The sequence below is a fragment of the Methylorubrum sp. SL192 genome, assembly GCF_026672325.1.
Taxonomy (GTDB): Bacteria; Pseudomonadota; Alphaproteobacteria; order Rhizobiales; family Beijerinckiaceae; genus Methylobacterium; species Methylobacterium extorquens.
The window spans coordinates 4,517,910-4,626,766 of sequence record NZ_JAPPQV010000003.1 but is presented as its reverse complement, the minus strand read 5'-3'; the positions used below and the strand labels follow the sequence as shown (position 1 = coordinate 4,626,766).

Here is a 108,857-nt window from a genome sequence, read left to right as displayed (position 1 = left end):
CATGAACGATCAGGCGGGCCATACGCTCGGTCAAGCTCGACATCCGGTGTCTCTATCGTAAGAAGTCGAGGTTCAACGCGCGCGGACACGCCAGGTGGCTGGCCTTTGTCAGGCGATGCCGAGCAGCCAGATAAGCCCGAGGCTCACCGCCGTCAGGGCAGCGAGCGAAGCGACCACCGCCAGGGTGACGCGCGGTCCCGCCTTGGCGACGCTGCGCACGTCGACGCCGAGGCCGAGGGCCGCCATCGACACGATGGTCAGCGCGTTCGCCGTCGTGGCCATGGGGTGCAAAGCCGCTTCGGGAACGAGCTCCGCGGAGCGAAGACCCGTCAAGGCCAGGAAGGCGAGGATGAACCACGGCACCAGCCGGTGCAGCGGCATCCGGCCCGAGGCGGGGCGCTCGCCGGCCGTGCGGTGCGGTACGGTCACGCCCGTCCCCGCGCGCAGCCAGCTAATCCCGAGCGAGAGAGCCAGGACCACTGGCCCAAGCATCAGCACGCGGACCAGCTTGACCAGGGTGCCGACTTGGACGCTGAGGGCGGCCACCGGGGCGGTTGCGGCGAGAACCTGCGGCACGGCGTAGACCGTGAGCCCCGCGAGCACACCGTACTGCATCGGTGAGAGTCCGAGCAGCGGCACGAGCAGCGGCAACCCGAGAACGACGAGAACGCCGAGCACGGCGGTGAAAGCGATGGACGAGGCGACGTCCTCGCCGTCCGCGTCGATCACCGGGGCCGCCGCCGCGATCGCCGAGTTTCCACAGATCGAGTTGCCGCAGGCGACGAGGATGGCCAGGCGCGGGGTCAACCCGAGAACTCGGCCGATGCCGTAGCTCGCCGCAATGGCGAGGACCACCACCACCGCGATGCCGACGAGGAGCCCCGGCCCGGCCGCGAGCAGCGTCCCGAGGCTGAGCGAGGCGCCGAGCAGGACGACGGCGATTTCCAGGACGGTCTTGGCGCCGAACGCGATACCGCGAGCGAAGCGCCGACCAGGGTTCCAGGCCGTGCGGACGGCCGTGCCCAGCACGATGGCGAGGACCAGAGCCTCCAGCCACGCACGGCCGAAGATATGCTTCTCGACCATCTCCAGCCCGAGGGCGGCGCCCGTCACCGCGAGGCAAAGGCTCAGGCCGGGCAGGATGGAAGACAGGGCAAGCGCGCGTGATCGGAGAAAGGCTGCTGCGGGCATGGTGCGTGCACCTCGTGGACTGGATCTGCCACGACCATGACCGCATCCATTCGTTCGCTCCAACGGAACGTATCGATCATTTTGATCACGCGATGCGATGATTTGGCTGGGGACGACGAACGTCGTGCTTTGGCTCGAAGCCAGTCTTTTCGATTGGGCAACCCGAGTTTGCGGCTTCGCTGATATCAGGGAACGTTGTAGATTACCGCTGACTAGGTTTCTTGAGACAGAAACCGTTGAGGTCAGAGGCGGGCCGTCAGGTTGGTGAACGGGCGGATCAATCGGATGCCTGAGTGACGGCACGGTCGATGTTCACCCTCTCCGCCCAGTCCTTGGCCTCGGACTGACCTTGGAGGTCGATGAGACGAGCGCCGCTGACATCGACGTTCTTGAAGTCCGCGCCCGTGACCGTAGCACCGGTCAAATTGGCCCCGGACAAGTCTGAGCCCATCAGCACCACGCCAGTGAGATCGGCATCCTTGAGATTCGCATACTCCAGGCGTGACCGGCCGAGGTTGGCTCCCTTGAGGTTCGCGCCCGACAGGTTCACCGAGGTGAACACCGCCCGCATCAGACCCATGGACTGATTCTTGATGTTGGCTCCGCCCTTGAGATCGACCAGCGTGGCGCTGCTCATGTTGGCGCCCTTGAAATCGCCGATGGGCATGGACCGGCTGAGGTCGGCCCCGCTGAGGTTGGCCTCCCGCGCAGTGATGCCGAACATTTTCGCGTCCGCGAGCTTGGCCCCGGAAAGGTCTGCCTTCAGGAGCCATGCCTGTTCGAGGTTTGCGCCGCTGAGGTCGGCGCCGCGTAGATTGGCCTTGTTCAGGCGCGCAGTTCGTAAGTTGACGCCCCGGAGATTCAACCCGGAGAGATCGAGGCCCGACAGCGCCTTGTCGTGCAGGTCGATGGGCTTACCGTCCGCGGCCTGGATCATCGCCTCTACGTCGGCGCGGCTCATCTCGGCCTTCGTCATGGCAGGCGAGGACATGTCGGCTCCGAGCAGCAGATCTTGTTCGGCCGCGGCGGGGCCGGCAGCGAAGACGGCGAGCATGAAGCTGAGGGCTAAGCGGCGCATCGGTTTACTCCCGGCGGGCGCCACGCATGGCGGGCACCCTTATCGTGTTCGTTGTGTCGCGATGCTATGCCGGGCCGCTGCACCCGGTCGGTGACCCAGGTCACACAAATCCGGCGCGGCGGGAGGAAAACGCAACGCGCGCCGGACGATCAACCCGTCGTCATGGCCGGGGGACCACGCCAGCCATGACGGATGCCCAAAAGGTCGAGCGGTGGATCGACCGGTTTCCGCTTCTTCAAGCTCTCAGCCCGGCGCATCTTCAGATCGCTCGGGGAACCGTGCATTTCCCGGTGCTGGATGCAGGCGCCATCGCCTACGAACTAAATGGCGAGTGTGCCAACTACCTGATGTGCCTGGAGGGACGCACGCGGATCTTCCGGATGTCGGAGGGCGGACGCGAGGTGCTGATCTACAAGGTTGGCCCGGGCGGCACCTGCCCCCTCACCACTCAGTGTCTCCTGTCCGGCGGCACCTTTCCGGCGCAGAGCGTGGCCGAGGAGCGGACCGAACTCGCGGCCCTGCCGGTCGGCACGTTCCAGCACCTGATCGGCGACAGCGCGGCGTTCCGCAGATTCGTCATGGATGACTACACGCGATTGATGTCCGGCCTGTTCACGCTGATCGACGAGGTCGCGTTCGCACCGCTAAAGCAGCGCCTCGCGCAACGCCTCCTCGCTGAAGCCGATCCGCGGGGCGTCGCCGCGGTGACCCATCAAAAGCTCGCGGACGATGTCGGAAGCGTGCGCGAGGTGGTGAGCCGCATTCTGGCACAATGGGCCGAGGCGGGCCTGATCGAACTTCGTCGAGGCGCGGTCGAGATTGTTGACCGGACCCGCTTGGAGGCCGCCGGGCGGCGGTGACTGGCGGCGTGCTGGTGTCCATTTTTGAGGCCGACGCCAATCGAGCTTTACGACTGGGTTGGTTCGGTAGGGCCTTGTCTGCTCTTTTTGGCAAGCCCTCCCCAGAGCAGACAGGCCACTACTGGCCAGAAGTTGCCGAACCGGGTCCATTGAACTGCCTGGAAGCAGATGGGGTGGATGGCTCCCGCTCCAACTGACGGCATCTCGGTGCCAAGGTGTGGTTGTTGTCGAAGCAGCAGCGACGCAGATGTAGGAGCCATCCCCATGGAGATCACCACCGTCGGCATCGATCTGGCCAAGAGCATCTTCCAGGTTCACGCCATCGACGCAGCTGGGCAGGTCGTCGTTCGCAAGGCGCTTCGGCGGGCGCAGGTCGTGCCGTTCTTCGCCAAGCTGCCGCGCTGCCTGGTTGGCATGGAGGCGTGCGGCACGTCCCACCACTGGGCCCGGGAACTGATGAGGATCGGCCACGACGTGCGGCTGATGCCGCCGGCTTACGTGAAGCCATACGTCAAGCGCGGCAAGACCGATGCGAACGATGCCGCCGCCATCTGCGAGGCGGTGACGCGCCCCAGCATGCGGTTCGTGCCGGTGAAGTCGACCGAGCAGCAGGCGGCGCTGGCGCTGCACCGGACGCGCGACCTGCTGGTCAAGCAACGCACGCAGTTGGTGAACATGATCCGCGGCCTGCTCGCCGAGTTCGGGATCGAGATGGCGCGAGGCCTGCGCCATGCGCTCGAACTAGCGGCCAGGCTCTCAGCCGGAGACGCGGCCGAGGTGCCGCCCCTGGCCCAGCGCGTGGTGACCGGGCTGGCCGATCAGATCGGCGCCGTGCAGATCCAGCTCACCCGGCTGGAGAAGGAGTTGCTGGCCTGGCATCGGGACAACGACCTGTCGCAGCGCCTAGCGACGATCCCCGGGATCGGCATCGTCTCGGCGACGGCGCTGGCAGCCTCAGTAAGCGAGCCCGAGCGCTTCCGCTCCGGTCGGCAGTTCGCGGCCTCGTTAGGCCTGACACCGCTGCAGAACTGCAGCGGCGGCAAGGAGCGCCTGGGCCGGATCTCGCGCATGGGCGACCGTTATCTGCGACGCCTGCTCGTGGTCGGCATGACCTCTCTGATCCGGCGTGCGAAGGCGACGCCGACGTCGGTCGACCCACGGCTGCCGACGCTGCTCCAGCGCAAGCCAGTGCGTGTCGTGACCGTGGCAGCGGCTAATCGCACGGCGCGGGTCGCCTGGGCGATCATGACCCGCGGCGGCACCTACCGCGCACCCGCGGCCACGGCTGCCTGATCGCAGGAAGCGGAGCACTTTTCCAGATTGCGAGGACGATGAGAGTTGATGGCGAACCGGTCAGACCGGGAGCCGGGACACCCCGCCGAATGTCCAGGGCATCATAGCCCGCAAAGCAGAGTGGGACCCAGCTCGCGGATACCATCAGGGCCAGCGGTCAACATGAACGACTGCATCAACAGGCCGGACACAAGACTGCACCCGACCAACGCGTCAGAACCTCAATTCGTCACTTGCAATGCGGGAGCCATCCACACAGGACATTCCGACCGTCTGCAATGGGTCAGGAGTTAGCATGTTGGCTGTTCGGTCGTGCATGATGGGCAGGCCCCTGCTTTTGTGGGCCTGTAGGTCGGCAGGCGGACGATGAGGGGGACGTCGCGATGGCTTGATACGGTGGCGGCTCTAGCCGAGCCCGCGCAGCGCTTCGTAGATCCGGATCAGCGTTAGAGCCCGTCCGATAATGTCCTGCTGGGGGTGAGTGGCCGGGATGGCGGTGATTCCAGAAGGGTGCTGAAGCCTGATCTGGACGTGCCATGTGGACCCCGACCACTCGCCGGCAGCATAACCGTGCGCGCCTGCGATACGAAACCGACCTGACAGATACGGAATGGGCGGTGATCGCGCCCTTGATGCCGGATCCCGCCTCGCGTGGTCGCCCGCCGATCTGGACGATGCGGGAGGTTCTGAACGCGATCTTCTACGTGCTGCGCGGCGGCATCGCCTGGCGGTTGATCCCAAAGGATCTCCCTCCGCGCAGCACGACGTTCGGCTACTTCAGCCGCTGGCGGGACGAGGGATTGTTCGGGCGGATCAACCACGCCCTGGTCATGGCCGACCGGGAGCGGGCCGGTCGCGAGGCTTCGCCAACGGCGGCCGTGCTCGACAGCCAGAGCGTGAAGACCACCGAGAGCGGCGGACCACGCGGCTACGACGCTGGAAAGAAGATCAAGGGCCGCAAGCGTCAGGCTCTGGTCGACACGGACGGGCGTGCCCTCGTGCTCGATCCGCAGGCTGCCGACATCCAGGATCGCGATGGGGCCGGACCGGTGCTGCGCCTGTCGCGGCGGACCTTCCCGTTCATCGTCAAGGCTTTCGCCGATGCAGGCTATGCCGGCCACAGACCCGCGACCGCCACCCTCATCACCATCGACATCGTACGCAAACCCAGGGATCAGGTCGGCTTCGCCGTGCATCCACGCCGATGGGTGGTGGAACGCTTCTTCGGATGGATCAGCCGCAACCGACGCCTCTGGAAGGACCCGGAGGCGACCCTCGCCTCCGCACAAGCCTTCCTCTACGCTGCTGCCGTCATGATCCTCGTTCGAAGGCTGGGGCGAGCAGAATGACTTATCGGACGGACTCTAAGCCGGCACGGAGCGGAGTGATCGAAGGTGGAAATCAGCGGCGAAGGCCTCGACGACATCCTGATCGAGCTCTACCGGCGGCTGCTCGACCAAGGCGCTCGTAATAAGGGATCCCGTGGCGAAACGATCGAGATGCTGGGCGTCGCGCTCCGCATCGCCAAGCCCAGGGCACGCCTGAGTCGATCCGAGAATCGAGGCAAGCCGTTCAGCGCGCTCGGCGAGTTCTTCTGGTACCTAACCCAGTTGAACAGGCTCGATTTCATCGAGCCGTACATCCCCGACTATAGGAAGGAGGCCGTCGACGGCGTTGTGCCTGGTGGGTACGGCCCCCGTCTCTTCGCCATGCGAAACGGCATCGATCAGGTCGATAGCGTCATCCGCCTGCTGCGGTACAAGCCCTCGTCCAAGCGCGCCGTCATCCAGCTCTTCAACGCCGAGGACATCGCGCTCGACTATCCTGCCGATCTCGGCACTCCGTTCCATCACCCCGAGACCCCGTGCACGATCAGCCTGCAGTTCCACCTCAGGGACGGCTCGCTGCACATGTCGGTCAACATGCGCTCTAACGACGCCGTCCTCGGATTGCCGCACGACGTCTTCTGCTTCTCGATGTTGCAGGAGATGATGGCGAGGCGCCTGGGAGTCGAGCTCGGAGAGTACCTACACTATGTCGGGAGCATGCATTTCTACGACGATCGCCACGAAACGCTCCTTGAGTATCTGGACGAAGGGTACCAGCGAACGTTCGAAATGCCTGAGATGCCGAAGGGCGACCCCTTCGAGCATGTCGACGCTCTCGTGGCCGCCGAGGGGCGGGTCCGATTGAAAGAACGGGTCGTCGCCGGCGAACTCCTGCCGGAACCTTACTGGGCCGACATCCTGCGGATGATGCAGGTGTTCTGGTCCTCAGGTGACGAGGCTCGCCTCGACGAGTTGAAGGCCGAGCTTCAAGAGCCTGCTTACCGTGCCTATCTTGAGGGCCGCCGGGGAGCGAAGCTCAAGGAACCGTCGCCCCGCGAACCCGTCGACGCGAGGAGGAAGCCGGAGTGACGTGGCCGTCCTGGGCCGGGGAGAAGACGCGCATCGCGAACTCCCTGAGCCGGCACCAGCATCCTCTCCCGGGCATCGCGGCGCCCGCGGCGCTCGACTGCCTCGCCACGCAGTTCATCGCCAGCCTGCGGCGCGAGAGCTACTACCAAGTCGTCCAGCGCGGGCCGATCCATCCCCGTCGGGCCGACCCGAACGATCCCGGGTTCGATGCCGAACGCGCGGTCGCCTACCACGTGCAGAACGGCGACGTCGACGAGGCTGCCTGGCTGGTCTTCCTGATGACCCACTTCGCGCGTCCCGTGGATACCGGTTGGCTGCGCTTGCGCGACGTCTACGGTCGGCTCGGACAGGGAAGGTGGGACTGGGCGACGGTCAGCGGCAACCCCGCGGCCTTCAACGCGTGGCTCGCTGCGAATTGGCAGGGGATCCGCGGCAAGTTCGGCAACCACCGCAAGTACGAGAGCCTCCGCCCGAACGCCTCCCGTCCCATGAGCGCGGTAGTTGACAGCTACGTGAGATGGATCGGACCTGCGGGTCACGCCCGCTTTTTCGCCGATGTCGTCAGGCGGGCCGGCAACGACCCCCACGCCATCTTCGACGTCCTCTACCGCGAGCTCCCGATGCCGACCTTCGGTCGGCTCGCCCGCTTCGACTACCTTTCCCTGATCGGTCGATACCGGATCGCGCCCATAGCGGCCGGGTCCGCCTACCTCGACGGCGCCACCGGCCCAGCGATGGGAGCCCGCCTGCTCCTCGACGGGCAGGCGCGGAGCGCGACGCCGCTCCACGTGCTGCAGGCGCGGCTCGACGTTCTCGACCGGGACCTGGGCGTGGGCATGGCGGTGATGGAGGACGCTCTCTGCAATTGGCAGAAGAGCCCCGACAGGTTCGTCCACTTCAAGGGCTAGGGCAGCGCCTCGCGGATGTCGTCCCAGTTCCAACGCCGCTTCAAGGTGTTCAGGCGGTCGTAGGGGATCATCCCGCTATGCTGCATCTGGCCGACGATCATGCCCGCGGCGATCCCGACCGATACGCTGAACCGCAGCACTGCGGTACGGTCCGGGCGCAGGACCTCGAACTCGGCACGGCGGCTAGCGGGAATGATGCAATCACGCGCGAACTCGTTCGCCTCGCGTTCGTGCTCGTCGGCGGTCGTGCCCTCGCCATCGACGAACGTGGCCCCTGCATGAAGGAGCAGGTGACCGAGCTCATGGAAGAGCGTGAACCAGAAATGGTCGTCCGAGCGATGCCGAAAGCTCATCAGGACCATGGCCTTCGTCGGCGAGAGCATCCGGGCTGCTCCGCTGGCCCTGCACCCGTCGGGCGCGCGTACGACCGACAGGGCCACCCCGACGCTGCCGAGCATGGCCCTGAGCCTCGGGAGGAAACGGGCGGGCTGGCTGATGCTCGTAAGGGTCCGGATCTCGGGAACGAGCGTGCGCAGCGCGTCGGGATCCCAGCACCCCGTTTGGATCAACGACGCCTCAAGCTCGCCAAGCCGCAGCCATGTCGTCGTGGCGCCTTCGCTGGACGAGAAGGAGTTTGACGTCCTGAAGCGCGTCTCATTGGTCGAGGCGTAACGCCGTGCCCAAGCGTCTGGCCCGTTCACGTTGAAGAACACCAGTCGTTGCCGCACGGCGGAGCGCTTCTCGCCCTCGGTCATTCTCGCCCGCCCGGTCGAGCCCGGGATCGGCACGCGCTCCAGCCACTCGACAAAGTGGCCTGACACGACGGCGCTGACGACCCGCTCCAACGCTTCCTCGTACCCGGATTGACGCCTGAGCCAGAAGCCCGGGGTGCCCCCGAGGACCGAGGCCAACTTGTCCGCGAGCTCGCCATCGATCCGGACGCTGCCCGAGACCAGCCCACGCAGCGTCTCGATGCCGCCGTGCAGCGAAGCGGACACGTCGACAGCGCTCAGATTGCGTCGCTCCATGAGCGAGAGCACCGAGTCGCCCGGCTTGGAGAACCAGTCGCGTTGGAGGGACTGCTCGTGGATCATGGGCAACTGACAAGCTCGACCAGCTTAAGATACCGGACCGTAGACCAGTTCGGCACGCCGTCGGCGGAACGCTCGAATCTCACCCCGGCAGGCACGAGTGTCGCACGGAAGTAGGAGCCGATCTCCACCTCGATAGACTTGTCACCCGAGATTTTGACGCCTGGCCAGAAACCTACCATCTCTTCCGCCGTCTCGAACGCTTCGAGGTCGGCTATCGTTGCGACGAGCGCTTGGGCAGCGGGGGCACCGAACGTCGCCTCGCCCTCATCGATCTTACAGCAGAGAACCTGCTGTTCCCTCGTTTGGTAGGAGATGATCACGGTGATCCGCCGCCCGAGCCCGGCAGCACGCCGCGCCGCCCGGGAAAAGGTTTGGTTACGGGCCAGGCCAACGCAAGGGGCATGACGCAAACCCGGTCACGGATGGGCGCGGCGCGCGAACGCCGGCCTATCACGCATCCGCTTTCAATGCTTGGACGCCGACAGCTGCCGGTCCGCTTTCGGCCACTATCGAACGCTCGTGCCCCTTATCAGACTGCCCGAAAGCGGACGTGGCGAGGGCCTGCTTTGGGTCAGGAGTTCGCGCTCAACTTGTTCTGATCGGCCCCCACGCGGTGGTCCAAGTTCTAAGTTAGTGCAGGGTCGGCCTTTGCTCCACGGGTCGCTTGGCCGGCGGAGCCGACCGGGTGAGCGCAGCCGGCCAAGCGGTGAAGGCCGGCACGAACACCTCCGGGGCCGGTGGTCGGTAGCCGAGCGAGGCGTGCGGGCGCACGCTGTTGTAGTGTAGACGCCAACTCTCGATCACGATCTGCGCCTCCTTGAGCGTGTAGAAGATCTCACCGTTCAAAAGCTCGTCCCGTAGTCGTGCGTTGAAGCTCTCGACGTAACCGTTCTCCCATGGCGAGCCGGGTGCGATGTAGGCTGTTCTGGCGCCGACACCGGTGATCCAGGCCTGCACGGACTTGGCGATGAACTCCGGACCGTTGTCCGAGCGGATATGGCCGGGCACGCCGCGCAGGATGAACAGGTCGGACAGCACGTCGATCACGTCCGCCGCCTTGAGCTTGCGTGCGACGCGGATCGCCAGGCACTCCCGCGTGAACTCATCGACCACGTTCAGCATCCGGAACTTGCGGCCCTCGTGCGTGCGGGCTTCGACAAAGTCGTAGGACCAGACGTGATCGCGACGCTCCGCCCGCAATCGCAGGCAGGAACCATCCCCGTCCCAGATGCGGCCGCGCTTGGGCTGCCGAGACGGGACCTTCAGCCCCTCGCGCCGCCAGATCCGTTCGACCCGCTTGTCGTTGACGAACCAGCCCGCCGCCTTCAGCAATGCACCGATCTTCCGGTAGCCGTAGCGCCCGTACTGGCGAGCCAGTTCCACGAGGTCGGCTGTCAGCGCGGCCTCATCCTCTCTTCCCCGCGGCACCTTGCGCTGCGTCGAGCGATGCTGCCCGAGCGCCCGACAGGCGCGGCGCTCGGAGACGTCTAGGACGTTCATGACATGCGCGATGCAGGCGCGTCGGCGCGCGGGGCTGGTCAGTTTCCCCGAGCGGCCTCCTGCAGGATCAGCTTGTCGAGGGTGAGATCCGCAATCGCCTTGCGCAGCCGCTGGTTCTCAACCTCCAAGTCCTTCATCCGTCGAACCTGATCGCTCTTCAGGCCGCCGTACTCCTTGCGCCAGCGGTAGTAGGTCACTTCCGTCACGCCGATGGCCCGGATCGCCTCCGCCACGCTCTGGCCCTGCGAGACCAGAACATCCACCTGCCGCAGCTTGGCGACCACGTCTTCCGGCTTGTGCCGCTTCGTTCCCATCTGTCCGTCCTCATCTGGCTCAAAAGCCATACCTCAGGGCGGACCACTTCAGTGGGGGCGGATCAACGCGGGCGCAGAACGTGGTGCGGTTCCAGATCGACCGGAAGCCGTGACATCCCGTGTCGTCGCCTACTCGTCGTCCCAGACCATAGCCTCTCGACTTATGGATGCGACCTCAACTCCGCTGCCATCTACATCGATCACGATGGCTATCTCAGCATCGAACCGGGCCATCTGCTCGACAGCGACGAGCTTCGCCGTGTCCCGGTCTTCGAGGTCGTGGATCTCGCCGGACACGACGCCGTCTTTTCGGAATCCGACGCGGTAGGACATACTGGGGATATGGCTGGCTTGAAGGTAGAAACCAAGGGTGACCGGCCGCACGCGCGTTCGGAGATCACCATCGGACCGCTGACGACGTTCGCCCGCGAGACGCCAGAGGAGGTGTTGCGGGCGCCGTGCGTGGAGCGCGGGCCGCGAGGCCAGTGATCAAAACTGGCGCAGGGTCGCATTCCAATGCCAACGGACGTCGATTTGGGCTTGGATCGACCTTTCTGTCTCCCGAGTTGTACCGGACCAGCCCGATCCGGCCCCACTTGACACAGGTGCTGTCGATAGCCTGTGCGATATCGGATTGCGTCGGCTAGGCATCGAGAAGAGTTACGCCCATGCTGACTAGCGTCGCCTACTTCCTCGCCAGCACCCTGATCCTACAGCCCGTCCAAGCCGAGGTGGCCGACCGTCTTCGCAAAGCCAAGGTGGCGCCGGAGGTGGTTGCTCAGGCGCAAAGCTGCATGTCCTCTGCACTACCGACCCTGGTTCAGCGCGTCGGTGATGACTATTGGTGGGCCGTCACCACTGCAGCGGGGGTCTGGCTCGGCCTGACACCTCTTGAGCGGGTCGTCGCTGAGGTGGCACCGTCCTGCCGCGGCGCCGTCGACATGATCCGCGCAAGCTGAGCAGACCTGGGCAACAGAGTGTGGCGGGTCTGGTGACCGCCCTACGCCGCACTCAGGCGGCGTGCACCCGTTCCAGAAAGGTGCCGATCGCGGCCTTGAGCGCTGCACTTCCCTCACCGACCCGCTGCGCGCCGGAGCGGACCTCGTCCGAGCGCTGTTCATTCGAGACCGCCGCAGCCCGAACACCTATAATGCTCTCCGAAACCGTCCGGGCATCCACCGCCGCGCCGGCGATGGAGCGGGCGATCTCGTGGCTCGCCTGACCCTGCTGCTCGGCTGCCGTCGCCACTTCGGCAGCGATGAGGCTCAACTGCGCGATCGTCTGACCGATTCCGCCGATGGCACCCGTCGTGCCGTCCGCAGCGAGCTGGATCGCCGCAACTTGCGCCGCGATTCGGTCGGTCGCGGCAGCGGTCTGACCGGCGAGCGCCTTCACCTCGCCCGCAACCACCGCGAAGCCGCGCCCGGCCTCCCCCGCGCGGGCGGCCTCGATCGTTGCGTTGAGTGCCAGCAAGTTGGTCTGGCCCGCGACCGTGCGGATCAACGTCACCACGGCCCCGACCTCCTCCGCCGCCTGGGACAGGATCCCGACCGTGCTCTCCAAGCCACGGGCGTCACTGAGTGCGGTCTCGGCGATTCGGCTCGCACGCCGGACGCGTTCGCCGATGGCCCGTGCGGAACCCGACAACTCCTCGGCGGCGCCCGCGATGTTGTCCACCACCTGCGCCGACTGGTCGGAAGTGCCCGAGACCTGCTCGGCGCGCAGGGTCGTATCGGTTGCGGTCTCACGAAGCCGATCGGCCGCCGACCGCATGGCCTGCGCCGAAGCGGTGAGATCCGCGACTGCGCGGCCGGTCTCGTCCTCGAAGGCCCGGGTCGCCGCTGCAAGCCGCGCGGCGCGCAAGTCGTCCTCGGCCAGCCGTTCCTGCGCAGCCTGATCGAGTTCGCGCTTAGCCATCAGCGCCACCCGGAAATGCGCGATCGCGCTCGCCATCTCGCCGATCTCATCCCGTCGATTCGTGAACGGCACCGTTGCGTCGAGGCGGTCGTCGGCGAGCGCCTGCATCGTGACCTTCAGGCGGTGCAGCGGGCGCTGGATCTGAGTGCGGATGATCCAGAGAGCGGCGAGCAGCGCCAGTACCAGGGCTGCGGCCGGTGCGCCGACGAGGGTCAGGGAGGCGGTCCGTTGCGCCTGGGCCGCAGCCTCTCGCTGCCCGTCGAGGCGCGCCAGCACGTCGCGCCCGAGCGCACCGATCTCCGCGACCATGCGCTCTCGATTCTTCACCGTCGCCTCGTCGGTGGCCTGGATCAGGGCGGCGCGGGGCGAGACGGTGAGGCCGAGTTCGGCCGTCTCGGTCTGGTAGGCCATGAACTCCCTGACACCGAGATCAAGTCTACGGCGGCGCTCGTGCGGAAGGTGTCCCTCCATCGCCGCGAGAAACGGACCGCGGCTGGCTTCCACTTCGACGAGCGCCGCCTGCAAGGCCGACAGCCGCTCTTTCGCCTCCGCCGTGTCGGCCGCAGTGTAGACGGCGCTGGCCTGGACGACGGCGTGCTCGATCGCCTGCGCAAGACCCCGTGCCTGCAGCCCGGCGCTCCAGAATGACTCGGTGAGCGCTGTGCGCGCCTGCGCCTCGGCCGCCTGCCGTAGGGCGAAGGCCGAGATGCCGGCACCGACAAGGCCAAGCAACCCCACCACGATCGTGAGCTTGAGCCCTAGAGATATGCGCATAAAAAGCCTGCCGATCCGATCAGGATGGCTGACTTCTAGGAAGAAGCGGCTTGATCACGCGTTAAATCGAGCCGGCTATGTTTGAAAAAGACGATCGTGCATGCAGATCATCTCCGAGTCGAGATCAGTTGCGCGGCTGCGCGGTTTCGCCGAGATTGAAGACAACGAGCGGCACCAGCTCGCGACGCTCCACGTCACCGACTGCAACGAGCACGCCGTCGCTGACGGCGCTCTTGCAAGTGGAGGCCGTAGGGCTTGCTCGCGCGATTGCGCCACAGTCGTGAGCATCTGCTTCCGAACCTCGGCCATCCGGTCATCATCGCTGACGCCGGCCGCCGCAGCTTCCCGCCTGACGGCCTCGTAGATCCCCCACACGGTCGCCTCGTCCAGGCCCAGGCCTTGCGCGAACCGGAGAAGGCCGCGCATCTCGGCGGCGGAGCGTTCGTCGTTGGTCATTGCTGGTCCTGGCCTTCTGCCGCAAACCGCAGAGCCAGAAACGCAGCGCCGTCCTCTCGATCGTGATGCCGCCCCACGAGGTGGCCGTCGGCATCCTCCAGAACCCAGAGGCCCGGTTGCTCGGCATCTTCGGACACGTGGCCTGCCACGTCCTCGCCGACCCTTACGATGAACTGGCCGTTGGCGCTCTCTTCGATGGTGTAGTCCAAGGGGAACATCAAGCCTTCCGCGCCCGACCGACGAACTTCCAGAACGGCATGCCAACTGGGGTGCCCGGAACGCCGCGATAGCCAATCAGGTTGCCGAATAGGATCCGCGGTCCGCCTCGATGCCGATCGCCTCGCATCTGCGACCCTACCAAGCCCCGCCGGCACCCGACGCGTGGGGGGGCGTCTTTGGCCTACCGGACCGCGATCTAGCGCCCGCAGACAACTACCTTGGGCGGCTCGGTCGGGTGATGCTCGACGATTCGATTAATCCCAAATGGCTGCAGCCGGTCCCACGCCGCATCACTTCCCAACATCAAGACTCGGGCGAGAAGGTCGGCCATTTCCTGCCCACCATTGCGCATGCCCATGGCGCTGTCGTTGTTGATCTCGATGATGGTGCGCATGCCAGCGCTTCTATCAAGGCCGCCGGCACTGGGTTATGGACGGTCCTGTCGCGGTCTTGGGTCAAACCGGCTCTCGTCCCGCACTCGGCGATAGTGATCGGCATGTCTCGGATTACTCGCGCGCCGCTTACGGCGGAAGGCGAATGAGCGGCGCAGAACAGCGGCGGGTTATGAGGCGCTACTCAAGTCCTAGAGCAAAAATTGCGATGCCGAGAGCAGCGAGCCCACTCCACATGAAGCTGGCTCGTGGATGATCTGGCGCAATCATCATAGCGGTCAAGGCCAGACTGATCAGCAGCATCAGCTCGACCATACCATGCCTCCTGATTCTACATATGGCGCATGCAGCCGATAGATCTCAGAATTATATCCCGAATATGAACCCGAAAAAAGGCACTCAGGTGTTGATCGGAGTGCCTTAAGTTGGTCCCCTGGTCTCAGATCAGGAACTAGACTTTTTGTAGCACTCCCTTTGGCTCAGACGCTGTGTCGCGATGGCCACACGACGCTCGGGCGCGCTGTCTTGATTTTGTCATGTTGCCTGCACAGCGAGCTTATCTCTCCGGATCTCGATGCGCGGACGCACAAAATGACTAAATGGCGTTTCCTGAGAATGCCGCGGTCGGCGGAACCGTCGCAACACCGCGTCGTAAGCAACTAAGCGCTGCTGCGGCTCGAGATAGGCTGTTTCCAGCTCGTCGAGTGCTGCTTCAAGGCGAGCCGAGACCGTGCTGTCCGTCAAACGGGAGAGATGATCGAATTCTTGCAGGCAGCGGCTCACAGGGGGCATTGGCATGTCGCAGGCTGCTCGCATTCGTTGCGAGTCTCTTCTTTCAATTTCGGGACAGCAGGTAGAAAAGCGGAGGCGTTCAGTCGCCAGGGATCAGGTCTTCATCGTCCAGCGGAAGGGACCAAACCAAGGCGCCGTGATCGTCCGTGAGCCAAGCCAGATTGGTGTCCTCGGTAACGAGAAAGTCGCCGTCGGCGAGAGCTGCGGCCACAGCGTCGTAGGCAGTCGGTGCTGTGATCGTCTGACCCGACGTGGCGTGATCCGTCACAAGCCCATTGTGCTCGCGCCACCCGCGATGCAGCCGGTACGTTCCCATTTCGTGTTGTCTCGCGAGTGCACCCTTAAGGCACTTCTTAGCATATGTTCGAGGGCTGCCAAAGCAATCGGCGCCTTGACTGCTCACGCATTTTGCGCCCGCGCCGCGAACTCCCAGATCGGGATACCAGTCGGCGCACCTAGCGTGTCTCGGTAGCCGCTCACGTTGCCGAATAGGATCCGGTTCGGCTCGATGCCGACCGCCTTGTGCCCGCCGGTGATCATCACCCCGCACCAGTCTATGCGCAGCGTGCAGTGCGCAGGATGAGCGCCGAAGAGTTGGGGCGTTGTCCAGCCCATGCACACGGCCTCGGCGCCGAGAAGCCGACGCCCGAGAAACAGCGCCGCCGCTTCATCGAAGCCGCGCGTTGGGCTGGCGCGAGCGAGAGTGAAACGGATTTCGACACGGCGCTGAAAACAGATCGCGAAGAAGAAGCCCTCAGAAGCCAAGGGCTCATCCCGGCTCATCTAATAGGTGACTCCTTCGCGCAAGTATCGGCTAGGACTCTCACAAGCTCCTTCGCATGAAACGGTTTTTGAAGCCGCGGCACGTACGAAAATTTATCCGGCATGACGTCGAGATCATAGCCGGTGGCAAATATAAATGGAACGCCGCGCTCGCGCAGAACATCAGCAAGCGGGTAGCTCATCTCTCCGCGGATGTTGATGTCGAGTACGGCGATGTCTGAGCTTATCGCGGAGCGCTTGAAAACGTCGTCGTCAAGGCTGCCGTGCGCTCCCACCACAATGCCGCCGGCATTCTCGACAATAAACTTGACTTCTTTCATGATTAGATACTCATCTTCAATGATGAGAACTCTTACGTCTAACAATTGTTGACATTCTCTCAAGGCTAAGCTCCATAAGTAGATAGCTTTGGAGCGTTATCACTCGACGCGAGCGCTCGAATTTACATGTATCACAAGCCCGTGATCGGTGCGGCGCCCGACCGTATGTGCGAACGATGTAACGGCCTAACTTATAGCCGCCAGCATCCGCGTCCGCACCTCGACCATACGTTCGCCGTCGTTGACGCCGGCGTCCGCAGCCTCGCGCCCGACGGCCTCATAGATCTCCCGCACGGTCGCCTCGTCCAGGCCGAGGCCCTGCGCGAACCGGAGAAGGCCGCGCATCTCAGCGGCGGATTGATCGGTGGCCTCGGTCATGAGCTAGCCGGCCATGGCTTCGGCTCGCAACTCCAGCCGGTTGCCTCAAGCCCTGCGTAATGCGCCTTCATGTCCCGCATGACCTGGGCGCCCCGCTTGCCGCATTCGGCGCAACGAGCGTTCTGTCCGAGGCGCGTTCGCGTCAGGGCCGGCGGAAGATCGGCCAGCGTCGCCGTCGCATTGTGCCCGCACGAGCAATGCAGGGCCATCGTGGTCAGCGCTTCGGCGATCCAGTCGGCGACGGTGCGGTCGGGCGGCTTGGGCTTCATCCTGGCAGGTTAGCGCGGAGCGGGGGGCTCCGCGAGGGCGGTCAGGCCGAGCCGCGACGCTTCAATTCCGCCAGGGCCTCACGAGCAGCAATGGCATCGCGAGCGTCGTCAAAGTCCCGCATGCACTCGGCCGAGTCGTGCTGGGCGACGATCTTGCCCTCGGCATCTCGCTTCACTGATCCGGCCGCGCCGTTCTTGTCCCATCCGCGTTCGGTCATCTCGTCGCCGATGGCCTTGATTGCTGCGATCACGCTTATCTCAAAACTCCAGGGCTTCCAGCTTCGCGATCTGCCGCTTCAGGCTGGCGATCTTGGCGGCTTTCATCTCGTTGGCGCGGGCGAGGGCGGCTTCGCGGGTGGGGCGCCATTCGCTAGGAACGAGCACCTGATCACCTCGGGCCGGGTGCTGGACAGACAAAAACGAGTTGTTCTCGCCGGTCACGAAGGCTTCGTAGATCCCGCTCGTCACCGCGTATTTCGTCACCCATACGGTCGTCGGCCTTTCGGACATCACACCACCTCCTCAGCCATTGCCCGCTTCTCCAGAGAGGATGCAAACCTCTCCCGAGCCGCCTCAAGCCGACCCTGCTGCCAGGCCGATCCAAGCGAGATCATCGCCCCGGCAGGGTGCGCGTGCCGGGTCAGCTCCAAGACCCGTTCCAGAGCCTCAGCCATCTCGGCCAACAGCCTGTCCCGGTTCCACTGGTGCTCTCGTTCGACTTCGGACATGGGGGGCTCCTAGGATGCGGGACGGTCAGCAGCGCGCCGTTGCAAGGTCTCGGCCATGGAGACGAGGTGGCCTAGACGCTTGCGGTCCATGACCCACGAACTGTTTTTGGAGTAGAACCGAACCCACCCCTTTTCGTAGACGAGCCGGAAGGGCGGTTTCGCGCCGTTCGCCTGCCCATATGCGGCGAGGTAGGCGGCGATTATCGTGTCGCTCTCGCTCATCATCATCTCCTCAGGACGGCACGACTTTTGGATCGGGGGAGGGGACGGGCTGGACCCGCACGACGGGGACGCCAGCGGCTTCCGCTTGCCTGATCATGTCAGCGGTGCCCCTGCCGCCGGGAAAGGCGATCACGAGATGCGGTTTGCCATCTGCGAGCATTCGGGCGTTTCGGATTGGACCGGCACGTCGGCTCCATCCCCAGTCGGCAATGTAGCTGTCGAAGATTATGCCGCGATCTCGCGCCCATCCCCGCGCAAGAGCATCTGCACCCGTAGCGCCACCTTGGATGACTTTGTTGATGCCCTTTTCTGCTCGACGGCGATCCATCTCGGCGTGGAACCGCTGCCGCTCTCGCGCGGCTCGCTCTCGCTCAGCCTGGATGCGATCATCGGGGACGTCGTGGGCGACGCGGCCAAACATACGACCGCCGCAGACGAGGACGCGGGTCATGAGCCTGCCCTCCCGTTCAAGCGAGAGAGGGCGGCACGGTAGCCTTTCGGTCGCCGGCCAGCGTTCGCAGAACCGACGAAGCCATCGACCAGCGCGACGCTGTAGGCGGCTAGATCGCGGCGGGCCTCAGGCGTCACCTCAATGTCCACGGCGAGGAGGCCGCGCACGGCGTCGTCAAAGCCGTTCCGCTGATACGGGATGATCGCGAGGCGGCAGCCGGGATCATGGCGGCGAGCGCAGATGAAGTTGTCCAACTTCGTGATGGACGTGTTCCCGCACTCCACCGCCTAGCGTTGGCTTGCGCTGAAGGCGTCTGCCCGGCCGACGAAGCAGGACACCTCATCGCGTGCGTCGCGAGCGCCCTCGGTTCTCATCCAGAGGACAGCAGCCGCCTTCATCACGCGATGGGTGCCGCTCTCGCCGCTGATGTCTCGATGCTGCAAGCGAGTGGCCTCGGCCACCATAGCGGCCGGGATGCGGCTGAGCCGAAGCCGAAGCGAGCCCCGCAGGAATGGAAGCGCGAACGGAAGGGCCTCGCCGATGGCGCAGCGCCGGTTGCGACCAGTTCCCGTCTCAAAGAGGCGCAGCAGCTTGTACGCGACGTGGACGAGGTGGTCGCCAGGGGGCACCCCCAGAGCACTCTGCGCGGTTTCCAAACCGGCACCGCCCCCATCTCCAGAGTGCCCGTTCTGCACCGCCCTACTGGAAACCGCCGCCGTTGTTTCTTCGGCGCTTTCTGCCCTGCCGAAATTACTTTTAATCTGTAGGTCCTGGGTTCGAGTCCCAGCGCGCTCACCACAGAATCAACGATTTAGCTAGAATCCCCGAGCAACCTCCTTTGCAGGGGTAACGCGGAGGGTAACAGCAGGTGGTTTCGCGGATGCTGGGGAATTTGCGACCTGCACGCCGTGCACCCACCCGATTCGGATTTCACCCGCATGCTCCATGAACCTCGCTGCCACCCGCTGGTTGGCCCGGCGGAGGTGCATCATGGCCCACACGCCCAACCGAACTGAGGACCTTGCGGTCCAGCAATATGGCGCCACCGATCCGCGAGCGTCTCACGGGGATGGCAGCGAAATCGATCGCACCGCGGACAAGCAGCCTGAGGCCCCTGATCGGCCGCGCCTGACCCCGCAGGGTCACAGCTCCGGCACTGTATCTGGCGAGGACAGCACCGATCCTCAGGGAGGAGCCAAGGAAGGGCAGAGCGGCCCGGCTGAGGGGTAAGGAGGGTTCAGCCTGCGTGAGCTATCGCGCTCACTAGCTGGTGCTGGTGATAGGGTTTCCCAAGGAATTGCCCGTCGTCTGGCAGATCGTCGCTGGTGAGGCCCTGCCGACCCGAGGTCATTACCAAGCGAATAGACGGCCAACGACTCGCGACTTGAGTGGCAAGGGTGTCAATCAGCCCGGTCCAAAGCCAGCCGGACCAAGAGCACGCATATGTCAACTTGCACCTCTTCGTCCCGCTACCAAAACTGATGATGGCGCCACGTCGCGCATTGGCTAATCGAAATCTCAGCGCAAGCCCTACACATGTACTAATGCGGGCCGAAGCGCCTCGAGTTGGGCAACGGTCCAAAGGGCGAAAGCCTGCTGGAATGTCTCCGCCGCGGGTAGTGCAGAAAACGTAACTGCTCCGATCAACTCCTTGCCCTCGTTTGCTACGAGCCACCCAGGTGGTCGCATTTCTTCCGGGATGGCGGAGGCAGGAAAGGCCACCGCATCCGAACCTATGTAGCCGAATGCATGATTTTCGTCGGGCAGCCTGTCCTGATCCGCCCCCACTGAAGTGGTCCGCCCTGAGGTATGGCTTTCGAGCCAGATGAGGACGGACAGATGGGAACGAAGCGGCATAAGCCGGAGGACGTAGTCGCCAAGCTGCGGCAGGTGGATGTTCTGGTCTCGCAGGGCCAGAGCGTGGCGGAGGCGATCCGGGCCATCGGCGTGACGGAAGTGACCTACGGGACGAGCTTTTGAACGGTGAGATCTTCTACACGCTCAAGGAGGCGCAGATCGTGATCGAGAGTTGGCGTCGACACTACAACAGCGTGCGTCCGCACGCCTCGCTCGGCTACCGACCACCGGCCCCGGAGGTGTTCGTGCCGGCCTTCACCGCTTGGCCGGCTGCGCTCACCCGGTCGGCTCCGCCGGCCAAGCGACCCGTGGAGCAAAGGCCGACCCTGCACTAACTTAGAACTTGGACCACCGCGTGGGGGCCGATCACCCCCGGGCCACAACGCGGATCAACGCCTGGACCAGTCGTCTGTACCGAAAATGCGGATGAACCCTTTTTCAACGCCAGTTGACGCTCAGACCGCAAACAAGCGGACCACCGTCGATTTTTTTTCGCTCTCGCGCGCAGAAAAGACGTCCCAAGCGGTCCCCCCCAAGTTTTGCTCCCGCTTAAAGCTAGCCCCCCACCCCCTCATGTGAGCCGAGGGGCATGGAAGCGCGTTTCGGCATATATAAGTAAAAACAGTATATCCCGCCAGATACAATAGATTCGGCTCTTGCCGATCGACGATGTATTTTATATTTTCGATTAGATGATATATTGCCTTGCAGGAAAAAAGATGGCCAGGATTTACGTTGATCCATCAATTCGCAACTGCGCACAGGCGCTCCTCATGGAGGCCCTTGAGGACGTGAACCGTCGGGTTTCGTGCGGGGATAGTTTCTGGGCTGCCCGCACTCGTGTGCTGGAGATGCACGCCAATGAATGGGTGAGGCTGTACGGGAAGGATGCCGCCGATCAGGCGGTGCGGGGCCTTCACATGCTCGCGCCGACCGAGTTGCTGGACCGGGAAACTCGGCGCAAGCAGCGCGATCGGGAGATTGCGCAGTGCCGCGCCCATCTCGCGGCTTATGACCCGAAGCGGAATACGCGCCTCAACCGCCTGTGGCTGTCGTGGTTCGGGGTGAGGCTCTATTGATCGGGTTTCGCCTTGCCGTCCTAGTGGCGCTGGCAGCCTCACCAGCGGCTGCGCCGGTTTTTGCGGACCCCGGTCCAGACAAGGCGGATCGGTGGCGAGCTCTGGCCCTTTGTGGCTCACTCAAGCCTGGACTGGTGCGGGAACGTGCGTGCCGGAGTTTCTCGGCTGCCGAGCGCGGGACTTGGCGCGGTTATGATCCCCGCGTCAGTACCCCGCGCTCCTGGGAGCTTCCTCGGTCTTGAGAATGAAACTCGGCTTCCTGCTTATTTGTCATCTTCAGGCGGGGAGATAACTTCCAGGTAATCGTACCGAAGTGCTTCCTTGGCTTCGCACGCTGGGCATTCCACCACCCCTTCGGGAAGCCGGTTCTATGTGTCCTCAAGGCAATCCCAACACTGCATGAATTTGGGCTCATGATCCGCAGGATCGTCCTGGGAAGAGTCTAGGGAAGGTATACAGGGAATCCCTGGGCCACCGCCCACCCCTGGGTTAGGCCGCCGCCCATCCCTGGGTTGGTTCGCCGCCCAGGTCTGGATCCGGAGTTGGCGGCCTAAAACCCCGCTCTTCTCTCCGCTCAGACAGCGCCCGCTGTCGGGCGTCGGGCTTAGTTACCGCAACGTCCGGAGGCTTGTATGGAAAGCGGTAGAGCGTCGCCTTCTTGCCGCTGCCCAGCTCATAGGTGATCGAACGAAGCCAGGCCGTTAGTCAGGCCCATATCGCGCAACCGCGCTCGTTGAATGCTCATCCATTATGAGCGTCGCGCCGAAAATTACGAGACCTTCACCTTCCTTCACGCCAGCCTGATTACACTGCACCAGATCGAGAGGTTGTATCAGGCGCACTTAGAACATTCTGAAAAGAATCCCATTCGGACCTTCGCCGGCGGCGGCTTCAGGGTCCGCCTGGGGTCGGAAGCTTGCATGCCGAGGTTCGGCTGTGCGCCATGAGCTGACCTTGTGCCGACACGCACTGAACCGCCGCTTGCGACCCATTGCGGACCATGGGAAGGTCTGGTCTCGGGCTATGTGGCCGCTGTCAGTCTCAAGACCGCGCCCACGATGTGCCGGAGCTGAAGCGGCTTCTCCAATCGCTCGATCGCCTCGAACTCCGGCGAGATCACACCCGCGTCGTAGCCGGTCGTGAACACGAATGGGATCCCGCCGTCTTTCAGCCTCCATGCCAGCTTGAAGGACGGACCCAGGCCCAGGTTCACGTCGATCACCACGGCGTCGGGACGCTGCTCGTCCAGCTCCGCCTGTGCATCGTCCTCCGTCGCGCAGGGACCCAGAACCTCCGCGCCGGCACCGCGCAGCGCCCGAGCGATGTCCGTCGCGAGGTAGTAATCGTCCTCCACCACCAGGATGCGACGACCAGTCAGGTCCGGTTCGACCGTCATGTCGATCGCTCCTCCGAACATGGTCGCGCGCTCTGGAGAGCCGGTCTCCAGGATGCTTGCCCCATCCTGAAGTGGGAACTCCAGATGGCAGCGGGCGCCCTCCGCCGTCAGCTCGATCCGGCCGTGGCCGCTCAACTCGTACGGGATCATCCCCTCGATCAGCTCGCTGCCGAAGCCGCGCCGCCGCTCCGCGCCGTCCGCCGGGGCCGGGCCGCCGCACTCGATCCAGAGGAAGCTCAGCCAGGGGCCGCCGTTGCGGTCGACGCGGCGCCAGCGTGCCGAGACTCGGCCGCGCCCGTTCGAGAGCGCCCCGTGCTTGCGGGCGTTGGTGGTGAGTTCGTGGATCGCCAGCGTCAGCACCTCGGCGGCCTTGGGCGCCAGCTCGATCTCGGGGCCGGCCAGATCGTACTGGTCGTCGCGCTCGGCCTGCGCGCCGATCTCGTCGTGCAGGATCGCAGAGATCGCCACTCCCGCGTCGGCCGCGCGGGTGAGCCGGCTCTGGACGCGGGCGAGCGTCAGCAGGCGCCCGCCGACCAAGGCGGCGTAGTCCTCGACGCTCTCCGCGCGCTCGCCCGAGCGCATCACGATGGAGCGGGTCAGCGCCATGATGTTGCGCACCCGGTGCTGCAACTCGGCCAGCAGCACGCGCTGGTGATGCTCGGCCTGACGCATCTCGGTCACGTCGCTGGTGATGCCGCCGATGCGCCGCACCCGGCCGTCCTCGTCGAGGAGCGGGAAGACGTGGTTGCGGATCCAGCGGAACGACCCGTCCGAGGGGCGCAGGATGCGGAACTCGTAGACCACGGCCTCGCCGCCGCGCACCCGTTCCATCTCGGCGAAGGTCCGGGCACGATCCTCGGGCACGATATGGGCGGCCCAGAGCCGGGCATCGCCCAGGATCTCGGCCTCGGACAGGCCATAGATGGGCTGCAGCGCCGGACTCGCGAATTCGGTGGCGAAGGTCTGCGCGTCGGTGATCCACAGCACGTCGGAGGAGGCTTGCGCGAACTGGCGGAAGCGCGCCTCACTCTCGCGCAGCCGCAAGTCGCTGCCCTTGCTCAGGAGCGCGTGGCGGATCGCTGGGGCGAGTGCTTCGGCTGCCACACGATCCTCCGGCCGGTAGCCCCCGGGCCGGCCGGCGAGGCCAATCATGCCGGCCACCGCCGCGCCCTCGGCCAGGGGAATACGGAGGATCGCGTCGGATGGCGTCCGCTCGGCGGAATCGAGGCCCCGCATCGCCGGATCATACCGGTGGCAGAACGTGCGTTCGAGCGCGGCGGCCCCGTTCGGCTCGCTTCCCTCGATCGTGGCCAGGGTGACGAGCCGGCCCGTGCCGAGTTCGGTGGTGGCGATGAGGCCGGCGGGGCTTTCGGTGAGGTCGGCCGCGACGCCGAGGGCGATGCGGGCGAGATCTTCCACGGACGCCGCGCTCAAGGTGGCGCTGAAGATCCGGTTGATCCCACGCAGGATCGCGTTGTTGCGCGTCAGGCGCTCCTCGGCCTCCCGGCGCTCGGTGATGTCGATCGAGATGCCGACGAACCGGTCCTTGCCGTGCGGTCGCCCGGAAACGATCAGCCAGCGACATTGCCCGTCGGCCCGGAAGACACGGACCTCGTAGAAGAAGGGCCGGCGCCGGGCATCGGCCTCTTCATAAGCCGCAGTATAAGCCTCTGCGTCGTCGGGATGGATGAAGCGGACCCAGCCCTTCGCCATCAAGTCATCGAAGGTGGTGCCGAAGAAGGTGAGGTAATGCTCGTTGACGAAGACGTTCCCGGCCGAATCCCTGTCCCAGATCAGCACCGGCGCGGCGTCGGCCATAGTGCGCAGTCGGGCTTCCGCATCCCGCGCCTGTTGCTCCGCCCGCGCCCGCTCGATCGCGGCCCAGATGCGCTCGCTCGTCTCGGTAACGAGAGCAACTTCCGTTTCGCTCCAGGCATGCGGGCTGCCGTGCACCACACTGAGGATGCCGACCAGTTCGCCATGCTTGACCAGAGGGATTCCGATCCAGGCGGCAATGCCGTCCTTCATGAAGTGGGGCTTTGTTGACTCAGGGATGAGGTCGGAGCTTCGCGTCTCCGCAACCACGATCGATCGTCCCTGCCGGTAGAGCGGAACGACCCAGTCGAGGGTGTCGAGGGAGTGGGTGCCGGTAAAGGAGGGGACGCCGCGGGCATGATCTTGCTCGACTACTGCGACGCCCTCCGACTCGTGGATCGCGACGTAAAAGGCGTGGTCAGTGCCGAGATGCTCGCCGAGCAGGCGGCAGGCCTCGTCCTGGATCGCGGCTGGGTCGGCCAGCGGGCGCAGGGCATCGGACAGCCGCAGGAAGAAGGCCTGCTGCGATTTGCGTTCCTGCAGAGCGCGCTCGGCCAGGACGCGGTCGCTCGTCTCGATCGCAGCGACGTGGAAGCCGACCACCGTGCCGATCTCGTCTCGGAGCGGTGTCCAGCTTGAGGTGAACCAGCCCTGGAGCTGCTCGGCCCGGTGCGGAGTTTCCACGCAACGATCGACGACCCGGCGGGCTTTCCCGGCCCTGATCCCAGCTAGGATCTCGTCCCGCGCCGGGTCCATCCAGACCTCGCGGAAGGGACGGCCGAGGGCGGACTCGGCCCCGTCCTTCAGCGTCGCGGCGAACGCGTCGTTGTAGACGACACAGAAATCCGCCCCCCAGCCGACGACGGCCAGCCAGGGAGCATCGAGCATGAGGTCGATGATGGAGCGCAGGCTATGTGGCCAGCGCCCGATCGGCCCTAGCGGTGTTGATGCCCAATCGAACGAGCGAATGCGCCCGGCCATCTCGCTGTCGCCGCATGGCCATTGGAAGCTTGGCGTTGTCATCCTTCTACGAAGGGGATGAGAAAGCAGCGGTCAACTACTCCTATGTAAATTTTTGCTGATGAGGTCGTCGGTGCCGGAATGTCGGCTTGCTGCCAGTTCGGAAAGGGTCGCAAACCACCCATAGAAGACGCTCGACACAGAATTTTAGCATCGAGGGATCATGCATGAGCGGAGCCCAATGCTCAGCATAGCGCTGATCCAGAGTGCGAAATGCAGTGGAAGAGCCTCAGAGCGATCTACGTCGTAGTCGGAGACGCCTGCCTCCGCTTGGTAGGCCTACAAGACAGAGACAAGCGAAAAACAGAGACCGTTCGTTTCTTGCTGGCCATGGCCCTCATGTGGCTGGTTGGAGCGGTGCACTTTGCCCAGAAGACATTCCGCGAATTTGAAGACGTGACGGTGCTGCGCACTGGGCAGCGTGTCGACGCGCGCGTGACACGCGTGGAACTGCTGTCGAAAGGTGGCGTCTCGGCAACCCTCACCTACGATAGCTCCGGCGCGGGAGGTCCACCCAACTGCTCGCAGTATGTGTCGATGGGTTATCGACCTTCGTGGTTGTCCGATGGGAAGCAGATCACCGTCAGCATCCGCCCTGGCTCGTGCACTCGCCCTGTGATCTGGACGTCCGAGAAATGGCCTTGGATCTTTGCCGGCAGCTCGCTCTTCATACTGGCCTGCAGTTTCGTCATGGGAATGGCGTGGATCCGATGCGTCCGGGACGGTTCCAAGCGACCTGACCAGGCGCTCCCGTGACACTGCCAAACACGTCCGCTTCCCACCCCATCCGGACCTTCGGCTGGCACATGTCGAATGTCCGCTTGGGGGCAGGAGTTCGCGCTCCTCTCGTGCGGCTGTGCGCCATTAGCGGACCTTCGAACGAAGACACTGGAATGGCCGCTTGGAGCCCTACAGCTGCCGTTAGGATGGAATGGTTGGTCCGGCTGAGGCCGGGGCCGTCTATGTCCCGGCCACGGATGACCCGGACCACTGGCGTCTGCCCGTCGTCCGACCAGACCGCCCCGACAACGTCAGCACGCTCCAGCCCCCCTGGGTGAGGAACCTTCAGCCCCTCGCGACGCCAGATGCGCTGAACCCGATCCTTGCCCACCTGCCAGCCGTCTGCCTGCAGCAGCGCGGTGACGCGGCGGTAGCCATAGCGCCCGTACTCGGACGCCAGGGCAACGATGGCCCGGGTCAGCGCATCCTCGTCGGCTGGCACGATGGGCACGTAGCGCTGCGTGCCCCGATGCTGACCGACGATCCGGCAGGCGTGACGTTCCGAGAGGCCGTACTTCTCCCGGATCGCGTCCACCGCCTGCCGGCGTCGCTCGGGGGCTAGATGGGGTATTCGGGGTGCCCGGCGCGGTGGAAGTGGCGGCATGATGGCGCTTCGATCCAACCTCGGAGCTCCGCCATGGACCAGCAGCACCACGTCGGCCTCGATGTCTCCGTGAAGGAGACACCTGGTGCACGAGCTCGCGTCGCCGAGCAGGCGTCACAGCTTTTTTGCGAGCACGTCCTGCAAGATGTGCTTGTCGAGGCTCAGATCGGCAACGAGCTGCTTAAGCTTGCGGTTCTCGTCCTCAAGCTGCTTCAGCCGCCGCAGCTCGCCTGTGCCCAAGCCGCCGTAGAGCTTCTTCCAGCGGTAGAACGTCTGTTCGGAGATACCCATCCGGCGCAGCACCTCCGCGACCGGTGTCCCCGTCTCGGCCCGCTTCAGCGCGAAGGCGATCTGCTCCTCAGTGAACCTGCTCTTCTCGGCTCCGCTCCTCCCATAAGGGGCTCACACAACCGGAAAACTCGCACTCACGCCGGACCAAAGCGATGGGGGGACGTTAAGGGTCAGTCTCCGTGGCCGCAGGCGGATCACCAAAAATCTTACAATTCAGCAAAATAGGACGCCCCATTGGCTCGCCCATCAACAATATCCCCGCAATCCCAGAAAGACATTTTGGACTTGCAGAAGGCAATAATTGCCCCCATGCTTTCGTGCAATGAAGTGCGGGCTATCGAGGCCAATTTTCTATTAAGGTCCACGAATACGACCTTAGCGCACAAAGGCTAAAATGCTGGAAAACAGCTATCGACCGTAATCAGCAGAAACGCCGCCTTCCGGGTCTGCTGCACCCACTACATTCGAAGGCCGTGGCGGCTCCATGTCCGATCAGCATTCGATGAGGTTTACCTCGACCAGCGAAGATCCTGGGCAGAGAGTGAGACCTGGCTTTCGATCGTTTAAAACAGCAGTGCCGATTGATTATCCTCGGCGATGGCACCGAGACATTCTTATTCAAGCGACTCTTGAAAGTTCAATTTCAGCAATAGAACCAGGCGATCCGCTGTACCGTAACGAGCGCATTTTCAGTTTTTTTGTATTTGCTGGAGTCCAACGGCGATTGATCATGGCCACCCCCAGTCGCCCTGAGAAGTCCTCAAGAAGAACCTTTCCTGACCACGTTTTAATCACCAGATCCTACGTTTTGTCCGAACCGCGGTGCTCCACCGCTCGGGCAGTTTGGGCAGCTCGCAAGCTCGTGATTCCCGTCGGAGACCGGCTCAGAATTTTGGAGCGTCTGACTGAGGCCGAAGCGGGGTTGACGCTCGGCGAACTCGCTAACTGCGTGCGGAGCTCAGATTTCGAGCCGGCGGCAGTAGTCCTTGCACTTGTCTGCGCCGGTCAGGCCGACCTAGAGCCTGGGGAAGCGCTATCGCCGGAGACCATTGTACGACGTCGTTTCGGCGAATCGACTCGACAGCGGGATCGCCTAGCCAGTGCGCTGGCGATCGAAGTGCAGACGTGATCGGCGCGCTGTCTCACTGAGCTGTCACGAAAAGTGTGTGCCCTTTGATTCTCGAAAAGAGCAGGTCGAGGGCTACTCACCGCATAGCGACCCAAGACTACTAACTACAATAGCCTCTGTTCGAGACCCTCACCCAGAAGCGCGATTACGTTGCAAATTTACGACGCGCTATCCAAATATTTCTGAACTTCGAAGGAATGGTATGCCCTCCTAAATGAGTCCCGATGTTCCTGCGACGAAGGAATGAATAGGCGAAAAGGGGAGCCCCGTTCCTTTGATTGTACATAAATGCGCATCTACGAGCAGAACCGATTCCTTCGATGAAAATTCTGCGCATTTTTGCAGATTTAAAACTTGACTAGATTTGATCGATATGTATTCACCAGCATAAACCTGGTACCGTCGTTTCTGATTCGTACCGGTATTCAGCCAATCTTAGCGCCACTGCTTGGGGTGGTGCTGCGTACTGACAGTTCTGCTTAACGAGGTGGCTGAAGATCGCATCTGTTGCTTGAGGGGAGGCTTGCGTTCGCCGTTCCTTCCTGCAATGCATGAGCGAATCGCTGGAGTGCCGATACAAGCTCGCCGCCTTTGACGAGCGTTCAGCAGCACTCGAGCAAAAGCGAACCAGAGGACGGACAATGCAGCTATGGTACAAATGAGAAAGGCGCTCAGGAGGTCCTGAGCGCCCAATCACTAAGCCGTCCGCCATGCCAGCCAGCTAACCGGACGGCCTATCAGCGACACTGACGATTCCAGAGGAATCGCGCAGCAATCACGGCGGCATAATGCCTACGCCCGGCTTCAGCCGCAAGCGGATTATGCTGAGCCATGCGTGCTGCCTGATACCCAGGGGAGGCAAGCAGCATGCGCCCACAGCATCCCAATCTCCAAGCATTTCAGCGCCGACTTTTGGCGCACGCGATGCGCATACTTGAAGGCCCGCATGAAAGCAGCACCTCGCCTACGTGCTGTGGTTTTTTTGGAGATCAAGAAAGCATGCAGACAGATAGCGCCGCCGATACCAATCCGACGATACGCATAAAGCTTACCGAGCGATTTGAATAGAATCGAACTCCAGAGCTTTAGGTTTGCAGCCTCAATGCAAACTGCGTCGGAGAGCTTAAAATGAAGCTAGTGATGTAGCTCGAAAAAAACATGCGCGGCCGCTTCCAGTGACCGCGCATCTTCCGAACTGACCGTCGCCCAACAGGAGGCTAACCACGACAGCAAGCAACGCCAAGTTCAGACACGACGAAGACGCTTAAGCTTTCGCCTAAACGCCTTCGAAGCTGAGAGATCATCCCCCCATCCTTGCAAGAAAACGGGATGATCAGTCTAAAATCCTGTGACACGGCGCGAGCGCCGGCGCGCGAAGATTTCAAGCGTGGAGGGTGCCATAGGCGGAGTCCGCCTGCAAGTCTCCACCCGGTCTCAGCTTCCTCAGCCAATGGCTGTCGGAGAAACGACGCCCCCGCTAGGGCGAACGCCCCCGGCTGCCTCCGTCCATTCCGGCGTACCACAAGCGCCAAAAGACGCACGAGGATGCGATGCCCCATATGATCGAACGATCCCCCGACGACTGGGAGTCGCCGGCCGAAAGCCTGGCCGACCGGTTCCCCACCAAGTTCCGCTCGAAAGCGTCCACGCAGGGCGTGCTCGTCACCACGGATTCGCGGCCGCGCCAGATCTTCTGGGACAGTCTCGGTGAATTCGGCACGCTCACCAGTGTGCTCGCCCGGCGCGACATCGTCGAGGTGCGCGAGCAGCAGGAGGCGCTCTATCGCGACGCGGAGGGAGTCGTCCGCCGACACTTCTTCGACTTCGTTGTCACCTTCGACGACGGCACCCGCCGGGCGCTCGCCTATAAGCCGCGCGACCGAGCCGAGACGGTCGGATTCATCAACTTCCTGACCGACCTGGCCGAACGGATCTCCCCGGAGATCGCCGACGAGATCGTCCCCCTGACCGAGTTCGATCTCCCCCGCGCGACCGTTCAGAACGCGATCCTCATTCACGACTGCCAGCGCGATCCGCCGGATGACAACGATGAGGCTGTGCTCGCGTCGCTGGCCGAGTTCGTCGGCCACGTCAGCATCGCCGACCTGCGCGACGCCACCGGCCTTGGCGGTGATGCCTACCGGGCGATCATCCGTCTGATCGGCTCCGGGGAGATCGTCATGAAAGGCACTGCGCGGATCGGCGGTCAGACCCTCGTCCGTTTGGCCAACCAGGAGGACGCACGATGACACCCCGCTATCAGATCAACGAAGCCGACCGTCTGATCCTCGGCGGCGGCCAGACTCTGACGTGCAAGGGCCTGACGAAGACTGGCTACCTGCTGCAGCCGTTCGGCATGGACCTGACCGACCATGTCAGCTTCGAAGCTTTCGAGGAGGCCCGCCAGCACCCGGATTTCCGTCATACGCCCCTGTACTACTCCGAGCCTCGCTCCCGCGCGCGCGCGCGCACGCTCATTGAGAGCAACGACGACATCCCTGCTGAGGAACTTCCGGACGTGCGCTGGCGGGAAGCCTGTGTGCTTGCCTTCCACGATGAGGAGGCCAAGGATCGTCGCAATCCTCCGCCGCAGGATCAGCAGAGGGCCAACCGGACCAAGGCCGGCTTCGAGGAGGCGATGCGGCGCGCCAGTCCGCAACTGATGCAACTCGATTACGCTAAGAAGGCCGCGGCCAAGAAGGCGGCGCAGTCGCGTCCGAGCTTGGCCAAGTCCGGCATGCGTCGGAAAATTCGAGCGGGCCGCACCGTTGTCCTCCGCTCACTACCTGGCGCGAAGACGCTGCAGCGCTGGACCCTGGCCTATGAGGAGGCCGGCTGTGAGGCCTGGGGCTTGCGCCAGTGTCACTTCAACAGCGGCAACGTCAAACCCCGGTTTGCTGCGGACGAGTACGCGATGATGATGGAGGCGGTCTACGCCTACCTCGATCGGAAGCGTCCGACATTAGAGCAGTGCTACAAGGATTACGGAGACAACCTCACTGCGGAGAATGACAAGCGCGCGGAGAACGGGCAGCCGCCGCTGCGAAGGATCGGTGCCTCGACGTACCGCGCCAGGGTGAGGCGCGTCTCTCGCTTCCATCGGGACGCCGCGCGGCACGGCATCGAGTACGCCATTCGCAAGAATGGGGGCGTCCGGCGAAAATTTGACGTCACCCGCATCGGCGAACGCGTCGAGATCGATGGCTGCAAGGTGTCGTTGATCCACATGGCTGTCGAGAGCGGCATCTGGGCTAAGATGACGGCCGAGCAGAAGCACAAGGTGCCGAAGGAGCGCTGGATCCTGCTTCGAGCAATCGACGTCGCCTCGAAATGCATCCTAGCGGAGGTCATCACCCCGACCGAGACGACCAAGGCCGCCGCCATCCTCCTGCGGATGATGATCAGCGACAAGACTCCCCTCGCCGCGGCGATGGGAGCCAAGACGCCTTGGAACTACGCCTGCGTCCCGCACTCGATCGCGACCGACGGAGGAGCTGCGTTCCGGTCCGACCGATTCCGCCAGATGCTCGCCGATCTCGGCATCGTCTTCGTCGCCCCCGAGGTCGGTCAACCGAATAAACGCGCCACCGTGGAGCGCTCATTCGGCACGACCCGGACGCAGTTCCTGCAGCACTTCAGCGGGCAGACGTTCGCGAACGTCAGCGACAAGGGAGATTATGACCCGGGCAAGAGCGCCAGCCTCTTTGTGGACGAACTAGCTCGCGCTCTCGTGCTGTATGACGTCGACATCTACCACAACACGCCTCACGAGGGCTTGTATGGCGAGACTCCTCGGGCCTGCTGGCAGCGCCTGATGATTGAGAGCGGATGCTCTCGTATCACCCCAGGGGCTCATCAGCAGCGGGCGATTTTCGGTGTCCACCTCAGCCGCAAGCTCGGCAAGAGGGGCGTCCGGGTCCTCGGCCTTCACTACCAGTCCGTCGATCTGGCTGGCTTGTTGAAGGATCGGGGCGAGATCGATCTCCCGGTTCGGCTCGATCCGGACAACCTCGGCTGGATCTCGGTCCAGATCGGGCGCGTGTGGAAGACGGTCCCCTGTGCCACCTCCGGTTTCGAGGGAGCCTCGATCCAGGCGTGGTTGGGCGTGGTCGAGGATCAGCGCCGGCGGTACGACATCGCGGCCGCAGCGAGCCGACCGATCGTCACCGATGCCCTTCGACAGATCCGGGCTATCGCCGCGAACGCTGAGCGCCGCTTCAGCATCACGCCCCACACCTACGACGCCGAGGCAATCTCCCGGGCGGAGGCCGAGATGCTGAGGGGGTTCGACGTCCCCGAGGAACGGGTACGGAAGAACGCCCCACCGGGCGGCGATCCGCTAGCGCAGGGTATTCCGGTCACCGGGCCGACGATCCAGCAGGTCCAGCCCTCGGCATCACCGCGCCGGCAGCATCCTGAATCCGGGTCGCCTCCCACTGCGTCACCCGCAGATAGAGATGACCGTGACGAGGATGACAGTGACTGGACGATGGAGACGCCCGATGCGTGACGACATCGCCAATCCTCTCGACCACTTCCGGAGCGTAGCGGCCAGAGAGCAGCGCCAGCGGATCGAGGTCATGCAGCGGGTGCGCGGGGCGTACTTCCGTCATCCGAAGCACGACGAGGTCGCCGAGCATGTTGACGAGCTCATTGAGCATCTCTTGGAGCACACCGACTCACGGGTGCAGTGCGGCAGCGAGGAAGCTTCGGGGATCGCCATCATCGGCGCATCCGGTGCTGGCAAGAGTACAATGCTGCGTCGAATTTTCCTCGAGCACCCAGCCTTCCCGCATTACGGCGTCATTGGATCTCGCTGCCCCATCGTGACGGTCAAGCCGGAGGGGGCCTGCACGCTCGATCGATTCGCGATCGACACGCTGCGCAAGTTGGGAATGCCGGTGCAGGACGTTCCGCGTCAGGAGCAGCGCATGGCGCACATGGTACGGGATCAGCTGCGTCTGATGGGGGCGAAAGTCCTCCATATCGACGAGGCTCATCACATCACGCAGCCGGCCAACTCCATTCAAATCAAGAAGATCCTCAACACGTTCAAGTGTTTGATGATCGATGATGAGTGGCCGATTGGATTAATTCTGTCGGGGATCCCGGAACTGAGGCAAGTTCTGGAAGGGGAGCGGCAGGTCGCTCGTCGGCTTGCCTTCGTGCCGCTGGCGGGGCTGACCTTCGCGTCGGATGCGCGCAAGGTCGGGAAGATCGCCCAGCAACTGGCCGGTCTCGCGAAGCTCGGATTCTCGGCGGTCCAAGCCGATGTCCTTGCACCGCGCATCATTCACGCGGGCGGATATCAGCTGGGATGCGCGATCGAGCGAATCCACGAGGCGATCCGGGTCCGGCTCAAGCGCAATCTGCCTCGCCTCTCGACGGCTACGCCTTCGCCTGACCCGTTGATCTTGGACGATTTCGCCACGGCCTATGCCCGGAAAACAGGCGTGGAGGCGCAGGACAATCCGTTTCTCGCGCATGACTGGGAGGCGACTGACCCGTTCCGCGTCCTGAACGGACCGCAACGGACCGATGACAAGGGTGATCGCCCCTCTTCGCGTTCGACAAAGAAGGGGGGATGAGCCATGGCCCGACTCTATCCCTTCGTGCCGCTCTTGCCCGACGAGGCCGTGACCGGCTTCTGTTCTCGGCTGGCGGCGATCCACAAAACGACCTCGGTCCGGACGTTCCTTCGCTATCTCGGCCGGCGGTTCACGCCGATCGTGTTCGGGCAAGCGGCGGCGCTCGACGATCTCGCCGATTTGACGGGCATTCCGCCGGCCGAGATCGCACGTAGCAGTCTGGTTCGTGCTGAAGGCCACATCACGCATCGCGGGGAGCTTCTCCCGACGACGATGTCTCGCGGCACGCGCACGTTCGTTTGCCCACGATGCCTGACAGAAGATGGTGAGCATGCGCGCCGGATCCCGATCGAGACGAGCTACGGCCGTACAATCTGGCAACTGACGCCGATCCGTGCCTGCCCTCGTCACCACGTGCTCCTCCGCGAGATCGGCGTTCCCGTTCACGCGAGTGAGGCGTACGACTTCTCGCGGGCGATCCGGCCGCATCTGAGCCGGATAAGAGAATACGCTGACGCGGCGGCCGAGGTGATGCCGTCGGCCGCGGAAGCTTATCTCTTGTTTCGGTTTGAGGAGCAGCGGGAGGCCTCGCCGTTGCTCGACCAGATGCCGTGGTACGCAGCCGCACGGGCGTGCGAAGCGGTGGGAGCCGCGGCGTTGTTCGGGCCTACTGTCAAGCTCGGCAACTTGGCACTGAGTGAAAAGAGGGAGGTAACTGATGTCGGCTTCGAAATCGCCCACGGGGGCGAGCCGGCCGTGTCGCGCTTCCTCGATGACCTTCTAGGCAAGCATTACACCCGCAATGGGTCGAACGACGGGCCTGGGGCCATGTACGGTATTCTCAACCACCTCCTGACGCGCCCCGGCGTCGATCCAGGCTACGCGCCGCTGCGGGATATCGTGTTTCGGCATGCACTCGACGCCGCGCCCTTCGGCCCTGGAGATGTCGTCGTCGGGCTCCCGGTGGTCCGCCGTCGTACGCACTCACTGACGACAGCTGCCGTGGAGGCGGGGCAGCATCCCAATCGCCTCCGCAAGATTCTGATCGCCGAGGGGATCATTCCCCCTGATGCTAGCCTGAATGGGGATGTGATCTTCAATGCCGCCATCGCCGCGCCGATCCTGCGCCGCGCGACCAACCTCCTCAATCTCCATGCGATAGCGAAGCATCTCCAGACGACCTACTCCTACGCAAAAATGCTGGCGACAAACGGCTTCATCGAGCCCTTCCAGAGCGACATGGTCGGGGAGAAGGTCATCCGGGCCCGGTATGCGAAGGCCGATGTCGACGCGTTCGTGGAGAGGCTCGTCGAGGGGACAGTCATCCATCCACGGCCGGAACGGCCGCTCATGGACATTCCTCGCGCGGCCAAGCGCACCTACTGCCCGACGCCGGGTATCATCAGGATGATCCTAGATAGGCAGCTCCGTTGGGTCGGTGTGGATCCGGACAGGGCCGGCTTCCATGCGATCTTGGTCGACGCCGATGAGATCCTCAAACGGGTTCGCGGACCGGAGCATGACGGCTACACCATGCAGAAACTGCGGGTTCGCATGAAGGTCGGCCAGCGCGTAGTCGAGGCGCTCATCACTGGCGATTATCTCCCTCAGGTGATGCGTCCCAATCCCGTCAACCGACATCGAGACTGGATCGTGCTGCCGGAGACGATCGATGCTTTCGAGCGAACCTACGTTTCCCTGAGTGAACTCGCCGGTCGGTGGGAAATGAACGCGTCTAAGCTTAAGACAGATCTTGACCGCCGTGGCGTAGAGCCCGCGATACGAAGGGATCAAGTAGGCGCAACGTTCTACTTTAGGGACCGGCTCCTTTAGGATCTCGATCAAATATGAAAATCAAAGCCCCGGCGTTAGCCGGGGCTTTTTCTTTGCGATGGCCCCAAGCGCCGACGTCAAAGGCGAGCACTTTATGCTCAGATAAGAGCCAAATTATGACCTTAAATCGAAGTGCGAAGAGTCAAGCAAGAAAATAAACGCAAGCAATTGCAATGGGATAGATCGACAATTCGGACGATCTATGGTGTTCGCCACGGTCTCTCTGATTTTGCTAATGAATTTGGCGATCTGAGTAGCCTACCCCACCATCTGCCCCACCAGCGTAATTTCGCAGGCCTGAGATGGCGGACCCCAACCCCACCGTCGGCGAACTCTTCAAGGCCAAGGCCGTCACCGACGATGAGGTGAACGCCGCCGTCGAGGCGTACCTCGCGGATCCCGAGACTAACGCCCATCCGATCGCCGATGGCTACAGCCTCGATCTCGGTGCAGCGGTCGCCGGGCACGGCTGGGCGAGCCAGGTCGTCGCCAACCGAGAAAGCAGCCCCGGCTTGAAGCGTGCGGCGGTTCGGACCGCTATCCTGCTGGCACGGGCGCAGAAGGCGTAAAGCGCAAAGACGCCTGTCGCGGAGCCGCCCTCCTCGCGCTAACCTGCGAGCATGCCCGACAGCCCGCCAGACCACATCATGGAGCCCAACGGCGAGGAAGGCTTCGTCGTGAAGGTCGGCAGAGAGGTGGCCGGCTACGTGACCCCGGATGCCGATCATCCTGGCCTGTGGGTTACGGAGGATCAGGGCCGGCGGCTCATGGGGCGGGTTTACGATCCGGAGAAGGGGGCGGAGTTTCTGGCCGCATGGTTCGTCTCCGTCGACGAGGATCGGACATGAACAGCAACGAGCCCGAACAATCCGCCGCCGAGATGCGGTCCCTCCTCGGTTTCGCTCGCGGCCTCGGCCTGGACGAGGCGATGGTGCGGGAGATCTACGAGGCTGTCGGGCGTGAAGCCATGGCAACCGGCGCCAGCGACGACACCCGCATGGCCGAGGTGCGGAAGCGGATGCTCGCTGCGGCTCATGAAGCGTAAGCTACGGTAGGAAAGTGATATGATCGCTGCATCCGCTTAGGCTCCGCTCGCTACAACGGGGACGCCTTCTAAGAAAGGCGGCAGGCCGTTGGGGCACAATCTTATAAGATCATTTAGATTTTCGGAGACTTTCGGATTTCCTCTGTTCTCGGCGTACCAGCGTTGCGCCGCAAGTACCATTGCGTCACAAAAACTGACCAGATCAAGCATCAAGGCAGTTTTTAGTGGCATTTTGAGCCGCCCACCGTGGATGGCAAAGCCACTGCCTGGTATTGTAAATATTACATGCGTTGCTTCTAATTTGTGATGCCCTGAGAAGTTCGCGCGGTGAACAACTCCGCCTCTAAGTCTATAACAATCAGTGCTATTCAGTCCGAGCTCAGACAGGTTAGAGTAATTATCGAGGAAATCAACGTAGTGCTCCTGTTTGACGTATTCGTCTTTTTCCAGAGATAAAGCCGCACAAATCTCAGGAACGGTCAGTGCTACAAGGACTGCTGGATAATAGAGTTTAGCATCCATCGATCTAGATATGTCGTCTAAGATCGCCTGAAGTCCCTGCGGCAATGAAAATTGCATCGGCGTTCGCCCTTTGGCTCGAAGAGGCTTCCAACGGAGCGTAGCAGATCACTTCATTCGGGGGCCATGCTCCGATCACATCTGCCGAAACAAAAAACCCCGCCGCGGCTGAGCCGGGCGGGGCAAGTATGGGTATCGAGATGGAAGGGCCCGCTGGAGGGCGGGCATGAGGTAGATGGCTACCGGCAGGCTGATAGTCCGCCTCAGCTCGGCGCCGCCCCTCCGAACGGAAGCGCCCCCGTCCGCCACCAATCCCCGATATAAGGCCGAGTCCGTTCAATCGCCGGGCCGATGTCCGGCCGGGTCGCCACGATGGCGCCGACCATGAGCACCGCCGCCCCGACGCAGATCCCGAGCGCAATCCGGCTGCGCCGCGGCACCTCACCGTCGATCGATCCCGTGGCGGCGACGTGGAGCACGGCGGCCATCATTGAGAACAGCACGATGAGCGGCACGATCTCGGCGTTCAAGAGCCACTGCGGTGCGTCGGCGAGACGGTAGATCGCGGCATAGACCGTCTGCGCAAGGTGCGAGAGGAACGACAGCCAGATCCCGACGATGAGAAAGTCGGCCTTGGTCGGCACTGGCCGGCGCACGGCCGCCCAGGCATCGCCCGCATAGGCGTAGACGACCACGCTGTAGAAGGCTGCCGCCAGGATGCGCGTGGCCACGATCATGTCGGCGTTTGGGACGAAGACGTTGACGGCCTGGTAGCCCGTGAAAAGCAGGAGAGCCGTCAGCCAGAGGATCTGCCGGATGCCGCTCGGTCCGTCGTTGTAGATCACCGCGCCTGCTCCTCGGCCCTGTGGGCTCGTTCGTCCATCTGTCGGATGGTGGCCTCGACCACCGCGCGGACGTCGCTCGATAGGTGCCCGCGGCGGCGATCGCGGAGGCGTTCGGCCGTCCGGCACTTGAAGGCGCCGACGGCCGCCTCGACCTGCTCGCGGCTTTCGTCTGCAGCCTGCACGACCTCCTCGGCGGCGCTGGCCGAGCGGCGCTGTGCCTGAAGGTTCTTCGCGATCACGGCATCGACCTGGCTGGGGTCGAGCGGCTCCGGCGGGCGCGGGGAAAACCACGACATGATCCACCTCCAGATCATGGGCGCCCCCGGTCGAGCCGCTGCGTCACGGCAGCGATGCCGGTCAGGATGTTGGCGGCAGTGTGCCGCGCCTCCTGTGCCGCGAGTTCGACCTGCTTGGTGAGGTCTTCGCTCGCGTCCTTGTTGGTATCCAGGGCGGTCTTCAGGCCTTCCAGGGCCTCCGCGCACTTCTCGGCGGCGCCGGCCGCGGCCTGCTGCGCCAGCACCAGCTTTTCTCGCTCTGCGAGGCCGGCGGCATAGCTCGCCTTCAGGTCTTGGTAGAGGCTCCGCGCGACCCAGCAGGCCGCGAGAAACAGGCCGATGAAGACGAGACACGTCGCGCCAAGAACGCCCTGGTTCAGGTAGAATGTGGCGGTCTGGTCGATGACCGCCTGCGGGTTCGGCGCCTGCGCCAGAGCCTCGGTGACGAGCATGGTTCAGGCCCCGATCAGCGCCGGGTCATCTCGTCCATGCGGCGCAGCTCGTCGGCATCCACCGTGCCGGCGGCGATCTGCTCCTGCGCCGGGACAAGCACAGCCGCCTCGCTGGCGTAGTCGTCGAGGTCGAGCTTGCGGAAGATCCGGGCCGCGATGCCGTCAGCACCGCCGGCCGCCTTAATGACCGCGGGCGGCGCGGTATCGATGACGTACTGCGTGCCCTTGGCGATGACGGGAACCGCGACGTTCACCGAGAGCGTCTTGCCCTTGGCTGCGCCGTTCACCGCGTTGAGGCCGAAGCCGACGGCCGCCTCGAGCATCATCTCGACCCGCCGCTGCGACAGGAAGAGGGCCGCCCACGGGTAGACCTTGCGGATGGCCTGGATGATGTAGGCCGCGATGATCGGCAGCAGCACGGTCAGGATCGGTTCGCGCAGCGACACGGCGAGCGCAACGAGCCAGTCGCCCCAGGGCAGGATCACGGCCTTGTCGCCGATGGTCCCGAGTTCTGCCGCGAACCCACCTCCGGTCGAGAGCACCAGGGCGGCAAGGGCGGCGCCGATGATACCGACGACGCCGAAGCGGCGGGCCACGGCGAGCGCCAGGGCGACAGCCAGCGCGAGCGCGGACAGGAAGATCAGGCCGCGCGAGAGGCCGACAGCGGCACCCTCCTGTCCGGGCGGGTAGGCCATGGCGAAGGCGGGAGACGCGACACAGGCGAGCGCCAGCGCCGCGAGCGGAAGCACACGGATCATGGTGGTGGTCCTGATGGTGGGGATGCGCGGCTGGCCCGGCCGGCTCGGTAGATCAAATGTTGGTTAGACAGGCGGAACCAACTTGAGCAGAGCTGGGCCGCAGGGCATGACACGACGCCGTCGGATGGACCCGATCGTTGTCCGGCAGTCAGCGGGTCGGCTCAAGCCTCAGCCCCTTTGCAGTCGGCCCGCTGTACTCACGCCTCGCTCACACCCAAGCGTGCCCCGGCGATCGTCGTCGGCAGCGTGTGCGGCGCCGGCAGCGGCACGTCACCCGGCCAGCGATAGGAGACGATCTCCGAGCGCTTGAACGCCGCCACGTTGACCGCATCGCTCTGGTTGCCGCCGAGCAAGAACACCTGATCCTTGTTGGCGCCGACCACGAGGCCGGTGTGCCCCTGCCAGGACGAGTTGCCCCGCTTCTTCGTGGCGATGGCTCCAAGCATGGGCGCCGGCAGACCGACGCCCCAGGACTCGAATGAGCGGGCCGCGAGGCTGCGCGAGCCGCGATGTCCGGCCCGCTCGAGCACGGCGTTCACGAAGGCCGCGCACCACGCGGTGCTGTCGGTCTTGATGCCCGGGAAGTCCGCGTCGGCAAGGGCTCCCCTTTCGCCCTGACGACCGACCGTCAGATCGAGGATTTCTGCGAGGGCACGCTCTCGTGGATCTGTCGGCAGCCAGTCAGCCACGAGGATTACGCCGCGTGGTGGTCGACCGGTCAGTGGCGCGACGGTGCACTGATTGATCGGAAGCCGCCGAACCCGATCATCCGGATGAGCATGGACATCCGGGAAGGCCGCAAGCTCGAGTACGGCACCTACGGCGACAGCCGGGTGATCCCGCACGGGACGATCGGTCAAAAGGCGGTTCTGGGCGCCGGGATTGTGCTGGCTGGCAAGAACCAGACGCGCCGCGATCTCAACACCAAGATCCGCGCGCTGCACGGCCGCGACAGCGCTCACCCGTTACCGGGCGATCGGCTGGTCTGCCTGCGCAACAACAAGGACAAGAAGCTCCTGAACGGCGGCCTGTGGGACGTGCACAGCGTCCCGCGGATCAAGCCGATAGGCGTCGAGATGCTCGTCACCTCCGACGACACGCCTGAGACCACACCCACCGAGGTGTTCGTCCGCCACGAGTATTTCGCCGGGCGCGAGGACGGGCTCTCCTGGGAACAGCGCAAGTTCACCGACGAGTTCACCTACGGCTACTGCCTGACGGTTCATAAAAGCCAAGGCAGCCAGTGGGACGATGTCGTTCTCTACGACGAGTCCTCCACCTTCCGCGATGAGGCGCGCCGCTGGCTTTACACCGGGGTCACCCGGGCGGCTGAGCGCGTGACGGTGGTCGCATGACGCCGCTCATCGCCGCCGTCGGCTACACGCTCGCCTACTCGGCGATCCTGCACGGCCTGTTCTCGATCGCGTTCCAACTGGACGCCGAGCACATGCGCACGCGTCCGGTGCTCGCCGGTGCGGCGGAGGCGGTCGGCGGGCTCGCCGGCTGCGGCGTGCTCCTCGCGATCACGGGAGGTTTCCTGTGAAGGCTGAGAAGCGCCGCACGCCCCCGCTCAGCATCAAGCTTGAAGGCGCCCTCGCTCAGATCGAGGTGCTGATGCGCCGGCTCTTCCACGCGCTGAAAAAGGTGGAGCGCGAAGGCGTCCCTCAGTCTCCGTCCGCCCTCCCCACCCCGCCGTCCGACCCGGCCCCCTCTGGACAGGCGGAGGGTTGAAGATGCCGTACGCCACAGACTGGAAGCCGACCAAGGCTGAGAACCCGTCCTTCGTCTGCCGCGAATGCAAGTCGGACGACGTTGATTATCGCGAGTGGGAGAGCAGCGACGGCGCCCACGATGATCTCCACTACCGCTGCAACGCCTGCAAGCGGACGTGGTGGGTTGAGGGAGCCGACGCATGACCCCCGCCAACCCCGATGCGCTGGCCTTCCGCGACGATCTTGTCCGAGCGATCTCCAACGGCTCGTTCGGCAAGCACTACGAAGCCGCCAACGCCTTCATGGCGTCCCACGTCGCTCCGCTCCTCGCCGACCTTCAGCGGGTCACGGCCGAGCGGGATGCTGCGCGGGAGGAGTCCTACGACCTGAAGCTGGCCGCTGCCGGCGGCGAGGACGTGCCCGGCTCGGCGAACCTCGTCACCGCAGAGGACGTGCGCCGCTGGCGTGACGAGGAAACGCGCGCCCTTCGCGCCGCCGAGGCCCGCGCCGCCCAGCTACAGGCCGAGGTGGAGGCGCTGAAGGGGAGTGTATCGTCCTACTCTGCCGCCCTCGCTGCGATGAAGCTCGGAGCAGCCTGCCGCCGGCAGGCTTGGAAGCCCGGGAAGACGGTGCGGATCGTGGCGCCGCAAGCGCCGGCCCTATCGTACCTCGCGCTCGTCTACGACGACGGCCGGCAAGCACCGTGGACGCCAACACGATGCGATCAACTCGAAGACGATTGGCTGATCGCTCAGCCCGAGCGGGAGGCGGTCGATGTCTGAGAGCCTAAAAGCTACGTTCGATCGCGCTACCATCTCCATCATGCTCAATCACGGGCCCGGCGCGACGCACCTCGTCGTCAATGCGACCCGGATAAAGGCAGACATCACCGAGCAGCAGAAGCGCCGGCTATTCATGCGGATGGAGGAGCGCTTCAAGGCGTGGACTAGGGAGAGCTTTATCGGCTTCGTAACCCGGCAGGGAGCCCGCACCGCACTCGCCGCCCGCGCGGCCACGGCAAGGGAGGGGCAAGCCGATGGGTGAGCACTACGGCATCATCGACCCCGATTACGCGCGGGTGTTCACGAAGGCCCGGGTCATCGCATGGCAAAAAGGCTACGCGATCATGATGCACGGGTCATTCACGCGCGACCTTGACCTGATCGCCGTGCCGTGGACGGACGCAGCCTGCGAACCCGAGCACCTGATGCGCCGGATTGCAGACGCTGCCGATCTCAAGGCCGTCAGCGACGAGCCCGGCCACAAGCCCCACGGGCGCCTCGCGTGGACCCTGCTCTTTCAGTCATTCGGCGACCCGCGCTTCATCGACCTATCGGTGATGCCGCGCAACCCTAACCCCCATACCCCCGCCAGTGGTGCGCTCAAGATCGAGGAGGCAGACCGTGATGCGTGATGTGGATCTGACCACCGACGACGCCCTCAATTGGGACGAGTGGATCGATCTCAGCGAGGCCGAGCAAGAGGCCGCCGTTGACCGTGAGATGGCGGCCTATAACCGCTGGTACGATGGCCTGACGCTCGCCGGCCAGATCGCTCATTCTCGACGCGCGGCTCTCGATAACTGCCGGTCGACCCGGCGGCTGATCCTGCTGCCGCGCTGTCCCGAGATCATCCGCCAGGACGCGCGCGACCGCCTGAAGGCGGCACAGGTCCGCCTCCTGAAAATCCGCATCTGGCGAGCCACCGGCTCGCGGCCGGGGAGCGCATGACCATGTCGAAGATCACGCTTCCGTTCGAGCGGTGCTGGCTGATCCGCTCATTCTCGCCCGGCCCGTACCGCAAGGGCGAGCCGTCGTTCTGGGTCGCCGGCCGGCAGTGGAACGCCTCGCCGATGCACGCGACCATCTTCCCGAGCGAGGCCGCTGCGCAGGAGCAGATTGATGATGCGCGCTTCTACAAGCGGGCCGGCTTCGGCGTGAGCACCGTTGTGGAGCCCGTGCCGCTTGAAGGCGCGGCCCTGACCCTTGGGACGGAAATCAACATCCGCGACGGAGGCTCTCATGGCGAGTGACAAGAGCCTCGCGGCTGAGATCGAGGCGGCGGTCTGCTCACTGACGTGCGTCGAGCAGTACCTGATAGAGGCCGATTTTGACGCCGCCGCCGCTGCTGTGCGGGAAGCCTCAAGGCTCTTGGAAGCCCAAGCCGCCGAGATCGCCGCCCTCCAGAGCCGTGCCTTTGAGGACGGGGCGCGGCCTCACGTTGCCGAGGCGCTGAAGCGAGAGGCGCAGGAGCAGGCGTTCCGACGCGACCTTGCCGAGTGGGGCTATGCTTCGCTGAAGGAACGGATACTGAAGGCAGCCCACATGGCGTTCGCCGGCAATGACCGCGCCCTTCGGCGGCTCGTGAAGACCATCGAAAACCCGGTGCCGATCCAAGGCTCGGCCGCCCTCGCCGAACAGGAGAAGGGCGATGCGTGAGGGCGAGGCCCGAGAAGATGCCGAGTTCGCCATCGTCTATCGCACGGCTAGGGGCGACATGGACTTCGAGCAGATGGCCCGCGTGTTGTCCGCTCGCCTCCGGCAGATGGACAAGCGAGCCAAGGCCGCTAACCGCCGTGCCGACGATGCTGACAAGCGATGCGCCCTGATGCGCGTCCGTGCCGAGGGCGCCGAACAGAAACTCGCCGCTCGTAGAGCCACCCCCACCACCGAAGACAAGGGGAGAACGGATCGTGCCTAGGGAGAGGGGCGGTCATATCGTGCCGCTGGCCTACCGGATTGAGGACGCCGCGGCCGCCATCGGCATCAGCCGATCGACGCTGTTCGAATACATCAAAGACGGGCGCATCCCGTCACGGAAGATCGGTGCCAGCACCGTCATCCGTCACCAGGATCTTGAAGCATTCCTCGACGCGGCGCCGTTCTCGGCCGCGACGAAGGACGCCCAGAGGTCCATGAGATGACGGCGCTTTTCCAGCGCGTCACCGCGACGATAGGCGAGCTCCACGTCATCGCCGACGAGGTGCGCCAGCGCCGCCTCGATCACCTCGCGCGGGAAATCGGTCTCGTCGCCGGCCCAATCGCGGAAGCTCGATCGGAACCCGTGGGTCGTCACGTCCTCGACTTTGGCGCGCTTGAACAGCGCATCGAACACCATGTCGGAGAACATGCCGCCCTTAGTGTTCGTGAACAGCAGATCCTCGGGGCCAACGGCAGCAATCCGCGGCGCCAGAAGCGCCAGGGCCGGCCGGGATAGCGGCACCCGGTGCGGGCGCCCGCCCTTCATCCGCTCGGCCGGCACCGTCCACACCGCCGCCTCAAGATCGACCTCGCAGGCGCGCATGCCGCGAACCTCGCCGGAGCGCGCTGCCGTCAAGATGATCAGCTCCAAGGCGCGGGCGGAGTCGGCCACGCGACCGCGCAGGGCCTCAACGAAGGCCGGCACATCCCGATAGGGCAGGGCGGCGTGATGGCCGCGGGAGAGCTTCGCCGCCTTCGGCAGCGTGTGCTCGAGATGTCCGCGCCAGCGCGCCGGGTTCTCCCCCTCGCGGTGCCCTTCCACCTTCGCCGCATCAAGGATGCGCTCAATGCGTCCGCGCACCCGGCTCGCGGTCTCGGGCTTCTCCCGCCATATCGGGCGCAGGGCTGCCAACACCTCCGGCGTGCCAATGTCCGAGACCGGCATCGTCCAAAGGTTCGCAGCGTAGGTCGTCAGCGTGTTGCGCCACTGCTGCCGATGCTTCGCGTTGCGCCACTCGCCGGCACGGTCGTCCATGAAAGCGTCGGCGATCGCGGCGAAGGTCGGCGCCGTGCGCGGCGCAGGCTCGGGCGAGGGGAGGGCGGCTTGGCGTGCCTCGACCGGATCGAGCCCCTGCGCCGCCATTGCCCGGGCCTTGCTGGCCATCTCGCGCGCCTGCGCCAGCGAGACCATGCGCAGCGGCCCCAGGCCCATCTCGCGGCGCTTTCCGGCAAGGCGGAAAAGGTAGACCCACCGCTTGCCGCCGCCCTCGTCAACGACAAGGTAGAGGCCGTCACCGTCGGCATGGCGCCCCGGCTCCGTCAGCGTCTGCACCGTCCGCGCCGAAAGCCGATTGATCGCCCGCGCCATCTACCCCACCATCTACCCCACCAACGGACGCCGGATCGGGGCGGATCGCTTCGGACCCGCTCGGACCGATCCACGCAAACCGGTTGGCAAGCAATGGCGGGGCAAGGGGATTTCGTAAACGGGCTCGGACGGGTTCGGACGGCTGCGGACTAGGGGAGGGCGGACCCCCTCTCCGCCATTCATCCTGAAAAGCGTTTGTTTTCAGAGATCCCCAAGGGAAACAGCGACTTCGCGGCCGTCCGGTGGTACACACGGGTGGTACACGCGTGGTTCTGGCAATGTCGCGTCCCTGGCCTCATCCCAAGACGGGTGTCTTCTGGTTCCGAAGGCGGGTCCCGAAGGACCTGCTGACCCTCGTCGGCAAGCGTGAGGAGAAGGCGAGCCTCGGGACGAAGGACGTCGGTGAGGCCAAGCGCCGTCATGCGGCGCATGCCGCTCTGGTCGAGCAGCGCTGGGCGAACCTTCGCGTTGGCGTACGGCGGCTGAACATCCTTGAGATCAACGCCATCGCAGGCGAGGTCTACGAGACCCTCATCCCCAAGTTCCAGGCAGGTCAGTTCTCGCCGTTCTTCAACCTAATGACAGCCGGGATCATCGAGCGCTACATCAAGGATACCAGCCCAAAGAATCGCGACGAGTTTCTGCGTTTCTACGGAGGGGAGATCGACGCCCACTTGGCGCGAAAAGGGCTGATCGTCGACCCCGAGAACCGAGGAGGGCTAGAGTTTGCGATCGCCAAGGCAATCCTCCAGGCCGTCGAGCAGAGCGAGAAGTACCTCGCTGGGGATTTCAGCCCCGATCCGATGGCTGGGCGCTTCCCCAAGGCTCCCGCCAACAAACCGGCGGCGGTCGTCCTGCCGCTGGACGAGTGGTTCGCGAAGTACGCTACGGCTTCGAAGCTCGCCGCCTCGACCCGGAAGCGGTGGCGGCCGGCCCTGGCGACGCTGGAGGCATCCGTCGGGCATGACGACCTGGCGCGCGTCACGCCGGAAAACATCGCCGACTGGGTCGATGCCCTTGCCACGGAGGGGCGCGGCGACAAGACCATCCGCGACGTCTACCTTGCTTCGGCAAAGGCGCTATTCGGGTGGATGCAGGGCAAGCGTAAGATCGCCGTGAACCCTTGCGCCGGCCTGCGCGTGAAGGTGATCGAGGGGCCCGTGCTGCGCGAGCGCTTCTTCACCGAGGCGGAGATCTCGACCATTCTTGAGGCATCGCTCGCGTCCCAGCGAGGTCGCCTGAGCGCCGAGCACGCGGCGGCCCGGCGCTGGGTGCCCTGGCTGTGCGCCTATTCCGGTGCGCGGGTTGGCGAGGTGACACAGCTTCGCCGCGAGGACATCCGCTTCGAGGACGGCGTGCGGTACTTCCGCATCACGCCGGAAGCCGGCACGGTGAAAACGAAGCGTTTTCGGGATGTCCCTATCCACTCGCACCTGATCGAGATGGGCTTCCTCGATTATGTCGAAACTCGTTCGAAGGAGCTGTTCTTCGACAAGGCACGGGGACGCGGCGGTTCTGACGCCAACCCGCTCTCGAAGAGGGTCGGGGAGCGGCTCGCGGCCTGGGTCCGGAAGCTCGGGATCACCGATGTCGGCGTGGATCCCAATCACGGCTGGCGCCACAGCTTCAAGACACGCGGGCGACGGGGCGGGATGAGGGATTCGGTTCTCGACGCTATCCAGGGTCATGCACCGGATACCGAGGGCCGGAAATATGGCGGGTTCACGATCGATGTGAAGGCAAGCGAGATGGAATTATTCCCGCGTTACACGCTCTCCCAAACGGGCCGTGAGGCTGCGGTCTCGTAGCTTTCGCACAAGACACCCGCACGAGATGCGGGTGTCCGCACAGAGTGCCGCCGAAAGTCTTCAGTCCACCCCGCGGGGTTCCGCTCGAAGGCGGCTTCCTGTTGACTGTGGGGAGTGAGCGGGAATCGTCGAAGTTGCCATCCACACCGGCATCTTTGCGAGGGCATCCTCAGACGTACACCGTGCGCTTACGAGCCAACGGACAACCATCACGACCGGAATAAGGTCAGGATGGCTTGCGGCGCGGCGTTGGCGATGTTGAGCGCCTGTGCGGCGAGATCCCGTTGAGTCTGTAGCGCCTTCAGCCGGCTCGCCTCCGCCTCGATGTCCGCGTCGACCAGCGTGCCGATAGTACGCTCGTTGGTCTTGACGAGCGCGTCGAGGAACATCCGCTGTCCCTCGACGAAGAGCTTGCCGGCGCCGAGCTGCGCACCGGTGTCGGTCGCGCGGGCGATGACCGCCTCGACGTCCCGGATCATCGCTTGGACCGTGGCGTCGCCTGAAGCGCCCCTCAAGCGGGACACGTCGAGCGTGGCAACGGCGTAGCCGGAGGCGCCGGGGGTGTCGAGCAGCCCGCGGGTCGATGCCATCTGTGTGCCATCGCGGCCGGACGCGCTCTTCGGCATCCCGTACTGGACATACTCGCTTCCCACGGCGGACTGCCCTGTTGTGAAGCCGAAGGTCGCAACGTCGGGGCCGCTCACCGTGACGACGGCCGATGGCCCCTCCGCCCTGCCGGTCGCGACGAAGACGTGCCCACCCGCCCCACCGCCGATGTTCATCCAGAAGTCGGCGTTCACCCGGCGCCGTTCGTGCAGAAACATGGCCGACATCTCGTCGAACGTGACGGAGGTCAGGTCGGCCGGCGGAGGTTGGCTGTTCGCGCCGAAGGTGTAGGTGACCGACGCGGTGCCGTCGCCGAGCGTGATGGACTTCGTGTTCGAGCCCGACAGATCGACGTTTCGATAGAGGTCCGGCGCGAACGCGGCCGGGCTGAACAACTGCCTTCTATCGACCGAGGCGATGGCGAGGTCGGCTGTTGTGTAGCCCAGGGACGGCACGAGGTGATGCAGGGTGAGCGACGCGGAGGCTCCTGTCGCCATCGTGGAGAAGCTCAGGCGCCCATCCGCCGTCAGGGACGCGGTAACGTTACCAGTGAGCGTCGGCGACCGGGCAATCTCGGCATTGATAGCGTCCGTCAGCTCGGCTGGCGTGACTGCGGACAGGTCACCGACCTGGGAGGCGAGGTTCACCGCATTCAGCCTGATGACGTCCGAGCCGCTTCCCGTCGATAGGCGGAAGCTGGCTTCGATGGCGGTCGTGAAGTCGGCGCGTCCTCTGCCACCGAAGGCGCTCGTTATCGCCAAGGGGATGTCGCCAGACAGCGAGGCCGGCATCGGTGCGGTGCGGATGACCGTGGGGCTGGCATCGTAGAGCTTCAGCGCCTCGACCTCGACCGGAAAGGTCAAGAAAGTCGCTGCGCCCGAGGAGCCGCGGGAGAGCCCCGCCACGATGTCTTCCCTCGGCCGGTAGGTGGCGGAAGCGGAATCGACCGAGAGCCAGTTCCGGCCGGCCGACACGGAGGTGTCGGCGGTCGCGCGCATCCGGTTCTGGATCGCGGCGACCTCGGTCTGGACCTTGGCCCGGTCGATGCCGGGCGCCAAGGCGGTCTGGAGCGTCGCGCGCAGCGACCGGAGGTCGGAGAGCACGCTGTCGAGGCCGGCATAGGCCACATCGAACGCCGCGGCGCCCAAGCCGAGCGTGTCGCCCACCGCGCGTAGCGAGGCGTTGTCGGTCCGGACCGCCGTCGCGATCGACCAGTAGGCTGCACCGTCCGAGGCGGCCGCAATCCTCTGGCCGGTCGCCAGGCGGTTGCCGGTCGTGGCGAGTTGCGCCGTGATGCCCTTGAGCGTGCCGAGAGCGGTCATGGCAGCGGTGTTCGTCGAGAGGCTCGTCACAGGTCTGCTCTTGTTGACTCAGTCGGCAGGCGTTTTGACTCACGCAGCAGGCGGTCGAGGCGGCCGAAATTACTCGGTGGCCCCGACCGCCGCGATGATCGCGGTCGACGGCCTCGTCATGGCTCGTCTCGGACAGCCATCCTCGGCATCCGCAGTCCATCGCTTGACGTCATGTCACGGGGCTCGGCTGCTCCTGCGCGATGACGCGTCCCGAGCCGGTGCCAGGGGATGATGTACCCCGGTCGGTCAGGGCCTCGAAAACCTTCCGCGAGGGCGGGTTCCATCGCGCCAGATGCGCGAGGCAAAGCAGGCAGACCGGAATCATCACGAAGCCGATCAGGGGAAAGCACAAGAGCAGCGATAGGATCAGAGCGCCGTAAACCTGTGCCTTGGCCTCGTACATGTGAGTGAACCGGCTGTGCGCGTTCTCTCGGTCAGTCTTCAAGCCGTAAAGCAACGGCACGTGATTCCCCTTGGGACCGACGAAATGAAGGTCCACGAACTCCCCTTCCGTCTCCCGGAAGAGGGCGTTGATCTCATTGTGCATCGTCACCCTGCCCAGGAAGCTTCGCTTCCCGTCAGGGGTGACGACCTTGACGCCGTTATAGGTCACAAAGTGCGTGCCCAACTCGATAACGCCCAGGTCGATGACCTGGGCCCTGAAGTTCCACCTTGTCATGATGCCTTCCTGCGGATCGGGTTGGGGAGATCAGAAGTCGCCATATTCCTGGAAGGTCAGGACAGTGTGCGCGCCGCGCGCAGTCGTCCCGGTGATGGCACAGGAGTTCGGATCGCGACGGGGGCATTGCCCTTCAGAGTGATGGTCGAGCCCTTCGAATGACCTGAAACGGCGTAGGGAGCCGGCTCGCATCCCGCCTTGAACACGTAGGCGGTGCCGGTCACCGCCCCGCTCGCGGCGAAGGTTCCGCGGAACAGGACCGTGCCCTTGCTCACTGCCGCACGGATCGAGGTCTTCGGCACGTCGTAGCGGATCACGCCGACGCGCTCGTCGACCAAGACCTCGCTGCCGTTGTGGAAGTAGGTGGCGCCCTCGAAACCCTCGGGACGCGGGGCGAAGCTCCGCTTGCCGGACGCCGGCGTCGCCTTGGCCGCGGTCTTCGGACCCGCCGTCACCGTTCCTGTCGCGAGGTCGAGCGTGTAACGCTGCTTGCCGGTGAGGCAGCAACGGGCATCCCCCGGCATCAAGGCGTCCATGGTGAAGGTCGCCCGGCCGCCTTCGAAGGACAGGCTGTCCGGTCCTTCGCCGTAGACGCCCGTGACGGTGCGAACGAGGGTCCAATCCTGTCCGGCGCGCCGGAACTGGGCGACCGCCAAGGAAACGGCATTGCCGACGGACGGCGAGTAGTGGGCGAAGACCAGCGCGTCCGTCCCGCCGGCAGCGTAGAACGTCCGGAAGGCGAGCGCCCGTCCGAGATCGCAGGGGGCATCGGCCCCGTTCGCATCGGAGCAGATCGGTCCGGAGCCCGCGGTGAACCAGCGCTCGACAACGGCCTTCGCCGGTCCGGACGGTACGATCCCCTTCTCCAACCGCGCCGGGTTCGCCGACGCCAGGACGGTACCCGCGGTGAGCAGGCATGCGGTGAGAGCCACGCGAAGCATGTCGGTCCCTGCGCCGGTCAGTTGATGGACATCGCCAGGGAGCTGTCGGCCGCTTTGAAGAAGCGAGCGCGATCCCGCGTCTCGCCCTTGCCGTTGTTCATGGTCATCTCGAACTGGCAGACGTGTCCGGAGGCGCCGCCTGTAGCCGGCTCGCAACCGAGCTTCCGGAAGGCCGTGATGGTGGGCACTTGAGGCACGCCGCCGCGCGACGGCCCCACCATGAACGCCAACGCGGCCGCCTGCTGCTGGTACACGCTCGACGTAAAGCGAGAGACGGCCTGAAGCATCTCGGCTTCCGAGGGCTCGCCGGAACAAGCGGACAAGGTCAGGCCGAGCGCGGCCATGGGAAGAAGGGCGAGCTTCGAGATCACGGAAGACGGCTCCGATGAGAGGCGGGGTGCGTGGGAGTGGGCGGACATGCGCCCGTGACGCACGCGCCGCCGGCCTTGCAGGGCGGTCGGGAACGGCGGCGCGCGAGGATGGTCCGAGGCAAGAGCGCGACCCCAGTCGCCGGATCGAAGTGGCGACGCGACGACCGGGATCCCGCCGGGAGACGGCTCAGCGCAGGAGCTGGAGGATGCCCTGGTTGGCCTGGTTGGCGAGCGAGAGCGCGGAGACCCCGAGCGACTGCCGCGTCGACAGCGCCTGCGAGTTCGCCGCTTCCTCGTTCATGTCGGCGTTGACGAGGTTGGCGGAACCGGTGTCGAGGATGTTTCCGACCTGCTTGGTGAAGTCCTGGCGCACCTGCACGTTCGACAGGTTCGAGCCGAAGCCCGATTGCAGGCTCTTCAGGCTGGCCAGCGCGGTCTTCAGCGTGTCCTGCATCGCCGACAGGCCTTTGTCGGTCTGGATGTTGAACTCGCCGGTGGCCGCCGTGCCGTTCACCGCCTTGTCGACACCGAGGCTGTCGGCGGTGAGCTTGCGCCCAGCAATGGTCAGCTTCGATTGGTCCGAGCCGGTCTTCTCGTTGAAGATCACGCTCAGCGCGTCGCCGCCGAGCAGATTGGTACCGTTGAAGCCGGAATCCTTGGCGATCTGGTCGATCTGGGTGCGCAGGTCGTTGAACTGCGAGGCCAGCGCCGTGCGGGCCGCCGACGTCTTGTCGTTGGTCAGGCCGGTTGTGTAGGCGGCCGCCGTCAGCCCGAGCGCGGCGTTACCCGTGCCGAGCTGCGCATCCGCCCACGCCGACCTTGAGCTTGTCTGAGTTGCCGGTCACGGTGAGCTTGCCGGCGTCGTCGACCGCGGCCGTCGCAAGGCCCGAGGCGTTGATGGCATCGACGAGGTCGCCCACCGTCGAGGTCGGGGTCAGGGCGCGGGTGAAGGTGTTCTCGCCGTCCGTCAGGGTGACGGAGAGGGCGGCTCCGGAGATGCCGAGCGCCCCGGCCGCCGTGTCGCTCGGGGGCGCGGCGGTCCCTCCGAGTGCCATGTTCATTACCGTCGTACGCAGGCTGGTGCCGGCGGACTTCGCCTCTGCGGCGGTGGCGCGGGCCGAGCCGGTCACGGTCGGCCGATTGGCGGCGGCATCGGACTGAGCCTGCGCGATGGTCGATTGCAGCGACTTCACGAGGTCGGCGATCTTCGAAGCGCCGGTGTTGGCGGCCTGGATGGTCTGGATGCCGTTCGAGATACCGTCGAGCAGGCCCGACAGGGCGGAGGAGCGGTCGGAGAGGCTTTGGGCGGTGAAGTAGTTCACCGGGTTGTCGAGGGCGGAGTTGACCTTCCTGCCGGTGGCGAGCCGGCCCTGGTTCGTGGCGGCCAAGCCGGCGGTGTCCTGCAGGGACAACAGGTTCTGGCGCGTGGCAGCGGACAAGGTGATCGAAGAAGACATTCGAGGCTCCGATTTGGGCCGACCTCCGCCCGTTCTGGCGGCCCGTACATCCTCAAAGATCGACCTTTCCTCAAATATAAATTCCAACAGTTGCTGATGCTTACTTAGGTACTATTCATACAGATCAGGGTACTTTTCGTCCAGTAGCGCATTTTTCGAATCTTTCCACAGACGACAGCGGGCTTTTTGCTCCCGCTGGGCTGGACACCGCCGCCGGCCCGGATAAACACAACGATAGATTGCCCAAGTGATCCTTTTAGGTTTTACGGCGTTTGCATGCGTCCCGATGTTCAGCCAGGCGACATTCAAGACGAGCGCGCGCGAAGACGGGCTTGGATCGATGCGATTTCGCCGATCTTTCATGCGACCGTCGATGAGGCGGTGACGGTTCCGCCCCATGTCCTGATGAAGAACCACAACTTGCAGCGATGCCTATTCGGCGTCCTGCGCGCCCCCCGCCAGAGGATCGAGCGGACGCCCAGCCAGATCTCGCTCCAAGCTGTCGATCACCTGCTCATCCGGATCTACCTCGACGGCACCGCCTGCGTGGATGCGGGCGGTGGCGACCGCGCCGTCAAGCCGGGAGACTTCACCATCTTCGATCTGTCCCAGGTCATGCGCTCGGACACGGGTGAGATCGCGAGCATCAACCTCCTGATGCCGCGTCGCTCCCTGGACCGCAGGCTCGGCGACCTGTCGCCGCTTCACGGCCGGGTGTTCCGGCAGGATCTGACCCCGCTCACGCAATTGATGGGGGATCACCTCCGCAGCCTTGCGACCTGCGTCGAGGCCGCCGATGCATGGCAGCGGGACAGCCTGTCTATCGCGACCGTCGCCCTCTGCAACGCCATGCTGACGCCGGAAGGGGGCGACACGCCCTACACGCCGGACACGATGCTCGGCATCGCGATCCGGCAGTTCATCGATGGTGACCTGACCGCCTACGATCTCGACGCGGACAAGCTGACGGCGCGGTTCGGGATCTCCCGCACCAACCTCTATGCCCTATTCGAGCCGGACGGAGGCGTGGCCTCCTACATCCGGAACCGCCGCCTCGCCCGTGCCATGCGCATCCTCGCCGGCATCGAGCGCGGCCCGCGGCAGCGCATCGCCTCCATCGGCTACGCCTGCGGGTTCGAGACCGAGAAGAGCTTCAGCCGAGCCTTCAAGCGCCGCTACGGCGTCAACCCGAGCGAGGTCGATGCCTCCTTCGGGATGCAGGCGCATTTCGAGCAGGGCGCCACGCTGATGTCCTGGATGAAGGACCTGTAGGATGCGGGTCTCCGGCCTTGAGGTCATCTCCCATTCGGCTGTCGGTACTCGGGCCGGGCCGTCCATCATCTTGGTCCACGGCGCATGGCACGCGGCGTGGTGCTGGGACGAGGGCTTTGCCGCCCGGCTCGCAGCGCACGGGCACGACGTGCATGCCGTCAGCCTGCGGGGGCACGGCCACAGCGAGGGCCGTCGCGGTCTGTGGCGGGTGCGGATCCGGGATCATGTCGCCGACCTGCGGCGGGTCATCGATGCGGTCGGTGGCCCGGTCCTCTTGGTCGGTCATTCGAGGGGCGCCTACGTCGTCCAGAAGCACCTGGAAACGGCTGCCGCCGCCGGTGCAGTGCTGCTCGCGCCGATGCCGCATTTCGGCGTCGCTCCCTGCATGGGCCGGCTCATGCGTCGCGTACCAGGGGCGGTCGTGCGCATCCATGCCAGCTTCGGCGCACTCCCAATCGCCGCGACCCCGGCCACGGCGCGCGCACTCTTCTTCTCGGCACGGATGCCCGAGAAAGCGGTTCGCCGCCATCAGGCCCGTCTCCAGGGCGAAGCCTTCCTCGCCTATCTCGACCTGCTCGGTCTCGATCTCTGCCGGCCCAGGTGGGGAGGGTCGCCGATGCTCGTGCTCGCTGCCGGCGCGGACGCCCTCTTCACGCGCCGGGAAATGGAAGAGGTCGCAGCGGCGCACGGGGCCGGCCTGGAGTTCGTCCCAGGCATGGCCCACGACATGATGCTGGAGCCCGGCTGGGAGACCGTCGCCGACCGCATCGCCGCCTGGGCGCAGACCATCGGCGCCCGCCGCGAAGAGCCTCGCAGCGGCGACATTGCCCGATGGGCAAACGAGCCGGTCGGCGGCGTAGAGCAAGCCGAGGCGCTGTCGTGATGGACACGATGCCTGTCGCGCTGGCCGGCCGGATCCTGCTGCCTTGCGGCGCGGAGCGGGATTGCCTCTGCCGACTGTCTCAGGCCGACGAAGTGTACGTTGTGATCGGGGATGCCGGCGCGGCTGTCGGCTCGCGCGTCATCTGCCACGTCGACGGGCTGGGGGTCATCGAGGCGAGCGTCACCACCGTCTCCAGGGGCAGCCTTCGGCTGTCGGTCGAGGGTTCACCGGCGCACAGGGCCCGCCTAGCGACGCGTCTAGCGTGGCATCGCGCGCGACTGGACGGGCGTGAGGACCAGCGCGGTGCCATGCGGGTGATACCGCTCGACCCATCCGCCGAGGTGACGCTCTCGGACGGTATGGCCGTGGAGGCGCGGATTGTCGACTTGTCCGCAACCGGGGCGGCGCTGGAAATGGTCCTCAGGCCTCCCGTAGATGCTGTTCTGACCGTGGGACGGCGCCGCGCCCGCGTCGTTAGGCAGACGGACGCCGGCATCGCTGTCCGGTTCGTGCTGCCGCTGCGTCCCCAGGACGTGAGTGCCGACATTCGCCTCTGACCCGCGACCGCACCGAACCGTTCACACGAACCTCGCCGACGTTCCCGCATGATTTACCAGCAGTCATTCGGCGAGATCCCAGATCTCAAACTCCGCCGCGAGGCCTGGATCGAATCGGCCGCCCCACTCTATCGCACCGACATCGATCGTGACGTGCCAGTGGGAGACGACGTCTTCATCCGGAACTTCAACCTCGGGACCTGCATCCTTGGTAAAAGCATCGCTCCGGAGATGTACATGGAACGGTCGCTGGAGCAGATCTCGCGGCAGTCGCTGGATCATATCTCCTTTAGGCTATTCCTTAGCGGAACCTCCGACCTGCACGTGGATGGACGTTCCTCCGTGTTGCGGGCGGGAGACCTGCAGATGCTCGACCTATCGCAATGGATGCGGTCGACGTCGCACGGGTCTAAGCCCGTCATCCACCTGATCGTGCCACGCCGGCTGTTCGAGAAGCGCCTCGGCGACGTGTCCGCATTTCATGGCAGCACGATCCGTCCCGACGCCAGCCCGCTGACCCGGCTGATGACCGACCATATGCGCAGCCTCGCCGCCTGCATCGACGCCGCCGACGAAGGGCAGCGGACCGCACTCACGGCGGCCACGGTTTCGATGGTGAATGCCGTCCTGACCAAGCCCGGAGACGGCCCCTACGAGCGGGACACGGTGCTAGGTGTCGCCATGCTCCGCTTCATCGAGGACGACCTGCGGAGCTTCGATCTGGGGATCGAGAAGCTCTGCGCCCGATTTGCGATCTCGCGCACGCGGCTCTACGCGCTGTTCGAGGCCGATGGAGGCGTGGCCTCCTACATCCGCGACCGGCGGCTCGCCCGCGCGATGCGCATCCTCGCCGGCCTTGAGGCGGGCGACCGCCGGCGCATCTCCAGCGTCGGCTATGCCTGCGGCTTCGAGACCGAGAAGATGTTCTCCCGGGCGTTCAAGCGGAAGTACGGCGTGAACCCCAGCGAGGTCGACGCCGGCTACCGGCCGCAGGTGCGTCTCGAATACGGGGCGACCCTGATGTCGTGGATCAACGCCCTCTGACCGACCCGATGGTGGCACGAGTGGTTACGGCTCACAGGTCCCGCAAGCACGCCATCGGTGCGGTGCTCCACTCGTTCGAGCCACGATATCCTCCGGCCAAGGCCAACTCCGCCAGCCACAGGGCTGATCCTGAGGATCTCCAAGCAGGGGCCGCGTCTCTTCCCGCGAGTTGCGCGACCGCTTGGCTGAGTAAGGCGTGCAGACCAGCACGAGCGGCCTGTCGCGCTTTATCCAGCGGCACAGGATCACCTGGAAAAGGGGCGACGTACGCAGCTGAGCAGGAGCGCGCGGACGTAAGAGCGGCGCGCGAGGCGTGGTTCGCGGCACAGCCCGAGCTCGATCCAGACCGGCTCGTGTTCCTGGACGAGACGGCGACTGCCACCAACATGGTGCGGCGCTGCGGTTGGGCCCCGCGCGGCGAGCGCTGCCGGATCGCAGCGCCATGGGGCGTTACAAAACTACCACGATAACCGCCGCCCTGCGCACGAACGGGCTGTGCGCCACCGCGCTGTTGGACGGCCCCACGAACGGCACGCGCTTCCGCAGCTATGTCACCGAGACCATGGTACCGGTGCTGCAGCCGGGCGACATCGTCGTCATGGACAATCGCCAGCCCACAAAGTCGCTGGCGGGCAGGACGCAATCGAGGCCGTGGGCGCCGGCTGCTCGACCTTCCATCCTACAGCCCTAATCTCAACCCGATTGAGCAAGTGTTCGCAAAGCTCAAGGCGCTGCTGCGCAGCGCGGCAGCGCGCACGATCCCGGATCTCTGGGCGGCGATTCGGCAGTATTCACGCGCTTCACCCCGCAGGAATGCCGCAACTACCTCGCCGCAGCCGGCTACGAGGACGACTTGGCCGTCGCTACCTGACCGGGAACAGCTCTAGACGCCTTGGTCGGGCTGCGCGGGCGGCCCAAAAGCCTGCGGGTCGACAATGGGCCGGAGTTCGCCGGGCGCATGCTCGAATAATGGGCTTACCTGAACGGGGTCGAGATCGACTTCTCACGACCGGGGGGCCGACTGACAATGCCTACATCGAGTCGTTCAACGGCCGCTTACGAGTGGAATGCCTAAACGTTTCGTGGTTCCTGTCGCTAGCCGATGCCCATGAGCGCATCGAGGACTAGAGTTGCCACTACAACGAAGATCGACCCCACACGGGCTTAGGCGGCTTGACGCCCCGAGCCTTCGCCAACCAAGTTGTCACAAAACGAAAATTTGTATCGACCGTGGACCACAAACTGGGGCATTTCCAGATCGACGATGCACTAACTTGGAACTTAGACCACTGCGTGGGGGGCGGATCGATTCCGTTTCGAAGATGACGCCGACGCAGTTGAGTTTGGTACGAAGCGGAATGGCCGCTTCGGTGCTGAGCCGAGGAGGGCAGCTCAAGGCGGGCAGCCCTGCTCGCGCCAGATGCGCGCCACCCCGTGCAGCGCTGCCGGGAACGGCGCCAGCGTGCCGTTCGTCGCCTCCGGTGCCCGATATTACCGTCGCCGCACTTCCCGCCGTTGCAGCTGTGCTCTGCAAATCGCGATGGGATCACTGTGGCCGGTGGGAACTCCCACCGTGCTGGCGGAGTCGCTGAGAACAAGTCGGGCTGAAACGGCGGTTCGCGCAAGCCCGTACGGCAGGGAGGCGAGAGATGGAGCAGGATACCCCACCGCTTGATCGGACGGCTCGGACGATCGCTGAAAGTGTCTACTCCGCCTACATGCGCCACGCATCGGGCGAGTTGCACCCTCAGACGGAGCAGACACTCCTGACTCGTCTCGTCGAGGCAATTCGACCCGAAGTCCCGGGCGGCATACCGCGCGACATCATCGATGCAGCCAATGAGGCACTCGATGCGTGGGAGCTGCAGAGCGGCGGAGTTCGCGGTCCACGCGTCAGCGTTCTCGATCGTGCCGACGGTTCGGTGGGAATGGACACGGGCGGCACCTCATAAGGGTACGCGCCATCAGCGAACACCGAAGGCCAGGAACTCGCCGACATGGAAGGCGCCAGCGCACAGACCGAGAAGATTGGCGACCTGTCGCGGTTGGCGACCTTGGCTGCCGAGCGCATCCTAGAGACGCAAATCACCGACCACCGGCTACCTCGGGACCTCTTCACAGCTCTTGTGAGCGCTGCTCAGATCCTCGAAGAGCACAACGCACCTTTGCCGCCGCTGGTCGAGCAGGTGCTATATGAGGCCGGCAAGCGCTTCAGCGAAGCGGATGCTGCCGGTGAAGCAACAGACCGAGATCCCGAAGGCGACGGCGTTGTCGCCACCCTGACGCGTTTCTTCAGTGGCTTCCGACGCGGCGAGCGCGGCGCGTCCTAGGGAGCAGTGACGATCGCAACCTGCAACCGCAAAAGGAACGAAGTCGATATGTCCGCGACCGAGCTGGACGATCTCAACGCCGCGCGTCTGGCGCTCGTGCGGCAGCGAAACGCAATTGCCAAGCGTATGGGTGCGATCGCGTTGGCGCCGGTCTCGATGGCCGAAGACCTCACGCGCATCCTGCTGGCGATCGAAGCCGTCGATCGTGCGCTGGTCGATGCGGGGCAGCCTTATATGTCGGCCGACGTTTGATCGGTTGCCTGCCGACGGCGGCATCTTCCGGGGGGGTAGAATAACGGTGGGCTCGGTGTGAGATTGCGCAAGACCGGAGCAGCTCAATGAAAACGCTTCAGGCCCGCCTCATAGCGCTCGCGGTGATCTTAGGTGGCGCTTCGGCAGCGCCTTTGACTTTGGCTCGGGATCAAACGGCCTCCCCGCCCGCAATCAACAATTGGGCTGGTCTCCGAGCCGCCCTGACATCCTGCTGGACGGTGCCAGCAGACACGGAAGGTTCGCAGATCGCCTTCCGTTTCGGCCTGAACAAGACAGGGGGGATGCGGGGCCCACCGCTCGTCACGTCACGGCAGCTCAAGGGCGATCAGGAGGCGCGGAAACGGTTCGAGGATGCCGCCTTCGAGGCGCTGTCTCGGTGCTTTCCCATGAGGATCACCCCCGCATTCGGAGCCATCCTCGGCGAGAGCCCCATCAGGCTGAGACTCGTCAACACCCCACCGACGGCAGCGTACCAGATCAACAACAACATCACGATCTTCGCGCCACGATGAAGCTGGTGCGCAGGCCGTCGCCACCGACTTCGAGCGAGTCCTGGCCCAGCGGCCTGAAATCGATTGGACGCCGGGCGACTGACGCACCGCGCGCAAGATTACCGCTCCTACTCGCAGTTGGCCATGCCGTCAGAAGACCACGATCTCGAGCTTTCCCCCCTGTCCGGCCCCGTGATGCAAGAAGGCGTGACGGTCTTGGTCTACATCTACCGCTTCGCCGGTACCGATGAAGGCTGGACCCTTGAGGTGGTCGATCATGAGGATGGCTCGACTGTCTGGGAAGGGGCCTTCGACACGGACGTTGAGGCCTACGAGGCTTTTGAGCAGTGCATCCAAGAGGACGGCATCAGGACTTTCACAGAGGACGCGCCGACGCGGCACTAACGGCGAGCCGGAGCGTGCTCTCACGGTGATTGCAGCGGGCTGGCCGCGAAGGGCTTGCCCTCAGTAACCCAACTCAGTGCCCGCGGACGCGCGGTGGCCAGAGGGCGGCAGCGACGACACCAGACATTCTCCGCGCGCTCGCGATCGCCGCTCGCACGACAGCGTCAGCGCCTTCAGCTTCAGCACGCTTTTCCAGATCAAGCAGCTGCTGAAAAAGATGTTCCTGCTCGCTGAGGGGAAAATTGGGTTGCTCTTGCGCCAACAACGCAACAAGTTCGCGCATGAAGCGGCAGCCTTCTTCCTGGGCTTGCTCGGCCATGACCAATTCTCCGACGACGCGTTTCGCCGATTTTCCTGGTACGATGGCCCATGCCTTTGCGCTCCAATCCATGTTGCTTCCCGGATGGATGGCAGACAGGCGATCTTGGTCCCGGCGGGTCGGCGCCGCCTCCTCCCATGGCTCGTGCCTACGAAAATGCCCCGCGCGGCTGAGCCGGCGGGGCAAGTCTTCGGAGGGACCGCCACAGTCCACTGAACGGGCAATCCGCTTCCGAAAGCGTTGTTCAAACTCAGTGCGAAATCATACCGTCCGAGAAGATCAAAACCTGCAATGGCTGAGCTGGGTGGGATTGATGAGACGTGAGTTGCCGACACTCGTCCCTCGTCGTTTCGGTTCCGGCAACTGAACCCGCGCCGACGCAGGAGGTTGAGCAGGGGCCAACAAGAAGCCTTGGAGGAAACCAATGTCCCGTCTGCATCTACTCTGCGGCGCTGTCGCTTTCGCCGCCTTCAGTTTTGCCCCGGCAGCGTTTGCGCAGGAAGGCGGCCCATGCACGGATGATATCGCCAAACTGAAACGCGAACTCGGTACGCAAGTCGGGATGGGGGCACCTGTCTCGGAGCCGGATTACGGTCAGCAGAAAGGCCCCAATGATACAGCAGGTAGGAGCGCCACAGCGGGCGCTGCGACCACTAACACGGCCAAGCCGGTCGGAACTCCAGAGACGGATCGCGCACAGCAAGGCGGCGCCTCCCGTGAGAGTGGCGGCTCCCCGGGCACGGTGGGTGGCGTTTCTGGACCGGTCGGCGCGGCCGCTGGTTCAGGGCAGGCCGATGCTGTTGCGGCCGGTCGCGTGGCGACTTCACCCGAGGACGTCCGTCGTCAGTCGGAGAACCGCCCGACCGCTGCTGCGGACGCGGCAAAAGGCGGCGATGCTAAAGCTTCACCCGAACGCTCGTCCGAAGATAAGGTCTCTCAGGCTAAAATGGCGCTACAGAAAGCGGTGGACCTGAACGCCAAGGGTGACCAGAGCTGCCGTGAGGCCGTCAAGCAGGCTCAAAACCTGATGCCCCAGCAAGGTCGTTGAGTAGCGATTGCTTCAACGACAGGCATACGACTGGAACAGATGAACTCACGGTTGTCAACTTTAGATTAGTCGGCCGGAAAAGCTGGCGATCAGAAAGCTGGATTTTGGGTGGTCACCGCGCTTGGCGCCACTTCAGATAGGCTTGGTAGATCTCCTCCTTTCCGGCCGGTCGCTCGGGCTGTGACTGGAAGAACCGGTCCAGATCCGGCTGGGTAGCGGCCTCCTGCTCCTTGTGGCGGTCGAGCCACTCCTGCGCCGGCCGGAAGCGCCTCCAGCCCTTCACCGAGGCCGCGAAGTTGACCTCCCGCCATTTCGGATGCCGCTGCGGAGCCAGAAACTTGTCGAACTGGCCGAAGAAGGCGTCGACGAAGCGGACGAGCTTCTCATAGCGCGCTGATCCCTTCGGGCTGTTGTAGACCCCGAGGACCGTGCCGACCGCGACGGTCTCCACCGCCTGTTCGCCGACAAACTTCGGATAATCAGTCCGCGTCAGGGTCGCGGGGACATAGGCTTCGTTCATCGTGTCCGGGTAGGGCGCCGTTACGAAGTGGAAGCGCTCACCCGGCTCGAAGCCCGCAATGAAAGCCACCGGCTTAGCCGCCACCGACACGACAGCCTGAATCTCGCCGTTGCGTAGCATCTCGAGGGCGGTGGGCTGATCGACGTTGATCCCCTCCACAGTGACGCCAAGTTCGCGAAACATGGCCCGGCCGCTGTAGTCGGTGCCGCTGCCCTTGACGTCGAAGCTGACCCGCTTGCCGGCGAGATCGCTAACGGTCCGGACCGAATTCGGTGCGATGATATGCAGCTCGTCGTCGAAGAGCTTGGCAATGTATTGGATTTGCCGCTCAATGTTACTCAGGCGCTTGTCTTGCCGCAGCTGGTCCAGCGTATCGGTGCGAACGAAACCCAGATCAACACCCTTCAGGAACCGGATGTCATAGGCGTTTTCGCCCGCTCCCTTGCCGAGCATCGGCAAGATCCGCAGCTTATCGCCGTCATCCAGCACGAAGGCGAGCTCGGCGCCGACGCGGAAGTAGGTTCCGCCGGGCGTGCCGGTCACCACCGTGACGGTGTTGGCGTTCATGCGCTCGCCGAGGGCAGCTTCCGTTGCGGGGGCGGCCTCGACCGGTGCGGTGTCTGGGGCTGCCGCGACAGGATCGTTCGCCATCAGGGCGATCCCGAGAAGGGCGGCGTACAGGCCAAGCCTCGACATGTGCGTGTCCCTCGGTGATTGTCGGACTTTCTTCAAGGCGTGCTGTCAGCGGCCCGTCGCGGCGAGCAGCCGCTCATCCGTCTGGTTCTGAGCTGCGGCCTTCGCGTACAGGCTCCTGGCGAGATCCGGATCGGCCCGCAGGCCGCGCACGTTCCAGCGGCGCAGCATGTCCACATCCCAGGTCTGTGCCAGGAGGAAAGTCGCGTTCGGTGCGTTGCGCGCCTGTGCGCGCTCCAACAGAAGTCGGGCGCCGCTGATATCGCCGAGCCGTATCAGGCCCCTGGCTCGCTCCACCAGCGGGTCCGCCTGGAGCGTCGGCCGTGCGGTCTCTACGGGACGTTTGAGCCGCGCAGCCTCGCCCTCAGCGGCGGGGCTTTTCTCCGTGACGGCGGGCGAGGCCGGACGGTCGATCCCCGCTGTGTTCGTGAGAGGCGTGCCACGGGCCGACGGCACCACGACGCCCTCGGCCGTGGCCGATGCATCGGGAGCGGCAGCGCTGGCGATGACTTGAGGGGGCGACAGGGTTCCGCGAGTCGCAGCCGCAGGCTTCTCGGGGCTGCGTGGTTCGTCGCCGGCGGCAGTGGCCCGATCAGGACCGTCGGGGCGGAAACTGACGTTGAGAAGGCTCGTCGCGACATCGACCTGCCCACCGGACCCCGCGGTCCAGATCGCCGCGACGGCGAGCGAGAAGCGGCTCTCGCGCTCGTCGGTCTGCGTGATTTTGATGTTCGGGAGATCCCACGCTTTGATGTCTACGTCCCTTGTCTCGTCTGACGGCGAGAAAGTGTTGGTCGAGTCGCTGATCGTCACGCCTTGGGGTAGGCCCAGCAGGAGGATGGATTCGATCGAGACCCGGCCTGTGCGGACAAGCTTGATTTCCAGCGGGAGAGGGGTGCCGAGCTTCCCGGAGACATCGTGTGCAGCAAAGAAGAGATCAGATGTCTTGCCCTGGCCGGGATCTGCATCGCTTCTGCTGCCGGGTGCCGCGACGTCGGCAGGAGGTTGGCCGTCCGCGACTTGCGCCGATGCCGGAAGAATAAGATAGACTACCGAAACGAGCGCTACCATTGCCGGTATGTAACCGGCCATATTCGTGCGATGCGTTTCCATCGGATGCAATCCTTGTCAGGCGCGTTCCGCTAGAAGTTAGCATCGGATACAGTGCTTCCTACTTTGCGTCAATTAATTTTGGTTAGTATTTGCCTCGCAGGTGCGGGCAATTGCGGCGAACTCAGCCGTATTCCGAGCGATGCCGACGCAAGATTTCGTGATGCCAACGGAATCGAGGCTGGTTCACGGCCGCTGGCGGTCGTCCTTCTGCCAGTTCGCACCGTTGCGCTCTTCGGGTGCAATCGAGCAGGCTTCTGCAATGAACTGGCGCCGCCCAGCTCAGCCGCGGCGAGGTTCTTCCGTGCATCAGCCGACATCGAGCTCCTCCGCCCGAACTACCCCGGAAGATTTATTCGGTGGCCTGCGCGCGGAGTGAGTGTCCACATGCGCGATCCAAGATCCCCATCGGGCCGATCACACCGTCGTGCATGAAACGCCGGAGGACGCGGTGCAGGCGCCACGTGTGGAGCGACGGGGCAAAAGAGCCGTGACCAAGAAGCGATGGAGGGTCCACTTCTGAGCCTCAAAAGCCAGCAGGCTCAGCTCTTGTGTTCTCTTGAGAGGCGGTAGCCCGTTGTTTCTGCTGCGCGCACGCGCACCGCAGCAACCAACTCGTCGAACAGGGGAGAAGCGAGAGAGCGGCTCGCCGCGAGATAGTATGTCTCCCAGCCGACCGGGAGGAAATCGAGGCCGAGCCGTTCGGCTGCAACGCGCACGCCGAGTCCGGCATCAGCCGCTCCGCAGGCGATCATCGCCGCGACCGCCTGATGCGTGAACTCCTCGACGGCGTAGCCCTGGATCGCGTCCGGCGAAAGACCGGCCTTCGCCAGCATGCGGTCGAACCAACTGCGCGTGCCTGATCCCGGCTGGCGATTGACGTAGCGCACCCCCTCGGCGGTCAGGTCGGCGAGGGTGCGGATTCCGAGCGGATTGCCAGGGGCGAGTAGCAGCCCCTGCTCGCGCTCGAACAACGGACGCGGCACGAGCCCAGCGCTCGAATGCACGCCTGAGAACGGAACATCCGCCTGTTCGGGGGTCAGCGCCCCGCAATGGAAGCCCGCAGCATCGACGCCGCCGTCTAGGAGGAGCTTCACCGCCGTGCTGCTGCCCATCACCGACAATCGGATCTGGCCGTGCTCGGCCGGGAGCTCGCGCAGGACCTCGATCAGCAACGGGTCGTGACTGGCTGCGAGCGTCAGCACTTCGGATCGGCCGGTGAGCAGACGCCGCAGACGATGCTCGATGGCGCGGGTCTCGCATCCGAGGTTCGCGTCTAGCCCCGCGACCGCGGAGGTGAGAGCTTCGGCCAGGGCAGCGCCGAACTCGGTGAGTTCAGAGCCCTGGCCCCGGGTCTTGCGCACGAGTGGCTGGCCGAGAGCCATTTCGTACATCTGCAGGCGGCACCAAGCCGTGCGATAGGACAGGCCGAGGGTCTCGCTTAACCCTCTAATCGACTTCGTTCTTTCGATCGCTTCGAGCGCCACCATCAGGTCAGACACCTCAAGCACGTTCGAACCGATTTGCATCGAACCGACGAGTCGGACGGAGACGACAACAGCCCCCCTATCGGCAGTCGAATTCATATTGATGGCGCTCCAATTGTCGTAGACAACTGGATACGCCAAAATCTCGTGTCGCGTCGCGGCATAACGGACGCCCGATCGAGGTGACGCGGGTCGAGGCGCGGGTAGCCGTCGCGTACGACGCCTTGCAGTACAGGAAACACGCCTTCGAACAGTCGAACTTTGCCAGATCTCGTCGAAGTCGTTGGGGTCGATCCGGAAGCTTGAGCAATGGCTGCTTTTCTGACCGTCGGCGACCTTTTCAAAGCAAAGACCGTCACCGACGAGCAGGTGAGCGCGGCTGTCGAGACGTATCTGATGAAGCCCGATACGTCGGCACATACGATCGCGGACGGCTACACGGTGGACCTTGCTGCGGCTGTCGAGAGCCACGGCTGGGCAAGCCAAATCACGGCCCGTCCGAAAACAAATCCCATTCTGAAGCGAGCCGCGGTTCAGACGGCGATCCTGCTGGCCCGTGTGAGGAGGGCGCGGACCAGAGTCAAAAGGGATCGGACCATCCCCGCGGGCGAGCCATGAAGCAATCGGTGCTTTATTCAGCGATGGGGTTCGCGCGTTTCTCCTTCCCGGTACGATGCAGATACCGTTTTTCGGCATGCAGCAGGAATCACGCGCGGCTCTCTGGTTGCCGACATCGGCCCCGCGATCGAGCGCACCCGCCCTTACATCGGGGATTGGTAGCGGACTGGGACGCTTCCGTTCGGAGGGGCAGCACCGAGATGGGACAACAGCAACGGACCTCGATAATGTCCGTTCATTCCCCGCTGACGATATCCTTGGGCCGTGGATGCAATCGCCACGGCCTGGGCAGAAACCGGTAAGGTCTGTCGGGGCATGTATGCATTCGCGAATCGAGGCTCGGAGTAATCGGCGTACTGCCGGCTGCTTCTCCTTGTGGAGAATGGCAAACACCCGATGTTTGGAACGGATTGCCGCGAGCGTCTCGAAGAAGACCGTTTGAATGCGCTCCAGGCACTTAACCTCCTCGATACGCCTCCGAGCGAGAGCTTCGACCGCATCACACGGATGGCCAGCCAGATCTTCAACCTGCCGATCTCGGCGGTGTCGTTGACGGATCGCGACCGGCAATGGTTCAAGTCGCGCATCGGTGTCGATCACTGCTCCATCCCACGGGACAAGGCGCCGTGCGGGCAGGTTGCCGAAAGCGCCGAAGTGCTCGTGATCCCCGATTTCGCGCAAGACGCCTTCTACGCCGACAGCGTGCTCGGCCGCTCCGGCATCCGCTTCTATGCCGGCGCACCGCTGGTCACGCGCGAAGGCTACAGCCTGGGTGCCCTCTGTGTCCTCGGAACCGAGCCGCGCACGGTCTCTCCGGCCGAGATCGCCGCCCTCACGGACCTCGCCGCGATGGTCATGGCGCAGATCGAGTTGCAGCACGCATTCGGCCGGGTCGATCCGTTGAGTGGCCTGCCCAGCCGGAACCAGTTCCTGGACGACCTCGCCGATCTCGCCGCCGAGCATCCGAACGAGGCCAGGATCGCTGTGCTCATCGATCTCGGCCGACCCGAGCAGGTCAGTGCCTATAGCCGCGTCATGGGTCCGGGCCGCGTCGACGATCTGGTGCGGGAGGCCGCGCGGGAGTTGCGGCGCCTCATCGGCCCAGGGCGCAAACTCTACCACACGGCGGCCACGCAGTTCACCTTTCTCGCTCCACGCGGGGCTCAGCAGGATGACTATGTCCGCCTCCTCGCGGACGAGCACCGGCAGGCGCGGCAGCGCTCCATCACTGGGATGCTTCTGACAAGCGCGATCGGTGTGAGCGTGTTCAAGCCTTGCACGACGGCGCCACAAGACGCGCTGCGCTCCCTCTACAGCGCGGTTCAGGACGCGCGGTCGTTGCACGATCTCATCAGCGTCTACTCGTCCGTTGCCGACGAGGCTTACCAGCGCCGGTACCAACTGCTCCAGGATTTCGGGTCGGCCCTCCGCGCCGACGACCAGCTACGCCTCGTTTTCCAGCCGCGCATCGACCTGTCCACCGGTCGATGCATCGGCGCGGAGGCGCTGCTGCGCTGGGACCATCCAGAGTTGGGGCCAGTGTCCCCCGGCGAGTTCGTGCCGGTGATCGAACTCTCGCCCCACGCGCAGGCGATGACGGCCTTCGTTCTCGAGAGGGCGCTGGCGCAGGCGCGCTGCTGGCAGGATGCCGGGCACAGCTTGGTGATGTCGGTCAACATCTCAGCCGCGAACCTGATCGAGTCCGGCTTCGGCCAGTCGGTCGAGGCCGGCCTTCGGCGCCACGGCCTTGCGCCCTGGCAGTTGGAACTGGAAGTGACCGAGAGCGCGATCATGCAAAATGCGGAGCAGGCGCGACGTCAGTTGGACTTGCTGGCCGCGGCCGGCATTCGCTTGGCGATCGACGACTTTGGGACGGGTTACAGCAGCCTGGCCTACCTGCAGGACATCCCGGCGCACGTCGTGAAGATCGATCAAAGCTTCGTGCGCAAGCTTGCGGACGGCGAGCGGGAGCGATCGCTCGTCCACTCGATGATCCACCTCTCGCATGATCTCGGCTACCGGGTGGTCGCGGAGGGCATCGAGACGGCGGAGGCAGCCGACCAAGTCAGGGCGATGGCCTGCGATGAAGCGCAGGGTTATCTCTTCGCCCGCCCGCTGGAGATCGGGACATTTGAGACGTGGCTCAGGGAGCATGAGCAGGACGCCCGGTACGAGCCGGCACTGGCCAGCTGATCCGCAGCCTCTCCGGCGGCCTCGCTCCGCCACCGATCCCCGATGTCGGGGCGGGTCCGCTCGATCGCCGGGTCGATGCCTGCAGAGGGTGGGCTGACGAGTCTTGACGCTGCGCCCGCGCGGACGGTCCCCCTTCGAGCCACTCAATCCGTAAGCGTCGTCCGGGCACGATCTCGGCGGTGTACGCGCCTTCTAGAGCCGTATCCGACCTGATCGCATCAGGCCGGCGTCTCTCGCTCTTTGTTTCAACGCGCATTCTTTCGGCGAACCGGGCACCACTTCGTCGGAATGCGCGCTAGGCTGACTTTCTATCAATTGGTGGCATGGCTCACGCGTCACGGCGCGGACGCTCTCAGCCAGCCATCCGGTGGTCCGCACCGGCTTGATAGGTCTGGGCCGTTCCCTTCCGTGTGCGCTTGGCGGCGTAGAGCGCCGCATCGGCCTGACGAAGGAGGACGTCGCGGTTCTGCGCGGCCGCGCTCGACCACGCGATACCGATTGTTCCCGTCACACGGGCGATGTGGCCATGTCCGTGCATGACGATCTCAAGTTCGTGCAGGAGGCGCCGCACCTTCCGATCAAGTCCTACGCGATCGAGACCGGCCGGCATCACGACCGCGAACTCGTCGCCCCCCAGCCGAGCTGGAAGACAACCGTCATCGCAAAAAGCGCGCAACCGATCGGCGACACCGCGCAACACCGCGTCGCCTGCTGCATGGCCGAGGACGTCGTTGACGCCTTTGAAGCCGTCGAGGTCGATCAGAAGCACGGCCACGTCGTCGTCCGCAGCGCGCGCCTCGTGCAGCCGTCCATCGAGAACACGGTGAAACTCGGCCCGGTTGGCCAACTGGGTCAGGTCGTCGGTGCAAGCGAGGTGGCGCAGGCGCTGCTCCAAGCCGTGCCGTTCGGTGATGTCCTGGATCAGACCGATGAGGGCAACGGGTTTGCCCTTGGCCAACTCGATCTCGCAGGAGTACCGCACGCGCCGCGCGTTGCCTTTGGCGGTTATGAAGTCGCCGTCCATCTCGAACGGCTCGCCCGTGTCCAGCGTGCGCCTGACCGCGGCGACGAATAAGGAGCGATCGGGCTCGGGGAAATAGTTCATGATCTCGCCGTTCGGCACACCGGCGCTGACGGGCCGTTCGTGGATGGCGAAGACACCGTCCGACCAGAGGGTGAACTGCTTCTCGATGTCGTATCGGTACGATCCCATGTCGGCCATGCGCTCCGCCTGCTTGAATTGGCGGCGTTCGCGCTCCAGCCGCTCTACGGCTCGACGGTGCTCTTCGGCGGCCTTGGCAGCACGGAGAGCGACGGCCCGGGCCTCGATCAAGGCTTCGGCGACGCAGGCCAACTCCTCTAGAACCTCCAAGTCGGTTGAGGTCGGCTCGCGCGGCCGCTCGTCAAGGACGCAGAGCGTGCCGATCGTAACGTGGCCGCTGTCTGGCCGCCGGACCCGCAACGGGACGCCCGCGTAATAGCGGATATACGGTGAGCCTGTGACAAATGGGCTTTCGGCGAAGCGAGGGTCGAAGCGAGCGTCCGCTACGGTGAGCGGCGCCTCGGTCTCGACCACGACTGGGCAGAACGCCTGAGCCCGCGTCGTCTCCGGTGCCAGGGGACCGCAGCGTGCCTTGAACCATTGGCGCTCCGGGGCAATCAGGGTGATCGAAGACATGCCGGTGCCAAGCATGCGTTGTGCAAGCTTCGCGAGTATATCGAACTCGCGCTCGGGTGGCGTGTCGAGGAGGGCGATCTCGGCCAACGCATTTTGGCGAAGTGCCTCGCGCTGATTGTCCGACATGTGCCGCTCCACCCCCATCTAGCCTCGCCGAGGCAGAATGCGGTGATGGCTGTACGACGACAGGGTTTAACCACCCGTGACGTTGCTCAAGGTTTCATCGATCCCCGTGGAGCTCCAAATTCGCGATCACCGCGTCGTCGTTGACGCGAAGCGTCCGCTTACACCTCGCCTCACTGTGGTGCAGACAGGCGCCCATTTTACCGAGTCTCGTCGTCCGGCTCTGTCTCACCACGTCCCAAGGAGCGGACGTTCACAGCGGCCGCTAAGCGTTGAGAGCGGCGTTTCAGCCCTTACCGGTCCAAGGTTGGCTCATGCGCACAGCAATCAGTGCGTCTCCGATCCGGGTTAGCTAAGTCTTCCAGCTGGCCCGAACCTGCCCCATAGCAGGAAGGTGGCGCCGCCCCGCCACGCTCCTGCGTGGGCGACGGGCGGCCGGGTCAGCTGATACCCTAACCAACTTTGGTCGCCATCGCGATCTGGGCAAGCTCGACCATCACGTCGTCCGGCAGCGTCAGGTCGGCAGCGGCCAGGTTCTCGCGCAGGTGCGCAACCGATGAGGTGCCAGGAATCAGCAGGATGTTGGGCGCGCGGCGAAGCAGCCAGGCAAGCGCTACCTGCATCGGCGTTGCCCCGAGCCGCTTGGCGACCGCGGATAGGGTTGTCGACTGCAGCGGGCTGAAGCCGCCGAGAGGAAAGAACGGCACGTAGGCCGTGCCGGCCGCCGCGAGTTCCTCGATTAATGCGTCGTCAGCCCGGTGCACGAGGTTGTAGGCATTCTGTACGCAGACGATATCGGTGATGGACCGTCCCTCCGCGAACTGAGCCGCAGTCACGTTGCTGAGCCCGATGTGACGCACAAGGCCCTGACGCTGAAGGTCAGCCAAGATCGTGAGCGGCGCCTCGATTGAGCCTTCGGCAGGCCCGTGCACGTCGAACATGATGCGCAGGTTCACGACGTCGAGCACGTCCACGCCAAGGTTGCGCAGGTTGTCGTGGACCGCGCCTGTAAGATCTTCGGCGGAGTAGGCGGGGTTCCAGGAAGCGTCCGCGCCCCGGCTCGCCCCGATCTTGGTGACGATGGTCAGGTCATCCGGATAGGGATGAAGCGCCTCCCGAATGAGCTGGTTGGTCACGTGCGGTCCATAGAAGTCACTGGTGTCGATGTGGTTCACGCCACTCGCGATCGCCTCCCGCAGGACGGCGATGGCTTCCGCCGGGTCTTTCGGCGGGCCGAACACCCCGGGCCCGGCGAGTTGCATCGCCCCGTACCCCAGGCGCTTCACGGTGCGATCGCCCAGCGCGTAGGTGCCGGCTGTGTTGAAGTCGCTCATCAGGTCTCTCCTTTGCGGCGCGTAAGGATTTAGACCCTTCCGCATTGCGCGATAATACGGTTTAATCGGCACAGGCTGTGCGAGATTGCGAACAATGGCGATGGATCTCGGCGATCTTGCCGCCTTCGTCTCCGTCGCGGAGGCAGGCGGCTTTCGTGAAGGCGCCCGCGCGAGCGGCACGAGCGCCTCCGGATTGAGCGAGGCGGTGCGCCGGCTGGAGACGCGCCTCGGCGTTAGGCTGTTCAACCGCACCACGCGCAGCGTCGCGCCGACCGAGGCCGGCGCGCGTCTCCTTGAGCGTTTGACCCCCGCCTTGGGCGAGGTCGAAGCGGCGCTGGACGTCGTCAACGGCTTTCGCGACCGGCCGGCCGGCACGCTCCGGCTCAACGTGCCGGTCAGCGCGGCGCGCTTGGTGCTGCCCAGGATCGTTCCGCCTTTCCTCGCGGCCTACCCCGATATCCGCCTCGACGTGGTCGCCGAGGACAGCTTCGTGGACGTATTGGCTGCAGGGTGTGATGCTGGCATCCGGTACGACGAGCGGCTCGAGCAGGACATGATCGCCGTCCCAATCGGCCCCCGGCAGCAGCGCTTTGCCACTGCGGCTGCGCCGGCCTACCTTGACCGCCATGGCCACCCGCAACACCCGAGCGAGCTTCTGGACCACGCTTGCATCGGAGGACGTTTCGCGAGCGGCGCGACGATAGCTTGGGAGTTCGAGCGCGACGGCGAGGTCGTCCGTGTCAATCCGAGCGGCCCGCTGATCGTGCGTGTCGGAGCCGCGACCGATCTCGCGGTGGACGCGGCGGTCGCAGGTGTTGGCATCATCACGCTGTTCGAGGATTGGCTGCAGCCGCATCTCGACAGCGGCGCACTGGAGCCCGTGCTGGAGCCCTGGTGGCAACCGTTTTCGGGGCCCTTCCTCTATTATCCCGGGCGCCGCTATCTCCCGGCGCCACTGCGAGCCTTCATCGACTTCATCGGCCGGCCGCGCCGGTCGTGCTGACGGCTGCCTAGGCGTCTCGTCGGCCGGTGCCGAACACCTCAGTGGTGGATGAGAACGGCGCCGAGGAGGAGCCCGGGCCGCTCTCTGCGCCGGTCGCAACCATCGCACGGGCACCAGTGCCGCGCGCGATCTCGTTTTCCCCTGCGCACCTTCCGCCCTGCCGGCTCGAATGTCCGATCGGAAGGCAGAAGCGGACTTGAAAGCAACGGCGACAACGTCAGCAGGCGGTGACTGCCCATGCGACGCGGCTTGGGGAGAAGCTGCGCTGCGAGGAACTGGCGACCGACCACCTGACGGACTTCTCCCACATCTCCGAGCAAGACCGCGCCTTCTTCGAAGATGCGTTCGTGAGCCGGGTGAAACGGCGCATGTGCATCCGCATCGTCAGGTTCTGCTGCTCCACGTAGAACGTGGACACGTGCGCGTCGTCGGGCTTTCCCTCGACGGTGGTCTTACGAATGCCGGTGCATTCGGCGGGGCTGTAGCGGCCTTGCGTGGCGCCCGGCGGGGCGCCGTAGAGCTTCATGAACTGCACGTCATTACCGAAGGCTCTGATGCAGTAAGAACCGCGGAGCGTCGAAGTACTGCGCCGCCCGCCCGGTGCTAGTTCAGCTCCTTCTCTGCGCCTCGCGTGAACGGTCAGAACCCAGGATGTTTGATAGGAAGGCCGAAGAGCAGCGACAGATAGAGGAGAGGGTGGGAACGGCTTGGCGCCGTTCCCGGATCGTTTCCTCACACGGGTTTACGCGTGTCCGCGCCGGTGCGGCTGACGTTGCCGCGCTCGTCCTCGACCTCCACCTCGGTGCGCCGCACTTTGTCTGTAATGGTCTCGGTCCGCTGGGACGCGTCCTTGCGGATGCCCACCTCCTCGACGACGCGGGCGTCCTTCGACACCACCGCCTCCTCGCGGCGCTCCGTGGCCTCGATGGTCCTATCCGCGAACAGGGCCTCGTCGGCTGCCGTTACCGGGCGGTCCACGGAGCGGCGCTCGACCTGTACGTTCTCCTCGCGCAGGTTCACTTGCTCGTTGACGGGCGTCTCGACCGCGTAGGATCGGACCCGCACTCGGCCATGCTCGGCCACGCGCTTACCGACGTTGAGCCGCTCCTCGACGACCGGGATGTAGTCCGTCTCGCCCGTCGCTGTGCCGCGCGCTGAGGTGGCGCCGGCAGCCGTTGCCGTGCTGGCAGACGAGGTCGTGCCCGCGGTCGCCGACGAGGCTCCGCTGGTGGTCGTGGCGCCGTAGCCGCTCCAGCCTTCTTTGCGCCAGGTTGCCTCGCGCTCGTCGAGATCGACCGAGCCGTTCTCCTCCAGGATGTCCATCGCCCGGTCGACATGCGAAGCCTCGGCCGTGACGGTCAGGAGCGTGCCACCACGGCTCAGGCCCTCGCTGTAGGTGTAGCGGTCCTCTTCCGGCATGAAGGCATCCTTGAGCGAGGCCCAGAAGCCACCCTCGTCGCGGGTGTGATCGTAGCCCTGGCTCGTGCCAGCCTGGGCCGTCTGCGTGCCCGCGAGCAGCTTGATCGAGGATTGCGGGATGCCCGCAGCCACGAGCTTGGCCTGGGCGGCTTCGGCCTCGGCGCGGTTGTCATACATGGCGGTGATGGTCTGGGTCATGGGGTCTGCTCCTTGGGGGGGATTTCGCTGACGTGCCCGTCGGCGGACACGCGTTCGACCACGGCGTGCTGCCTGCGCAGCGTCACCGGAACCTCGACCGCCTCACCCGAAGTGGTCTGGCGAATGTGCACCTCTTCCTTGAGGATGAGGCGCTTCTCGACGACGAGGACTTCCTCCAGGACCGGGATGATGGTCACCCCATTCTCTGTCCTGATCGTTGGGGCGACCTCGCCCTCCGCGATGACCCGGTCGATCGGGATCCGGGTCACGCCGACGACGTCGCTGCGCAGGGTCTCGCGGAGCACGTCGTCGGTGGTTTCGGTGCGGGTCTGCACCCGAACCCGGCCTTTCTCGACCACCCGTTTGTCGATGCGGGCGGTCTCTTCGATAACCGGGATTGTCTCAGTCTCGCCGACCGCGAGTTCGGCTGCAGGCCGGCTTGCCGTCCCGAGCCCGTGCGGGTCGTTCTTGGTCGGGTCCGCGCTCATGCGCGGGGCTGCCTGACCGGGACGCCGACGGTCCGCGTGACCGTCGGATCGACCGCCGCGCTCCGACCGGCGAAGTAGGCGGCCAGCGCGCCGAGGATCAGCGCCAGGGCCCCGTAGAGCGCGGCCTGCGAAGCGGTGCGGGCCGCGGTGTCCGCTGCCTGCTTGGCTTGTTCCTTGGCCTTGGCCGTCGCTTCCTTAAACTGTTGGATGTACTGTTGGACCTGGGTCCGGGCCTGCTCCACCGGGATGTTCTGTGCCTTGGCGAGCGCCTGCGCCGCCTTCTCCGAGGCTTGCGCCTGTTGGGCATCGTCCCCGGTGACCGCCGCGCGCATGGCGCTGACGGCTGCGTCCTTGAGCGCGGCCGGATCCTGGCCACCGGCGCCGGAGCGGAGCTGGTTCTCAATGCTGGAAAAGGGATCCGAGATCTTGCTCAACGACGGCGCTGCCGTCTGCGCCACAGTCTGGATCGAGCCGCCGGCCGCTCGGCCGAGACCGCCCACGGCACCGGACGCGGTGTTGAAGGCGCCCCCCACGAGGCCGCTCACGGCCGAGGAGAGCAGGTAGAAGATCACCAAGGTGGTGACCGCCCAGGAGGTCAGGCCGTGGTAGCCGGTGGTGGATTTCGAAGGCTTGCCCGACAGGCGCCCAGCGAGATAGCCGCCGGCAGCGGAAGCGAGGATGCCGGAGACCACCCACCACAACCCTGCGCCCATGCCGAGCGAACTGGCGCCCGGCGTGCCGTCTCCGGCCGGGTCGACCGTCGAGAGGCCGACACCGAGGCCGAGCATGTTCAGGATCACTTGTAGGACCAGGGCTGCAACGGCACCGGCGAAGACGGCGCCCCAGGATATCTGATTGAGCGCGACGGTACGCAGGTCCTCGGCCGGGGCGACCATACTGGTTTGCGGCACGTGGCGGTCATGTATGTCGCGGTCACCCGGTCCGCGGACTGGGTCTGTGACGGTGGCCATGGCGGACTCCTGAAGTGGGAAAGGGCGGCGAAGGGCGGCGGGGTAGGATCAGAGCACCCGGCGGCGGTCGATCAGGGCGTGGTAGAGCCAAAGCACCACGACGGCGCCGACGACGGCCACCAGCAGGCTGTAGAGATTGAGCCCGGAGACGCCCGGCTGACCGAACTGGTTGAACAGAAAGCCGCCGACGACGGCGCCGACGATGCCGAGCAGGATGTCGACGACGAGCCCCTGGCCGGTGTTGTTGACGATCCGGCTCGCGACGAAGCCGGCGACGAGGCCGAGAATGATCCAGGCGAGGAGAGACATGGGCGTGGCTCCTGATGGTCGCGCGACATCGCGCCGGACCGCTCCGGTGCACGGTGCGCGATGACTCGGATCGAGCGGGCGCGGTTGCGTTGGGCCGCCGCCTAGATGGGCGGGCGGCGAAAGCGTCTCGGTTTCGGCGCTGTCTGGACGTGCACCGCCTCGATGGTCGCGATCTCGGCCGCGGCTTCCGCCTCCGCCCGTGCGTCACCGAAGACTATGGCAACGGCCTGCTTGATCAGGGCACGCGCGTGGTCATTCGACAGAACCTTGCGGCCCTTGCCCATGGCCCGCACCTCGTGTTGATCTTGCGATCACTTCTGAGATGCTCGAGCCGAGCAGAGCTACTACAGCCATAAACCGGCCAAACAACCGATGTTCCGGAGATTTACATATTAATATTTCAAACTAATCGGGTTGGTGTTTCTAGCCTAATTTTCCCGGCTTCGTGTTTCCATTCGGTGCAAACTCGCCGATGCCTCGCTCTCTAGCCCAGACCACGACGGCGCTCCGGCGATTGACCCCGATCTTGCGATAGAGGCTGGCGAGATGATTGCGCACTGTGCTCAGGGATAAGCCGAGTTCGGCCGCGATCTCCGAGTCGGTGGCGCCCTTGCAAATGCCGAGCAACAGATCGCGCTCGCGACGTGTGAGCTTTTCGACGAGAGCAGCCGGCTTGCCGGGTGGCGGCGGGTTGCGCATCAACGCCAGCTTTTCGATGACGCCATGGCTGAACCAGGACGCGTCCGCCATGACCGTCTCGATGGCGGCGATCAGCTCCGTCTCCGTGCGCTTGCGAGCGGTGATGTCCTGCATCGCGCAGAGGACGAAGGTCTCGCCGTTGATGCGCACCGGCTCGGCCGAGACCAGGCAGTCGAGGATCTCACCTTCCCGGTTACGCAGGCGCGCCTCGAAGCCTCGGACCTGCCCCGCCTGCTTCAGCGTGCGCTTGAATCGGGCCTGCTCGGCCTCCTCCACCCAGAGGCTGTCCTGCGCAGCGACGGTCCCACCCACCGTTCCGGACCGGTGGCTGCCCGGATCTCCGAACATGGCAGCGAAGGCCTCGTTGACGTTCGAGGCCAGCAATGCGTCCGTGCTGAGGAGGGCGGTGGGAACCGGGCTGAGCTGGAAGGCCTTGGCGAAGCGCTCCTCGCTGAGCTTCAGCTCCATCTCGGCTTTGCGGCGATCCTCCAGATCGGCGAAGGTGAACAGCATACAGCGCTCGCCGCCGGGCATTCGGATGGGATGGCCAGCGACGATGACGTACTTCTCACTATCGGCGGGCACATTCAGGCAGGCTTCCATCTGCGGGATGGTGTCGCCAGCGTGCAGGCGTTCGACGGCGAGCGCCCGACACTCTGCCTGCGTCAGCAGGTCGATCTCGCAGAAGGAGTGGCCGAGCACTTGATCACGGGCATAGCCGGTCAGGTCGAGAAAACCCTGGTTGACCTTGACGTAGCGCAGGTCCGCCAAGCGGCAGACCAGGGCCGGTGCCGGGTTGGCCCGGAACATGTCCTCGAAACGGGCCTCGGCCTCGTATCGGTCGCTGACATCCTGCATCACCAGCGCCAAGCCGGTCAGTTGGCCCTCGCTGTCGGTGGTGACGAGGGAGCGGATGCGGTGCATCCATCGCTGCTCCGGAGCGCGGAAGTGGTGGACTTCGACGACCGTGTCCCGGAAGAGCTCACCCGTCAGCAGTCGCTCGACGGGATGCTGAAGCGGGCCGATATCGGCGTGGCTGCGATACTCCAGCACGAAGTTGCGCCGGTACTCGGCGACCGTCTCGCCGAGCTCATCGAGCGCGGCCACGCCGTGCATCGTGAGCGCGGCCCCGTTGGCGTAGGAAATGGTCTGATCCGGCTCGATCAGGATGACACCCTCACTCAAGCCGGCCACGACCTGCCGCATCCGGTCGCTACGATCCGTCATCTCGCGTCTCCGCCGTCTGAACGGACAACGCCGCCGCGCCCGCGCAGGTCACAAAGCGAGCGTTGATGTCGAGCTGTGATGCGAGATGCCCCTGCGGAAACGGGAGACGAAAGCCTCTCGGCAGCGTTGAACGCAGTGTGCCGGGAGCATCGGCGCAGCATCGAGAGGTTTTACGCCGCATGCTGATCGACGAAGCCGCCGCCCCGCGCCCACCGGCCCAGGTGCCGCCCCCCTTGGTGCCCGGTTTGCGCGGGCTCCTGACCCTCGCCGTCGGCGTCGTGCTCGTGACAGCCCTCTACTTCGGGCGTGAGGTGTTCATCCCGCTTGTGCTGGCGGTTCTCCTCAGCTTCGTCCTGGCTCCTGTCGTCAATCTGCTGCGCCGACTCAGGCTCGGTCGAGTGCCATCGGTCATCGTCGCCGTACTGCTCGCGCTCGCGGTCATCGGCGGCATTGGAGCCGTTATCGGTACCCAGGTCGCGGGGCTCGCCGGCGACCTGCCGCAATACCAAGCCACCGTGCAGAAGAAGTTCGCCGGGCTGCAGGCAGGTTGGCTCGGCAATGCCAGCCGGATCTTCCAGCGCTTCAACCACCAAGTCCATAACGCCACGCAGAAGGCGGATGCCGCCGGTACCGCAGCGTCGACAGGTCCCGCAGGCGACACGCCGAAGGCTCAACTCGTCAAGGTTCAGGAGCCTGATCCGTCACCCTTTACCCTCGCCGAGAAGGTGCTCGGTCCCATCGTCGAGCCGTTGACCACGGTCGGCATCGTCCTCGTCGTGGTCGTGTTCCTGTTGCTCCAGCGAGAAGACCTGCGCAACCGAATGATCCGCCTGTTCGGATCGGGTGACCTGCACCGGACGACCATGGCCATGGACGACGCGGCCGGCCGGCTTGGCACATACTTCCTGGCCCAGCTTGGCATGAATGCGACCTTCGGCTTCATCATCGGCCTCGGTCTCTGGTTCATCGGCGTGCCCAATCCGCTCCTATGGGGCGTGTTCTCCGCGCTGATGCGCTTCGTGCCCTATATCGGCGCCTTCCTCTCGGCCCTGTTCCCCCTTGCCCTGGCCGCCGCCGTCGACCCAGGCTGGTCCATGGTCATCGCGACGGCCATCCTGTTCCTGGTGGTCGAGCCCCTGTTCGGGCACGTGATCGAGCCGCTGCTCTACGGGCACTCGACTGGCCTCTCTCCCTTCGCGGTTATTGTCTCGACCCTGTTCTGGGGGTTCCTGTGGGGGCCCATCGGCCTGATCCTGGCCACGCCCTTCACCGTGTGCCTCGTGGTGCTCGGGCGGCACGTCGACAGCCTGGAGTTCCTCGACATCATTCTCGGCGACCGGCCGCCGCTGACGCCGGTGGAGAATTTCTATCAGCGCATGTTGGCCGGAGACCCGGACGAGGCACGCGACCTCGGCGAGGCCATACTGAAAGAGCGCTCGCTGTCCTCCTACTATGACGAGGTGGCGCTGAAAGGGCTTCAGCTCGCCGCCAACGACTACGCTCGCGGCGTCGTGACGCCGGCGCAGCTGGAGAACATCCGCGCTTCGGCACGCTCGCTCGTCGAGGATTTCGAGGATCGACCCGACGTCGAGCCGTCAGGCGAGGACAAAGCGGTCAACCCGAATGAGACGCCGACGCTGGCCGAGCGGACGCACTTCAAGAGCGAGGCCGTCCCTGGGCAGGCGCCGCCGCGCGAGATGCTACCCGAGTCGTGGCGGGGCGAAACACCGGTGCTGTGCGTTGCTGGGCGCGGCCCCCTCGACGAGGCCTCCTCGGCCATGCTGGCCCAGCTGCTGCGCAAGCATGGACTTGAGGCCCGCGTGGTTCCGTACGGTGACGTCTCACGCGAGCAGATCCGGAGCCTAGATCTGACGGGAGTGGCGATGGTGTGCATCTCCTACCTCGACATCACCGGCAGCCCGGCTAACCTGCGCTACCTTCTAGAGCGGCTCCGGAAGAAGGCGCCCACCGTGAAGCTGCTGGTCGGGTTGTGGCCCGAGGGCGAGAAGGTGCTGACGGATGCCTCCCTCGGTCGGCAGGTCGGAGCCGACGTCTACGTTTCCTCGCTCCGGCAGGCCGTTGAGGCCTGCCTCGAGGCTGCGACAGACGGTTCCGAAACTGTCGATCGGGCGGCTTGAACTCGGGTGGGAGCGAGCACTTCTCTGTGAAATCAGCAGCGCGGAGGAGCTGCTCGGCAGTTTGCGCAACGGTGGCGTCTTGTGACATCGCGATGGCGGCAAGCTGCAGCGTGCGAAACTCCTGAAGGCGCGCGACTGCATCGCTCTCTCGCGCGATGGTAGATTGCACGAGACCCTGAACGAGCTCACGCGCTAAACGCTCATCGAGGTCCAGGATTGCGGGCGACGTTTGAACCTTCGCAGTTTGATCGCGAACGGCACTCACTTCTGCCGCGAAAGCAGAGATCTGCGCTTGGCGACGAAAGTTGCCAGGTTGTCTGTTGGGTGATCGCGTCACTGCCCTACTCGCGTCGACGGCAACCTCACACACTTTGGGCGAGAATGCCGCTCAACCGTACCGCCTCAGTCCGGTGCGGGCGCTATCAACGTCGTTCAAGCCGCCAGCAGCAACTGCAAGAGAGCAACGGAGCAGGGCGCCTCGGCGAACGTGAAGCCGATCTTCAACCGCAAGCCGATGGTGGCCTTCAGCCCGCTCCTGTAGGAGTACCGCAACTTGGTCGAGCGCTTCCGCCCCGTTGCCACGCGCTACGACAAAGATCCCGACAACTTCCTCACCAGTATCAAGCTCGCATCCCTGCGCGTCTGTCTGCGAACTTTATGAGTCTGCGATCGAGTCCGGCTGCGGAGTCGGCCCAAGAGCCTGCGCGTCGACAACGGGGCGGAATTTGCCAGGCGCAGGCTCGACCAATGCGCGGACCTGAACGGGGTCGAGATCGACGTCTCCCCGCCGAGGAAGCCGACCAACATCGCCTATGTCGATTTTCTCAGCGGCCGCCTACGAGCGGAATGCCAAAACGTTTGGTGGTTCCTGTCGCTGGCGGATGCGCGTGAGTGCATTGAGGGCGGGAGGTGCCACGGCAACGACGATCGACCTCTTACGGCCCTGGGTGGCTTGACGCACCGAGCCTTCGCCGATCGCGCTGTCACATCCCAAGAACCTGCAGAGAACCTGGACCAGAAACAGGGTCAACTTCAAGTGACTCGAAAGCCATAACTTAGGCCGGACCGCCTCAGTGGGGGTGGATCACGATCGAAACTGGATTTTACTACAATATCAGTCAAATATTCTAACCGCACAGGAATAAGGAAAACGATATTCTTTTGTCTATCTTCGATCTGGACTGCATAAGAAAACTTGTGCACCTGCTTGCGATAGTACGAATGCGTTCCGTTGGCTCATATGCTGGCCGCGAGGGTTCCAGCATGCGGCGTGGTCAAATCGTGGTTGGCACACGATGTGCTCCACACGCATCAAACGGGAACGAGCTTGATATGCGTGGTCGCCTGTTCCTTCGACCAAGGACAGGCGCCTGAAGACACTTGGAGTGTAGGATGGCGACATCCGTGGTTGTTGAGGATCGCGCGGCGCTCGATGGGTTGTTCCGCAAGCACAACGGCTGGCTGATGCGCTGGCTGGGCCGGCAGCGCTGGACGGTGTCCTCGGCAGAAGATCTCGCCTCCGACGTCTTCATTGCACTGCTGACGATGCCGAATCTCGGCGCCGTCCGCGAGCCGCGCGCACTGATGACGACGGTCGCCCGCCGGCTGATCTGCGATGCGAGGCGCCGAGACGACGTGCGGCGCAGCTATGAGGCCGAGTTGGCGGCCTTGCCCGAATCCCTGGATATTTCGGCCGAAGAGCGGCTCATCGTCGTACAAGCTCTGCAGGCGATCGACGCGATGCTGTCCACCCTGTCCGACAAGGCACGCAGGGCGTTCCTGCTCAGCCAGGTCGAGGGTGCCCCCTACGCGGACATTGCCGCGGAATTGGGCGTCTCCGTCAGCATGGTGCGCAAGTACGTTGCACAGGGGTTGCGCGCCACGTATCTGGCAACCGCCAACCAGGGCTGACAGTCGGAAGTGCGAACCATGTCGGGGGTCGACCAACTCGAGGACCCGCGAGCCGAGGCTGCCGTCGGCTGGATGGTGGAGATGGGCTCGGGCCCCATGTCCGAGCATCAGATCCGGGCCTTCGAGGCCTGGCTGGAGGCCGACCCGCTCAACGAGGCAGCTTGGATTCGCCTTCAGGGCGGAATGATGCCCTACGGCATCGCCTCCCGCCATCGGCTGCAGCCCGATCTACTGGCACGCCGGCGGGGGCGTTCTCCGACCCGCCGCACGCTGCTGACCGGGCTGTGCGCCGTGCTCGGAGCCGGGGCGGCCGGCGGGAGCCTCCTCAACCGTTTCGTTCCTCTCGGCGGTGTCCTGGCCGATCACGTCACCCTCACCGCCCAGAACCGGAGCGTTCCCTTGGCGGACGGCAGCGAGACCGTCCTCTCGCCGAGGACGGCGATGAACCTGCGCTACGAGCCCGGGTTGAGGGGCATCCAGCTTGTGAGCGGCGAGGTGCTCGTGCGCATCGCCTCCCGGGCCACCCCCTTCCACGTCACCGTCGGCCCTCTGACCCTACGCGCGCAGGCCGGAATCTTCGTTCTCGAAGACCGAAACGAGGTCGTGACGGTCACCGGGGTGCAGGGGACGGGCGAACTCGCCGGCCTTGGCGCGGAGGGCCCGCAAGCGGTCGCCCCGGGCGACCTCCTCGAATTCGGTGACGGTCGCCTGCACCGTCTCGTTGCGGATCGGGACGCCGCAACGGCGTGGCTGGACGGGCTGCTTGTGGCCAAGGACCGACCGCTCGCCGCGATCGTCGACAAGCTGCGCCCATACTTTCCCGGAGTCATCCGGGTGGACCCCTCCGTCTCGGCGCTGCGCGTGACGGGAGTCTTCTCGCTCAAGGATCCGAGCGCGGCCCTGGACGCTCTGGCGGAATCCCTCGATCTGTCGATCAGCCGCCTCACACATTACTGGGTTTCGCTCGGCCCACGCGCCGCGGCGGCCTGACCGAAGTCATCGAGCCTCAGCATCGGCGCCGGTAAAGCTGGCCGCCGACCTCCGATAAAAGCCGATGCTCGCGTCGCCTGATGCGTCGTCGGCCCCTCGGCTGCCATCCGACACGCGCGCTCCGGTCGCAGAGGTTTCGCCCTCGGATCGGTGACGCTTTTCCGCCCTCGCTCGACATCAGGGAGGGGAACGGAAGAGGATGGGGCCGGGAATGGGGAGCAGGCCGGGGCGAACGCGGGAGAGGCATCTCGCATGGGCGGCGGCCGTCGGGGTGATGCTGACGACCGGTTCCGGACGGGCGGAGGAAGTGCGGTTCTTCGATTTCCCGCGCGGCCCCCTCGCCACGGTTCTGACCCGGATCGCTCTGCAAGGCCGGCGCTCGATCGTGTTCCCGGCCGACCTGGCGCGCGGACGCATGGTCGGCCCGATCCGCAGCTACGAGACCGTCGAGGCCGCCCTGGCGCGTGCCCTCGCGGGTACCGATCTGCAGATCGCCAAGGGGGCAGGCGGCTCCCTGACCGTACGCCGCATCGCGGCGCGCTCGGCCGCGGCAGGAACCGACGATCTGACGTCCGCCGCGGCGCCCGACCCATCGGGGGCCGCCAAGCACCCGACGGGGGCCCGGCCGTGAGCGTTCCGCTTCATTCCGCCCCCGAAATCGGAGGAGTCAGGCCCTCCTTCGATCGCTCCTGGCTCCGCGACGCCGTCGATTCCATCGCCGCTGAGGCCGCACGCAGCGCCGACACCCATCTCCTCCGTGTGCCGCTCGGCGGTTCGGCGGGCATCGATCTCTACGTGAAGGACGAGTCGACGCATCCGACCGGCAGCCTGAAGCATCGGCTGGCCCGTTCCCTGTTCCTCTACGGCCTGTGCAACGGCCGGATCGGGCCGCGCACCACGATCGTGGAGGCGTCGAGCGGTTCGACGGCGGTGTCCGAGGCTTACTTCGCCCAGATGCTGGATCTGCCCTTCGTGGCGGTGATGCCGGCCTCGACCGCGCCGGCCAAGGTCGCCGAGATCGCCCGGTACGGCGGGAGTTGCCACTTCGTCGAGCATCCGGGCGCTGTCTATGCCGAGGCGATCCGGATCGCCGAGGAGACCGGCGGGCTCTACATGGACCAGTTCACCCACGCCGAGCGGGCAACGGACTGGCGGGGCAACAACAACATCGCTCAGTCGATCTTCGAGCAGATGGCGCGAGAGCGTCACCCGGTCCCGGACTGGATCGTGGTGGGGGCCGGTACCGGTGGCACATCGGCGACGATCGGGCGCTACCTCCGCTACCGCGGCCACGCCACCCGCCTGTGCCTGGCCGACCCGGACGCCTCGGTGTTCCACCGACACCTCGCCGACCCGTCGGTCACCGCCCGGTCCGGCACCGCCTCGGTCGTCGAGGGCATCGGGCGGGCGCGGCTGGAACCCTCGTTCCTGCCCTCGCTGATCGATCGCTGGGTCGCGGTGCCGGATGCCGCGAGTCTGGGCGCGGCGCGGGCGCTGACGGAGGTGATCGGACGCTCCTGCGGTGCCTCCACCGGAACGAACCTGTGGGCGGCGGCCGAGCTGATCTCCGAGATGGCCGCGCAGGGCCGGAGCGGCTCGGTGGTGACGCTGCTGTGCGATTCCGGCGAGCGGTATCGCGGGACCCATCTCGACCCGGACTGGATTCGGGCGCGGGGCCTCGACGTCGATGGCCCGCGGGATGCCATGATGCGCTTCCTGACGACCGGGTGTGCGCCGTGCGCTGAAGCGGGGCCGGCGGCGTCGGCGCATCCGTATCGTGAAACCGGATCAAGCTCCGCGACCCGGTCGTCGGAGCAATAACCATGATGCGATGCTGCACCCTGATCGGAGCCAGAGCCTTCGAGGGGACCGACCGCCGCGGCTGCGACATGGGCCCGAGCGCTTACCGCGCCGCGAGCCTGCACGAGGCCTTGCGGGACCTCGGGCTCGACATCCGCGACCTCGGCGATCTCTCGGTGGTGCCGGGAGAGGGCCGGCCCCATCCTAACCCGGCCATACACGACTTGGCAGCCTTCACGGCCTGGACCGCGAAGCTCGCGGCGCTCAGCTACGCGGAGAGCGCCGAGCGCATCCCGATCCTGCTCGGGGGGGACCACAGCCTCTCGGCCGGCACCCTCGTGGGCATGAGCCGACGCGCCGCCGAGGAAGGGCGGCCGCTCTTCGTCCTGTGGCTCGACGCACACGCGGATTTCCATAGCCTCGACACCACGACGAGCGGCAACCTGCACGGCGTGCCGTTGGCCTACGCCACGGGCCGGCCGGGCTTCTCCGGCTTCCTGCCGCCGCCGCCCGTTCCGATCTCTCCCGACAACGTCTGCCTGATGGGAACGCGCAGTCTCGATCCGGCCGAGCGCGCGGCGCTGGCCGGGACCGCGCTGACGGTTCACGACATGCGGGCGATCGACGAGCACGGCGTCGTCGCCCTCCTCGCGCCCTTCCTCGCGCGGGTCGCGCAGGCGGGCGGGCGCCTGCACGTCAGCCTCGACGTCGACTTCCTCGATCCCTCCATTGCTCCGGGCGTCGGGACCACGGTGCCGGGCGGGGCCACGTTCCGCGAAGCCCACCTGATCATGGAGATGCTCCACGATTCCGGCCTGGTCGGCAGCCTCGACCTCGTCGAACTCAACCCCTTCCTGGACGAGCGCGGCCGCACCGCCATCGTCATGGTCGATCTCGCCGCGAGTCTGATGGGCCGCGCGGTGCTCGACCGTCCGACCCGGAGCTACTGAGAGGTTCGGGAGAGGCCCGCGCGGGCTTGAGGACGCCTCGGGCCACGACCCGGTGCAGGTCGGCCGCCAGGGCGCCGGATTGGATGTCGCTCCCGACATAGCGGGACGCTTCGTCCGCGGGGGCCTGAATGGGCCGGGTCATGGGAGGCCGTACCGTTCGAACGGGTCGAGCCTGCCGTTCGCGCCTCGCCGGTGAGGGTTTCCTCTAGGACCCTCCCGCCGGGTTCAGGCGAGCCACCGGGACGGCGCGCTTTACCGGGCGCTTCAGGCCGCTCGCCCGGACACCTGCGCGATCCCCGTGCAGATCAGGACCACCCCGCTGACGCGTTGGAGCAGGCGGCCGCCGGGACCGTGTACGACCGCGCGATGCAGCGACATGCTGGCCAGCGCCCAGATCAAAGCGGCAATGAGGGAGAGAACGCAGAACGTCGCCTGCAGGATGGCGAGCTGCGGCAGGATCGGCGCGCTCCCGTCGACGAACTGGGGAAGCAGGACGCAGAAGAAGGCGATGCCCTTCGGGTTCAGGGCGGTCACTAGGAAGGCGCCAAGGAACGGGCGCCCGCCGCGGGGCCGGGCCTGTTCGGTCACGGGCCCGCGGCCGAACAGGCCCTTGAGGCCGAGTCCGATCAGGTAGGCCGCCGCCGCAGCCTTCAGGATGGTGACGATCCCGGTGGAGGTGGCGAGCAGCGCACCGAGACCGAGATTGCAGATCGTCAGCGCGACGGCGTCGCCGAGAACGGCCCCTACGATGACACGCGCGACCCGGTCGCGCTCGCCCCCAGCGGCGTACCGCATGATGATGAGGGCGGTGGGTCCCGGTATCGCGAGCACGATGCAGGACGCCGCCGCGAAGGCGAGCCAGGTCTGGAAGGTCATGGAATCGTGAGGCGTTTCGAGTGGTGGCGAGTCGGCGGATGACGGAGGCCGGAGCTCAGACGATGCGGCAGACATCCCCGTCGCAGACCACGGTCGGCGTCTTCGGGCTGTGGGTCGCGACGCTGCCGGCGCAGCGGTCCACCAGGGACTGGAGACCGTCGAGCGCTCTCTCGTGAAGGTCGGCCGTCCGCCCGTGAACGATGGCCGCCTCGGCCTGGCGGAGGGCTTCGGCCGGCTGGCCTTCCTCCAGGAAGGCGATCGCGAGGCAGCGCGCGCGGACGCAGGCTTCGTAAGCGTCCTCCTCGCTCTTCTCCGCCTCGAGATTCCGGATGAGGTCGATGACGAACCGGGCGAGCGGCTGCCGTTGGTGCAGAACGGTGTCGTCCTCCAGCGCGCCGACGATCTCCGATGCGGTCGCCCGCTTCAGGAAGGGGAAGTCGGAGCCGAAGGTCGTGACCAGGCGGCTCCCGTAGGCCAGGGCCGCGGAATCAGGGGTCCGAAGGAGGAGCCGCAGCTTCTCCAGCCCCACCTCGGATTCCAGGCGCGGGCATTCGGCGATGGCGGCATCGTAGGCCTGGATGGCGCCAGCGTTATCATCCGCCTTCAGATGGCTCTGCACCGCCGCCTGAAGGGCCGACTTCTCGCGAGTCATGCTCTCCCGGATCCAGGCGGCATACCGGTCCGTGGCCGCCCGGATATCGAAGGTGCCGTCAACCACGGACGGCAGAACCTCTTTCATGACCGCCGGATGGCCGATCCACGCGATGCGACCCTCGCGATCGACGATGAAGGCGGTGGGAATGCCGTTCTGATAGGCGGGGAGCAGCCAGTGATGCGGCATCCAGCCCCCGCTCGCGGCCGGCTCCCCGACGTCGAAGGCCACCGCGTACCCCATCTCGTCGCCTTTCTCGGCAACGAAGGCGCGGACGGACTTGATGTCGTCCTCCCACACCGCAACCCCGACGAAGCGAACGTCCGGATGATCCTTCTGCATCTGCGTCAGGTGGGGGATGGTCGACAGGCACGGTCCGCACCAGGTGGCCCAGCACTCCACGACGTAGACGTGGCCGGGCTCGAAGGCGGAGAACGGCGTGCCCTTGAGAAACACGGCCGTGGGAAAGGCAGGGGCCGGATCACCGACCAGGAGTTCGAGCCGCGACATCGGAAAAGCTTTCTCTTGCTGTCTCGCCGGCCGCTCGCCCGAGCGGTCCGGATCGTGTGAGGATGGGCAGGGGCGGAAGGCGCGGCTGCTTCGTGCGCCAGTCGTCCGGGTCTCCGGCTCAGCGCGCTCCGCCGGCGCTGACGACAAGCAAGCCACCGTCGCCGAAGAGGCGGGCGGTCGCACGTGTGATGTCCTGCGACGTCACCGCCGCGAGGCGGGGTCCGCGCTCGTCGAGCCAGGACAGGGAGCGCCCGTCGAACTGCATCGCCAGAAGCAGGCGGGTGATCGCGGCCGAGGTATCGAGACGCACCGCGTGAGAGCCGATCAGATAGCGGCGAGCCGCGTCGATCTCGTCGTCGTCGAGGCCGTCCTGCGCGAGCCGCCCGATCTCGCTCCCGATCAGCTCGACGCTTTGGCCGACATGCTCGTTGGGCGTCGAGGTGGAGCCGACGAGGGAGGCGACCCCCTCTGAAACGTCGAAACCCGTCCAGACGGAGTAGCAGAGCCCGCGCTTCTCCCGCAGCTCGGCGAAGAGGCGGGAGGCGGACGGGCTGCCGCCGAGGCAGTGGTTGATCACCATCGCGGCGGGAAAGTCCGGATCGTGCATCGGGATGGCGGGGCGTCCGAAGAAGACGCTCGATTGAGGACTCTCGACGAACTGGGTGATGCTCTCGCCGACACCCCCGAGGGCCGTCTCCGGCAGGGAGTGGGCCGAGCCTTCCGGAAGGCCAGCGAACGCCTCGTCGAGGGCGGCTGCGAGATCCTCCGGCCTCACGGCCCCGACGACGGCGATGCGCAGCGACGTGCGGGTGACGAGCGCGGCGTGGAGCGCGACGACGGCCTCCCGATCGATCGCCGGGAGGTCGCTCAGCGTGCCGCCGGGTGGCCTGCCATAGGCGTGGCCGCGGAAGCCGCGCTCCCAGAAGATCGTGTCGGCGACGGCCCCCGGTTGATTCAGGCTGCGGCGCAGCTCCGCCGCGTAGACCCCGCGGCGGCGCTCCAGCTCGGGCACGGCGAAGCGCGGCTCCCTGAGGGCCGTGCCCAGCAAACCGCAGGCCTGATCCAGATCCGAGGCGAGCGTCAGGAGCGAACCGGTGAGCCGGTCCCGCTCGATCCCGAACGAAAGCTGGATCGCCCGGTCCGCGAGCGCGACCTGAAAGGCTTGGTCGTCGTAGGGGCCGGCTCCCTCGCAGAGGAGGCCGCCCACCATCCGCGCGGTTCCGGCCTTGCCGTCCTCGTCGAGGGCCGCGCCGCCCCGGAAGCCGAACGCCATCGAGACGAGTGGCAGCGCGTGGTCTTCGAGGAGGAGGGCCTCGACGCCGCCGGGGCTGCGGACCACCTGCACGCGGGACGCCAGGGAGGATGAGGCAGCGATGCTGCCGACATGGATCGTCATGGGAGACTCCGCCCGTTCAGGCCGCTGCTTCGATGAGATGCCCGGAGACCGCATTGCGCGGGTCGAGGTGCCGGAGCGCGCGCAGGAGGTCATCGCCCGTCACGGCCTCGACGCGGGAGCGCCAGAGCGCGATGTCCTCATGGGACAGGCCGCAGCACAGGAACGCGCCGTAGCGCTGGGCGAGGGTGGACTGATCGTCCTGCTCGTAGACCGCGCCCGCCACCGTCTGCCGCTTGGCGCGGGCGAGATCCTGTTCCGAAAAGCCGGTCCCGGTCAGTTCCGCGACGATCCCGTCGATGGCCGTATCGAGCTGCTCCGGCGTGATGCCGGCATTGGGCGTGCCGCTCATGGCGAACAGCGTCCGGTCGCGGAAGAGGTCGCCCATGTAGCCGGCGCCGACGGAGGTCGCGAGGGAGGTCTCGACCACGAGCCGGCGATGGAGGACGGAGGTCTCGTCCCCGGCCAGGAGATAGGCCAGGAGCTCTAGCGCCTCGGCCTCGCCGGGCGCGGCGAGGCGGGGCGAGGGCACGACGTGGAGCCGACGCAGCCGTGGCTGGCGGACCGATCGCTCGGCGACGGTCAGGCGATGACGGCCCCGCCGCGGCGGATCGATCGGATGGGACCGATCGAGCGGCCCCTCGTCGCGGGGGATCACGCCGTAGATCTCCGCGGCCATATCCAACGCAGCGACCGGCTCGACGTCGCCCGCGACGATGAGGATGGCGTTGTCGGGCCTGTAGAAGCGCCGGTAATAGGCCTCGACATCGGCGCGGCCGAGGGTTTCGATCTCGTGGCGCCAGCCGATGATCGGCCGCCCGCAGGGGTGGGCCGGGAACGCGGCCGCGTGGAGCGCTTCCTGAAGAAGGCGCGCGGGGTTCGAGTCGTCGTGCATGCCGCGCTCGGCGAGGACGACGTCGCGCTCGGAAGCGATCTCACCCTCGTCGAAGCGCAGGCCGCGCATGCGGTCGGCCTCGTAGGCCATGCAGGTTCGCAGGTGCCCGGCCGGGATCTTCTGGAAGTAGCAGGTGTAGGCCCAGCTCGTGAACGCGTTCTCCTCGCCGCCCACGGCCGAGACGCCCTTGCTGAAATGGCCGGTGGGATACCGCTCCGTTCCCTTGAACATCAGGTGTTCCAAGAAGTGGGCGGTCCCGGACTTGCCGGGCGGATCGTCGATCGCACCGTTCCGGTACCAGATCGTGTGCGTCACGATCGGGCTCCGGTAGCTCGGGAGGACGAGCACCTCCATCCCGTTGTCGAGCCGGCCGCTCACGACCGGCGGCGCGACGGAGGAGCCGGCCGCCTCCGGGATGTCGGTCCGAAGCGGTCGCGTATGACGTGTCATGGTCTTGCCTTGTCGGATGGCGGCACCGGGCGACGGCGCCGAAGCCGCGGACTGAGTGCGGGGACGGGGGCGGACGGGATGCCGTCTCAGGCGGGCGCTTCCGCCATCGTGGCGCCGGCCGTGCGGCTCGCCATCTCCTCGGCGGGGGTGATGTCCTTGAGGACGACGCCTTCCCCCGTCGACTCGGCCCGCAGCCGCCGCGGATGGAAGGCGAGCAGGCTGTCGCGATGGCCGATCGAGAGAAGCGTCGTCGTCGGCAGGCGACGGCGCAGCGCCTCGTAGACCTGCCGTTCGAGGGCGGCGTCGAGGGCCGAGGTCGCTTCGTCGAGAAGGAGCCAGCGCGGCCGTGCCAGGATGGCGCGGGCGATCGCGAGACGCTGCTGCTCGCCGCCCGAGAGCTTCTGCGCCCAGTTCACATCGTGATGGAGCTTGGGCACGAGGGCGCCGAGCCCGACATCTTCCAGGGCCCGGGCCACGTCGTCCGGCCGGTAGGCATCGGCGACGCGCGGATAACTCACCGCCGTCATGAGGTCGCCCGACGGGAGGTACACCTTTTGCGGCAGGACGAGGAGGCTGCCCTGCGGCGGCAGCGCGATCGTGCCTCGCCAGTGCGGCCAGACGCCCGCCAGGACGCGAAACAGCGTCGACTTGCCGGTTCCGGAGCGACCGAAGAGCAGCACGTTCTCACCCGGTCGCAGGACCAGGTTGGTCCGGCCGTAGAGGGGCGAGCCGTCGGGCAGGTCGATCGCGACGTCCGACAGGCGGATCGCCCCCTCGGGGCCGGTCTCGACGCGGGTGCCGTCCGAGCGGCCGTGGACCGCGTCGAGTGCGGCGTCGAAGGTCGAGAGGCGGTCGACCACCGCCTTGAACTTCGCGAGGGAGACGAAGCTGTCGACGACGAAGCTGAAGACCGAGTTCACGGCGGAAAAGGCCGACGTGGCAATCGTGAGCGAGCCGTAGGTCAACTTCCCGGCGATTACGAGCGGACCGAGCAGGAGGATGTGCAGGTTGTCCTTCAACCCGTTCAGGATCGAGCCGAGGACGCTCATGACGAGCGTCATGCCGAGCAGCCGGTAGGCGTTGCTCACCACCGCGCCCAGCCGGTTCTCGATGATCGCCGCCTCGGCGCGGCCGCCGTGCGAGAGCGCGATCTGCTCGCTGTATTCCCGCGTTCGGGCCAGTCCGAACCGGTAATCCGCCTCGACATGCTGCTGGCGGAAGGAGAGCGGGACGATGGGTTTGCCGATCCAGATCGTGAGGCAGGTCGAGATCACGGCCCAGGCCATCGCGATCCAGAGCAGCAGGCCCGGAATCCGCACCCCGTTGCCGAACAGGTCGACGCTCTCGGACAGGTTCCAGAGGACGATCGCGTAGATGAGGAACGAGCTGAGGATGCCCGTGATCATCACGACGATGCTGTACACGCCCCAGGTGCCGCCTTCCGTTCCGCCGATGAAGTTCGGAACGTCCTCGTGGATGCGCTGATCGGGATTGTCGATGCCGCTGTTGACGAGCGTCATCCGGTAGTGAGCCGCGCCCGAGAACCAGCGCCGGGCGTAATCCTCCGACAGGACCTGCCGCCAGCGGACCGAGAAGGCGACCACCAGAGAGGTGCTCGCGAGATGGAGGATCATCCAGGGGATCGCCCAGAGCGGCATCTGCACCAGCAGGGCGTCCCAGAACATCGCCCTGTCGCCGGCCTGGAGCGCGTCGGCGAGTTGCGCGCTGACGTAGAGGGTCTTGATGGTCAGGATCACGCCGACCTGACGCAGCAGGATGGTGAGCGATACCGCCGCCCGTCCGAGATGGCGCTCGCGGACGCGCAGCATCGCCCCCCCGGCAGCCGCCAGCCGAGACGGTCATCCCTGTCGAAGTAGCGGTCGGCGATGACGAGGCAGCGCCGGACGACGGAGACGGACCAGAGCGCGGCGAGCACGATGACGAGGAGGGTGAGCGTCATCACGGCCGTGCTCGGGACGGCGAGGTCGGCGAGCCAAGCCGGCCACGCCCCCTCCGCCCTTGCAAGGGTGCAGAGGCCGAGCACGACCGCCTCCCACCCGAAGGTAGCGAGCGGGATCTTGAGGAAGGTCGAGCCGTCGCGAACGGCAAGGACGCAAGCCGCCGCCACGACGAGGAAGCCCGTCAGCAGGTGGAGATTCCACTCGCCCGTCCGTGTCGCCACGAGGAAGGCGGCCATCCCGGTGCCTGTAAGCGCGAACGCCAGAGAACGCATGATCTGCTGATCGCCACAATGTCGGAACGCCCTTCCATCCGCCGGACCGGAAGGGCTGGAGCGGTGCCTGACCGCCTCGGGCCGGGCACGGGGCTCGATCGTCCGACCGTCGCGCGCCCGCATGCGGGCGCGCAGGTCTCCGCTCGTCACGGGAGACCTTCCAACGGTGGAACTCGGAAGATGATTCCGCCCCCTGCCGGGCGGGTCGGCAGGGGGCGGAGGCCGCGCCGAAGCGGGATCAGAAGCGGTAGCTCGCCTGCAGGATCACGTTGCGCCCGCGCTCCAGCGGCAGGTAGTTGCTCGCCTCCGTGATTGAGAACGCTTTCGTGTCGAACAGGTTGTTGATCTTCAGGTTGGCGGCGAAGTCGCCGGAGACGTAGCCGATGGACGCGTCGAAGATCGCGTAGCCGGGCAGCCTGAACAGGGGTTCTTCCTCTGAGGCGTTGACCTTGAAACCAGTCAGTCCCCGAAGGCCCCCGCCGATGGTGATGCCCTCGGCCCAGCCCGACGACCACGTATAGGTCGTCCAGAGGCTACCCTGATAGGCCGGCCGTCCGGCGCTCGGGTCGAGACCGCGTCCTTCCGGATCGAGGGACCGCGTCCAGAGCCGGGTTACGTTCGCGATCACGTTCCAGCCGGGCAGTATCTCGCCTTGCCCTTCGAGCTCGATCCCGCGCGACTCGAGGCCCTGGGTGTTGACGACTTCGATGTTGTTGGGGAAGCCGGGTGAGTTCTGTATGACGAGAGTCAGATCCGACTCCCTGAGTTCGAAGAAGCTCAGCGTGGTATTGAACCTGTTGTCGAACATGGAGGAACGCAGCCCGAACTCATTGAGCGTGCGCCCAACCGGTGGGATGCTGATGCCGGCGACTGGAACTTGCGGAATGCGCCCGTCGCTGCGGTTGATGTAGACACCGAGATCGTAGGGAAGATCGAGGAGGGCGCCGAAAGTGTAGGCTAAGGCTTGGTTTTTGCTGTTTGAATACCGATCGTCGCCGAACCCATCCTGCCCGCCCCGGCCGGATTGGCTGAACCAGTCCCATCGCGTCATTCCCAGGATGTGGAGCTTGTTGTTGAAAAGATCGAGCTTCTCGACCATATAGCCGCCGCGATAGATATTGTTGGAAATGCTGTAAAATTCGTACCCTGAGCTGATTAGTTGCTGCCTTGGTGTGTTGGTCAGGAAATTGAAATCAGGATCGAACGAGGAATTACTATTCCGCGTAGTGCTCCCTTGCGATAGGTAGTCGAAGCCAAACTTCGTCGTACTTCTGAAAAGGTCGTCCTCATACCGGAGCGACATGCTCAACCGCTCGGTGATATTCTCGTTGCGCGAGTCCGATCCGATTTGGACGACAGGCTGATCGTAGCCGAAGCCACTTGTCCCAAATGCGAAGGACGGGCCGATATAGCGGGCCGACTGATGCTGGAAGATATTGTTGAAGGTCACATCGAAGAGACCGAACAGGGTTCCGGCATGATAGCTCTGTTCTGTGTCGTAGGTGAGTTCCTTGCCGTCGAAATGTGCGTTGGGATTGCCGGGGCCGTTGCCGGGGATCTTGAAGATTGAGGGCTCGCCGGTGATCGGATCGAGGGCGCGGTAGCCGAAGCGCGCCTGTGGGACGCCGCGCGTCTGGATGTAGCGCAGACCGGTGGTCAAGGTGAGGCCCTCTCCCTGCCACCGCACGCTCGGCATGACGAGAAACTCGCTCGGATCGCGGTAGCCGAATTCCGACTGGTCGGCATGGTTGAGGGAGCTGACGAAGCGATAGGTCGTCCCTTCGAGTTCCGGCATCACGCCGCCGAGATCGAGGGCGATGGTCTTGTAGTTGAAGGTTCCGTAGCGGGCCGTCAGCTCGCGGATCGTCTCGCTCGTCGGCTTCTTGAGCGTGAGGTTGACCAGACCGCCGCCGTCGGCGTTCACCCCGGTCAGGATTGCCGTCGGCCCCTTCAGGACCTCGACGCGATCGACGGCGTCGATCGGGAGCTGCTGGAGCGTGACGCTCTGCGCGCCGTTCACCGAGAAGCCCCTGGTCTCGAAGCCCCGGATGAGGAATCTCGGCTGACCGTTCGCCGTGGGCGTGACGACCACGCCCGCGGCGTTGCGCGCCGCGTCCAGGGGGTTGGTGACGTTCTGGGACCGGAGCACCTCGTTCGTCACCACCGAGACCGAGACCGGAGTTTCCTTGAGGGGCGCGTCTGCGATCCGGAGGGTGTCGCCCGCGGCACCGGCCTGGAAGCCGCGATCACCGTAGGGCGAGCCGGTGTTGGCATCGACCACATCGATGGCCGCGATGTCGCCCGCCACGGCGGCGGGCGCAGGCGCGGGCGCGCTGCTGGCGCTGACTTTCAGGGCGCCGGCGGGGCCTGGCACGATCACGAGGCCGGTGCCGGCAAGCGCACGCGCCAGAGCTGCCTGGACACCCATTCGTCCGACGATCGGGCCAGCCCGGCGCCCGCGCGTCAGATCCGCCGGGAACGAGATCGGCTGCGCCCCGATCCGCCCGATCTGGGCCAATACGCCACCGAGATCGCCGGCCGGGATGTCGAACACGATCTCGCCAGCGGCCCAGCTCTTCGACGCGGAGAGGACGAGCAGCGGCGCCGGGCTCGCTCCCATCAGAAGCGCCAGCAAGCCGGCCTGAAACGTCCGTGATCGCGAGGTGGCCGATTCCACGGCGACCGCGACCGACGCGGCGCGTGCCGTCGTTACGCCCCGCACGCGTCCACGCGTCGGCGCGTGTCGGTTGAGATGCACAATATCGCAGTCTTTACCTTGCGGCATCACTTTATCCCCCAACCGCATTTTCTGCAGTCTCAAGAAAGCCTGTCGGCTCACATCACGAAAGCGTCAGTGCGACCCGAGATTTTTTTTGAACTACTGCACCGTGTGAAGATGAAGCCGCATGGGGCTGGGATGGCGCCTTCGCAGGCCACCCGCTGCTCACCCCGCCGGGCGAGCGCGCGCAACGGCGCCCTTCACGCGGACCGCTCCAGGCTTCGCTCGATCTTTGGGTGCCGGGGCACGGGTCGGGACGCGCCCGCCCACGGGCCAATCTCCCCCGCGGCCGAGGCCGGGCGCCCTTCAGGACGCCGAGGCTTGGGCCCGCGTCACCGCCGACTGAAGTTGAGCGGGATGGTCTGTGTGATCGCCTGTCCGCCGGGCGGCGGCGGGAAGGGCGCGGCGCGGTGCATCACCGCCACCGCCTCGGCATCGAGCGCCGCGTTGCCCGACGAGCGGATCAGCTGGGCGCTGCTCACGCTGCCGTTGCCGGAAAACGTCACGCTCACCACCGCTATCCCGGACGCGCCGGCGGCCCCGGCAGGAAACCGCTTCGCCCGCACGATCCGCGTCCGCATCTCGTTCTGCCAGGACGCCCGCGACGCCTGGCTGACCGCGGCACCGGCCGCGGATGCCGCGGTGCGAGCGGCGTTCTGCTGGTCCGAGCGCGGGCCGCCGCCGTTGCGGGAGGCCGCGCTCGGCCTGTCCTTCTTCTGGACAACAGGCTTGGTGGGCTTCTTCTGCGCCTTCTTCTTGAGCGGCTTGGGTTCGGGCTTCTTCGGCTCGGGCTTCTTCACCTCTTTGGGCGGCGTCGGCGGCAGTACGGCCTCGGGCTTGACCTGGGGAGGAGGGGGCGGGGCCTCGACGACCGGCTCGGGATCGGGCGGCGGAGGGGCTTCCTCCGCCGGCTCCGGTTCGGCCTGCTCGGTGTTCTGTGCCTCCGGCTCGTTGCTGGCGTTGTCCGTCGCCGACTGAGCCACGGTGGGCTCCGGCGACATGTCGATCATCACCGCCGCGGGCATTTCGAGGGGGGTGGGTGGCGTCTCGGCCTGACGGGTCAGGAGGAGGTAGAGGCCGACATGAACCCCGAGCGTCAGCAGGCCCGCCACCGCCCAGCCCAGGATCGGGACCGCCGACGAGGATTCGCGGCTCTCCTGATGCATGCGGTTCCGCTCGGCGGCCCGCACGAAGGCTTCGGGCGGCGGATGGATCACGGCTGACCTCCCCCGGACGTGTCTTCGAGGCCGACGAGGCCGACCTTGAGGTAGCCGGCGCCGCGCAGCAGGTTCATCACCCCCATCAGCTCGCCGTAGGGCACGCCCTTGTCGGCGCGCAGGAAGATGCGCTCGTCCTTGTTGCCCTTTGTCGCGGCATCGAGGGCTGCCCCCAGGGCCGGCCGGTCCACCGCGTCCTCGCCCAGCGCGACGCCGAGATCGGCCTTGACGCTGACGAAGATCGGCTTGTCGGGGCGCGGCTGCTGTGGCGCCGCGGAGACCGGCAGCTCGACCGGTACGTCGACCGTCGAGAGTGGCGCGGCCACCATGAAGATGATCAGCAGCACCAGGATCACGTCGATGAACGGCGTGATGTTGATGTCGGCGTTCTCGGCGAGATCGCCGCTGTCGTTCGATCCGAGATTGACGGCCATCGGCTCACTCCGCCGCGACGCGGATGCCGGACTTGGCGCCGTAGGTCCCAAACTCGCGGCGGTCGAGGTCGCGCGAGAGGTGGCGCATGATCAGCGCCACGGCGTCGCCGGTCATGGCGCGGTAGCCGGTGATGGAGCGGGTCAGCGCGTTGTAGATGACGACGGCCGGGATCGCGGCAACGAGGCCGATCCCGGTGGCGAGCAGCGCCTCGGCGATGCCGGGAGCGACCACGGCGAGGTTGGTGGTGTTCGAGTTGGCGATGCCGATGAAGCTGCCCATGATGCCCCAGACGGTGCCGAACAGGCCGACGAAGGGGCCGATCGAGCCGACGGTGGCCAGGATGCCGGTTCCGGACGCCATGCGCTTGCCGACCATGGCCTCGATCCGGCCCAGAGCGATCGCCGCCCGCTCCTTGACGCCCTCGCTCGGCAGGCCCCGCGAAAGGGTCAACTCCTCCTCGGCCTCGACCAGGAGAAGGGCGCCGACCCCGCGGCGCACCCGCTGACCGGCCTCCGCCAGGGTGGCGGACGCCCGGATCTCCTTGAGGCTGGCTCTCATCCCGCGCTTGGCCAGGAGGAGGCTCAGGACCTTCACGAGCAGGATGGTCCAAGTGACCACCGAGGCGGCGGCCAGGAGCAGCATCACGGCTTGCACGACCGGATCGGCGTTGAGGAACATCCCCATCGGCGAAAGGTCGTGGACGGCCTTGTCCGGCTTCGCGGCCGGGATCTGTGCAGGCGTCGCGGGCGGGGCGGCTTCTGCGGTGGGCGCTGCCGGAGAGGCCGGTTGCACGACCTCGCCGGGGGGCTGCGAGACCGAATAGGCGGCGGCGGGCGAAGGCTGCGCCTCGTCCTGTGCCGAGGCCGATAGTGGCGCGAGCAGCACGACCGGCACCGTCAGCACAGCCACAACGGAGAGGCGCGCCCTCTCCTTCATCCGGCGGTCCATTCGCGCGAAGTTTGATCCCAGCATTGCGTACCAACCCCTCTCGGTCGCCGTCACGGGCTTCACTGGGGCTGACGGGCGAGATCGAGAAAGCGACAGCGCGACGTCAAATTATTTTGACGGTTCGAGAGGGCTGACCTGCCACGAGGCAATGCTGGGATTGACCTACCCTATGTTTTCCAGAGGCTGCTGGTTGGCGTCAGAGCCTGTTTGAGCTTCTTCAGGCTGGGTTGTTGAGGGCATTGGCGGCTATGAGGCTGGCGACACAGGCGAGACGCCCGGTCGAGGTCGCCAGAGCACTCCCGATGCAGGCCGCCCCAATGACTGAGCCAGCCGAAGGTCCGCTCCACGACCCAGCGCCGCTCCCGAACGACGAAGTAAATTCTGCAAACCCACTTTTATCTTGTGCTCCGTCGCCTGCGGGTATGGAGACGACTGCTGATTGAACAAGCCGCGCTTCCGCTGACGTGACCGGCTGGCTTCGGCCGAGAAGTATAGCCGCTACGGCTATCGCAAGGTCAGCGATCTGTTGAAGGCAGCGAGCGGGCGGGTCAACGACAAGCGGGGCGAGCGGACCTGTCGGCGCGAAGGCCTGAAGGTCCCGGCCAGACAATCCAAGCGTGGCCTCATCCGGGACGGGGACGGCTCATGCCTGCGGCTACGGGCAGCCTCTCAACTATCAATGTCCCGTAGTTTCAGGAGATCAATGCCGTCCGCAGAGATCGTTGACTAACGCCGCTCAGGGATCGACCGATCAGCCTCAACCCAATCAACGCCACTGTGCTTCCGAGCAGGCCATCCACTGCACGTCTTGGCGGCGCATGCCGCCACAGCGAGGCGTAGGCCAATTCCGATGCCGGGCTGGTCGGACGGCTTCCCGTCATCGCCAGATGAAAAGCAGGAACAAAGATCCTCATCCCAGTGTTTCGCCGCAACGAGACCATACACCTCGGCGAAATCGGTCGCTTATCGACCATCAATCTATGAAGGTGCGATAAAATAACTTAAGTTACGAAATTTGATTTTTGATTATATTTGCACGTTTTCTGTAAGCACAGGAGTCGTCGCGCAAATATGAAAAAACTGGCTCTGATCACCGGTGGAGCGGGCTTTATAGGCCGGCATCTTGCGAGTGCGCTGCTGGCGCGGGGTTACCGAGTCCGCGTGCTCGATAGCCTGATCGAGCAGGTGCATGGCGGCACCGGCCAGCCCCTCTCTCTCGATCCGGCCGTGGAGTTCGTCGAGGGCGATGTCCGTGATGCCGAGGCGGTGGCGCGGGCGATTGCGGGTGCGACCCATGTCGTCCACCTGGCGGCGGAGGTCGGCGTCGGGCAGAGCATGTACGCGGTCGAACGCTACGTCTCGGTCAATGATTGCGGGACCGCGACCCTGTTTCAGGCGCTGATCGAGGCGCCGGTCCAGCGCGTCGTCGTCGCTTCCTCCATGAGCATATACGGCGAGGGCCTTTACCGGACAGAAGCCGATGCCACCGTCGAGGACGCCGTTCGCCCGCCGCGCCGCTCCGGCGAACTGTGGGATCCGCCCGATCAGCAGGGCCGCCCGATGCGCCCCGTGCCGACCCCCGAATCGAAGCGCCCGGCGCTCGCCTCCGTCTATGCGCTGACGAAGTACATGCAGGAGCGCCTGACGCTCACGCTCGCCCCTGCCTACGGCATGGAGGGCGTGGCGCTCCGCCTTTGGAACGTCTACGGGCCGGGCCAGGCGCTCTCAAACCCGTATACCGGCGTGCTGGCGATCTTCGCGGCGCGCCTCCTCCACGGACAGCCGCCGATGATCTTCGAGGACGGCGAGCAGCGGCGCGATTTCGTACATGTCGAGGATGTGGCCCAGGCCTTCGTGCTGGCGCTGGAGCATCCAGCTGCCGCCGGGCAGGTCTACAATGTCGGCTCCGGCGAGGACCGCACCGTCAACGAGGTGGCGCGTCTGCTCGCCCGCGCCATGGGTCGCGAGGAGATCGCTCCGCAGGTTACGGGGCAGGCGCGGGCCGGCGACATCCGGCACTGCATCGCCGACATCGGCAAGATCGCCCGCGAACTCGGCTACGCGCCAAAGCGCGACTTCGCCGAAGGATTGGCCGAACTCGCGGCATGGGTTGCCGAGCAGCAGGCGGTCGACCGCGTGGCCGAGGCCAGGCGTGAACTCGAAGCCCGAGGTCTCGTCGCGTGAGCGGGCCGACCACGACCGCCACGCGCCCGGTCCTCGTCACCGGTGGTGCCGGCTTCGTCGGCGCCAACCTCGCTGATCAGCTCGCCGCCGAGGGGCAGACCGTCCTCGTCTACGATGCTCTGACGCGTCCCGGCGTCGAGGCAAACCTGGCTTGGCTCACCGAACGCCACGGCGCGCGGATCGTGCCGGTGATCGCCGACATCCGCGACGGTGCTGAGCTCGCCCTCGCCGTGCGGGAGGCCGGCGCGGTGTTCCACTTCGCCGCCCAAGTCGCTGTGACGACGAGCATGACCGCGCCTTGGGAGGACATGGAGGTCAATCTCGGCGGTACGTTGACCCTGCTGGAGGCCCTGCGCGCCCGCCGGGGTGCGGTCCCCCTGCTCTTCGCCTCGACCAACAAGGTCTATGGCGGCTTGCCCGACGTTGAGCTGGCGGTCGAGGGTGACGCCTACCGGCCGACCGATCCAAACTTGCGCGCCCATGGTGTCGGCGAGGATCGCCCGCTCGATTTTCACACCCCCTACGGCTGCTCGAAGGGCGCGGCGGATGCCTACGTGCTCGACTACGCCCGCAGCTACGGCTTGCCGACAGTCGTGATGCGCATGAGCTGCATCTACGGCCCCCGCCAGATGGGCAACGAGGACCAGGGCTGGGTCGCCCATTTCCTGATCCGGGCACTGACGAACCGAACCGTGACCCTCTACGGTGACGGGCGGCAGGTACGCGACATCCTTCACGTCCGCGACGCGGTCGCGGCCTACCGAGCAGCGCTGGCGCGGATCGACCGGGTGGCCGGGCGAGCGTTCAACCTCGGCGGCGGCCCGGACAACGCGGTGAGCCTGCGCGGGCTGATCGCTTATCTCGGCACGCTGCTCGGGCGCGAGGTCGGAATCGAAACCGGCGCGTGGCGGCCCGGCGACCAGCGCTACTACGTCTCCGATACGCGCCGCGCCGCATCGATGCTCGGTCTCGACCCCCCGCTACCCTGGCGCGAGGGCGTGGCCGACCTCGCCGCGTGGCTCACGCAATGGCTCGACGCGGAGGCCGAGACGAGCCGGGCCGCCCGTCAACCGGAGGCGGTGCTATGAGGGTCGCCTTCGTCAACCCGCCCTGGGACTACCGCAACAGCATCTATTTCGGCTGCCGCGAGGCCCATCTGCCGCTCGAACTCGGCTACGCCGCCGCTTTGCTGGAGGCGGGCGGCCACGAGACGCTGCTCGTTGACTGCCATCTCGAAGGCCTGAGTGCCGCGGAGGGCGCCGAGCGGATCGCGGCCTTCGCGCCCGCGATGACCGTGATCACGACGGCGCCGACCTACCTGTTCTGGCGCTGCGCCCCGCCTGAGATGCGGGTGCCGCGCGCCTTCCTCGACGCGCTTCAAGGCCGCGGTGGGCGCACCGTCGCGGTTGGCCCGCATGGCTCGGCCACGCCACGCCCGACGCTGGAAAAACTCGGTTGCGACGTGGTCGTGCGGGGCGAGTGCGAGGAGATCGTGGCTCGTCTGGCCGAGACGGACGATCTGCGCAGCCTGCCCGCCCTCGCGTATCGCGACGCAGAGGGCGGTATCGTCGTGACAGGGCCGCCCCATGCCGGGCGCTTCACCGACTTGCCGGCGCTTGCCTGGCCCGATGCCTGGATTGCCCGCCACCATCACCATCACCACCGCTTCGACACCGCTCCCGACGGGCCCGGCGCCGAGATCGAGGCCTCGCGCGGCTGCCCCTATACTTGCAGCTTCTGCGCGAAGATCGATTTTCGCGATGCCTATCGCCGCCGCGACCTGCCGATCGTCCTTGAGGAGATCGATGGGCTGATCTCCCAGGGCGTCACCTACCTCTACTTCGTCGATGAGATCTTTCTGCCGCAGAAGCCGCTTCTGGAGGCCCTGGTCGGACGCCAAGTGAAGTTCGGGGTGCAGACCCGGATCGATCTGTGGAAGCCCGATATGCTCGACCTGCTTGGGGCGGCGGGCTGCGTCTCGATCGAGGCGGGCATTGAGAGTCTGACCGAGGAGGGACGCGCCGCACTCGACAAGCGCTGCCGCGCCTCGACCGACGACCTCGCCGAGCGCCTGATCCACGCCCGCCGCACCGTGCCATTCGTCCAGGCGAACCTGATCGCGGTGGCAGGCGACGATCCCGACCTCGTCGCCGCCTGGCGCGACCGGCTGCGCGGCGCGGGAGTCTGGGCGAACGATCCGGTGCCGCTCTACCCCTATCCCAGCTCGCCCGATTACCGGCGGCTCTGGGGCGAACCGGACGACACGGCCTGGGAGCGGGCGCACGCCCATTATCTCGGCCAGTTCACCCGCTTCAGCGACATCCAGGAGGAGCGCCCGCTCCCGCTGCCCGAGTTGGAAGCGACCTGCGGATGCCGCTGACTGCCGCCCGTCCCCACATCCTGATGAGCGCCGACGCGCTGGGCGGCGTCTGGCAATACACGCTCGACCTCGCCGCCGGACTCACCCGCCGGGGCGCCTCCGTCAGCGTCGCCCTGATGGGACCGGCGCCTGCGCCCGAGCGGATCGCGCGTGCGCAAGAGATCAGCGGCGCCCGCATTCTCACGACGAACCTGCCCCTCGATTGGACCGCCGAGAGCGCCGCCGAAGTTCGAGACGCATCGGACGCGCTCGCCCGCCTCGCGGACGAGACCGGCGCCGACCTCGTCCACCTGCATAGCCCGGCTCTGGCGCTCAGCGACTTCACCGCGCCGGTCGTGGCGGTCTGCCATTCCTGCGTTGCGACCTGGTGGGCCACCGTGGCGTCGGGCCCGCTGCCCGCGGATCTGGCGTGGCGGCGCGACCTCAATGCGCAGGGCTGCCGCAAAGCCGACCGGCTGATCGCCCCGACCCACGCCTTCGCCCGGACGACGCAGGCGGCCTACGGGCTGGCGCAGGCGCCCCTCGTCGTGCGCAACGGCCGGGATGTCCCCGTCTCGTCCGAGGCGGAACCCGCGTCCCACGTCTTCACCGCCGGGCGCCTGTGGGACCCGGCCAAGAATGCCGCCGCGCTCGATCGGCTGGCCGCGCGCCTATCGGTGCCGCTTCGCGCCGCCGGCCCCGTGGCCGGGCCGATGGGCCAACGGGTGGCGCTCACCGCCCTCGACTGCCTCGGCCGCCTCGACGACGAGGAGATCGCGCGGGAGCTGAGCCTCCGGCCTGTCTTCGTGAGTCTTGCCCGCTACGAGCCTTTCGGCCTCGCGGTGCTGGAGGCGGCGGGCGCCGGCTGCGCCCTGGTGCTCTCCGACATCGAGAGTTTTCGCGAGTTGTGGGATGGCGCGGCGCTGTTCGTCCCTTCCGACGACGACGCGGCGGCGGCCCGCGCCGTGCAAGACCTCTTTGCCGACCCGGCGAGCCGCGCGGCGCTCGGCCGGGCCGCCCGCACCCGCGCCGCCGCCTATGGCACCGAGGCCATGGTTGCGGGCGTGGCCCGCATCGTCCGTGGCCTGCACCCGGCGCTCGACGAGGCGGCGGCATGAGGATCGTCTACTTCACCCACTCTCTCGCCTCATGCTGGAATCACGGCAACGCGCACTTCTTGCGCGGCGTGCTGCGCGAGTTGGCCAGCCTCGGCCATGCAATCGAGGCCTACGAGCCAGAGGGCGCCTGGAGCCGGGAGAACCTGCTTCGCGACCATGGCCCCGCCGGACTCGAGGCCTCGCTCGCGCCCTATCCTGAGCTGTCGCCGAAGACCTACGCCACGATCGAGGCGGCCGTGGAATACGTCGAGGGCGCCGACCTCGTCGTCGTCCACGAATGGAACGAGCCGGCTCTGGTCGCTGCGCTCGGTCGGGCTCGGAAGGGCGGCCGCATCGACACGCTTCTGTTCCACGATACGCATCACCGCGCGGTGAGCGCGCCTGACGCGATGCGCCGCTTCGACCTCTCGGGCTACGACGGCATCCTCGCCTTCGGCGAGACGCTGGCCGAGGTCTATCGCAGCTGGGGCTGGGGCGCGCGCGCCTACGTCTGGCACGAGGCCGCCGATACGCGCCTGTTCCGGCCACCGGCGGAGACGGAGGTGCCGCGGGCCGGTCTCGTCTGGATCGGCAACTGGGGCGACGGCGAGCGCACGCAGGAACTTGAGACGTTCCTGTTCCGTCCAGCCCAGGCCGCGGGCCTCTCCCTCGACATCCACGGCGTGCGCTACCCCGCCGAGGCGCTCGCGACGCTTGAACGCTACGGCGCGCGCTATCACGGCTGGGCCCCGAACGCCGCCGCGCCCACCCTCTTCGCCCATGCGCTGGCGACGGTTCACGTGCCGCGCCGCTTCTATGTCGAGGCCTTACCCGGCATCCCGACAATCCGGGTGTTCGAGGCCCTCGCCTGCGGCCTGCCGCTGGCCTGCGCCCCCTGGAACGATGCCGAAGGGCTGTTCAAGCCGGGCTCGGACTACCTGATCGCCCGCGATGGAGAGCAGATGGAGGCCCACCTGCTGGCGCTGCGCGAAGATGCGAGCCTGCGCCGGTCTCTCGCCGCCCATGGCCTCGCCACGATCCGAGCCCGGCACACCTGCCGGCACCGCGCCGATGAACTCCTCGCGATCCATGATTCCTTGACCACGTCCCTGAACGTGCCTGCCCGGATGGAGGCCGCCCCGTGAAAATCGCGTTCTACGGCTCCTCCCTGCTCTCGTCCTACTGGAACGGGGCCGCGACCTATTACCGGGGCATGCTCGCCGACCTCGCGAGGCGCGGGCACCGCATCACCTTCTACGAGCCGGACGCCTTCGACCGGCAGAGCCACCGCGACATCGACCCGCCGGACTGGGCCGAGGTGCAGGTCTATCCCGCGACCCTCGAGGCCGCCCGCGCGGTGATCGCGCAAGCCGCAGAGGCCGACGTCGTCGTCAAGGCAAGCGGCGTCGGCGTGTTCGACGACGAATTGCTGGAAGGCGTCGTCGCCGCCGCGCATCCGGACGCCATCCGCATCTTCTGGGATGTCGATGCGCCCGCGACGCTGGCCGAGATGCGGGCCAACCCGGACCACGCCCTCCACCGGGCGATGCCCGCTCTCGACTTCGTGCTGACCTATGGCGGCGGCCCGCCTGTGATCGCGGCCTATGAAGGTTTCGGAGCGCGTGCCTGCATCCCGGTTTACAACGCGCTGGATTCCGAGACTCACCATCCGGTCCCGCCCGATCCGCGCTTCTCGGCCGACCTCGCCTTTCTCGGCAACCGGCTGCCGGACCGTGAGGCGCGGGTCGAGCGCTTTTTCCTCGCGGCCGCCGCGCGCCTGCCGGAGCGGAGCTTTCTACTCGGCGGCAGCGGCTGGGAAAGCCGCGGGCTTCCGCTCAACGTCCGCCATCTCGGCCACGTCTCGACGCGCGATCACAACGCCTTCAACGTCACCCCCCGCGCCGTTCTCAACATCGCCCGCGACAGCATGGCGGCGGTCGGCTTCTCGCCCGCCACTCGCGTGTTCGAGGCGGCGGGCGCGGGCGCCTGCCTCATCACCGACGCCTGGGAAGGCCTCGGCCTGTTCCTCAAGGAGGGTGAGGAGGTGCTCGTCGCCCGTGACGGGCGCGACGTCGCCGACCACGTCGCTGCGCTGACACCGGAGCGCGCCCGCGCCATCGGCGAGGCCGCCCGCCTGCGGATCGCCGCCGAGCACACCTACGCGCGCCGCGGTGCGCAGGTCGACGCGATTCTCCGGGACGAGAGGGAGCGCCGGGCCTGCGGGGTGCTTCGCCGGAGCGTCGCATGACGCGCACGCCGCTGCGCCTCGTGGTGCTGGGTCTGAGCCTGTCCTCGTCATGGGGCAACGGCCACGCCACCACCTACCGCGCCCTGCTCCGGGCCTTCGCGGCCCGCGGCCACGAAGTCCTGTTCTTGGAGCGCGACGTGCCCTGGTATGCGGCCCACCGCGACCTGACCGATCCGGACTTCTGCAGACTGGCCCTCTACGCCGACCTCGACGACCTCGAGGACCACCGCGCAGCGATCGAACAGGCGGATGCCGTCGTCGTCGGCTCCTACGTGCCCGATGGGATCGCGGTGGGCCGCCGCGTCCTCGCCTGGGCGGAGGGCACCCGCGCCTTCTACGACATCGATACGCCGGTGACGCTGGCGAACCTCGCCGCCGGCACCTGCGCCTATCTCGAAGCCAATCAGATCGAAGCTTACGACCTCTATCTCTCCTTCACCGGCGGCCCGACCCTGGAGCGGCTGGAGGAGCGCTACGGCTCGCCCGCGGCGCGTGCTCTCTACTGCTCGGTGGATCCGGAGGCCTATCCGCCGTCTGCAGGAGAAAAAGCCTATGATCTGAGCTATCTCGGCACCTACAGCCCCGACCGGCAGCCGATCCTGGAGCAATTGCTGATCGAGCCGGCGCGCCGCGCGCCCGAGCTGCGCTTCGCGGTCTCCGGCCCGCAATACCCGGACGGGATCGACTGGCCGGCCAACGTGACCCGCAGCGATCACCTTCCGCCGGAGGCCCATCCGGCCTTCTACGGGCAGAGCCGCTACACCCTGAACGTCACCCGCGCCGACATGACCGCGGCGGGCTACAGCCCGAGCGTGCGCCTATTCGAGGCCGCCGCCTGCGCCATCCCGATCCTGAGCGACCGCTGGGACGGCCTCGACACGATCCTCGCGCCTGGCCGCGAGATCCTGTGCCCCGAGGGGCCGGACGCCGTGCTGGCGATTCTGCGCGATCGACCTGAACCCGAGCGCCGCCGGATCGGCGAGGCGGGCCGTGCCGCGATCCTCGCCCGGCATTCCGCCGCCCACCGCGCCGCGGAATTCGAAACGCACCTGCGCGAAGCAGCGGCCCGACTGGCATTCCTCCGAACGCCTCCTCGAACGGTCACCAACTGAGGACAACAGCGATGGACAGACAGGCTGAATGGGTGCTCGTCGCAGGTGGGGCCGGCTTCATCGGCTCGCACCTCGTCGATGCTCTGCTGGCGCGGGGCGCACGCGTCGTCGCCCTCGATAGCCTGCTCACTGGCCGCCGCGACAACCTCGCCCATCTCAGCCACGAGCCGCGGTTCGATTTCGTCGAGGCCGACATCACGGAGCCGCTGCCGCAGCTGCCGCGCTTCGAACGGGTGTTCAATCTCGCCTGCGCGGCCTCACCCCCACACTATCAGGCCGATCCGATCCACACGATGCTGACGAGCGTCGTCGGAACCCTGCGTCTGCTGGAGCGGGCGCGCAACGACGGGGCGCGCTTCCTCCAGGCCTCGACCAGCGAGGTCTACGGCGACCCGCTCGTGCATCCGCAGCCGGAGGCCTATTGGGGCAACGTCAATCCGACCGGCCCGCGCGCCTGCTACGACGAGGGAAAGCGCGCCGCCGAGACGCTGGCCTTTGATTTCGAGCGCGGCCAGGGGCTGGAAGTCCGGGTGGCGCGCATCTTCAACACCTACGGACCCCGGATGCGAGCCGATGACGGGCGCGTCGTCTCGAACGTAATCTGTCAGGCGCTCGCCGACGCGCCCGTCACCGTCTACGGCGACGGCGAGCAGACCCGCTCGTTCTGCTATGTCACCGACCTCGTCGAGGGGCTGATGCGGCTCATGGCGTGCGAGGCCGCGCCGGGCGGCCCGGTCAATCTCGGTAACCCGCGCGAGATGACGGTGGCCGAACTCGTCAGCCTGGTCGCGGAGATGACCGGCACGCGCTCGCCCGTGGTGCACCGCCCTCTGCCCGTGGACGACCCGCAGCGTCGCCGCCCGGACATCGCCCGCGCGCAGGCGCTGCTCGGCTGGTCGCCGAAGGTGGCGCTCGAACAGGGCCTTGAGGCGACCATCGCGTGGTTTGCCGGCGAAATTCGCGCGCCCGAGCAACCCGTCGCGAAGCCCCGATCCATCGGCGGACGCCACTTTCGCCCGGTCGAGGCCGCCCTTGCGCGGCAGGCCCCGTGATGGCCTCAGCACCGATCCGCGTCGGCATCATCGGAGTGGGCAATTGCGCCTCCTCCTTCGTGCAGGGCCTGCACTATTACCGAGAGGCCGACGCCGATACGGCGGTGCCGGGCCTGATCTCGCCCGAACTGGGCGGTTACCGCATCGGCGACATCGAAGTGGTGAGCGCCTTCGACGTGGCGGCGGACAAGGTCGGGCGCGACGTGGCCGACGCGATCCTGGCTCCGCCCAACAACACGCACCGCTTCGCTGCGGTGCCTCGGACCGGCGTGACCGTGCGGCGCGGGCCGACGCTGGACGGGATCGGCCGCTACCTTCAGGGCATCATCGCTGAATCGGACGAGCCGGTTTCCGACGTGGTGGCGGAGTTGCAGCGCAGCCGCACGCAGGTGCTGCTCTCCTACTTGCCGGTCGGCTCGCAAGCGGCGGGCGAGTTTTATGCCCACTGCGCGCTGGAGGCCGGCTGTGCCCTCGTGAACTGCATCCCGGTCTTCATCGCCTCGGATGCCGGCTGGCGGAAGCGTTTCGAGGAGCGGGGCCTGCCGATCGTCGGCGACGACATCAAGAGTCAGGTCGGCGCCACCATCGTGCACCGGATGCTGGCCAATCTTCTGCGCGAGCGCGGCGTGAAACTGGAGCGTACCTACCAACTCAATTTCGGCGGTAATGCCGACTTTCTCAACATGCTGGAGCGCGAGCGGCTGGAATCGAAGAAGCTTTCCAAGACCCGTGCGGTGACGAGCCAGCTTGCCACGCCGCTGGCAGACGGCGACATCCATGTCGGCCCGAGCGACCACGTGCCCTGGCTCGAAGACCGCAAATGGGCGCAGATCCGGCTGGAGGGCACCGGCTTCGGCGGTGTGCCCCTCAATATCGAACTGAAGCTGGAGGTCTGGGACTCGCCCAATTCCGCGGGTGTCGTCGTGGACGCCGTGCGCTGTGCCCGCATCGCACTCGATCGCGGTATCGGCGGCGCGCTGCTTGGGCCTTCGGGCTGGTTCATGAAGTCGCCGCCGGTCCAGTTCACCGACGCCGAGGCGCATGCGCGCACGCTCCGCTTCGCCGCGGGCGAGGCGGAGGAGCCCGCCGCCCGATGAGGCGGGTCTTTCTCGTGCGCCATGCGAGCCACGACCGGCTCGGGAAGGTGCTGTGCGGGCGAATGCCCGACGTTTCGTTGAGTGCGCAGGGGCGGGCCGAAGCGGAGGCGATGGCGACCGCGCTCGTGCGACGGCTCGCTCCCGACCTCCACACATCGTCAGCCGAGCAGGATCGCGCGCCTCTCCTCTCCCTCGCGGGGAGG

At 65.8% G+C, this 108,857-nt stretch carries 117 protein-coding genes and 12 pseudogenes (2 of these 129 cut by a window edge); 64 read left to right on the top strand and 65 right to left on the bottom strand.

Annotated elements, in window-relative coordinates; translation table 11 throughout:
* The 3 genes from OVA30_RS22350 to OVA30_RS22340 form a co-directional block, all read right to left on the bottom strand.
* A protein-coding gene (locus tag OVA30_RS22350; RefSeq protein WP_091950944.1) for a molybdopterin-dependent oxidoreductase crosses the window boundary here: on the bottom strand, positions 1 to 43 show its start. 1,049 nt of this gene lie to the left of the window's left edge; 43 of the gene's 1,092 nt are visible here — the first part of the coding sequence; it begins with the start codon at positions 41 to 43; its stop codon lies off the left edge, out of view.
* A gap of 65 nt (positions 44 to 108) precedes the next feature.
* A complete protein-coding gene (locus OVA30_RS22345; RefSeq protein WP_147018158.1) occupies positions 109 to 1,191 on the bottom strand; it encodes a YeiH family protein in 1,083 nt (360 codons plus the stop codon).
* A 277-nt stretch (positions 1,192 to 1,468) separates the two neighbouring features.
* A complete protein-coding gene (locus OVA30_RS22340) occupies positions 1,469 to 2,269 on the bottom strand; it encodes a pentapeptide repeat-containing protein (RefSeq protein WP_091950948.1) in 801 nt (266 codons plus the stop codon).
* Positions 2,270 to 2,454: 185 nt separating this feature from the next.
* On the opposite strand from OVA30_RS22340, the gene OVA30_RS22335 reads away from it, so the two are divergent.
* The 5 genes from OVA30_RS22335 to OVA30_RS22315 all read left to right on the top strand — a co-directional run bounded on the left by OVA30_RS22335 (position 2,455) and on the right by OVA30_RS22315 (position 7,747).
* Positions 2,455 to 3,129 carry a Crp/Fnr family transcriptional regulator gene (locus OVA30_RS22335; RefSeq protein WP_091950950.1) on the top strand — a complete coding sequence of 225 codons (675 nt, stop codon included), beginning with the start codon at positions 2,455 to 2,457 and terminating at the stop codon, positions 3,127 to 3,129.
* Positions 3,130 to 3,393: 264 nt separating this feature from the next.
* On the top strand, positions 3,394 to 4,422 hold the full coding sequence (locus tag OVA30_RS22330; RefSeq protein ID WP_015951499.1) for an IS110 family transposase: 1,029 nt from the start codon (positions 3,394 to 3,396) through the stop codon (positions 4,420 to 4,422).
* A 536-nt stretch (positions 4,423 to 4,958) separates the two neighbouring features.
* Positions 4,959 to 5,771: an IS5 family transposase gene (locus tag OVA30_RS22325; protein ID WP_268176978.1), complete on the top strand. Its 813-nt coding sequence runs from the start codon at positions 4,959 to 4,961 to the stop codon at positions 5,769 to 5,771.
* 45 nt (positions 5,772 to 5,816) lie between these two features.
* Entirely contained in the window at positions 5,817 to 6,839 is a 1,023-nt protein-coding gene (locus tag OVA30_RS22320) for a thymidylate synthase (RefSeq protein ID WP_268176977.1), read from the top strand.
* Positions 6,836 to 7,747 carry an alpha-glutamyl/putrescinyl thymine pyrophosphorylase clade 3 protein gene (locus tag OVA30_RS22315; protein WP_017483145.1) on the top strand — a complete coding sequence of 304 codons (912 nt, stop codon included), beginning with the start codon at positions 6,836 to 6,838 and terminating at the stop codon, positions 7,745 to 7,747. The genes OVA30_RS22320 and OVA30_RS22315 overlap by 4 nt, the downstream gene beginning before the upstream one ends.
* Here OVA30_RS22315 and OVA30_RS22310 read toward each other — a convergent pair.
* The 4 genes from OVA30_RS22310 to OVA30_RS22295 form a co-directional block, all read right to left on the bottom strand.
* Positions 7,744 to 8,841 carry an ImmA/IrrE family metallo-endopeptidase gene (locus tag OVA30_RS22310; RefSeq protein ID WP_268176975.1) on the bottom strand — a complete coding sequence of 366 codons (1,098 nt, stop codon included), beginning with the start codon at positions 8,839 to 8,841 and terminating at the stop codon, positions 7,744 to 7,746. The two genes, OVA30_RS22315 and OVA30_RS22310, sit on opposite strands and share 4 nt — an antisense overlap.
* Positions 8,838 to 9,161: a hypothetical protein gene (locus OVA30_RS22305; RefSeq protein ID WP_017483147.1), complete on the bottom strand. Its 324-nt coding sequence runs from the start codon at positions 9,159 to 9,161 to the stop codon at positions 8,838 to 8,840. Before OVA30_RS22305 ends, OVA30_RS22310 begins: the two co-directional genes overlap by 4 nt.
* A gap of 310 nt (positions 9,162 to 9,471) precedes the next feature.
* Positions 9,472 to 10,655 (bottom strand): IS3-like element ISMex5 family transposase gene (locus tag OVA30_RS22300; protein ID WP_085985476.1). Its coding sequence is split into 2 segments (ribosomal slippage): positions 9,472 to 10,391 and positions 10,391 to 10,655, totalling 1,185 coding nucleotides; the frame shifts between segments, so codons are not numbered across the junction.
* A gap of 129 nt (positions 10,656 to 10,784) precedes the next feature.
* A complete protein-coding gene (locus OVA30_RS22295; RefSeq protein WP_268176972.1) occupies positions 10,785 to 11,039 on the bottom strand; it encodes a hypothetical protein in 255 nt (84 codons plus the stop codon).
* Positions 11,040 to 11,323: 284 nt separating this feature from the next.
* Here OVA30_RS22295 and OVA30_RS22290 point away from each other — a divergent pair, with 284 nt between their 5' ends.
* Positions 11,324 to 11,614: a hypothetical protein gene (locus tag OVA30_RS22290; protein WP_082289641.1), complete on the top strand. Its 291-nt coding sequence runs from the start codon at positions 11,324 to 11,326 to the stop codon at positions 11,612 to 11,614.
* A 52-nt stretch (positions 11,615 to 11,666) separates the two neighbouring features.
* Here the strand turns inward: OVA30_RS22290 and OVA30_RS22285 are convergent, their stop codons facing one another.
* The 18 genes and pseudogenes from OVA30_RS22285 to OVA30_RS22205 all read right to left on the bottom strand — a co-directional run bounded on the left by OVA30_RS22285 (position 11,667) and on the right by OVA30_RS22205 (position 19,012).
* On the bottom strand, positions 11,667 to 13,346 hold the full coding sequence (locus tag OVA30_RS22285; RefSeq protein WP_268176971.1) for a methyl-accepting chemotaxis protein: 1,680 nt from the start codon (positions 13,344 to 13,346) through the stop codon (positions 11,667 to 11,669).
* Positions 13,347 to 13,470: 124 nt separating this feature from the next.
* Positions 13,471 to 13,575, bottom strand: a pseudogene (locus OVA30_RS26070) (tRNA pseudouridine(55) synthase TruB); the annotation flags it as partial.
* 223 nt (positions 13,576 to 13,798) lie between these two features.
* Positions 13,799 to 14,011, bottom strand: a complete 213-nt coding sequence (locus tag OVA30_RS22275) for a hypothetical protein (protein WP_442786125.1) — start codon at positions 14,009 to 14,011, stop codon at positions 13,799 to 13,801.
* A 206-nt stretch (positions 14,012 to 14,217) separates the two neighbouring features.
* Positions 14,218 to 14,415, bottom strand: coding sequence for a hypothetical protein (locus OVA30_RS22270; protein WP_268176968.1), 198 nt, complete (start codon positions 14,413 to 14,415; stop codon positions 14,218 to 14,220).
* Positions 14,416 to 14,593: 178 nt separating this feature from the next.
* Positions 14,594 to 14,728, bottom strand: coding sequence for a hypothetical protein (locus OVA30_RS22265; protein WP_268176967.1), 135 nt, complete (start codon positions 14,726 to 14,728; stop codon positions 14,594 to 14,596).
* Positions 14,729 to 14,947: 219 nt separating this feature from the next.
* Positions 14,948 to 15,211, bottom strand: coding sequence for a hypothetical protein (locus OVA30_RS22260; RefSeq protein ID WP_268176966.1), 264 nt, complete (start codon positions 15,209 to 15,211; stop codon positions 14,948 to 14,950).
* A gap of 73 nt (positions 15,212 to 15,284) precedes the next feature.
* Positions 15,285 to 15,521 carry a hypothetical protein gene (locus OVA30_RS22255; RefSeq protein WP_209688503.1) on the bottom strand — a complete coding sequence of 79 codons (237 nt, stop codon included), beginning with the start codon at positions 15,519 to 15,521 and terminating at the stop codon, positions 15,285 to 15,287.
* Between the two features lie 83 nt (positions 15,522 to 15,604).
* A complete protein-coding gene (locus OVA30_RS22250; protein ID WP_268176965.1) occupies positions 15,605 to 15,988 on the bottom strand; it encodes a hypothetical protein in 384 nt (127 codons plus the stop codon).
* A complete protein-coding gene (locus tag OVA30_RS22245; RefSeq protein WP_268176964.1) occupies positions 15,985 to 16,308 on the bottom strand; it encodes a response regulator in 324 nt (107 codons plus the stop codon). Before OVA30_RS22245 ends, OVA30_RS22250 begins: the two co-directional genes overlap by 4 nt.
* Positions 16,309 to 16,494: 186 nt before the next feature.
* Positions 16,495 to 16,686, bottom strand: a complete 192-nt coding sequence (locus tag OVA30_RS22240) for a hypothetical protein (RefSeq protein WP_268176963.1) — start codon at positions 16,684 to 16,686, stop codon at positions 16,495 to 16,497.
* Complete coding sequence (locus tag OVA30_RS22235) at positions 16,683 to 16,955, bottom strand: hypothetical protein (protein ID WP_268176962.1); 273 nt, start codon at positions 16,953 to 16,955, stop codon at positions 16,683 to 16,685. The genes OVA30_RS22240 and OVA30_RS22235 overlap by 4 nt, the downstream gene beginning before the upstream one ends.
* A gap of 41 nt (positions 16,956 to 16,996) precedes the next feature.
* Positions 16,997 to 17,206, bottom strand: a complete 210-nt coding sequence (locus OVA30_RS22230) for a hypothetical protein (protein ID WP_268176961.1) — start codon at positions 17,204 to 17,206, stop codon at positions 16,997 to 16,999.
* Positions 17,207 to 17,213: 7 nt separating this feature from the next.
* Positions 17,214 to 17,465: a hypothetical protein gene (locus tag OVA30_RS22225; protein ID WP_209688498.1), complete on the bottom strand. Its 252-nt coding sequence runs from the start codon at positions 17,463 to 17,465 to the stop codon at positions 17,214 to 17,216.
* Entirely contained in the window at positions 17,465 to 17,683 is a 219-nt protein-coding gene (locus tag OVA30_RS22220) for a hypothetical protein (protein WP_268176960.1), read from the bottom strand. Before OVA30_RS22220 ends, OVA30_RS22225 begins: the two co-directional genes overlap by 1 nt.
* A 9-nt stretch (positions 17,684 to 17,692) precedes the next feature.
* Positions 17,693 to 17,905, bottom strand: a complete 213-nt coding sequence (locus tag OVA30_RS22215; protein WP_268176959.1) for a hypothetical protein — start codon at positions 17,903 to 17,905, stop codon at positions 17,693 to 17,695.
* 10 nt (positions 17,906 to 17,915) lie between these two features.
* Complete coding sequence (locus OVA30_RS26065) at positions 17,916 to 18,326, bottom strand: SLOG family protein (protein WP_442786135.1); 411 nt, start codon at positions 18,324 to 18,326, stop codon at positions 17,916 to 17,918.
* Between the two features lie 26 nt (positions 18,327 to 18,352).
* Entirely contained in the window at positions 18,353 to 18,610 is a 258-nt protein-coding gene (locus OVA30_RS26060; protein WP_442786124.1) for a hypothetical protein, read from the bottom strand.
* Positions 18,611 to 18,643: 33 nt separating this feature from the next.
* Positions 18,644 to 19,012, bottom strand: coding sequence for a hypothetical protein (locus tag OVA30_RS22205; protein WP_268176957.1), 369 nt, complete (start codon positions 19,010 to 19,012; stop codon positions 18,644 to 18,646).
* Between the two features lie 1,183 nt (positions 19,013 to 20,195).
* Between OVA30_RS22205 and OVA30_RS22200 the strand changes: the two are divergent.
* The 3 genes and pseudogenes from OVA30_RS22200 to OVA30_RS22190 form a co-directional block, all read left to right on the top strand.
* Positions 20,196 to 20,321 (top strand): annotated as a pseudogene (locus tag OVA30_RS22200) (IS3 family transposase); the annotation flags it as partial.
* Positions 20,318 to 20,548 (top strand): annotated as a pseudogene (locus tag OVA30_RS22195) (integrase core domain-containing protein); the annotation flags it as partial. The pseudogenes OVA30_RS22200 and OVA30_RS22195, both read left to right, overlap by 4 nt.
* A 384-nt stretch (positions 20,549 to 20,932) precedes the next feature.
* Positions 20,933 to 21,292 carry a hypothetical protein gene (locus OVA30_RS22190; protein ID WP_268176956.1) on the top strand — a complete coding sequence of 120 codons (360 nt, stop codon included), beginning with the start codon at positions 20,933 to 20,935 and terminating at the stop codon, positions 21,290 to 21,292.
* A 1,021-nt stretch (positions 21,293 to 22,313) separates the two neighbouring features.
* Here OVA30_RS22190 and OVA30_RS22180 read toward each other — a convergent pair.
* Complete coding sequence (locus OVA30_RS22180; protein ID WP_268176955.1) at positions 22,314 to 25,484, bottom strand: PAS domain S-box protein; 3,171 nt, start codon at positions 25,482 to 25,484, stop codon at positions 22,314 to 22,316.
* A gap of 360 nt (positions 25,485 to 25,844) precedes the next feature.
* Between OVA30_RS22180 and OVA30_RS22175 the strand changes: the two genes are divergently transcribed.
* Entirely contained in the window at positions 25,845 to 26,279 is a 435-nt protein-coding gene (locus tag OVA30_RS22175) for a hypothetical protein (protein ID WP_268177545.1), read from the top strand.
* Between the two features lie 301 nt (positions 26,280 to 26,580).
* Here OVA30_RS22175 and OVA30_RS22170 read toward each other — a convergent pair.
* Together OVA30_RS22170 and OVA30_RS22165 are read right to left on the bottom strand one after the other, a co-directional pair.
* Positions 26,581 to 26,865: pseudogene (locus tag OVA30_RS22170) on the bottom strand (IS3 family transposase); the annotation flags it as partial.
* A gap of 159 nt (positions 26,866 to 27,024) precedes the next feature.
* Positions 27,025 to 27,258: pseudogene (locus tag OVA30_RS22165) on the bottom strand (transposase); the annotation flags it as partial.
* A 2,628-nt stretch (positions 27,259 to 29,886) separates the two neighbouring features.
* Between OVA30_RS22165 and OVA30_RS22160 the strand changes: the two are divergent.
* The 7 genes from OVA30_RS22160 (at position 29,887) to OVA30_RS22130 (ending at position 36,793) form a co-directional block, all read left to right on the top strand.
* Positions 29,887 to 30,576 (top strand): hypothetical protein, encoded by a 690-nt coding sequence (locus tag OVA30_RS22160; protein ID WP_268176954.1) that lies wholly within the window; start codon positions 29,887 to 29,889, stop codon positions 30,574 to 30,576.
* Entirely contained in the window at positions 30,573 to 32,837 is a 2,265-nt protein-coding gene (locus OVA30_RS22155) for a hypothetical protein (protein ID WP_253386894.1), read from the top strand. The genes OVA30_RS22160 and OVA30_RS22155 overlap by 4 nt, the downstream gene beginning before the upstream one ends.
* The gene (locus OVA30_RS22150) at positions 32,830 to 33,915 is read left to right on the top strand and encodes an ATP-binding protein (protein ID WP_253386895.1); all 1,086 of its coding nucleotides are present in this window, start codon (positions 32,830 to 32,832) and stop codon (positions 33,913 to 33,915) included. Before OVA30_RS22155 ends, OVA30_RS22150 begins: the two co-directional genes overlap by 8 nt.
* A 3-nt stretch (positions 33,916 to 33,918) precedes the next feature.
* Complete coding sequence (locus OVA30_RS22145) at positions 33,919 to 35,748, top strand: TniQ family protein (RefSeq protein WP_268176953.1); 1,830 nt, start codon at positions 33,919 to 33,921, stop codon at positions 35,746 to 35,748.
* Between the two features lie 302 nt (positions 35,749 to 36,050).
* Entirely contained in the window at positions 36,051 to 36,317 is a 267-nt protein-coding gene (locus OVA30_RS22140) for a hypothetical protein (protein WP_268176952.1), read from the top strand.
* Positions 36,318 to 36,368: 51 nt separating this feature from the next.
* Positions 36,369 to 36,596 carry a hypothetical protein gene (locus OVA30_RS22135; protein ID WP_268176950.1) on the top strand — a complete coding sequence of 76 codons (228 nt, stop codon included), beginning with the start codon at positions 36,369 to 36,371 and terminating at the stop codon, positions 36,594 to 36,596.
* Entirely contained in the window at positions 36,593 to 36,793 is a 201-nt protein-coding gene (locus tag OVA30_RS22130; RefSeq protein WP_268176949.1) for a hypothetical protein, read from the top strand. Before OVA30_RS22135 ends, OVA30_RS22130 begins: the two co-directional genes overlap by 4 nt.
* 36 nt (positions 36,794 to 36,829) lie before the next feature.
* Here the strand turns inward: OVA30_RS22130 and OVA30_RS22125 are convergent, their stop codons facing one another.
* The 6 genes from OVA30_RS22125 to OVA30_RS22100 form a co-directional block, all read right to left on the bottom strand.
* Positions 36,830 to 37,372: a hypothetical protein gene (locus tag OVA30_RS22125; RefSeq protein ID WP_268176948.1), complete on the bottom strand. Its 543-nt coding sequence runs from the start codon at positions 37,370 to 37,372 to the stop codon at positions 36,830 to 36,832.
* 203 nt (positions 37,373 to 37,575) lie between these two features.
* Complete coding sequence (locus OVA30_RS22120; RefSeq protein ID WP_268176947.1) at positions 37,576 to 38,157, bottom strand: hypothetical protein; 582 nt, start codon at positions 38,155 to 38,157, stop codon at positions 37,576 to 37,578.
* Positions 38,154 to 38,453 (bottom strand): hypothetical protein, encoded by a 300-nt coding sequence (locus OVA30_RS22115; protein ID WP_268176945.1) that lies wholly within the window; start codon positions 38,451 to 38,453, stop codon positions 38,154 to 38,156. Before OVA30_RS22115 ends, OVA30_RS22120 begins: the two co-directional genes overlap by 4 nt.
* Before the next feature lie 14 nt (positions 38,454 to 38,467).
* Positions 38,468 to 38,884 carry a hypothetical protein gene (locus tag OVA30_RS22110; protein ID WP_268176944.1) on the bottom strand — a complete coding sequence of 139 codons (417 nt, stop codon included), beginning with the start codon at positions 38,882 to 38,884 and terminating at the stop codon, positions 38,468 to 38,470.
* 14 nt (positions 38,885 to 38,898) lie between these two features.
* Positions 38,899 to 39,642, bottom strand: a complete 744-nt coding sequence (locus OVA30_RS22105; protein ID WP_268176943.1) for a hypothetical protein — start codon at positions 39,640 to 39,642, stop codon at positions 38,899 to 38,901.
* A gap of 197 nt (positions 39,643 to 39,839) precedes the next feature.
* A complete protein-coding gene (locus tag OVA30_RS22100) occupies positions 39,840 to 40,181 on the bottom strand; it encodes a TIGR02594 family protein (RefSeq protein ID WP_268176942.1) in 342 nt (113 codons plus the stop codon).
* Here OVA30_RS22100 and OVA30_RS22095 point away from each other — a divergent pair.
* Genes OVA30_RS22095 through OVA30_RS22040 form a run of 12 tightly spaced genes read left to right on the top strand, consistent with a single transcriptional unit; the run spans position 40,152 to position 44,277 of the window.
* Positions 40,152 to 40,997 carry an ATP-binding domain-containing protein gene (locus OVA30_RS22095; protein ID WP_268176941.1) on the top strand — a complete coding sequence of 282 codons (846 nt, stop codon included), beginning with the start codon at positions 40,152 to 40,154 and terminating at the stop codon, positions 40,995 to 40,997. The genes OVA30_RS22100 and OVA30_RS22095 overlap by 30 nt on opposite strands.
* Positions 40,994 to 41,185, top strand: a complete 192-nt coding sequence (locus OVA30_RS22090) for a hypothetical protein (RefSeq protein WP_268176940.1) — start codon at positions 40,994 to 40,996, stop codon at positions 41,183 to 41,185. Before OVA30_RS22095 ends, OVA30_RS22090 begins: the two co-directional genes overlap by 4 nt.
* Positions 41,182 to 41,373 carry a hypothetical protein gene (locus tag OVA30_RS22085; protein ID WP_268176939.1) on the top strand — a complete coding sequence of 64 codons (192 nt, stop codon included), beginning with the start codon at positions 41,182 to 41,184 and terminating at the stop codon, positions 41,371 to 41,373. Before OVA30_RS22090 ends, OVA30_RS22085 begins: the two co-directional genes overlap by 4 nt.
* A 2-nt stretch (positions 41,374 to 41,375) precedes the next feature.
* Entirely contained in the window at positions 41,376 to 41,558 is a 183-nt protein-coding gene (locus OVA30_RS22080) for a hypothetical protein (RefSeq protein ID WP_268176937.1), read from the top strand.
* Positions 41,555 to 42,136, top strand: coding sequence for a Thoeris anti-defense Tad2 family protein (locus tag OVA30_RS22075; protein ID WP_268176935.1), 582 nt, complete (start codon positions 41,555 to 41,557; stop codon positions 42,134 to 42,136). The genes OVA30_RS22080 and OVA30_RS22075 overlap by 4 nt, the downstream gene beginning before the upstream one ends.
* A complete protein-coding gene (locus tag OVA30_RS22070; RefSeq protein ID WP_268176934.1) occupies positions 42,129 to 42,398 on the top strand; it encodes a hypothetical protein in 270 nt (89 codons plus the stop codon). Before OVA30_RS22075 ends, OVA30_RS22070 begins: the two co-directional genes overlap by 8 nt.
* Positions 42,391 to 42,768 carry a hypothetical protein gene (locus OVA30_RS22065; RefSeq protein ID WP_268176933.1) on the top strand — a complete coding sequence of 126 codons (378 nt, stop codon included), beginning with the start codon at positions 42,391 to 42,393 and terminating at the stop codon, positions 42,766 to 42,768. Before OVA30_RS22070 ends, OVA30_RS22065 begins: the two co-directional genes overlap by 8 nt.
* A 1-nt stretch (position 42,769) precedes the next feature.
* Positions 42,770 to 43,084, top strand: a complete 315-nt coding sequence (locus tag OVA30_RS22060; protein WP_268176932.1) for a hypothetical protein — start codon at positions 42,770 to 42,772, stop codon at positions 43,082 to 43,084.
* Positions 43,085 to 43,086: 2 nt separating this feature from the next.
* Entirely contained in the window at positions 43,087 to 43,386 is a 300-nt protein-coding gene (locus OVA30_RS22055) for a hypothetical protein (protein WP_268176931.1), read from the top strand.
* Positions 43,376 to 43,792, top strand: a complete 417-nt coding sequence (locus tag OVA30_RS22050; protein WP_268176929.1) for a hypothetical protein — start codon at positions 43,376 to 43,378, stop codon at positions 43,790 to 43,792. The genes OVA30_RS22055 and OVA30_RS22050 overlap by 11 nt, the downstream gene beginning before the upstream one ends.
* Positions 43,785 to 44,054 carry a hypothetical protein gene (locus tag OVA30_RS22045; protein WP_268176928.1) on the top strand — a complete coding sequence of 90 codons (270 nt, stop codon included), beginning with the start codon at positions 43,785 to 43,787 and terminating at the stop codon, positions 44,052 to 44,054. The genes OVA30_RS22050 and OVA30_RS22045 overlap by 8 nt, the downstream gene beginning before the upstream one ends.
* The gene (locus OVA30_RS22040) at positions 43,972 to 44,277 is read left to right on the top strand and encodes a helix-turn-helix domain-containing protein (RefSeq protein WP_326493624.1); all 306 of its coding nucleotides are present in this window, start codon (positions 43,972 to 43,974) and stop codon (positions 44,275 to 44,277) included. The genes OVA30_RS22045 and OVA30_RS22040 overlap by 83 nt, the downstream gene beginning before the upstream one ends.
* Here OVA30_RS22040 and OVA30_RS22035 read toward each other — a convergent pair.
* On the bottom strand, positions 44,199 to 45,422 hold the full coding sequence (locus OVA30_RS22035) for a tyrosine-type recombinase/integrase (protein WP_268176926.1): 1,224 nt from the start codon (positions 45,420 to 45,422) through the stop codon (positions 44,199 to 44,201). The genes OVA30_RS22040 and OVA30_RS22035 overlap by 79 nt on opposite strands.
* 278 nt (positions 45,423 to 45,700) lie before the next feature.
* Here OVA30_RS22035 and OVA30_RS26055 point away from each other — a divergent pair.
* Together OVA30_RS26055 and OVA30_RS22030 are read left to right on the top strand one after the other, a co-directional pair.
* Positions 45,701 to 45,877 (top strand): annotated as a pseudogene (locus OVA30_RS26055) (DUF6538 domain-containing protein); the annotation flags it as partial.
* A 123-nt stretch (positions 45,878 to 46,000) separates the two neighbouring features.
* The gene (locus tag OVA30_RS22030; protein WP_268176924.1) at positions 46,001 to 47,230 is read left to right on the top strand and encodes a site-specific integrase; all 1,230 of its coding nucleotides are present in this window, start codon (positions 46,001 to 46,003) and stop codon (positions 47,228 to 47,230) included.
* Positions 47,231 to 47,439: 209 nt separating this feature from the next.
* Here the strand turns inward: OVA30_RS22030 and OVA30_RS22025 are convergent, their stop codons facing one another.
* The 6 genes from OVA30_RS22025 to OVA30_RS26045 all read right to left on the bottom strand — a co-directional run bounded on the left by OVA30_RS22025 (position 47,440) and on the right by OVA30_RS26045 (position 52,636).
* The gene (locus tag OVA30_RS22025) at positions 47,440 to 49,188 is read right to left on the bottom strand and encodes a flagellin N-terminal helical domain-containing protein (RefSeq protein WP_268176922.1); all 1,749 of its coding nucleotides are present in this window, start codon (positions 49,186 to 49,188) and stop codon (positions 47,440 to 47,442) included.
* A gap of 169 nt (positions 49,189 to 49,357) precedes the next feature.
* A complete protein-coding gene (locus tag OVA30_RS22020; RefSeq protein WP_268176921.1) occupies positions 49,358 to 49,867 on the bottom strand; it encodes a hypothetical protein in 510 nt (169 codons plus the stop codon).
* A 56-nt stretch (positions 49,868 to 49,923) separates the two neighbouring features.
* Positions 49,924 to 50,799 (bottom strand): hypothetical protein, encoded by an 876-nt coding sequence (locus tag OVA30_RS22015; protein WP_268176920.1) that lies wholly within the window; start codon positions 50,797 to 50,799, stop codon positions 49,924 to 49,926.
* A 26-nt stretch (positions 50,800 to 50,825) separates the two neighbouring features.
* Positions 50,826 to 51,179, bottom strand: a complete 354-nt coding sequence (locus tag OVA30_RS22010) for a hypothetical protein (protein WP_268176918.1) — start codon at positions 51,177 to 51,179, stop codon at positions 50,826 to 50,828.
* 187 nt (positions 51,180 to 51,366) lie between these two features.
* Entirely contained in the window at positions 51,367 to 51,786 is a 420-nt protein-coding gene (locus OVA30_RS26050) for a flagellin (RefSeq protein WP_442786123.1), read from the bottom strand.
* 175 nt (positions 51,787 to 51,961) lie between these two features.
* Entirely contained in the window at positions 51,962 to 52,636 is a 675-nt protein-coding gene (locus tag OVA30_RS26045) for a flagellin N-terminal helical domain-containing protein (RefSeq protein ID WP_442786122.1), read from the bottom strand.
* 381 nt (positions 52,637 to 53,017) lie between these two features.
* Here OVA30_RS26045 and OVA30_RS22000 point away from each other — a divergent pair, with 381 nt between their 5' ends.
* The 3 genes from OVA30_RS22000 to OVA30_RS21990 are packed head-to-tail and all read left to right on the top strand — an operon-like array spanning position 53,018 to position 55,348.
* Positions 53,018 to 53,908: a helix-turn-helix domain-containing protein gene (locus OVA30_RS22000; RefSeq protein WP_244413467.1), complete on the top strand. Its 891-nt coding sequence runs from the start codon at positions 53,018 to 53,020 to the stop codon at positions 53,906 to 53,908.
* A gap of 1 nt (position 53,909) precedes the next feature.
* Positions 53,910 to 54,791 (top strand): alpha/beta hydrolase, encoded by an 882-nt coding sequence (locus tag OVA30_RS21995; RefSeq protein WP_268176916.1) that lies wholly within the window; start codon positions 53,910 to 53,912, stop codon positions 54,789 to 54,791.
* Positions 54,791 to 55,348 carry a PilZ domain-containing protein gene (locus OVA30_RS21990; protein ID WP_268176915.1) on the top strand — a complete coding sequence of 186 codons (558 nt, stop codon included), beginning with the start codon at positions 54,791 to 54,793 and terminating at the stop codon, positions 55,346 to 55,348. Before OVA30_RS21995 ends, OVA30_RS21990 begins: the two co-directional genes overlap by 1 nt.
* A 63-nt stretch (positions 55,349 to 55,411) precedes the next feature.
* Here OVA30_RS21990 and OVA30_RS21985 read toward each other — a convergent pair whose 3' ends face one another.
* Positions 55,412 to 55,630 (bottom strand): hypothetical protein, encoded by a 219-nt coding sequence (locus tag OVA30_RS21985; RefSeq protein WP_268177544.1) that lies wholly within the window; start codon positions 55,628 to 55,630, stop codon positions 55,412 to 55,414.
* Here OVA30_RS21985 and OVA30_RS21980 point away from each other — a divergent pair.
* The 8 genes and pseudogenes from OVA30_RS21980 to OVA30_RS21945 all read left to right on the top strand — a co-directional run bounded on the left by OVA30_RS21980 (position 55,580) and on the right by OVA30_RS21945 (position 59,891).
* Positions 55,580 to 56,392 carry a helix-turn-helix domain-containing protein gene (locus tag OVA30_RS21980; RefSeq protein ID WP_326493639.1) on the top strand — a complete coding sequence of 271 codons (813 nt, stop codon included), beginning with the start codon at positions 55,580 to 55,582 and terminating at the stop codon, positions 56,390 to 56,392. The two genes, OVA30_RS21985 and OVA30_RS21980, sit on opposite strands and share 51 nt — an antisense overlap.
* 150 nt (positions 56,393 to 56,542) lie before the next feature.
* A pseudogene (locus tag OVA30_RS21975) lies at positions 56,543 to 57,263 on the top strand (IS630 family transposase); the annotation flags it as partial.
* A gap of 9 nt (positions 57,264 to 57,272) precedes the next feature.
* Positions 57,273 to 57,610: pseudogene (locus tag OVA30_RS21970) on the top strand (integrase core domain-containing protein); the annotation flags it as partial.
* A 431-nt stretch (positions 57,611 to 58,041) separates the two neighbouring features.
* Complete coding sequence (locus tag OVA30_RS21965; RefSeq protein ID WP_268176912.1) at positions 58,042 to 58,344, top strand: hypothetical protein; 303 nt, start codon at positions 58,042 to 58,044, stop codon at positions 58,342 to 58,344.
* 45 nt (positions 58,345 to 58,389) lie between these two features.
* Positions 58,390 to 58,722, top strand: a complete 333-nt coding sequence (locus OVA30_RS21960; RefSeq protein ID WP_268176910.1) for a hypothetical protein — start codon at positions 58,390 to 58,392, stop codon at positions 58,720 to 58,722.
* 48 nt (positions 58,723 to 58,770) lie between these two features.
* Positions 58,771 to 58,974, top strand: coding sequence for a hypothetical protein (locus tag OVA30_RS21955; protein ID WP_004446607.1), 204 nt, complete (start codon positions 58,771 to 58,773; stop codon positions 58,972 to 58,974).
* An 86-nt stretch (positions 58,975 to 59,060) separates the two neighbouring features.
* On the top strand, positions 59,061 to 59,507 hold the full coding sequence (locus OVA30_RS21950) for a hypothetical protein (RefSeq protein WP_268176908.1): 447 nt from the start codon (positions 59,061 to 59,063) through the stop codon (positions 59,505 to 59,507).
* A 123-nt stretch (positions 59,508 to 59,630) separates the two neighbouring features.
* Positions 59,631 to 59,891: a hypothetical protein gene (locus OVA30_RS21945; RefSeq protein ID WP_268176907.1), complete on the top strand. Its 261-nt coding sequence runs from the start codon at positions 59,631 to 59,633 to the stop codon at positions 59,889 to 59,891.
* 73 nt (positions 59,892 to 59,964) lie between these two features.
* On the opposite strand, the gene OVA30_RS21940 is transcribed toward OVA30_RS21945, so the two are convergent.
* Positions 59,965 to 60,282 (bottom strand): hypothetical protein, encoded by a 318-nt coding sequence (locus OVA30_RS21940; RefSeq protein ID WP_173390169.1) that lies wholly within the window; start codon positions 60,280 to 60,282, stop codon positions 59,965 to 59,967.
* A 352-nt stretch (positions 60,283 to 60,634) separates the two neighbouring features.
* On the opposite strand from OVA30_RS21940, the gene OVA30_RS21935 reads away from it, so the two are divergent.
* A complete protein-coding gene (locus tag OVA30_RS21935) occupies positions 60,635 to 61,258 on the top strand; it encodes a hypothetical protein (RefSeq protein ID WP_268176906.1) in 624 nt (207 codons plus the stop codon).
* Positions 61,259 to 61,370: 112 nt separating this feature from the next.
* Here the strand turns inward: OVA30_RS21935 and OVA30_RS21930 are convergent, their stop codons facing one another.
* The 3 genes from OVA30_RS21930 to OVA30_RS21920 form a co-directional block, all read right to left on the bottom strand.
* Entirely contained in the window at positions 61,371 to 62,474 is a 1,104-nt protein-coding gene (locus OVA30_RS21930) for a TAXI family TRAP transporter solute-binding subunit (protein WP_056112906.1), read from the bottom strand.
* A 45-nt stretch (positions 62,475 to 62,519) separates the two neighbouring features.
* Complete coding sequence (locus tag OVA30_RS21925) at positions 62,520 to 63,584, bottom strand: hypothetical protein (protein ID WP_268176904.1); 1,065 nt, start codon at positions 63,582 to 63,584, stop codon at positions 62,520 to 62,522.
* Between the two features lie 539 nt (positions 63,585 to 64,123).
* Positions 64,124 to 65,167, bottom strand: a complete 1,044-nt coding sequence (locus OVA30_RS21920; RefSeq protein ID WP_268176903.1) for a substrate-binding domain-containing protein — start codon at positions 65,165 to 65,167, stop codon at positions 64,124 to 64,126.
* A 915-nt stretch (positions 65,168 to 66,082) separates the two neighbouring features.
* Between OVA30_RS21920 and OVA30_RS21910 the strand changes: the two genes are divergently transcribed.
* Complete coding sequence (locus tag OVA30_RS21910; protein ID WP_268176901.1) at positions 66,083 to 67,879, top strand: putative bifunctional diguanylate cyclase/phosphodiesterase; 1,797 nt, start codon at positions 66,083 to 66,085, stop codon at positions 67,877 to 67,879.
* A 352-nt stretch (positions 67,880 to 68,231) separates the two neighbouring features.
* Here the strand turns inward: OVA30_RS21910 and OVA30_RS21905 are convergent, their stop codons facing one another.
* Entirely contained in the window at positions 68,232 to 69,683 is a 1,452-nt protein-coding gene (locus tag OVA30_RS21905; protein WP_268176899.1) for a sensor domain-containing diguanylate cyclase, read from the bottom strand.
* 449 nt (positions 69,684 to 70,132) lie between these two features.
* A complete protein-coding gene (locus tag OVA30_RS21900; protein ID WP_268176897.1) occupies positions 70,133 to 71,014 on the bottom strand; it encodes an aldo/keto reductase family oxidoreductase in 882 nt (293 codons plus the stop codon).
* A gap of 94 nt (positions 71,015 to 71,108) precedes the next feature.
* Between OVA30_RS21900 and OVA30_RS21895 the strand changes: the two genes are divergently transcribed.
* Positions 71,109 to 72,017: a LysR family transcriptional regulator gene (locus OVA30_RS21895; RefSeq protein WP_209688344.1), complete on the top strand. Its 909-nt coding sequence runs from the start codon at positions 71,109 to 71,111 to the stop codon at positions 72,015 to 72,017.
* Positions 72,018 to 72,345: 328 nt separating this feature from the next.
* On the opposite strand, the pseudogene OVA30_RS21890 reads toward OVA30_RS21895, so the two are convergent.
* The 7 genes and pseudogenes from OVA30_RS21890 to OVA30_RS21860 all read right to left on the bottom strand — a co-directional run.
* Positions 72,346 to 72,480, bottom strand: a pseudogene (locus OVA30_RS21890) (IS1 family transposase); the annotation flags it as partial.
* Between the two features lie 269 nt (positions 72,481 to 72,749).
* Entirely contained in the window at positions 72,750 to 73,634 is an 885-nt protein-coding gene (locus tag OVA30_RS21885) for a YsnF/AvaK domain-containing protein (RefSeq protein WP_268176896.1), read from the bottom strand.
* Positions 73,631 to 74,122 carry a YsnF/AvaK domain-containing protein gene (locus OVA30_RS21880; protein WP_015857289.1) on the bottom strand — a complete coding sequence of 164 codons (492 nt, stop codon included), beginning with the start codon at positions 74,120 to 74,122 and terminating at the stop codon, positions 73,631 to 73,633. The genes OVA30_RS21885 and OVA30_RS21880 overlap by 4 nt, the downstream gene beginning before the upstream one ends.
* Positions 74,119 to 75,093 carry a PhnA-like protein gene (locus OVA30_RS21875; RefSeq protein ID WP_238508711.1) on the bottom strand — a complete coding sequence of 325 codons (975 nt, stop codon included), beginning with the start codon at positions 75,091 to 75,093 and terminating at the stop codon, positions 74,119 to 74,121. Before OVA30_RS21875 ends, OVA30_RS21880 begins: the two co-directional genes overlap by 4 nt.
* 48 nt (positions 75,094 to 75,141) lie before the next feature.
* Positions 75,142 to 75,402, bottom strand: coding sequence for a GlsB/YeaQ/YmgE family stress response membrane protein (locus OVA30_RS21870; RefSeq protein ID WP_003598482.1), 261 nt, complete (start codon positions 75,400 to 75,402; stop codon positions 75,142 to 75,144).
* Positions 75,403 to 75,503: 101 nt separating this feature from the next.
* Positions 75,504 to 75,686 (bottom strand): hypothetical protein, encoded by a 183-nt coding sequence (locus OVA30_RS21865; protein WP_268176895.1) that lies wholly within the window; start codon positions 75,684 to 75,686, stop codon positions 75,504 to 75,506.
* A gap of 139 nt (positions 75,687 to 75,825) precedes the next feature.
* Positions 75,826 to 77,328, bottom strand: a complete 1,503-nt coding sequence (locus OVA30_RS21860; protein ID WP_268176894.1) for a helix-turn-helix transcriptional regulator — start codon at positions 77,326 to 77,328, stop codon at positions 75,826 to 75,828.
* A 179-nt stretch (positions 77,329 to 77,507) separates the two neighbouring features.
* On the opposite strand from OVA30_RS21860, the gene OVA30_RS21855 reads away from it, so the two are divergent.
* The 8 genes and pseudogenes from OVA30_RS21855 (at position 77,508) to rocF (ending at position 85,117) form a co-directional block, all read left to right on the top strand.
* Positions 77,508 to 79,466: an AI-2E family transporter gene (locus OVA30_RS21855; protein WP_268176892.1), complete on the top strand. Its 1,959-nt coding sequence runs from the start codon at positions 77,508 to 77,510 to the stop codon at positions 79,464 to 79,466.
* Between the two features lie 385 nt (positions 79,467 to 79,851).
* Positions 79,852 to 80,127, top strand: a pseudogene (locus tag OVA30_RS21850) (IS5/IS1182 family transposase); the annotation flags it as partial.
* 12 nt (positions 80,128 to 80,139) lie between these two features.
* Positions 80,140 to 80,520, top strand: a pseudogene (locus OVA30_RS21845) (integrase core domain-containing protein); the annotation flags it as partial.
* Positions 80,521 to 80,858: 338 nt separating this feature from the next.
* On the top strand, positions 80,859 to 81,377 hold the full coding sequence (locus OVA30_RS21840) for a sigma-70 family RNA polymerase sigma factor (protein ID WP_268176891.1): 519 nt from the start codon (positions 80,859 to 80,861) through the stop codon (positions 81,375 to 81,377).
* 18 nt (positions 81,378 to 81,395) lie between these two features.
* Complete coding sequence (locus tag OVA30_RS21835; RefSeq protein WP_268176890.1) at positions 81,396 to 82,367, top strand: FecR family protein; 972 nt, start codon at positions 81,396 to 81,398, stop codon at positions 82,365 to 82,367.
* Positions 82,368 to 82,641: 274 nt separating this feature from the next.
* Positions 82,642 to 82,998, top strand: coding sequence for an STN domain-containing protein (locus tag OVA30_RS21830; RefSeq protein WP_268176889.1), 357 nt, complete (start codon positions 82,642 to 82,644; stop codon positions 82,996 to 82,998).
* Complete coding sequence (locus OVA30_RS21825; protein WP_268176887.1) at positions 82,995 to 84,188, top strand: PLP-dependent cysteine synthase family protein; 1,194 nt, start codon at positions 82,995 to 82,997, stop codon at positions 84,186 to 84,188. Before OVA30_RS21830 ends, OVA30_RS21825 begins: the two co-directional genes overlap by 4 nt.
* Before the next feature lie 2 nt (positions 84,189 to 84,190).
* Positions 84,191 to 85,117: an arginase gene (gene rocF, locus OVA30_RS21820; RefSeq protein WP_442786121.1), complete on the top strand. Its 927-nt coding sequence runs from the start codon at positions 84,191 to 84,193 to the stop codon at positions 85,115 to 85,117.
* A 264-nt stretch (positions 85,118 to 85,381) separates the two neighbouring features.
* On the opposite strand, the gene OVA30_RS21815 is transcribed toward rocF, so the two are convergent.
* The 10 genes from OVA30_RS21815 to exbB all read right to left on the bottom strand — a co-directional run bounded on the left by OVA30_RS21815 (position 85,382) and on the right by exbB (position 97,493).
* Positions 85,382 to 85,993 carry a LysE family translocator gene (locus OVA30_RS21815; RefSeq protein ID WP_268176886.1) on the bottom strand — a complete coding sequence of 204 codons (612 nt, stop codon included), beginning with the start codon at positions 85,991 to 85,993 and terminating at the stop codon, positions 85,382 to 85,384.
* 55 nt (positions 85,994 to 86,048) lie between these two features.
* Entirely contained in the window at positions 86,049 to 87,155 is a 1,107-nt protein-coding gene (locus OVA30_RS21810; protein WP_268176884.1) for a TlpA family protein disulfide reductase, read from the bottom strand.
* A 118-nt stretch (positions 87,156 to 87,273) separates the two neighbouring features.
* The gene (locus OVA30_RS21805) at positions 87,274 to 88,551 is read right to left on the bottom strand and encodes a M16 family metallopeptidase (protein WP_268176883.1); all 1,278 of its coding nucleotides are present in this window, start codon (positions 88,549 to 88,551) and stop codon (positions 87,274 to 87,276) included.
* A gap of 16 nt (positions 88,552 to 88,567) precedes the next feature.
* A complete protein-coding gene (locus OVA30_RS21800; protein ID WP_268176882.1) occupies positions 88,568 to 89,893 on the bottom strand; it encodes a M16 family metallopeptidase in 1,326 nt (441 codons plus the stop codon).
* Between the two features lie 86 nt (positions 89,894 to 89,979).
* Entirely contained in the window at positions 89,980 to 91,722 is a 1,743-nt protein-coding gene (locus tag OVA30_RS21795) for an ABC transporter ATP-binding protein/permease (RefSeq protein WP_268176881.1), read from the bottom strand.
* Entirely contained in the window at positions 91,647 to 92,126 is a 480-nt protein-coding gene (locus OVA30_RS21790) for a hypothetical protein (protein ID WP_268176880.1), read from the bottom strand. The genes OVA30_RS21795 and OVA30_RS21790 overlap by 76 nt, the downstream gene beginning before the upstream one ends.
* Positions 92,127 to 92,364: 238 nt before the next feature.
* Positions 92,365 to 94,911: a TonB-dependent siderophore receptor gene (locus OVA30_RS21785; RefSeq protein ID WP_268176879.1), complete on the bottom strand. Its 2,547-nt coding sequence runs from the start codon at positions 94,909 to 94,911 to the stop codon at positions 92,365 to 92,367.
* A 326-nt stretch (positions 94,912 to 95,237) separates the two neighbouring features.
* The gene (locus OVA30_RS21780) at positions 95,238 to 96,122 is read right to left on the bottom strand and encodes an energy transducer TonB family protein (RefSeq protein WP_268176877.1); all 885 of its coding nucleotides are present in this window, start codon (positions 96,120 to 96,122) and stop codon (positions 95,238 to 95,240) included.
* Positions 96,119 to 96,556 carry a TonB system transport protein ExbD gene (exbD, locus tag OVA30_RS21775; RefSeq protein WP_268176876.1) on the bottom strand — a complete coding sequence of 146 codons (438 nt, stop codon included), beginning with the start codon at positions 96,554 to 96,556 and terminating at the stop codon, positions 96,119 to 96,121. The genes OVA30_RS21780 and exbD overlap by 4 nt, the downstream gene beginning before the upstream one ends.
* Positions 96,557 to 96,560: 4 nt before the next feature.
* The gene (gene exbB / locus OVA30_RS21770) at positions 96,561 to 97,493 is read right to left on the bottom strand and encodes a tonB-system energizer ExbB (protein ID WP_268176875.1); all 933 of its coding nucleotides are present in this window, start codon (positions 97,491 to 97,493) and stop codon (positions 96,561 to 96,563) included.
* Positions 97,494 to 97,992: 499 nt separating this feature from the next.
* Between exbB and OVA30_RS21765 the strand changes: the two are divergent.
* From OVA30_RS21765 to OVA30_RS21715, 11 genes and pseudogenes are all read left to right on the top strand, one after another.
* Positions 97,993 to 98,169 (top strand): annotated as a pseudogene (locus tag OVA30_RS21765) (IS3 family transposase); the annotation flags it as partial.
* A gap of 407 nt (positions 98,170 to 98,576) precedes the next feature.
* Complete coding sequence (locus OVA30_RS21760; RefSeq protein WP_268176874.1) at positions 98,577 to 99,689, top strand: SDR family NAD(P)-dependent oxidoreductase; 1,113 nt, start codon at positions 98,577 to 98,579, stop codon at positions 99,687 to 99,689.
* Positions 99,686 to 100,777: an NAD-dependent epimerase/dehydratase family protein gene (locus OVA30_RS21755; protein ID WP_268176873.1), complete on the top strand. Its 1,092-nt coding sequence runs from the start codon at positions 99,686 to 99,688 to the stop codon at positions 100,775 to 100,777. The genes OVA30_RS21760 and OVA30_RS21755 overlap by 4 nt, the downstream gene beginning before the upstream one ends.
* A complete protein-coding gene (locus tag OVA30_RS21750; protein ID WP_268176871.1) occupies positions 100,774 to 102,069 on the top strand; it encodes a TIGR04295 family B12-binding domain-containing radical SAM protein in 1,296 nt (431 codons plus the stop codon). The genes OVA30_RS21755 and OVA30_RS21750 overlap by 4 nt, the downstream gene beginning before the upstream one ends.
* Entirely contained in the window at positions 102,060 to 103,166 is a 1,107-nt protein-coding gene (locus OVA30_RS21745; protein WP_268176870.1) for a glycosyltransferase family 4 protein, read from the top strand. Before OVA30_RS21750 ends, OVA30_RS21745 begins: the two co-directional genes overlap by 10 nt.
* Positions 103,163 to 104,290: a CgeB family protein gene (locus tag OVA30_RS21740; RefSeq protein ID WP_268176869.1), complete on the top strand. Its 1,128-nt coding sequence runs from the start codon at positions 103,163 to 103,165 to the stop codon at positions 104,288 to 104,290. Before OVA30_RS21745 ends, OVA30_RS21740 begins: the two co-directional genes overlap by 4 nt.
* Positions 104,287 to 105,393, top strand: a complete 1,107-nt coding sequence (locus OVA30_RS21735; protein WP_268176868.1) for a CgeB family protein — start codon at positions 104,287 to 104,289, stop codon at positions 105,391 to 105,393. Before OVA30_RS21740 ends, OVA30_RS21735 begins: the two co-directional genes overlap by 4 nt.
* On the top strand, positions 105,390 to 106,505 hold the full coding sequence (locus OVA30_RS21730; protein WP_268176866.1) for a CgeB family protein: 1,116 nt from the start codon (positions 105,390 to 105,392) through the stop codon (positions 106,503 to 106,505). The genes OVA30_RS21735 and OVA30_RS21730 overlap by 4 nt, the downstream gene beginning before the upstream one ends.
* An 11-nt stretch (positions 106,506 to 106,516) precedes the next feature.
* Entirely contained in the window at positions 106,517 to 107,557 is a 1,041-nt protein-coding gene (locus OVA30_RS21725) for a UDP-glucuronic acid decarboxylase family protein (protein ID WP_268176865.1), read from the top strand.
* Positions 107,557 to 108,654: an inositol-3-phosphate synthase gene (locus OVA30_RS21720; protein WP_268176864.1), complete on the top strand. Its 1,098-nt coding sequence runs from the start codon at positions 107,557 to 107,559 to the stop codon at positions 108,652 to 108,654. Before OVA30_RS21725 ends, OVA30_RS21720 begins: the two co-directional genes overlap by 1 nt.
* A protein-coding gene (locus OVA30_RS21715) for a histidine phosphatase family protein (protein ID WP_268176862.1) crosses the window boundary here: on the top strand, positions 108,651 to 108,857 show its 5' portion. Its footprint extends 579 nt past the window's final position; the window shows 207 of its 786 coding nt (coding positions 1-207); the start codon lies at positions 108,651 to 108,653; its stop codon lies beyond the right edge, outside the window. Before OVA30_RS21720 ends, OVA30_RS21715 begins: the two co-directional genes overlap by 4 nt.

Bases quoted from the DNA above. Each gene is read 5' to 3' on its own strand.
- OVA30_RS22345 (WP_147018158.1), bottom strand. From the start codon at position 1,191: ATGCCCGCAGCAGCCTTTCTCCGATCACGCGCGCTTGCCCTGTCTTCC.
- OVA30_RS22340 (WP_091950948.1), bottom strand. From the start codon at position 2,269: ATGCGCCGCTTAGCCCTCAGCTTCATGCTCGCCGTCTTCGCTGCCGGC.
- OVA30_RS22335 (WP_091950950.1), top strand. From the start codon at position 2,455: ATGACGGATGCCCAAAAGGTCGAGCGGTGGATCGACCGGTTTCCGCTT.
- OVA30_RS22330 (WP_015951499.1), top strand. From the start codon at position 3,394: ATGGAGATCACCACCGTCGGCATCGATCTGGCCAAGAGCATCTTCCAG.
- OVA30_RS22325 (WP_268176978.1), top strand. From the start codon at position 4,959: ATGTGGACCCCGACCACTCGCCGGCAGCATAACCGTGCGCGCCTGCGA.
- OVA30_RS22310 (WP_268176975.1), bottom strand. From the start codon at position 8,841: ATGATCCACGAGCAGTCCCTCCAACGCGACTGGTTCTCCAAGCCGGGC.
- OVA30_RS22290 (WP_082289641.1), top strand. From the start codon at position 11,324: ATGCTGACTAGCGTCGCCTACTTCCTCGCCAGCACCCTGATCCTACAG.
- OVA30_RS22285 (WP_268176971.1), bottom strand. From the start codon at position 13,346: ATGCGCATATCTCTAGGGCTCAAGCTCACGATCGTGGTGGGGTTGCTT.
- OVA30_RS22270 (WP_268176968.1), bottom strand. From the start codon at position 14,415: ATGCGCACCATCATCGAGATCAACAACGACAGCGCCATGGGCATGCGC.
- OVA30_RS22265 (WP_268176967.1), bottom strand. From the start codon at position 14,728: ATGGTCGAGCTGATGCTGCTGATCAGTCTGGCCTTGACCGCTATGATG.
- OVA30_RS22260 (WP_268176966.1), bottom strand. From the start codon at position 15,211: ATGCCAATGCCCCCTGTGAGCCGCTGCCTGCAAGAATTCGATCATCTC.
- OVA30_RS22255 (WP_209688503.1), bottom strand. From the start codon at position 15,521: ATGGGAACGTACCGGCTGCATCGCGGGTGGCGCGAGCACAATGGGCTT.
- OVA30_RS22250 (WP_268176965.1), bottom strand. From the start codon at position 15,988: ATGAGCCGGGATGAGCCCTTGGCTTCTGAGGGCTTCTTCTTCGCGATC.
- OVA30_RS22245 (WP_268176964.1), bottom strand. From the start codon at position 16,308: ATGAAAGAAGTCAAGTTTATTGTCGAGAATGCCGGCGGCATTGTGGTG.
- OVA30_RS22240 (WP_268176963.1), bottom strand. From the start codon at position 16,686: ATGACCGAGGCCACCGATCAATCCGCCGCTGAGATGCGCGGCCTTCTC.
- OVA30_RS22235 (WP_268176962.1), bottom strand. From the start codon at position 16,955: ATGAAGCCCAAGCCGCCCGACCGCACCGTCGCCGACTGGATCGCCGAA.
- OVA30_RS22225 (WP_209688498.1), bottom strand. From the start codon at position 17,465: ATGTCCGAAAGGCCGACGACCGTATGGGTGACGAAATACGCGGTGACG.
- OVA30_RS22220 (WP_268176960.1), bottom strand. From the start codon at position 17,683: ATGTCCGAAGTCGAACGAGAGCACCAGTGGAACCGGGACAGGCTGTTG.
- OVA30_RS22215 (WP_268176959.1), bottom strand. From the start codon at position 17,905: ATGAGCGAGAGCGACACGATAATCGCCGCCTACCTCGCCGCATATGGG.
- OVA30_RS26065 (WP_442786135.1), bottom strand. From the start codon at position 18,326: ATGTTTGGCCGCGTCGCCCACGACGTCCCCGATGATCGCATCCAGGCT.
- OVA30_RS22190 (WP_268176956.1), top strand. From the start codon at position 20,933: ATGGCCAGGATTTACGTTGATCCATCAATTCGCAACTGCGCACAGGCG.
- OVA30_RS22180 (WP_268176955.1), bottom strand. From the start codon at position 25,484: ATGGCCGGGCGCATTCGCTCGTTCGATTGGGCATCAACACCGCTAGGG.
- OVA30_RS22160 (WP_268176954.1), top strand. From the start codon at position 29,887: ATGATCGAACGATCCCCCGACGACTGGGAGTCGCCGGCCGAAAGCCTG.
- OVA30_RS22155 (WP_253386894.1), top strand. From the start codon at position 30,573: ATGACACCCCGCTATCAGATCAACGAAGCCGACCGTCTGATCCTCGGC.
- OVA30_RS22150 (WP_253386895.1), top strand. From the start codon at position 32,830: ATGCGTGACGACATCGCCAATCCTCTCGACCACTTCCGGAGCGTAGCG.
- OVA30_RS22145 (WP_268176953.1), top strand. From the start codon at position 33,919: ATGGCCCGACTCTATCCCTTCGTGCCGCTCTTGCCCGACGAGGCCGTG.
- OVA30_RS22140 (WP_268176952.1), top strand. From the start codon at position 36,051: ATGGCGGACCCCAACCCCACCGTCGGCGAACTCTTCAAGGCCAAGGCC.
- OVA30_RS22135 (WP_268176950.1), top strand. From the start codon at position 36,369: ATGCCCGACAGCCCGCCAGACCACATCATGGAGCCCAACGGCGAGGAA.
- OVA30_RS22130 (WP_268176949.1), top strand. From the start codon at position 36,593: ATGAACAGCAACGAGCCCGAACAATCCGCCGCCGAGATGCGGTCCCTC.
- OVA30_RS22125 (WP_268176948.1), bottom strand. From the start codon at position 37,372: ATGCAATTTTCATTGCCGCAGGGACTTCAGGCGATCTTAGACGACATA.
- OVA30_RS22115 (WP_268176945.1), bottom strand. From the start codon at position 38,453: ATGTCGTGGTTTTCCCCGCGCCCGCCGGAGCCGCTCGACCCCAGCCAG.
- OVA30_RS22110 (WP_268176944.1), bottom strand. From the start codon at position 38,884: ATGCTCGTCACCGAGGCTCTGGCGCAGGCGCCGAACCCGCAGGCGGTC.
- OVA30_RS22105 (WP_268176943.1), bottom strand. From the start codon at position 39,642: ATGATCCGTGTGCTTCCGCTCGCGGCGCTGGCGCTCGCCTGTGTCGCG.
- OVA30_RS22095 (WP_268176941.1), top strand. From the start codon at position 40,152: ATGTCCGGCCCGCTCGAGCACGGCGTTCACGAAGGCCGCGCACCACGC.
- OVA30_RS22090 (WP_268176940.1), top strand. From the start codon at position 40,994: ATGACGCCGCTCATCGCCGCCGTCGGCTACACGCTCGCCTACTCGGCG.
- OVA30_RS22080 (WP_268176937.1), top strand. From the start codon at position 41,376: ATGCCGTACGCCACAGACTGGAAGCCGACCAAGGCTGAGAACCCGTCC.
- OVA30_RS22075 (WP_268176935.1), top strand. From the start codon at position 41,555: ATGACCCCCGCCAACCCCGATGCGCTGGCCTTCCGCGACGATCTTGTC.
- OVA30_RS22070 (WP_268176934.1), top strand. From the start codon at position 42,129: ATGTCTGAGAGCCTAAAAGCTACGTTCGATCGCGCTACCATCTCCATC.
- OVA30_RS22065 (WP_268176933.1), top strand. From the start codon at position 42,391: ATGGGTGAGCACTACGGCATCATCGACCCCGATTACGCGCGGGTGTTC.
- OVA30_RS22055 (WP_268176931.1), top strand. From the start codon at position 43,087: ATGTCGAAGATCACGCTTCCGTTCGAGCGGTGCTGGCTGATCCGCTCA.
- OVA30_RS22050 (WP_268176929.1), top strand. From the start codon at position 43,376: ATGGCGAGTGACAAGAGCCTCGCGGCTGAGATCGAGGCGGCGGTCTGC.
- OVA30_RS22045 (WP_268176928.1), top strand. From the start codon at position 43,785: ATGCGTGAGGGCGAGGCCCGAGAAGATGCCGAGTTCGCCATCGTCTAT.
- OVA30_RS22035 (WP_268176926.1), bottom strand. From the start codon at position 45,422: ATGGCGCGGGCGATCAATCGGCTTTCGGCGCGGACGGTGCAGACGCTG.
- OVA30_RS22030 (WP_268176924.1), top strand. From the start codon at position 46,001: ATGACAGCCGGGATCATCGAGCGCTACATCAAGGATACCAGCCCAAAG.
- OVA30_RS22020 (WP_268176921.1), bottom strand. From the start codon at position 49,867: ATGACAAGGTGGAACTTCAGGGCCCAGGTCATCGACCTGGGCGTTATC.
- OVA30_RS26045 (WP_442786122.1), bottom strand. From the start codon at position 52,636: ATGTCTTCTTCGATCACCTTGTCCGCTGCCACGCGCCAGAACCTGTTG.
- OVA30_RS21995 (WP_268176916.1), top strand. From the start codon at position 53,910: ATGCGGGTCTCCGGCCTTGAGGTCATCTCCCATTCGGCTGTCGGTACT.
- OVA30_RS21990 (WP_268176915.1), top strand. From the start codon at position 54,791: ATGGACACGATGCCTGTCGCGCTGGCCGGCCGGATCCTGCTGCCTTGC.
- OVA30_RS21980 (WP_326493639.1), top strand. From the start codon at position 55,580: ATGTACATGGAACGGTCGCTGGAGCAGATCTCGCGGCAGTCGCTGGAT.
- OVA30_RS21985 (WP_268177544.1), bottom strand. From the start codon at position 55,630: ATGATCCAGCGACTGCCGCGAGATCTGCTCCAGCGACCGTTCCATGTA.
- OVA30_RS21965 (WP_268176912.1), top strand. From the start codon at position 58,042: ATGGAGCAGGATACCCCACCGCTTGATCGGACGGCTCGGACGATCGCT.
- OVA30_RS21960 (WP_268176910.1), top strand. From the start codon at position 58,390: ATGGAAGGCGCCAGCGCACAGACCGAGAAGATTGGCGACCTGTCGCGG.
- OVA30_RS21955 (WP_004446607.1), top strand. From the start codon at position 58,771: ATGTCCGCGACCGAGCTGGACGATCTCAACGCCGCGCGTCTGGCGCTC.
- OVA30_RS21950 (WP_268176908.1), top strand. From the start codon at position 59,061: ATGAAAACGCTTCAGGCCCGCCTCATAGCGCTCGCGGTGATCTTAGGT.
- OVA30_RS21945 (WP_268176907.1), top strand. From the start codon at position 59,631: ATGCCGTCAGAAGACCACGATCTCGAGCTTTCCCCCCTGTCCGGCCCC.
- OVA30_RS21940 (WP_173390169.1), bottom strand. From the start codon at position 60,282: ATGGATTGGAGCGCAAAGGCATGGGCCATCGTACCAGGAAAATCGGCG.
- OVA30_RS21935 (WP_268176906.1), top strand. From the start codon at position 60,635: ATGTCCCGTCTGCATCTACTCTGCGGCGCTGTCGCTTTCGCCGCCTTC.
- OVA30_RS21930 (WP_056112906.1), bottom strand. From the start codon at position 62,474: ATGTCGAGGCTTGGCCTGTACGCCGCCCTTCTCGGGATCGCCCTGATG.
- OVA30_RS21925 (WP_268176904.1), bottom strand. From the start codon at position 63,584: ATGGAAACGCATCGCACGAATATGGCCGGTTACATACCGGCAATGGTA.
- OVA30_RS21920 (WP_268176903.1), bottom strand. From the start codon at position 65,167: ATGAATTCGACTGCCGATAGGGGGGCTGTTGTCGTCTCCGTCCGACTC.
- OVA30_RS21910 (WP_268176901.1), top strand. From the start codon at position 66,083: ATGTTTGGAACGGATTGCCGCGAGCGTCTCGAAGAAGACCGTTTGAAT.
- OVA30_RS21905 (WP_268176899.1), bottom strand. From the start codon at position 69,683: ATGTCGGACAATCAGCGCGAGGCACTTCGCCAAAATGCGTTGGCCGAG.
- OVA30_RS21900 (WP_268176897.1), bottom strand. From the start codon at position 71,014: ATGAGCGACTTCAACACAGCCGGCACCTACGCGCTGGGCGATCGCACC.
- OVA30_RS21895 (WP_209688344.1), top strand. From the start codon at position 71,109: ATGGCGATGGATCTCGGCGATCTTGCCGCCTTCGTCTCCGTCGCGGAG.
- OVA30_RS21885 (WP_268176896.1), bottom strand. From the start codon at position 73,634: ATGACCCAGACCATCACCGCCATGTATGACAACCGCGCCGAGGCCGAA.
- OVA30_RS21880 (WP_015857289.1), bottom strand. From the start codon at position 74,122: ATGAGCGCGGACCCGACCAAGAACGACCCGCACGGGCTCGGGACGGCA.
- OVA30_RS21875 (WP_238508711.1), bottom strand. From the start codon at position 75,093: ATGGCCACCGTCACAGACCCAGTCCGCGGACCGGGTGACCGCGACATA.
- OVA30_RS21870 (WP_003598482.1), bottom strand. From the start codon at position 75,402: ATGTCTCTCCTCGCCTGGATCATTCTCGGCCTCGTCGCCGGCTTCGTC.
- OVA30_RS21865 (WP_268176895.1), bottom strand. From the start codon at position 75,686: ATGGGCAAGGGCCGCAAGGTTCTGTCGAATGACCACGCGCGTGCCCTG.
- OVA30_RS21860 (WP_268176894.1), bottom strand. From the start codon at position 77,328: ATGACGGATCGTAGCGACCGGATGCGGCAGGTCGTGGCCGGCTTGAGT.
- OVA30_RS21855 (WP_268176892.1), top strand. From the start codon at position 77,508: ATGCTGATCGACGAAGCCGCCGCCCCGCGCCCACCGGCCCAGGTGCCG.
- OVA30_RS21840 (WP_268176891.1), top strand. From the start codon at position 80,859: ATGGCGACATCCGTGGTTGTTGAGGATCGCGCGGCGCTCGATGGGTTG.
- OVA30_RS21835 (WP_268176890.1), top strand. From the start codon at position 81,396: ATGTCGGGGGTCGACCAACTCGAGGACCCGCGAGCCGAGGCTGCCGTC.
- OVA30_RS21830 (WP_268176889.1), top strand. From the start codon at position 82,642: ATGCTGACGACCGGTTCCGGACGGGCGGAGGAAGTGCGGTTCTTCGAT.
- rocF (WP_442786121.1), top strand. From the start codon at position 84,191: ATGATGCGATGCTGCACCCTGATCGGAGCCAGAGCCTTCGAGGGGACC.
- OVA30_RS21815 (WP_268176886.1), bottom strand. From the start codon at position 85,993: ATGACCTTCCAGACCTGGCTCGCCTTCGCGGCGGCGTCCTGCATCGTG.
- OVA30_RS21810 (WP_268176884.1), bottom strand. From the start codon at position 87,155: ATGTCGCGGCTCGAACTCCTGGTCGGTGATCCGGCCCCTGCCTTTCCC.
- OVA30_RS21805 (WP_268176883.1), bottom strand. From the start codon at position 88,551: ATGACGATCCATGTCGGCAGCATCGCTGCCTCATCCTCCCTGGCGTCC.
- OVA30_RS21800 (WP_268176882.1), bottom strand. From the start codon at position 89,893: ATGACACGTCATACGCGACCGCTTCGGACCGACATCCCGGAGGCGGCC.
- OVA30_RS21795 (WP_268176881.1), bottom strand. From the start codon at position 91,722: ATGCTGCGCGTCCGCGAGCGCCATCTCGGACGGGCGGCGGTATCGCTC.
- OVA30_RS21790 (WP_268176880.1), bottom strand. From the start codon at position 92,126: ATGCGTTCTCTGGCGTTCGCGCTTACAGGCACCGGGATGGCCGCCTTC.
- OVA30_RS21785 (WP_268176879.1), bottom strand. From the start codon at position 94,911: ATGCCGCAAGGTAAAGACTGCGATATTGTGCATCTCAACCGACACGCG.
- exbD (WP_268176876.1), bottom strand. From the start codon at position 96,556: ATGGCCGTCAATCTCGGATCGAACGACAGCGGCGATCTCGCCGAGAAC.
- exbB (WP_268176875.1), bottom strand. From the start codon at position 97,493: ATGAAGGAGAGGGCGCGCCTCTCCGTTGTGGCTGTGCTGACGGTGCCG.
- OVA30_RS21760 (WP_268176874.1), top strand. From the start codon at position 98,577: ATGAAAAAACTGGCTCTGATCACCGGTGGAGCGGGCTTTATAGGCCGG.
- OVA30_RS21750 (WP_268176871.1), top strand. From the start codon at position 100,774: ATGAGGGTCGCCTTCGTCAACCCGCCCTGGGACTACCGCAACAGCATC.
- OVA30_RS21745 (WP_268176870.1), top strand. From the start codon at position 102,060: ATGCCGCTGACTGCCGCCCGTCCCCACATCCTGATGAGCGCCGACGCG.
- OVA30_RS21740 (WP_268176869.1), top strand. From the start codon at position 103,163: ATGAGGATCGTCTACTTCACCCACTCTCTCGCCTCATGCTGGAATCAC.
- OVA30_RS21730 (WP_268176866.1), top strand. From the start codon at position 105,390: ATGACGCGCACGCCGCTGCGCCTCGTGGTGCTGGGTCTGAGCCTGTCC.
- OVA30_RS21725 (WP_268176865.1), top strand. From the start codon at position 106,517: ATGGACAGACAGGCTGAATGGGTGCTCGTCGCAGGTGGGGCCGGCTTC.
- OVA30_RS21720 (WP_268176864.1), top strand. From the start codon at position 107,557: ATGGCCTCAGCACCGATCCGCGTCGGCATCATCGGAGTGGGCAATTGC.